Here is an 84,856-nt window from a genome sequence, read left to right on the forward strand (position 1 = left end):
GTTGGTAGGTCAAAAAAAATGGCTTACCAACTTTTTGTGTTAAAGTATTGTTAAACTTAGTAAGACAAACGTTTGTGTAGTAATAATAATGTAATTTTGCAAACAAAAACTAACAAAACTACACTATTATGAAAAAGATTTTATCCATTTTGATGATTTCGCTGTCTTTATCCTTACAGATAAGTGCCCAACAAGGCGAAACTGGTATCTATTACAATGACAAAACTATTTCTTTCTCACGTATTGTTGGAAAGAAAGTGGGTAACGTCGCTGGGGCATATTTTACCTTTGGTCTATCTTCAGCTAAAGCGAAGATAAATATTGAAGGACGAAACTCCGAAAATACAGTTGCTTCAACTAAGCCAACTTTTGTGTTTAAGTTCGGTGATAAAAGTCCTATCACAGGCGACCTTTTTGCTAACGAGGAAAATGTAACTCGCTTCCTTCTTGTTAAAATTAAGACAAATGGAAAACAAAGGTCTATAATCGCAGGCAAATACGGGCTTACTCAGATTAAAACAAATGTGGATAGTAAAGATATTATTGCCCTGAAGCTCGAAAGTAAAGGCAATGGCGTGTACGAAGTAACACCTCGTGAAACCCTCGAAATGGGCAAGGAATACGCTTTCTACTACAGGCAAAAAGAGGAGGATAAAAGCAATCCTTTCTATGGAGTGTTTGATTTTGTAGTGAAGGAATAACTACAAAACCTCGAATAATCTCAACACGACAGCCATACCATTAGCCGCTATACCTTTGTGCATGGTGGCTAATATTGTTCTTGCCTTGTCGTTTGGAGAAGAGAATGTCACAGTGACAGGTCATTGACATCATGACTTACAATTCTTACAGCTTACAGTATTACAGTTTTTGGAAAGGAAAAATAGGTTTCGCGAGGACTGTTCCTGTTTCTTGGACAACGCCAATGTCAATCGCAAGCGTTACAGTTGACAGTTGACAGTTTCCGAAAACGATTTTTTTGTGTTACAAATAACAAATAACAGATAACAGTTTCCATAAACCATATTTTGCATTTCAAGCGTTACAGTTACAGTATTACAGTTTTTGAAAGCAAAAGTCAGGGTGCACGGATTTTTTATTGCCACGTAAATCTGTTAAAATCGTGATTCTTTCCACGAATTATCGAGATATTTTCGTAACTTTGCCATGATCTATTTGAACAATAACACATATTCTAAAAAACGTGACACCATGATAACGGAAGAACGACTAAAGGGTGCGTATAGTGAAGGAGAGGCATTGGCCATTTATAATGAGGTGAAACAATCGGGAGACCTCATAGGTTTTTGTCGCACCTATATGAATCATGAAGACTATCAAGTGGCTCGCAATGCACTTTGGGGACTAACCAAGGCCAGCAAAGCGGAGCACACACAGCTGCAACCACTACTCCACCCGCTCATAGATTTAGCAATGCAGACAGACAACGCTTCTGTTCGTCGCCTGTCGCTCTATCATATTGAGCGCTTGAAACTGGAAGAGGATGATCTTCGCACCGACTTCCTTGACTTCTGCTTAGCCCACATGGTCAATCCTGATGAGTTTCCCGGTATTCAATCTCTCTGCATGAAAATTGCCTATCGGATGTGTAAGTTCTATCCAGAACTGATGGGAGAGTTTATGCGCACCATAGAGAGCATGGACATGACTTTCTACAAGCCAGCGGTGAAATGTGTCAGAAGCAGGATTTTAGGCAGTAAGCGTTAGACTACGAATAGCGTTGTCATCAATCCAAAGCGTGACAATATAACAGTATAACAGTTTTTGAAAAGCATAACAACGAAAGTTGGGGAAATGCGTTCCATTTATAGTATTTGGAAGTAACAGATTACCAATTATTTATGGCTAATACGGTAGAAAAGTGGATTGGGTTTTATTTGAAGGTTTAAGGAAAGTGAAGGTTTAACGATTTTAACTTGCTTTTACGAACAAATGTGAGGTTTGGATGACATAATGAAGGAATAGACGAGAAATAAGTGGACGCTGTCAAAAGAGAAAATAGAATGGGATGCAGTTGAAACTATACCCATTCTCTTATATACAGATAACTTAACCTTATTGTCTGTATATAAAGAGGTATAAAGTCAAATGCTTTGTATTTGGGAGAACAACACTCTTTTAGACAGATTTATGTGGATTTATTCATTATTCTCGGATAAAAGCAGTAACTTTGCGACAGACACAACAAATAATTGAAGTATGGCAGATTTGAATCGTATCAAGACAGTATTGGCAGAAAGAGGTATTATGAGTAAATGGTTAGCTAAGACATTGCATAAAGACCCTGCCACAGTGTCGAAGTGGTGCAACAACCATGCACAACCAGACTTGAAGACATTGGCACAGATAGCCGAGGTTCTCAAGGTGGATATACACGAGTTGATTTGCCATACAAAAGTGAAATGAACAGAATATGAGATATACCATAGAAGAGATACGTCAGATGCCCGAAGGGCAGACTTTCGACTGCAAGAGCATTCACATCGAACCGAAGGCTCTCGCCAATACTATTGTCGCGATGGCAAATGCCGATGGCGGTATGATTGCCGTAGGTATATCCGACAAGACTCGTCGCATCGAGGGTGTTGACCAAGACAAGGCTCATTTGAACGAGATACTGAGCACACCGTTTGATTTCTGTGTGCCCACCATCTCTGTCACGACAGAATTCATACCTTGCCAAGACAGCGAGGGCAATGACAACCATATACTGATAATCCATGTCCCTGCCAGTCCTCGCCTCCATGCCAACCAAGCTGATGAGGCTTTTTGGCGAGTGGGCGACAAGTCGCGCAAGCTACCCTTTGAGGAACGTCTGCAACTGATGTATGATAAGGGTGAACGCTATTATGAGGACACCCCTGCCTACGATGCCACAATTGAAGACATCGACATGGATGCAGTAAAAGCATACATGAAGCGCATTGGTTATGGCAAATCTCCGATGGAATACCTACAAGAGAACAAAGGATTCCTGACTTACAAGGGCGATGTTCCACAAGTCAGCACTGCCTGCATCTTGCTCTTCGGCAAGCATCCTCAAAACTTCTTCCCTCGTGCCCGCGTACGTTTCATCAAGTACTACGGTACGGAGGAGAAAGTCGGCAGGGAGATGAACGTCATCAAGGATGTTACCTTTGAGGGGCGCATCCTCGACCAAATACAGAAGACCATCGACTACCTCGAAACCCAAGTAAAGGAACATTCCTATCTGGGCGAGGACGGACTCTTCAAGACCGACAGGGAATATCCCAAGTTCGTGATACAAGAGATGACGGTGAATTCGGTTTGCCACCGCGATTACAGTATCAAGGGCACAGAGATACAGATAAAGATGTTTGACAACCGCCTGGTGTTCGAGACACCAGGCAAATTGCCTGGAATCGTCCGCGCCGACAATATCCGCCACACTCACTTCTCCCGCAATCCCAAGATTGCAGAGTACTTGAAAGCCTACGATTATGTAAAGGAGTTCGGCGAGGGTGTTGACCGTATGTGCCGTGAACTTTCCGCCATCGGTACGAAGGAACCTCAATATAATCTGGTCGCCTTTATCATGAAAGCCACGGTGTGGGCAAATGTGCTGGAGGAGGGGCAAGAAAACACTATATCCGACCAGAAGCGACCAGAAAGCGACCAGAAAGATAGTAAAACTACCCAGAAACCACCCAGAAACTACCCAGAAACTACCCAGAAACTACCTCTGGATATAACGCCCGTACAAAAAGAAATTATCGATTTCCTGCTTAAATGTCCATATGCGGGACGTAAAGAAATATCATCTCACTTAGATTCTTTATCAGAAGATGGTGTAAAATACAACTTAAAATTACTCCAGCAGAAAGGCATCATAAAACGCATAGGTCCAAATAAGGGAGGGTACTGGAAAGTTTTGATATTTGAATAGGAACTAAAACAAGGACTAATTATGTGGACAATAGGATATATACACTATATAACAAACAAGATTGCTTATATTACATATTCTCATGTTGATCAGGATATACCTTACCAGTTAAAATGCGATAAAGGGTTGTTCCACGCATGGTCAATCCTGATGAGTTTCCCGGTATTCAATCTCTCTGCATGAAAATTGCCTATCGGATGTGTAAGTTCTATCCAGAACTGATGGGAGAGTTTATGCGCACCATAGAGAGCATGGACATGACTTTCTACAAGCCAGCGGTGAAATGTGTCAGAAGCAGGATTTTAGGCAGTAAGCGTTAGACTACGAATAGCGTTGTCATCAATCCAAAGCGTGACAATATAACAGTATAACAGTTTTTGAAAAGCATAACAACGAAAGTTGGGGAAATGCGTTCCAAACAGGAAACGGATAAGTAAAACGAGAAAACAATGCTCAAGATTGTAATGATTATGCTATGCGGAATAGGTACGGGTTACCTGCTCCGCAACCAGAAAATGAGTTTTATCGGCCGTATCATCACGGCACTTATTTGGGTACTCCTATTCCTCCTCGGCATCGAGGTAGGATCGAATCCAAGTATCGTCAATGGTCTCCAGACGCTGGGTCTCGAAGCCATCGTATTAACGCTGGGCGGCAGTATCGGCAGCGCAATCTTTGCTTGGGCATTATGGAGATATGTAACAGCCAAACAGAAAGACAAGACATCGGTTGAACAGGAAGGAGGCAAGGCATGAAAGGCAGTCTGATTATCGTAGGCTTCTTTGTCCTCGGCATCATCGTGGGATTGTGTGACGTGATTCCCGACAGCTTTGTAAATAGCGACGTCAGCTATTATGCCCTTTGCTGCCTGATGTTCTGCGTAGGCATCAGCATCGGTTGCGACACTTCTGTACTGAAGAGTTTCAAAGAGGTCAATCCTCGTTTGATGATGCTTCCCATCATGACCATTCTGGGCACGTTGGCAGGATGCGCTGCAGTATCTGTCCTATTGGGGCATCGTCAACTTACCGACTGTCTGGCGATAGGTTCTGGATTCGGCTACTACTCTCTGTCGAGCATCTTCATCACCCAATACCGTGGTGCAGAACTTGGTACAATCGCTTTGCTTGCCAACATCAGCAGAGAGATTCTCACCCTGTTGTGTGCCCCACTGTTGGCGAAGTATTTTGGAAGATTGGCACCTATCAGCGTAGGTGGTGCCACCACGATGGACACTACCCTCCCCATCATTACCCGTTATACGGGTGAGAGTTTCATCATCGTGTCCATCTTCCATGGCTTCTGTGTAGATTTCTCCGTGCCATTCTTGGTTACATTCTTCTGTTCGTTCTAACTTCATAGAAATTGACAGTATGTCTGAGCTTGGGCAGTTTGCTCTCGGAATAGGACATTTGTCTCGGAACGAACAATATTAAACCAAGATTCTTCTTATGATAAAGAAGTGAAAGACATTCATCATTCAATATTATTTCATAACTTTGGATAAAATCGCAAACCAAATGTACGAAAAAAATCCCGTGAGTCGTATGCCACCCACGGGATTTTATGGTTATTTAATAGAAAATACTTAGAGCCAGGCATGTTAATTGTATAATTCTGGGTCGCCCTGCGAACGGTCAACAAATTCCTCGTCGTATTCCTCGCCTGGTATCAGGTCATCGAAATCAGGGTCGTCGTAAGGGTCTCGGTCATCGTCATCTGTTCCAATGATAATTCCTCCTTTTCCCTTTTTGGTGCTGACAGATTTTCTTATGCTGTCATTATGTAGCCTAATAGAGTCAAGCCCCCGCTGGATTGCCTCTCGGCGCTTATTATCCCAACGGCGAAATTCTTCTTTTTGTTTTCGCTCTTGCAGGGCATAGTAGGCTGTGCAACCAAATAGGCAGCCCATAACAAGAACGGTTACCCATAAGCCTCTCCAAAACTCTTTGCTTAGTTTTTTCATTGTGTTCCTACTTAATGGCGATGATACTTTTTCAGAGTTCCCTGTATGAGGATATTGGCCTGCTCCTCGGCAGCCTCATTAGGCTTGAACTCTGACATGTGAATAGAATTGTTCTGTCGCTTTATATATTCCCATACATCGGGATATTCCTTGAACTTATATTCGCTTTCGCGTCGGAATACTGGACTCATAATCACTTGTTATTTGGCGCAAATTTACAAAAAGTTTCTGGAATAACTTTCGCAAGTGAACAAAAATCAGCTTGCGAAAGTTGTAATAGGTATTCTCTTATTTTAGCCTACCAGTTCAGCACCCACCTTGCATCAGCGTATTTTCCTATCAGCTCAGCATCCTTGATGGCATCAAGCTGGCGAACATACTGGTGTCTCCGGCTGACATCTATAGCCTTACCATCCTTGTCATGGCTGTTGAATTCCAACAGGGTGACCGTAGGTTCAGCCACAGGTTCAAAGCCTATGGCAGGCACACCGTCCAACGTGCAGTTGAGCAACACACATTCAGAATGAGGATAGGGCTTTCCCTGGTTGTGTGGCAGACGAGCGATCACAGCATTCTCACCCAATCCCTTAAAGGTACAGTCGTTGAAGATGTTACCATGGTTTTCGGCCGTATTTCTTATCCACATGAAGGGGCCATGAGTGGAAATGGTACAATGATTGAAGTATGACGGACCTCTGCCTAAGACCGTATCTCCTCCTCCATCTATGATGCAGTTGAGCCAGTAGGCCGATCCGTTCGCTTGAAGAGCATCTCCGTCGCCAATGACATGTACATTCTCAGAAAAGTTTCTCTCACCATTGAGCAGGAACCCCTCAGCCTGTCCCTTACAATCGGTCTTGAAGGTGATGTTCTTGAAAATCATATCAGCGCAATTGTCAGCAGCTACCGCAGCACGACGTGAGGGGAATGTTCCCTTCACCTCGTTGGTTTTGATGTCAACAGGATGAGGATTGAAAACCTCGTTATTGGGATAATGCACCACAACCCCATCCATAGATTCACCTTGAATGGTCACAAACCGCTTATTACGGAAATACACCAGTTCTTCATAGTCGCCATTCTTCACAAAAACAGTTTTCCTACTCGCTTCCGAGGGCAACGAGTCTGGCATCCAATCCATGGCACCCTGCAGAGTGGAGAAATCTCCGCTTCCATCAGCAGCCACCACCACCTGAGATTTATCTGTTGAAGGAGCCTTTGCCTTGGTAGTAAACTTCCATGATTTCTTGCCATTCCATCCCTCGATGACTCCCTTGCCTATCTTAATTTCATACTCATGTCCGTAATCCAACATATTGTTGTGTAGATAAACAGTAGCCTTATTACCATGACAGATAACAGGATAGAAGTGGAAGGCATCAGAGAATCCGCCGATAATCGTCTTCTGATACTTGCGCTTATCTTCTTTGGCAGCACCCGATGGAGTGCCCGGACGTGTGTTACGATTGGTAATATGCTCCGACTTATAGATATAAGGTACAGGAGTATATGTTGCATGAGGATTAACAGGCTGTCCTTCTGTTGGCCCTGCCGGAACGGACATGTCGATTTTGTCAACCACCTTGTTAGTGGTTTTGTCAAACACCGTGACAATCCCCTTTGTGCCCGCCTTTACCGGTTGGTCAAACTCAATAATGAGATGTGTGTCGATGTTGATGTTGTGAGCATTCTCCTTAGGATAAAAACCTACTGGAGACTGTGCCAGCAGTTTCATACATACGATGAAAGCTGCCATTGTAATAAAGATTCGTTTCGTAGTCATTGTTTTTAAGTTGTTTGGAGTTGCAATATTACAAAAAAATATTGAGAAATCCTATATTTTTAAAGGAATTATTATTGGATAGCAATAAAACACATTTTTATACCACAAATATGTTACTGAACTTTCGCATGTGGGGAAGTTAAGGGAAGTTAGAGTATTTCTTATGCTTGGATGTTGCACAATTCATAATAATTACTTATCTTTGCAAAGCAGAAAACAAGTTTCGGTCTGACGGAACATGCAAACGAACCTGATATACTTAATAGACAACAGACCCAAGATATGATGAAACCTAAGCACCTACTCTCCTGGATAGCCTTGCTGACCGCAATGGATATGAGCGGATCCCCCATGGATCAGGATGAACCTGCGTATAAAATCGTGAATCAGGATTCTATTTGCCAAATCTTTGTTTATTCTCCTGCAGCAAATCAAGGCTTACACCTGGCTTATCTCACCGATGATGACCGGTGGATAGACGTCGGGCAGCTGTGCACCAGCGATTTCGGTCCATGGGGCAGCGAGAAGAAGATGTATCGCCCGTTTGTGACAAAAGCAAACGATGGTACATGGCGTGCGCTATGGAGCGTAAACAACAGTTCGCCTCAGTTTGCCGTGGCTTATTCTGAAGATCTGGTAACATGGCGTCCTCAGGACTACCCCATCGTGAAAGAGAAGGGTATCAAGGATGTGGTTGCCTATCAGATGGACGATGATTCTTTCAACATCTATCTACAGACAGCCGAGGGCAAGCGATATGTACATGCAGACAAGGATTTCCGCACCTTTTTAGAGGATTCCATAGAAGCCGTTGCCGACGATATACTTTGGCAACGCGACACAGTTACCATCAATGGCAAGGTGTTGGAAGGCAACGCCTTCAACATCCCCGCCATCCATCTCGATTTTATTCGGGCATGGCATAAGGCACTTGCTGACGACAACAAGGAGAATGGCAGACCATTGCCGCACACCGAGGCAGAACTTCAGGCCTACCTGAAGGAAAAGCATGTGAAGTTGGCAGCCGGTAATGAGATTACAGCCCAACTGCAAATCCAAACCCACAAGTCGCATCGCATCTCAGACAAACTCATCGGCATCTTCTTTGAGGATATCAGCCGTGCTGCTGATGGTGGTCTTTGTGCCGAGTTGTTGCAGAACGGCGACTTTGAGTATCATGGCGAGAGAAAAGGATGGAAGGCAACTACAGCATGGCAGGGACTGGAGACCGTATCTGCCATTTCAGTAGAAAATGGAGTCAGCAAGAACAATCCTCATTATGCTATTCTGACAGATAATCCTGTTTATAATATCGGTTGGGAGGGCATCCACATCAAGCATGCCACCTATGATGTGAGTTTGTTTGCCCGTTGTATGGACGGGAAGAAGAAGCAACTCACCATAGCCTTGGTGGATGCAGAGAATAACATCGTGGCCAAGACCAAAGTGAAGATACAAGGTGACCAATGGAATGAATACAAGAGCCAACTGGTGGTTTCCGATAAATATAAGGACGAACCGGGCAAAGCCATCCGTTTCGCTGTCATCCCTAAAGGCAAAGAAAGAATGGCAGTGGATATGCTGAGTCTCATGCCTCGCGACACTTACAAGGGACATGGCCTGCGTAAGGATTTGGCCGAGGTGATTGCCGATTTGCACCCTCGCTTCGTCAGATTCCCCGGTGGTTGCATGCTGCATGGTCAAGGACTGGAGAACATCTACCATTGGAAAGAAAGCGTAGGACCGCAGAAGGACCGCAAGCCGGCATTCAACATTTGGAACTACCACCAGACCCGCAAACTGGGATTCTTTGAGTATTTCCAATGGTGCGAAGACATGGGTGCAGAGCCTCTGCCGGTGTTGGCAGCCGGAGTGCCTTGCCAAAATTCACAACCTAATGCCAAGGGCATCTGCGGTCAGCAAGGAGGCATCCCTATGGCCGACATGCCTCAGTATGTCCAAGATGTGCTCGACTTGGTGGAATGGGCAAATGGCGACCCTGCCACGTCAGCATGGGCGAAGATGCGGGCAGAGGCAGGCCATCCGGCTCCTTTCAACCTGAAGATGGTGGGCATTGGCAACGAAGACCTGATTTCTACCGATTTCGAACAGCGCTATCTGATGATTTGCAAAGCCTTGAAGGAGAAACATCCAGAGATAGAAGTAATAGGAACCGTAGGCCCGTTCCACTATCCATCTTCGGATTATATAGAGGGATGGAAAATTGCCAAGGAGCACAGGCAATGGATTGATGCCGTGGATGAACACTACTACGAACAACCGGGATGGTTTATCAATCATCAAGACTATTACGACAACTACGACCGCAAGGCGCCGAAGGTTTACCTGGGTGAATATGCTGCCAACGGAAATAACGAGCTCGACCGTGCCCTTGCAGAAGGAATTCATCTCTGCAACATAGAGCGTAATGGCGATGTGGTTGAAATGACATCCTATGCTCCCCTACTCTGCAAAGACGGTTATCACAACTGGAATCCTGATATGATCTACTTCGACAATAGCGAGAACATCCGCCTTACCGAGAGTTACAAGATTCAGAAGATGTTCGGACAGCATGCCGGCGATACGTATATCGCTTCGGAACTGAATCTGCCAGCAGCCTTGAAACGCTACGTCGGTACAAGCGTGGTGAAGGATTCAAAGACGGGCAAGACATGGCTCAAGGTGGTGAATGCATTACCTCGTGTGCTCAAACTCAATCTGAATGGTCTTGGCAACAAAACTGTAGAAATACAACCTCGCTCTTCGCAGGTCATCGAACTATAGGCGCCATTCTGCTGCAACAGAAATAGTCTGATCAAGCAAGTCATGACATGAGAAAGTGGTTATTTTCCCCACTTATTGAAATGCTGCCAAGTGAATTCAAACTTTTGATGTCAAGATGACGAATGGAAAATCCCGAACACATCCCGAACACATCCCGAACACATCCCGACACGATCGGAAATAAAAACAAACGAAGATGATGACAGAAATGACAATAACAATAATCATAGGACTGATGATTCCGCTATTAGGAACTATGGTCGGTTCGGCATTCGTATTCTTTATGAAAGACGAAATGTCTGAACAACTGCAAAAGTCGCTGTTGGGCTTTGCCTCTGGCGTAATGGTAGCTGCTTCCGTATGGTCTTTACTCATCCCAGCTATGGATATGGAGGCAGGCTGTGGCAAATGGTCGGTAGTGCCTGCTGCCGTGGGATTTCTAATGGGTATCGGCTTCTTGCTACTTATCGACGAACTGACGCCACACCAACACCTCGGTACCGACAAGCCTGAGGGTATCAAGTCACACTTGTCAAAGACAATCATGCTTGCCCTTGCCGTAACCATCCATAACCTGCCTGAAGGAATGGCTGTGGGTGTGGTGTTTGCAGGTGCAGAAAACAGTTCCGCCCATATTTCCTTAGCTGGCGCTGTTTCCATGGCAATAGGTATTGCCATTCAAAACATCCCTGAAGGCGCCATCATCTCTATGCCTATGCGAGCGGCAGGCAACAGCCGATGGAAGTCGTTTATGTTAGGTTCGCTTAGTGGAGTGGTCGAGCCGGTTGGAGCCGTTGCCGTTCTGTTGCTTGCCTCACTCATCATGCCTGCCCTACCCTATATGCTTGCTTTTGCAGCAGGAGCCATGGTCTATGTGGTAGTGGAAGAACTGATTCCAGAGGCGTCCCACGGTGAGCATAGCAACCGCAGCACCATTGGCTTCGCCATCGGTTTCGTACTGATGATGGTGCTTGATGTTGTGATGGGATAGCAAAGCGAGAACATATCTCCACCATCCTCGACAAATACGGCTGTTTGCGAAACGTGTGGGGAAGTTAAGGGAAGTTAGGGAAGTTAGAGAGAAGTTAAGGGACAAATGTCCTACGTCTTACGGCAAAAGGCTATTGTCTCTTAACTTCCCGAACGACCGTAGGGAGTGATAACTTCCATTTTATGGCACCTTTTCTCGCCATGACAGAATTAAAGCGAGCTTTATTCTGCTCATTTGGCTTAACGAAAACGTTCCATTTTATGGCACATTTTCTCGCCATGACAGAATTAAAGCGAGCTTTATTCTGCTCATTTGGCTTAACGAAAACGTTCCATTTTATGGCACATTTTCTCGCCATGGCAGACCTCGAACGAGCTCGGGTCTGCTCATCTGGCTTAACGAAAACGTTCTTTAACTTCAATCAATTCCATCAGTTGCGAAACTTGAATAAAATAACAGGAATACATGCCGCTGATCAGCATCCAGTATTACAACTCGCCATGCGGTAAACTCGTCTTGGCATCCATGGCAGGCGAACTGTGCCTTTGCGACTGGAACGCGAATCCTTGTGCCGAGCGCAACCTGCGTCGGCTAACAGGGAGTGTGGATGCCTCTATCAAGACAGAAGCCACCTCGGTCTTGGAAGAGACCAAAAAGCAACTCGATGAATATTTTGCAGGCCGTCGCCAGACCTTCGACATCCCGTTGCGTCCCATAGGCACAGACTTTCAACATCGCGTATGGAGCGCATTACTCCGCATCCCCTACGGAGAAACAAGGAGTTACAAGGATATTGCGCAAACCGTCGGGCGTCCCCAAGCCGTCAGAGCCGTGGCAGGGGCTATTGGGGCAAACGGCATCAGCATCCTCATCCCCTGCCATCGCGTCATAGGCAGCAACCACAGCCTGACAGGATTTGCAGGAGGCCTGGAAGCAAAGCGCATGTTGTTGGAGATGGAGCACAGACGCGTGACGGACGCACCTTCCCAAGATTTACCGAGATTCAGGCTTAGCGCTCAGAAAAACTGGTCATAGAAGGCTAAAAAAAGCATGCGCCTGTGTCGAACTTGAAAAAAATACATTATCTTTGCAGAAAGTTTGCACAGTTCTCTGTTGCGACAGAAGAAACAAACGAAAATATGGAAACAGAAAACAAATCATTTCAAGAAGTTAACGAGGGCTACACCATGCTTGAGGCTATCAACGAGGCTAAACGCTGCCTGCATTGCAAAGTGCCTCAATGCAAGAAAGGATGTCCTATAAGTCATGATATTCCTGACTGGATTCACGAGTTGTCGATGGGTAACCTCGGCAATGCCATGAACATCATCAACAACAAGAGTAATCTGCCTTCCGTTTGCGGTCGGGTGTGTCCTCACGAAAAGCAATGTGAAGGACACTGTGTGCTCAACAAGAGGGGCGAAGGCATTCGCGTGGGCAAACTGGAGAGATTTATTGCCGACTTCGACGGCAATATGAGTCTTATCCGCGAGAACCTATTGCCAAAGACGAGAGGTAAGATAGCCGTTATCGGTTCTGGCCCTGCCGGACTGACCATTGCCGGCGACATGGCCCGACAGGGCTTCAATGTTGAAATTTTTGAGATGGAACCAGAACCGGGAGGGGTACTGATGTTTGGCATTCCTGAATATCGCCTGCCCAAGGAAATCGTACGCCGTGAGATTAAGAAGATAGAAGAGCTGGGTGTGGTGTTCCATTGCAACACCACCGTAGGCAAGGGTGATCTGACCATCGAGAAACTCTTTGAAATGGGCTATGATGCCATTTTCATGGGCACAGGAACGGGCGTGCCTAAGAAACTCCACATCCCCGGCAGCAATCTTAAGGGCGTGCGCCAGGCTATATGGTTTTTGCGGCGCGTCAGCCTCTACAACGAGGGCAACCTTAGCCGAGAGGAAGTGGTGGTGCATGAAGGCAACCGCGTATTTGTGATAGGTTGTGGAAATACTGCCATGGATGCTGCCAGAACGGCAGTACGCATAGGAGCGAGCCACGTGGAAGTGGTTTATCACCGTACCGTCAACGAGATGAGTGCACTCCGCTCGGAGTATGAGGATGCCGTGGCAGAAGGTGTGAAATTCAGTTGGCAATCGAGCATCGTGGAGATTCACGATGATAATGGAACGCTCAACGAGGTGGTTATCGAATCCAATGGCGAGCGCCGCACTGAGAAGGCCGATTTCGTCATCATGGCGGTTGGCTCTGCCCCTGCAAGTAGAATTGTATCTACCACGACGGGTATCGACGTAGATGAACGCGGCTACGTCCTGACTCGTGAAAAACCGTATGGCATGACTACCCGCAAAGGGGTGTTTGCCGGTGGCGACGTGGTAAACCGCCCTTCAACTGTTGTTCTCGCCATGCGCGATGCAAAACGTGTGGCTGAGGGCATGGCACAATATGTTGATGCTGTGAAACTCATAGAGGCTGTAAACGAAAAGGGCGAGATGAAGAAACCTGAAGTTTAGGATGCTTTTTCATCGTCAGCATAACGGTCATACTCCAAGAATCGCTGCTGTGGATTCTTGGAGTATTTTTTTTAGATCAGACTTTTTAATCACAGTCTTATACCATACTTCGCTATTCTCTCGCTGAGCATTCCCTTGGGCATGAATTCCATCAGAGCATCTGTAACGGTATTGAGCATTTGCTCGCGGATATAGTCTTCTTTGACATACAAAGAAACACGCCGTTGGGAGAGACAGTTGCCTTCTATCGGGCGCACATTCTTACGTTGCTGCTCGGTAAGAAGCGGCAGATGCATCTCTGGAATGATGGTGAATCCTCCATTCGCATCCACGATATGTACCAACGTGGTGATGCTGCCTGCTTCATAGATATGATTGCCCTTGTTTCGGGCCTTGCAGAAGGAGAAAGCGCTGTCACGCAAACATTGTGCATCCTTCATGATCCACATGTTCTCGTGTTCCAGATTTTCGGGTTTGAAAACCGGCAGTTTCCGCCAGCAACTTTCGGCAAGATAGACCATGAATTTCTCGGTATAGAGAGGTATTTCAAGGATTCCTTCACACCCATTGTCCGAAATAGCGATACCGGCATCCAGTTCGCCTCGTAAAAGCGATTCTACCATGAAATTCGCCTTCATTTCCTGAATCGACAATTCTACAGCGGGAAACAGTTCCCGATAGTGTTTGATGAATTGGGGCAGGATATACGGGGCTATGGTAGGGCCTACAGCAAGAGCAAATCTTCCCCCTATCGTCCCCTTGTCTTCGTTGATGATTTCTCCTATGCGTTCAACTTCCATGAGTGCTTTTTCTGCCTGTTGGATAATCTTTGCTCCGGCAGTTGTCGGAGCTACAGACTTGTTGGAACGTTGAAAGATGCGGATATCCAGTTCCTCTTCAAGTTTCTGAAGCATAGCACTTAGCGTAGGCTGCGACACATGACACGACTCAGCCGCCTTCGCAAAATTGCGAAAGCGGTTGACGGCTATGATATATCTAAGCTGTTGTATGTTCATCGTTCTGTCATATAAAGAGGTTTACATTGGCTTGGTCGGCTCGTTCCATATAACTGGCAACGCCTCCTATGGTGACATTGTCGAGCAATTCCTCACGGTTCACCCCCATGACGTCCATCGACATCTGACAGGCAATAAACTCCACACCGTTGTCAATGGCTTGCTGCCGAAGCGACTCCAGCGAATCGACACCTTTCTTTTCCATCAGATAGCGCATCATCTTGGCACCTATGCCCATCATGTTCATTTTCGACAGCGCCAACTTGGAGGAGTCTTTAGGCAGCATCCAACCAAACATCCGACCGAAGATGTCCTTCTTCACCCGAGGCTTATGGGCTTTTTTGATGGCGTTAAGTCCCCAAAAGGTAAAAAAGATACTCACCTTCTTTCCTGTAGCTGCTGCGCCATTGGCAAGTACAAACGTGGCGAGCGTTTTATCTAAGTCATCGCTAAACAGGATCAAGGTCTTGCCCATATCATGGGGATGCGGTCTGCTGGCTTCTATTGCACAGGGAGTGGTCTTTTCTATTATGGCTATATAGACACCGGATTCAGACCTCTTACCCAAAAATTTATTGCCTGTTGTACGACACCATGCCTCGGCATCACGTGGAAAGGCGGCGTCCGTGGCACGTACCTCCAACTGTTGACCGGCATTCAGCCCGTCCATCGCCTGCTTCATCTTCATGATGGGTCCCGGACATTGAATACCGCACGCGTCAACCTTGACGACGGAAGAACCGGCAGCGCACGATGAGTTCTCTGTTTGCCCTTCTGCTATTTCAGAGCTCATCTTGTCTGTTTCATCAAAGCCATCTGGCGTTTCGATTGTTGCTGTTGCTGCCTTATAGGTTTTCAGACCGCCTATCAGATTGCGAACAACCTTATAACCATTAGCCTTAAGGATATTGGAAGCCAGATAACCGCGTAATCCTACCCCACAGAACAACCATACAGGTCGGTCGTTAGGAATTTCAGAGAGTCTTTCTCTCATATCGTCCAAAGGAATATTGACGGCTCCGGAGATTGTTCCCAGCGCATACTCGTCTGGAGTACGCACGTCAACTAATGTCACCTTGGTGATGTCTGCCTCTTTCAACTCGCGCCAATAGAGCGGCGTCATTTTATCGGTCAGAATATTACCAGCTACATAGCCAGAAATGGCAACAGGATCTTTTGCCGACGAGAATGGCGGAGCGTAAGCATGCTCTAAGCGGGTGAGGTCTCTCACGGTCGCCCCATTCTTGATAGCCATTGCATATTCGTCGATGCGCTTATCCACGCCATCATACCCAACAATCTGAGCACCATAGAGTTTTCCATTTTCAGGAGAGAAGGTAATTTTGATATCCATCTGCAGACTGCCTGGATAATAACCGGCATGTGCACCATTATGAATGGTGGCAGAGAGATAGGGAATATCCATCTGTTTGAGTCGTTTGGCAGGAAGGCCGGTTAATGCGACGGTAAGATCGAATACTTTGGCGATGGCAGTTCCTATAGCCCCTTCATATTTCTCTTTATTACCCAAAACCATATTGTCTGCAACAATACGCGCCTGACGGTTGGCAGGTCCTGCAAGGAAGTTAAGCCATGGCTTACCGGTAATAGGATGTGGAAACTCTATGGCGTCACCCACGGCATAGATATTCTCGTCAGAAGTCTGAAGGTATTCATCTACCCAGATACCCCGCATTTCACCCAACCTCAATCCAGCAGCTTGAGCCAGACGTGTTTCTGCACGCACGCCGATGCTCAAGAGCACCATATCAGCCTTGAGGCGAATGCCAGACTTGAAATGTACCGTCAGTTCTTCACCCTCACGCGAGAATCCTTCAACGGCCTGTTTCAGATATAGTTTCACATTCTGTTGTTGTAAGTGATCATGTACCAGCGACGCCATGGAATAGTCAATAGGTGACATCACCTGATCAGCCATTTCCACTACCGCCACTTGGGCACCTGCATGGCTCAGGTTTTCCGCCATCTCCAGTCCGATAAATCCACCTCCTACAATAACAGCACGCTTCACTTGATGACTGTTCATATACGCCTTGATACGGTCGGTATCGTTGACATTTCTCAAAGTGAAGATGCCTTCACTGTCTATACCTTGCAAAGGTGGTACAACGGGCGACGCTCCAGGAGAGAGCAATAGTTTGTCGTATGTTTCGGTATAGTCTTTTCCATCCGCTGTATGTATGGTAACCTGCTTCGCAGCAGTATCAATAGCCGTTACCTCGCTCAGCGTACGTACGTCGATATTGAAACGTTTGCCGAACGCTTCGGGAGTCTGTACAAACAAACGGTCGCGCTCATCAATCACGCCTCCTATATAATAGGGCAGTCCACAGTTGGCATAGGAGATGTATGCCCCTTTGTCGAAAAGGATGATTTCTGCATCTTCCGTCATACGTCGGATGCGTGCTGCAGCAGTCGCGCCTCCTGCCACTCCTCCTACTATAATATATTTTTTCTTGTTTGCTGTCATCGTCAATAGTATTTTTTTATTGAAATTGTGCAATCACTCGTTTAAGTTCGCTTGATGGCATGGCTCCACTCTGTCGCCATTTCATCTCTCCTTCTTTGAAGATCATAAGCGTAGGAACCGACTGTATGCGCATCTGCATGGCAACGGCTTCATTCTTATCCACATCTACTTTGACGATGCGAATGCTGTCGCCTAATTCTTTCTTGAGCTGTTCCAATACGGGGTGCATCATTCTGCAAGGACCGCACCATGTTGCGTAAAAATCCACCAGAGTCAACTGACTACTTTGGATGATGTCTGAAAGTTTTTCCATATCGTTATTGTTTTTATTTGTTTTCGATTTGATGTTGCAAAGATAGGCAATCTTTTATAGATAAACAAACTTATATATCTATATTACGATAGATAATAGCTATCAATAATCAAAAAAATCCATAAATATGATTGGTCGTTATGAATAATATATTTATCTTTGCAGGCGAATGGCATTTGTATTACCATTGCCAAGAAATAACAATCTAAAAAAACATACCATTATGACTATCGGAGACAAAATACCGGAGGTGCTTGGTATAGACCAAGACGGACGTGAGATTAAGGCAAGTGACTATCGTGGCCGCAAAATTGTGCTTTACAGTTACCCCAAAGCCAATACCAGCGGATGTACCGCGGAAGCCTGTTCCTTGCAGTCGCACAAGGCGGAGCTAGCGGCAGCCGGTTACGAGATTATCGGCGTGAGCAAAGACAAACAAGCCTTGCAGAAAAAGTTTGCTGACACCCAAGGGTTACAGTTTCCACTTATTGCCGATACAGAGACCACCTTATTGCAGGAACTCGGTTGTTGGGGCGAGAAGGTTGCTTGTGGCAGAAAGACCATCGGCATTCTCCGCACCACTTACCTCGTAAATGAAGAAGGCGTTATCGAGAAAATCTTCACTCCAAAGGAAATCAAAACCAAAATCCATGCTGAGCAGATCTTGGACTACATCAACAAATAACAATTTGTATTCAAGTCCAACATAGTTAGGAAGAATAAAACCGAACACTCTCCATGGCTCGCATATTCATAGCAATACGTTTCGACGATGAGTTAAAAAAGACTCTTGTCGCCTTACAACAGACATTAAAGGCGAAAGGAGTTGCAGGAAACTATTGTTCGTATGGTAATCTCCACATGACGCTTGCATTCATAGGTGAAAGCGTTTTCGTTAAGCCAAAGGAGCAGAATAAAGCTTGCTTTGATTCTGCCAAAGAGAAATGCCAAAAGACAAAGTCCATGGATGTACTGCCTGAAATTCACAAAGCCGTGAGCGAAGTGGAGTTTGAACCTTTCACCATGACCTTAGGCAAACTTGGAACATTTTCTACAAAAAACGGGGTTATCTGGTGTGGGATAAAGGAGAGCGAACCAATCACAACTATTGCCAATAAGCTGCGCGAACGTCTCTCTGCAAATGGCATATCTTATAGTTCCCTGGCTTTTTCCCCACATATTTCCTTGGTTCAACATCCCACAAAAATCATAACTGACATAGAGGTTCCCGAAGTCTCTATAAAGGTAGAAAGAATCTTCGTCATGAAATCCGAGCGTATCAATGGTGAACTCATATACTCGGAACTATGAGACGTCGAATCGTAAGTATTGCATAAGAAACTGTATCGGCTGCATGCGTTGTGTTTCCGTTTGTCCTGCCCATGCAAGAGGGATTGGCGAGCGTCTAAACCAATTGACTGCATTTCTTGCCCCGCTTTGTTGCGAAAGGAAGAAAAACGAATTGTTCATTTAATGACATTCAGCTTTCGTAAGATTTATATAAGGATTTTGTCGTCTTTTACCTTCGGGATGCGTTAATTCTACATCATCGATTTCTGTTTACAACCTTTTTTTCGTAACTTTGCAACTTTGTTGATAACAAACTGTATCAGCACACGACCGCAAACAGACCCGATATTCTGTTTTTGCAGCGTTTTTTACTATAACCACAAGAAAGAAATATGATTACTGTTGATGGATTGACCGTCGAATTTGGCGGAACCACCCTATTCAAAGACATCTCCTTCCAAATCAACGAGAAGGACCGTATTGCCCTGATGGGAAAAAATGGCGCAGGAAAGAGTACTCTGCTCAAAATTATTGCCGGGGTACGCACAGCAACAAGAGGTACCGTTTCGGCACCAAAAGACTGCGTCATTGCCTATCTACCACAGCATCTGATGACTGAAGACGGACGAACCGTGTTTGACGAAACCTGCCAGGCATTTGCTCATCTTCATGAGATTCAGGCGGAAATAGACCGCATCAATAACGAACTCACTACACGTACTGACTACGAGAGTGACGAATACATGCAACTCATCGAGAAGGTTTCGACACTATCAGAAAAGTTCTACGCCATAGATATGAGCCACTTTGAAGAGGATGTGGAGAAAACACTCCTCGGTCTTGGATTCGAGCGTTCTGACTTCAACCGCCCTACCAGCGAGTTCTCAGGAGGCTGGCGTATGCGCATCGAACTGGCAAAACTGTTGCTCAAATCACCAGACGTTCTTCTCCTTGACGAGCCTACCAACCACCTCGACATAGAATCTATCGGCTGGCTTGAGGACTTTATTTGCAATAGTTCTAAAGCGGTGATTGTCATCAGCCACGACCGCAAATTCGTGGACAACATCACCACCCGAACCATTGAGGTGACCATGGGACGCATCTATGACTACAAAGCTACTTACAGCCACTATCTGGAACTGCGTAAAGAGCGCCGCGAACAGCAAATGAAGAAATATGAGGAACAGCAGAAAATGATTGCCGAGACCAAAGACTTCATCGAACGTTTCAAAGGTACCTATTCCAAAACCTTCCAAGTGCAGAGTCGGGTAAAGATGCTTGAAAAACTGGAACTCATCGAAGTGGATGAAGAAGACACCAGCCATCTGCGCCTGAAATTCCCACCAAGTCCTCGAAGCGGCGCCTACCCTGTACAAATGAGCGATGTAGCCATGGCGTTCGACGACAAAAAGGTTTTCAGCGGAGTGAACCTTACCGTGGAACGTGGCGACAAGATTGCTTTCGTGGGGCGAAACGGAGAGGGTAAATCAACATTGGTGAAGTGCATCATGGGGCAACTGAAAAATGAAGGGAAACTTCAGCTCGGCCACAACGTACAGATTGGCTATTTCGCCCAAAACCAAGCATCGCTACTCGATGGTGAACTTACCGTTTTCCAGACTATTGACGATGTGGCTAAAGGTGAAATACGCAACAAGATACGAGACCTCCTCGGCGCCTTTATGTTTGGCGGAGAAGATTCTACCAAGAAAGTAAAAGTGCTCTCAGGTGGAGAACGTACACGTCTTGCCATCCTCAAACTCTTGTTGGAACCCGTCAACCTGCTAATCCTCGACGAGCCCACCAACCACCTTGACCTCAAGACCAAAGATGTGCTCAAGCAAGCACTTCAAGACTTTGATGGCACACTCATCGTTGTCAGCCACGACCGCGACTTCCTTGATGGCCTTGTCAGCAAAGTCTATGAATTCGGTCATGGTCGCGTACGCGAACACTTATGTGGCATCTACGAGTTCCTTGAGTCCAAAAAGATGGAAAGTTTGCAGGAATTGGAAAAGAAACAATAGTGCATTATGCGAAAATAGTTTGCCAACGCAGCACATCACAATCAATATTGTCACTTTTTCTTTACATATCAATATGATTTCATATTACACCGTTCCTCATACATCTTAATATATATAAGTCCGTGGCATTTCCCAAGTAAGTCTGATGCAACTCCCACGTAAGTCCCAATAAACATACGGACGACATGGGGGACAGAGAGGAAACAGATAAGAGAAACAAAAAAACTCCCTGTCGATTTCCGACAAGGAGAATACCATATTGCAAAGCAATAATCATTTATCAGGCAACGTCTTTACAAACCTCATTTCACGCAAAATGCGCCCCTGACGTTTTCGTAGATAAGGACCAGGATCAGCAGAATTGTATTTGCGCGGATTGGGTAACGAACCGGCAATAAGAGCACACTCCGACTTTGTCAAATCGGCAGCTGACTTATGGAAATGCCACTCTGCCACAGCACTCGCACCATAAATTCCATCACCCATTTCTATAGAGTTTAGATAGACCTCCATAATGCGCTCTTTAGACCATATCAACTCAATAAGCGCGGTAAAATAGACCTCAAAACCCTTACGTATCCACGAACGGCCAGGCCAAAGAAAAACATTCTTAGCGGTCTGTTGTGAGATAGTAGAGGCACCAAGTTTGCGCTTTTCGGGATGACTGATATTACGCATGGCAGCATACTCTATGGCTCGATAGTCAAAACCATGATGGTCAAGAAAACGAGCATCCTCACCTGCCATAACTGCCTTGGGAAGTGAAGGGGAAATATCCTCAAGAGGCACCCAACGATGGCGCAACACCAATTCATGCCCCTGTCCTGCCTGTTGGAAAAGACGGATAAACATGAGCGGAGTAAACCAAACAGGCACCCAACGCAATACGACAACAGAAAGAATAGTGGAAACGAAAAACGTTGCCACTATCCATAATAACACTTTTCTTATCTTCTGCAAAACAAGAGTTTTAGTCTGCGATACTGTAAGTTTGCCCATTTAGTTTGCCTGTTGTGCCTGCTGAATAGTCTTCTGACTGGCGTACATATATACCTCTACTCGACGATTGAGCTTACGACCTGCAGCAGTACTATTATCTGCTACAGGATTAGTAGAACCCTGGCCTTCAATACGCTTAATCTGAGCGGATTTTACACCACAAGAAAGGAGATAACTATTAACACTCTGAGCACGACTGACAGACAACGGCTGGTTAATACCATCGTTACCCGTATTATCGGTATGACCAATGATGGCAATATCGAGGTCAGCATTATTATTAAGCACCTTAGAGAACTGTGCCAGCGAGTTTTTGGCACTCTGACTGAGTTCGGCCTTGTTGGTGGCAAAAAGAATAGCTGAGTCAAACGACACCTTGACAGCATCGAGTCCATTGGTATCTTTCACAGTTTCAACCTGAGCATTTTTTACCTGGGCAGCCTCAGCCTTCACCTTATCCATACGTTTGCCGATAATCGCTCCTGTTCCTGCACCTACTGCGGCTCCGATAGCTGCGCCAACAGCAGTATTTCCTGCAATTTTTCCGATTATACCTCCAAGCACAGCACCACCTCCAGCGCCAATACCTGCTCCTTTCTGCATGTTATTGCACCCTGTAAAGAGCATGCCAAAGCAGAGTGCAAGCGAAATAGCCTTGATTTTCATTCTTTTGTGTTTTTTGTTACGTGAATACTTATTAAATTGATGCAAAGGTAGAAAAAAAAATCATTTATGAATTATGAATTATGAATTATTTAGTAACTTTGCACCAAATTTTAGATTTCTACAAGTATTTTTATGGCAAAAGAACTTAAAGAGCTGACAAAAAGAGCAGACAACTACAGCCAGTGGTACAACGACCTTGTGGTCAAGGCCGACCTGGCCGAGCAATCAGCCGTGCGTGGATGCATGGTGATCAAACCTTACGGCTATGCTATCTGGGAAAAGATGCAACAGCAACTGGACAAGATGTTTAAGGAAACTGGCGCACAGAACGCCTATTTCCCTCTGTTGATACCAAAATCATTCCTTAGCCGCGAAGCCGAACACGTAGAAGGCTTTGCCAAGGAATGCGCCGTGGTGACCCACTATCGCTTGCGCGCCAAAGAAGACAAAAGTGGCGTAGAAGTAGATCCAGCTGCAAAACTGGAGGAAGAACTCATCGTACGTCCTACCTCAGAAACCATCATTTGGAACACATACAAAAACTGGATTCACTCATGGCGCGACCTGCCTTTGATGTGCAACCAGTGGTGTAACGTAATGAGATGGGAAATGCGCACACGCCCATTCCTCCGTACCTCAGAATTTCTGTGGCAAGAAGGTCACACCGCCCATGCCACCAAAGAAGAAGCAGAACAAGAAGCACAGAAAATGCTGGCTGTTTATGCAAAATTTGCAGAAGAATGGATGGCTGTACCCGTATTGAAGGGTGTAAAGAGCGAAACAGAGCGCTTTGCAGGTGCACTCGACACCTATACCATCGAGGCCATGATGCAAGACGGAAAGGCACTGCAAAGCGGTACTTCACACTTCCTCGGGCAGAACTTCGCCAAGGCCTTCGACGTCACCTATCTTAATAAAGAGAACAAACCGGAATATGTCTGGGCCACCTCATGGGGCGTTTCTACCCGACTCATCGGTGCTCTCATCATGACTCACTCAGATGACAACGGTTTGGTATTACCTCCAAAACTGGCCCCTATCCAGGTGGTCATCGTACCCATCTCAAAGGGAGACGATTTGAAACACATCAGCGAACGTCTGCAACCCGTCATCGACGAACTGCGTTCAAAAGGCATCAGCGTGAAATATGATGACTCGGACAACAAGCGTCCCGGCTTCAAGTTTGCCGACTACGAACTTAAAGGTGTACCTGTACGCCTCGTAATGGGTGCTCGCGACTTAGAGAACGGCACCATCGAAGTGATGCGCCGCGATACTTTGGAGAAAGAAACACACTCCATCGACGGCATCGCTCAGCATGTAGAGCAGTTGTTGGAAGACATCCAGAAGAACATCTTCGAGAAAGCACGCTCATGGCGCGACTCACGCGTTTATGAATGCGACAACTACGAGGAGTTTAAGGAACGCGTGAAAGACGGAGGTTTCTTCCTCTGCCACTGGGACGGCACCGCCGAGACCGAGGCAAAGATCAAAGAAGAAACTCAGGCCACCATTCGCTGCGTACCTTTTGCCTACGAGCAGACTCCGGGCATAGATATGGTCAGCGGTAAGCCTTCAAAAGCACGCGTCATCATCGCCAGAAGCTACTAAGCAAAAAAAAAACGAGAAAACCGCAATAAAAACCGCGCAGACTCACAAAGGAACCACGTAAATACGTGACAAAAAACATGAGCCAAGTCAGACTTAGTTTGACTTGGCTCATAACATAAATATAAAACAAAGAAAAATCACCGTTTTCGTTAAGCCAAATGAGCAGAACCGAACTCCTTCGAGTTATGCCATGGAGAAAAAACGAAGAACGAAGTTCAGGGTTCACGTTAAGCCAAATAAGCAGAATAAAGCTCGTTTTTATTATATCCCGGCGAGAAAACGAAGGATATTATACAACTTTCGGCAAAAAACTTTGGTAGGAAACTATTTTTTTTGTAATTTTGCAGCCGATTTGTGGGTATAGGCCTACAATCACAGTTCACATAAAGTCCAACTTTATTAAATTAACAAACAATTTTTTTAATTATGTCAGAATTAACAAAGAACGTACAGCCGCTGGCCGATTTCGACTGGAACCAGTTTGAAAACGGTACGACTGTCAATGTCAGCAAGGAAGACCTCGACAAGGCCTACGATGAGACTCTCAACAAAGTGAGCGAGCATCAGGTAGTAGAGGGAACCGTAATCAGTGCAGACAAGAAAGAAGTAGTCGTAAACATCGGCTACAAGAGCGACGGTATCATCCCCGCATCAGAATTTCGCTACAACCCCGACCTCAAAGTAGGTGACGTTGTAGAGGTTTACGTAGAAAATGCAGAGGACAAGAAAGGTCAGCTCATACTTTCTCACAAGAAAGCACGCCTCTCTAAGAGCTGGGAGCGTGTTAACGCAGCCCTCGAGAACGAGGAAATCATCCAGGGCTACATCAAGTGCCGCACTAAGGGCGGTATGATTGTTGACGTATTCGGCATCGAGGCTTTCTTGCCCGGTAGCCAGATCGACGTTCACCCCATACGCGACTACGACCAGTTCGTAGGCAAAACCATGGAATTCAAGGTTGTCAAGATCAATCAGGAGTTCCGCAACGTAGTAGTTTCACACAAGGCTCTCATCGAGGCCGAACTGGAAGCTCAGAAGAAAGAAATCATCAGCAAGCTCGAAAAGGGTCAGATTCTCGAAGGTACTGTCAAGAACATCACTTCTTACGGTGTATTCGTTGACCTCGGCGGTGTTGACGGACTCATCCACATTACAGACCTCTCTTGGGGTCGCGTAGACGATCCTCATAAGGTAGTAGAGCTCGATCAGAAAATCAATGTCGTTATCCTCGACTTCGATGACGAGAAGAAGCGCATTGCTCTCGGTCTGAAACAGCTCACTCCACATCCATGGGACGCTCTCGATGCAAACCTGAAGGTAGGCGATCACGTGAAGGGCAAGGTAGTCGTTATTGCCGACTACGGTGCATTCGTAGAGATCCAGCCTGGTGTAGAGGGTCTGATCCACGTATCAGAGATGTCATGGAGCCAACACCTGCGTTCAGCTCAGGAATTCCTGAAGGTTGGCGACGAGGTAGAGGCCGTAATCCTCACTCTCGACCGCGACGAGCGCAAGATGTCACTCGGTATCAAGCAGCTCAAGGAAGATCCATGGGAGGCTATCGAAGTGAAATATCCCGTTGGCAGCAAACACAGCGCCAAGGTTCGCAACTTCACCAACTTCGGTGTATTTGTTGAACTTGAAGAAGGTGTTGACGGCCTGATCCACATCAGCGACCTCTCATGGACTAAAAAGGTTAAACATCCTTCTGAATTCACACAGGTTGGTGCACAGATTGACGTTGTCGTTCTCGACATCGACAAGGAAAACCGCCGTCTCTCTCTCGGCCACAAGCAGCTTGAGGACAATCCTTGGGATGTATTCGAGGAGAAATACACCGTTGGTTCTATCCACGAGGGTAAGATCGTTGAACTCCTCGAGAAGGGTGCTGTTATCCAGCTCGACGAGAACGTAGAGGGCTTCGCTACTCCTAAGCACCTCGTTAAGGAAGATGGCTCACAGGCTACTCAGGGTGAGGTTCTGTCCTTCAAAGTTATTGAGTTCAACAAGGACTCTAAGCGCATCATCCTCTCTCACAGCCGCACTTTCGAGGATCCTCAGCGTGAGGAGAAGAAGGCTGCAGCCAAGAAGGCTCGTGCCGCTAAGAAGGACGACGCTCCAAAGATTGAGAACATCGCAGCAAGCACCACTCTCGGTGACCTCGACGTTCTGGCCAATCTGAAGGCTCAGATGGAGAAGGGTGAATAATCCCTCCCACTCCACAATATAAGCAGAGGCTGCAATCGATAAGGTTGCAGCCTCTCTTTGTATTCATAAGTTATTCATAAGTTACTTGCTTTGTTTTCTTCTCTATCCTCTATGTCTTTTTAGTATTACATAGAAGACAACAGTTCACAATCTGCGAATTCAAATAAAAAAATCCATAGGCCCATGATTTCTGGATTTAATATTCAGAGAATCTGTAGTTCCATGAGCCGATAGCTTTCCAAGAATCCCCATAACATACACGAAGGATACAAATGGAAAGACTGAAATCTTAACTCTAAACCACATACCCATAATGCCCTACTCTATTAACTCAAACTCATATATAAAAAAAGCAACCGACCCCAAAGTCAATTGCTCGAATATCTGTTTGAGTGAACGACAGACTATTAGAAAGGCAGATCATCGCTACTTCCCTCAGCAGGCTCCTGAGTAGGAGGGAATGGAGATGTAGCAGTCTGAGGAGCAGCACCAGCCATAGGAGCACCCACAGGAGCAGCGGCAACACCACGGTTCACATTGTAAGCACGGATTTCATTGAACCAACGACCATTGTACTCGTGTGCATCAATGTCAAAACTAACAGTAAGATCCTCGCCCTGCTGGATATTGAACTGTTTTATACGATCCTCACCGAAAATGCGGAATACACACTTTTTGGGATATTGACCCGGTACCTCAATGACATATTCCTGAGACATCCAAGGGTTTCCTGTACGTGCAGACACGCCACTGTTTGCCGGCAATACGGCAATGATTTTTCCTGTTAATTCCATAATGTAATATTAGTCTTATTTATTGAATTTATGTTTCAGATTGCGAAATTACGAAAAATAGTTCTAAAAAGAACACTTTTCTCCAAATATTTTTGCAAGTCAACAACTATTTTTGTATTTTTGTACTCGGTAAAAATGCTAAAAACATATAAACAACAATATTCATGAGATTTACAGTATCAAGCACTGCGCTCAGCAGCAAACTCAATGCTCTCGCAAAAGTCATCAACAGCAAGAACTCACTGCCTATCTTGGCCGACTTCCTGTTCGACATCCAAGACAATGTGCTCTATCTGACAGCCTCTGACAGCGAGAATGTCATCAACACACAGATGGAACTGACCGAAAGCGACGCAAACGGTCGTTTCGCCATCAACAACCATGACTTGCTCGAAGCCATCAAGGGATTCTCAGAGCAGCCGATCACATTCGATGTCAACCTTCAGGATAACATCGCAAAGATCAGTTACCAAAACGGCCTTTTCTCGCTGCCTGTGGAGAATGCAGACGAATACCCACAGAGCCAACCTATCACAGAAGGAATAAACACCATCGTGATGCCAAGCAACGTGCTTGCCGACAACATCAACCGTTCTCTCTTCGCAACAGCTCAAGACGAACTCAGACCGGTAATGAACGGAATATACTTTGATCTCACTCCTGAACATCTCGCTGTGGTGGCTTCAGACGGTCACAAACTCGTTCGCAACAAAGTATTCACCGTACAAAGCGAACAGCCTGCATCATTTATTCTCCCCAAAAAACCTGCTGGCCTGCTGAAAAACCTGTTGCAGAAGGATGGAGGTGACGTAGAAATCAAATTCAACGAACGCAATGCGGAAATCAACTACGGTGATGGAAGACTCTCATGCCGACTGATTGAAGGACGTTATCCAAACTACAATTCTGTAATTCCACAGAACAACACCAACACGCTAACCGTTGACAGGCTGGCTCTACTCGCAGCTCTTCGCCGCGTACAACCTTTTGCCAACGACTCAAGCAACCTTATCCGATTCCATGTAGAAGGAAGCACCCTACAGCTCGACGCAGAAGATTTCGACTTCTCAAAGACAGCTACCGAACGCATGATTTGCGACTACAACGGACAGCCCATGAGCATTGGATTCAAAGGATCAGCATTCATCGAAATACTTACCAACTTCGATTGCGAAGAGGTTATCATACAATTGGCTGACCCAAGCCGTGCAGGACTCGTCATTCCATCAGAACAGCCAGAAGGGCAAGACGTGCTCATGCTGATGATGCCTATGCTCCTCAACGACTGATAAGACACAACGGACGATTGGTAATCGTAGCGCAATAGTATAGCACGCTCGGAATTACGAGTAGCAAGCGCGCGGTTATCAATCGCCTTTTTTATATCTATTAAATACAACCATCATGAAACTCAACTTACAGAAACCACTTGTCATCTTTGATCTTGAAACAACAGGATTAGACATCGTCAAAGACCGAATCATACAGATATCCTACATCAAGGTATTCCCTGACGGACGAGAAGAAAGAGGAAACTATCTCGTCAACCCAGAGAAACCCATTCCTGACGTCGTCGTACAACTCACAGGCATCAGCAATGAAGATGTACAAGGACAACCCACTTTCAAGGAAATAGCCCAGACCATCAATAAAATTTTCGCTGACAGCGACATCGCTGGTTACAACTCCAATCACTTCGACGTACCTCTTCTTGCAGAAGAATTTCTGCGCGCCAATATCGACTTCGACTTTTCAAAACGAAACATGATTGACGTACAAACCATTTACCACAAAATGGAGCGTAGAAACTTGGCTGCAGCCTATAAATTCTATTGCGGAAGAAAAATGGAAGAAGACTTCACCGCACACCGCGCCGACGAAGACACAGAGGCAACATACAGAGTGTTACAAGGCGAACTCGACATGTACACCGCAGAGCGACAGGAAGAGCCAGAGCGCATACTACAGAACGACATGAAGTTTCTCGCAGAATTCTCACGTATGAACAACAACGTGGATTTTGCCGGACGAATTGTTTGGGGAGAACTGAAAGACCGAGCAGGAAAAAACATACTCGATAAAGACGGTAACCCCATTATGACTGAAATGTTCAACTTCGGTAAATACAAAGGAACCCCCGTAACTACCGTACTCAATATCGATCCGGGCTACTATAGCTGGATTATGCAAGGAGACTTCACCAACAATACCAAACAAGTGCTGACACGCATCAGATTGCGCGAAGCTTCCAATTTAACACGATAATAAATGCTTAAAGGAAAAAAAATAGTATTAGGCATCACAGGATCTATCGCAGCCTACAAAGCATGTCTCATCATAAGAGGACTGATTAAAAGAGGCGCTGAAGTACAAGTGGTCATTACTCCTGCTGGAAAAGAATTTATCACTCCCATCACACTATCGGCACTCACTCAAAAACCAGTCATCAGCGAATTCTTCTCGCAACGTGACGGAACATGGAACTCGCACGTTACACTCGGACTCTGGGCTGATGCTATGCTCATAGCTCCCTGTACCGCTTCAACCCTGGGAAAAATGGCAAATGGAGTGGCAGACAACATGCTCATTACCACCTATCTGTCAATGAAAGCCCCTGTGTTTATTGCTCCTGCCATGGATCTCGACATGTACAAACATCCTACCACACAGGACAATATGAAACGCCTACAATCCTTCGGCCATACCATTATCGAACCCAAAAGCGGATTTTTGGCATCAGGCTTGGAAGGAAAAGGACGCATGGAAGAGCCTGAACGCATCGTGGATTTCCTCGACAGCGCACTTAACACACAGAGCTCCATGCAAAACAAAAACATTCTCATCACCGCAGGTCCCACATTCGAAAAGATAGACCCCGTGAGGTTTATCGGCAACTATTCAAGCGGAAAAATGGGATTTGCACTCGCTAGAGAATGTGCATTAAGAGGAGCGAATGTCACACTCGTTGCCGGCCCAGTTTCACTGGAAACACCACATTCCGCTATCAATCGTATTGACGTGGAAAGCTGCGAAGAAATGTATGAAGCTACTGTCGAACATTTTAAACAGGCAAATGCTGCAATTCTATGTGCAGCAGTGGCAGACTTCAAGCCAGAAAACATGGCCCAAGAGAAAATAAAGCGAGAAAAAGATGACCTCGTCATTAGGCTCAAGCCTACCCATGATATCGCTGCCCAACTCGGAAAAATGAAAAAAGAAGGGCAAAGACTTGTGGGCTTTGCACTTGAGACAAACAACGAAATGGCTCATGCACAAGATAAGCTCGTGCGCAAGAACCTCGATTTCATCGTGCTCAACTCATTGAGAAATGAAGGTACTTGTTTCAAATCTGACCAGAACAAAATCTGCATCGTCACAAGAGAGGAACAAAAGGAGTTCGGGAAGAAAAACAAACAAGAAGTTGCCATCGATATCGTCAACGAACTGGAGGAGATTATATGAAACACTGGCGCATAATGGTCATACTGATTGTCGCTGCTTGCTGGGGAGAAATCAAAGCCCAAGAACTACAAGCACGCGTCAGTATAAACCATGCGCAGGTGCAAGGAACTGATGAACGTGTATTCAAACAACTGGAACAATCACTCCAGCAATTTGTCAACGACAGGCAATGGACTGACCTCCAGTTTGATAAGAAAGAGCGCATCAACTGTGTATTTAACATCACCGTCGGCAAATACGACAAAAGCACAGGAAGGATGGAAGCAACAGCCAATATACAGGCAATAAGACCGGTTTATGGATCAACATACACCACAACCATCTACAGCAATCAAGATACTGACTTCAACTTTGATTATGCAGAATACGACCAACTCAATTTTCACCCCGAAACAATAGACCATCAACTCACAGCGCTCATGGCCTATTACGCCTACCTCATCATAGGAATAGATCTCGACACCTTCTCACCAATGGGGGGAACAGATGTGTTGCAACAATGTTACCTGTTGGTCAACAACGCTCAGTCATTGGGATTTGCAGGATGGAAAGCATTCGACAACGACAGAAACAGATACAGCATCATTAGCGACTATCTCGATGAACCTATGCGCCCCATTCGCCAACTGCAATACGAATACTATCGAAAAGGACTCGATCAGATGGTTACCAATACTGAAAGGGCAAGAAAAACCATCAGCAGCGCACTACAACTCCTCAAACAAGCACACCAAAACAAAATGATGAGCAGAATGCCACAAATATGGACCGACTACAAGCGCGACGAACTGACCAACATCTTCCAAGGAAAAGGTACGGCAAAAGAGCGCGAAGAGATATACAATCTGCTCACAGATATCAATGCTTCGCAAAACAATGCATGGGAGAAAATAAAAGAGTAAAAATGAAAATGTAATGCATCATGCTTAAACGATTATACATCAAAAACTTTACACTCATTGACCTGCTTGACATGGAGTTCGAAACAGGTTTTTCTGTCATCACAGGAGAAACTGGCGCGGGAAAAAGCATTATACTCGGAGCCATAGGATTACTCTTGGGACAAAGGGCGGACACAAAATCCATCAAGCAAGGTACAGACAGATGCGTCATAGAGGCTCATTTCAACTTGGAAAAATACAAGATGAAAGAGTTTTTCGAACGAAATGATATTGACTACGATGCTCAAGATTGCATCGTCAGAAGGGAACTGACTGCTGCCGGAAAAAGCAGAGCATTCATCAACGACACACCTGTTTCACTCTCGCTACTCAAAGAACTCGGAGAACAATTAGTAGATGTGCACTCACAACATCAGAATCTGCTGCTCGGAAAACAGGACTTCCAAATGGAGGTGGTAGATATTCTTGCAGAAAACCAAACTCTGCTCGGAGACTATGCTGCCCAATATGAACGCTTGCAGAAAAAACAGCACGAACTCCACGAATTGGAAGAACAAATCAGACAGAACAGACAAAATCAAGACTTCATACAATTCCAATATAACGAACTGCAAGATGCTCAACTACAGGAAGGTGAACTTGAAGAACTTGAGCAACAACGCGATATGATGGCACACAGCGAAGACATCAAGACATCACTCTTCACCGCCAACAATTGTCTAACCGCAGAAGAATATGGAACAGAGCCACAGTTGAGAAAAGCTCTAAGCGCACTCAACTCCATCTGCAACATCCTGCCCGAAGCCACAGCATGGACAGAACGCATACAAGCATGTTATATTGAAGTCAAAGACTTGGCACAGGACATGGAATACCAATTGTCAAATGTGGAATTCGACCCTGCAGAACAAGAACAGATAGAAAAAAGACTCGATACACTCTACTCGTTGCAAAACAAACATCATGTAGATACTGTAGCAGAACTCATAGAGTTGCGAAACAAATATGCCGCACAACTGCAAGATATGGAGAACGGAGACGAAGCACTCGATACGTTGAGAAATGAAATCAAGCAACTTCATGACAACTGCGAGAAACTAGCATCAAAGCTCTCACAGAAACGACAAAAGGCTTCAACAATTATAGAGAAGCAAATGCACGAACGACTCACAGCACTTGGAATGCCAAAACTCCAATTCAAAATCAGCATCAATACCACTACACTCAGACGTGACGGACACGATGAAGTAGCTTTTCTATTCAGCGCCAACACATCAAGTCCGCTCCAACCCATTGCTCACGTAGCATCGGGAGGAGAAATAGCACGCATCATGCTCTCGCTGAAAGCCATGATTAGCGGAGCTGTCAAACTACCAACCATCATCTTCGATGAAATAGATACTGGAGTAAGTGGAAAAATTGCAGAACGCATGGCTGAAATCATGCAGGAAATGGGAGACAAGGACCGACAAGTCATATCCATCACACACCTACCGCAGATTGCAGCACTCGGAACTGTACACTATAAAGTATCGAAACAGGAAAGTACCCAAGGAACCATCAGCAAAATGCAACGACTCAACGAAGAAGAAAGAGTTAATGAAATTGCACAGATGCTAAGCGGTAGCGACGTTTCTGAAGCCGCCATCGCTAATGCAAGACAACTGTTGAGACACTCATAACCAAAGCATAAAAAAACAAGAATATGAAGAAAATACTGATATCATACAAAAGGAAAACTATAGCTTTCATCCTTGCCTTCATGGCATTGACCACAACAAATGCACAAACACCATCATGGGCTGCAAAAGCAACAAAAAGTGTATTCACGCTCAAAACCTTCGCAACAGACGGTAGTCTTCTTGCAAGCACTACAGGTGTGTTTATTACAGAAGATGGAGAGGCAATCAGCAGTTACACACCATTCAGAGGTGCACAAAAAGCTGTGGTTATCGACGCCACAGGAAAGGAATGGACCGTTGAGAATCTCATGGGTGCAAACGAAATGTACGATGTGGCAAAATTCAGAGTACAGACCAAAAAAGCCAACGCCATAAACATTGCAGAATCTCAAGCCACAGACGGATCAGAAGTATGGATTCTACCCTACTCTGCCAACAAAAAACCAGGAACAATCAAAGCCTCTGTTAAAAGTGGGGAAACATTCATGGAATCGTACCGTTACTACAATATCCAGACAACAGCATCTAATATTGAAAACGGTTCACCAGTAATGAACGATAAAGGAGAACTCATAGGACTCATCCAACCATCTTCAAATACCAAACAGGCCGATGCCTATGCTGTTTCTGCACCATTTGCGGCAAACCTGAAACTTAACGGATTAAGTTTCAATGATCCTGCAATACAAGCTACAAACATCGATATTGCCATTCCCTCAGACATCAACGATGCACTACTGACACTATTCGTTGCACGCAACGCTTTCAAGACGCAAAAATACACAGATTACGTCAGACGTTTCGTGAAACAGTTTCCCGAATCAGCCGACGGCTACGTCAATCTAGCAAGAATTGCCATCAGCAACGAAAGCTATGAAGAGGCCGACAAATACCTTCAACAAGCTGTGAAGATGGGAAGCAACAAAGCTGATGCACACTATCAGTATGCACAAACGGTATTACAATACTGCCTCCAGAGCAACGATAAAAAAACTTTTGCCCCTTGGACTCTCGACAAGGCACTTGCAGAAGCACGCGAAGCCTACAAGACAGAACCACAAAGCGTTTATATGCAACAGGAAGCTCAAATTCTATATACACAAGGGAAATACGACGAAGCCGGTGACCTCTATATGAAGTTGACAAACAGCGACCTCAGAAGTGCAGACATCTTCTATGCCGCCTCACTATGCAAAGCTCAGAAGAAAGATACCGTACAGCAACTTGCACTCCTCGATAGTGCAGTAGCTCTATACAACAAACCGTATTTGAAAGAAGCTGCACCATTTCTTCTAGCACGCGCACAAGCCAGACATGACGCAGGAAAATACCGTTTGGCTGTTGCCGACTATAACGAATATGGCACTCTAATGGTTGCCCAACTCGACGCACCATTCTATTATATGAGAGAACAGTCGGAAGTGGCAGGACGCCTTTACCAACAAGCTCTCAGCGACATAGACAAGGCAGTAGAACTAGCTCCTCAAGCCACACTATACCTAGCAGAAAAAGCAGCACTTCTGGTAAGAGTTGCCATGTACAAAGAAGCTATTGAAGCCTCACAACAACTCATCACATTGGCACCAGACGAAAGCGACGGCTATTATTTCCTTGGCGCAGCACAATGGCTGTCAGATAATAAAAAAGATGGAATGGCCAATCTACAGAAGGCCAAACAAATGGGCAATACTGCCGTACAAATCTTCATGGATCGACACACTAAATAACAATAAATAATAACTTTCAAAAACGAGGCATACTGTAATCAAGTATGCCTCGTTTTTCTATCCTATTACAGTCCGTATTATATCATCAAAGGATTACTCCAATACACAAAAGAAGTCATTTTATTTACATTTTCAAAATTTACAGTTATTACAGTATTACAGATTTCAAGGAGCAAATACGATGAGTTAATAGTAAATTTGCCATCTTAAAGATATCAAAATCGCATTCAAACTGGTAAAAAAATCCGTTTTCAAAAACTGTAATACTGTAATACTGTAATGCGTAAGAGAATTTTTTATTCTCGACGCTACGAGTTTAATCGAATATTTCTTTGACAATTACCTTATCGTCCATCATCACACAACATATTCCTTTCACATACAAAAACAGTAATTCCTAACAAAATCCCAAGTGAGTCCCAATTGAGTCCCATAACCATACAGAAACAAAGGGAACTTGATAGGAGAAGTAAAAGACTACTAAGGTAAATATCGACAAGGCGTCAAATCACTTTTATTATTTCAGTTTCAGAATTGACTTCTCAACGAAGCCCCCTTCACCCTATTATATGTTTCTACTAATACATTATCATGAATCTACACTTCGCCCATTAGCCAATGCCCATGCCGCGTATACCTACCAAAGACGAGGCATGCTATGGTTAGCAAGCCTCGTCTTTCCATAAATGTTTTCAAACTATAAGGATTACTATTATCCCAATCTTTGAAGTTCTGATCAACTACTAATACCTAAAGATCTGATCTGGTTATCAATCATGCATCAAGTGGTCAATTTCCTCAAACTGCTTCCCCATATTGAGGTTGAGATAAATACGGTAAAGTGCAGGAGCCCATTTCTTTTTCTCATTAGGTGCAAGTTTGCGATAAGCCTCCATATAAGGCCGCGCTTTGATATAAAATTCACGAATCTTCGTTTTGTTGTCGCGTGCCTTCACTCCCGTTTCCATTGTCAAAGCCTGATTTAGATAAGCAGACCCTATCGTATAGTATGGTTCCGGCATCGTATCACAATCGGCAATAAGCCGCTCGCTGATCCGCACACTCTCATCATAACGTTCAAGATTAAGCAGAGACGTGGCTTTGGCCAATTGGAAGATAGTGTTCTGTGGATTTACCTCAAGAGCACGTTCTGCATATTTCAGCGCCATCTCAAAATTACCATTCCCCGTATAATAGTCTTCCAAATGTGGAAAAAAATAAGGATGTTCTGGGAAACGCACGAACCCCTCGTCAAGAGTTGCGAGATAAGCCGAATCATTCCGTTGCCATTCGTAAGCCTCAGCCACATGCAACAGCGTATAGGCGGTCTTTGCAGTGTCAGCCATCGCCATAGGAGCATAGTGCAACACCTTGTCGGCATCATTCAATTTGTAAGCCGAATAGACAGCCCAATAGGCCGCCTGTGGCATTCTGGAATCTTTTGAAGAATAATTATATCCTTGGAAAAGTGGTTGGTTGTCGGCTTCCAAATAGGTTTCAAAGAAGCGTATTGCCTCTTTATAATTACCCTTACCTACATGATAGGTTCCGCCGAAATAGAGGTTGGGACGAAGCTGGTTGAGCAAACGCGCATGACCCTCCCGATACTTCAAACGCGGTTTCTTTCCACCATGTTCTGCCACATCTATTGAATCGAGCGACTCAGCAATGGCATATAGACGGTGAGTCAATCCGAAGAAGGCCGCTGTATCGTATTTCTGTTTAAGATACAATTTTTCGTTGGCCGCTTCGTATTGTTTCAAGACAGAAGTAAACCACATCAGATAGACTTTTTCATTCGTATGACACGTAGAGTCTTTCTGAAGCAGGTCTGTCATGAGTTTTTCCGCCTTGTCATAATCTTTGCCACTCTTGATATAAGACCGTGCCTGACCAAGCTCTTTCTTCTGAGCCTGCAGGCACGGTATAAAGGAGAGCAGCAAGAGAAACAAGGCAAGCAAGCGTTGCTTCTTCATCTGCTATAGTATTGTCTAATTATTTTGCTTCTGCTTCTGCAGCCTTTGTTTTGGGATCGTCTGCACCATAAAGGCCGTAATATGCCTGGTAACGGTTGTAGCCCCAACGTACCTGCGCCTTGTCTGGATCAATTTCCTTGGCAGCATCAAGTGCCTTTACAGCCTCCTGGAAGAGTGCCTTGCGAGCATTCGTATCTTCAGTATTTCCAGCTTGAACAATCAAACAAGTTCCAAGATAGTACTGTACCACAGCATTTTTGTCGTTTACAGCAATTGCCTTACGCAGCCATTCTGCACCAGCTTTAGGATCGTTGTCGTCAATAGCGAGAAGCATACCTTTGTCTGCAAGAGCTGTGAAATCGTTAGGATATTTAGCCAAGTGATTGTCGAGCAAAGCATCCTGAGCTTTTCTGTCTTTCATCTCACCATACATGATATAAAGACCATCAAGTACGACAGCATTTTCTGGGTTCTTCACATAAAGATCCTTCAAGGTTTCAATATACTGAAGAGAGTCCTGCTTGGTCTTCAGTTCGCTACGACCAAGATACAGTTTCAGATTCAGAGCTTCAGTCTTCTGTTCGGGATCTTCCATAGCCATATCGAGGTATTTATTTGCACGAGTCATATCCTTTGCCTGGGCAGCATAGCGACCGGCGAAGAATGCAACCTGTCCGAAATAAGCCTTCTGTGACTCATGTTCCTGTGAAGCGAAAAGGGGATCAGCTGATGAATCGAGGAATGCGCCCCAATATTTCAGCACAGCAGCATCGTTTCCTGAACGTGAAACATCCTGACCGATATTTACAAGATGAGTACGTACAGACCATATACGCTGAGCATTCTTCTCTGCAAACTTAGGAGCTACTTTGCCTTTGGCGTTGGGCTCTTGATCGTATTTGTTACACTCGATAGCGTCGTTGATTGCATTGCAGATAGCATCAGCAAGTCCGAGTGTATCGTATTGCTCCACTTTACCGGTCTTCATCTGCTCTGCCAACTGGTTCTCTGCAATAGTACCAGTTTCCTTGGTAACCTTCGACATGGCCAAATCTACCAATTTGTTGTAAGCCTTAGCTTTCTCTTCTGCATTAGGCAGATTAGCAGCTTTGACAAGACTTGCAGCCTCATCGTAAGTCTTAGCCTTCAGGATAGCCTTCAATTCGGGGCTGTCCCCAGCAAATGCAGCACCGCTTGCGATGCACATCATTGCCATTACAAATAATTTTTTCATAAGCTTTAATTATTAATTAAACTGTTATTTTATACTTTTTCCTTTTTTCAAGCTATTATGCCTCATCGTCATTCACATCCACCTCTTCGGTTTCGATATCTTCATCGGCATTGCTATCAACCTTACATACGGAAGCGATTGTATCGTTTTTCTTGGTAAGGTTGATAAGACGTACACCTTGGGTAGCACGTCCCATGATTCGTACATCGGCAACTTTAAGACGAATAAGAATACCGCTTTTATTGATAATCATCAGATCATTCTCGTCGGTTACCACCTTGATGGCTACAAGGCGACCAGTTTTTTCGGTCACGGCAAGAGTCTTCACACCCTTAGCTCCACGTGAAGTCTTTCTATAGTCTTCTACATCGGAACGTTTTCCATAACCGTTTTCTGAGACAACCATGATAGACTCTGTCTGTGGATCGTTGACGCATACCATTCCTACGAGTTCGTCATCTCCTTCGTCAAGTCGCATACCGATAACACCGGTAGAGACACGTCCCATTGTGCGTACCTGATCTTCATTGAAACGTACAGCACGTCCGTTTCGGTTTGCCAGCAGCAATTCGTTATGACCATTGGTCAGACGTACTGCAACCACTTCATCATCATCGTTGATATTGATAGCCTTCACACCGATAGCACGCTGATGGCGATATGCTTCAAGACAAGTCTTCTTGATGATACCCTTCTTGGTGGCAAACACCACAAAGTGTGTTTTGAGGAATTCCTCATCGTTGAAGTTTTTCACGCGGAGTACAGCATTAATAGCGTCGTCAGACTCGATGTTGAGCATGTTCTGGATGGCACGTCCCTTCGAGTTCTTGTCGCCCTCGGGCACTTCATAGCATTTCTGCCAATAGCAACGTCCCTTACGAGTAAAGAAGAGAAGCGTGTTGTGCATAGTGGCAGGATAAATATACTCTGTGAAATCGTTGTCACGATGTCGGGCAGCCTTGGCTCCCACTCCACCACGTCCTTGCTCGTGGAATTCGTCAAGTTTCGTGCGCTTGATGTACCCCATGTGCGAAATGGTAATCACCACAGGATCGTCTGGATAGAAGTCTTCTGCATTAAACTCATGATCAAATGGAATGATTACGGTACGACGCTCGTCTCCATATTTTTCCTTCACTTCCTGGAGTTCCTCTTTCATCACTTCCTTACAACGCTCAGGATTGTTCAGGATTTCCTCCAAGTCGGCAATGAGTTTCATAATATCATCATACTCCTGATGGAGCTGATCCACGCGCAATCCTGTGAGTTGTGCCAAACGCATGTCAACGATTGCTTTCGACTGCATTTCATCAAGTTCAAAACGCTGTTCCAAAGCGCGTTGCGCATCGCTTGGCGTTTTGCTCTGACGAATCAGATGAATGACCTCATCGATATTGTTGACAGCAATAATCAATCCTTCAAGAATATGTGCGCGCTCCTGTGCTTTCTTCAAATCGTATTTGGTGCGACGTATGGTCACATCGTGACGATGTTCTACGAAGTACTTCACACAATCCTTGAGTGTCAGCAGGCGAGGACGACCATTGACAAGCGCGATGGTATTGACAGAGAAACTGCTCTGCAGAGCAGTCATCTTGAACAGTTTGTTGAGCAGTACATTGGCATTAGCGTCACGCTTGCAATCTACCACGATACGCATACCCTGTCGGCCAGACTCGTCGTTAACATTGGCAACACCTTCTATCTTGTGTTCATTGGCCAAGTCGGCAATATATTTAACAAGATCAGCCTTATTGACACCATAAGGAATTTCTGTTACCACAATTTTATCATGGGTTTCACCGGTCTCAATTTCAGCCTTTGCACGCATTACAATACGTCCGCGACCAGTTGCATATGCATCTTTCACGCCCTGCAGACCATAGATGTATGCTCCTGTTGGGAAATCGGGTCCAGGGATGTATTCCATAAGTCCATCCACATCAATGTCTGGATTATCAATATATGCACAGCATCCGTCAATCACCTCATTCAGGTTATGGGTAGGCATATTGGTGGCCATACCCACGGCAATACCGTTACCGCCATTAACCAACAGATTAGGAATCTTGGTAGGCATTACGGTAGGCTCTTGGAGGGAGTCGTCGAAGTTGTTGGTCATATCTACGGTGTCCTTATCAAGGTCATCCATGATATGCTCACCCATTTTCGAAAGTCGGCACTCTGTGTAACGCATGGCAGCAGGTGAGTCTCCATCCACCGAACCAAAGTTACCCTGACCGTCAACCAACGTATAACGAAGGTTCCAATCTTGCGCCATGCGCACAAGTGCGCCATAGATAGAAGAGTCTCCGTGGGGGTGGTATTTACCAAGCACCTCACCAACGATACGTGCACATTTCTTATAAGGTTGAGTTGATACGTTGTTTACATTCATCATACCATAAAGGATACGGCGATGAACAGGTTTGAATCCGTCTCTAACATCTGGAAGGGCTCGTGCTACAATAACCGACATGGAGTAGTCAATATATGACGACTTCATCTCTTCTTCGATGTTAATTTTAAGGATTCTGTCGTTGTCGATAGTTTGATCCATTATTTAATTGTTTTTTGTTTTCGTCATTTTTGTGCAAAATCGCGTTTAAGGCCGTTTTCGTGGCCTCTGACGCATTTCGCCACTTCAATTTCAATGTACAAAGGTATAAAAAAGTGAGCAGAACACAAAATATTTTAATGATTATTGGGAACAAAATACTGTTCTTTTTGGCTAATTCGCAGTTCACGATGCCATTTACAAGCGGATTACATGACGTCGACGGTGTTTGCGTGAAAGTCTGCGGTGCTTGTTGTGTTCATATTTGCGTATGACCACAACAACTGTAAGTATGGCAACAGCAGTCAGAAGGAATACCGCAAGTCCCCCTCCAAGATTATCTCCTTTTACTTTTGACCACATGTCGAGCACCTCTGCCGTATGTTCGCCTGCATCATGAATCATAGCGCATCGGGATACCACCTGACTGTCTGGATACATAATAGGATTGAGGTGCGCCTTATGTGCGTCTTTTCCAAAGAAATAACCTAAATTGACTGTTTCCGGATATTCCACACTATCACTCATTTGCGCCAGAATTTCTGGAGTTGCCACACTACTGACATACCCCGTTGTCTCCATATTTGCAAGAGCCACCTTGGGTTGACATAGGTAGTTGATAAAATAAGCTGCGGCTTTCGGATTACGTGCATATTTGGGAATAACCCATCCGTCAAACCAAACATTACTTCCTTCGCGAGGAACTTCGTACCCCAGAGCGACTCCCACTTTACCCGCCTCTTCAATAGCCCAGACAGCATCTCCGCTCCACGTCATATTCAGCCATGACTTTCCTTTGGTCATCGTTTCCTTGCCAAAATCAGACTCCCATCCTTCAATATTAGGTTTTATAGCCTTCAATTCCCGTTCCACAGTTTTGATGGCTTCTGGAGAATAATCATTCATCAGTTGGGTTACGCTCAATTTTCCTGAAGCAATTTCCTTGTGATGTGCCCAAATGAGTGCTGTTCCGTAGGAATCACGATAGGAGTCTTTCATAAGTAAACGGTTGCGATAATTGCTATTCCACAACGTCCCCCACGTTTGGGCGTCTTTTCTATCTACATACGCTTTATTATACAAGATGCCACAAGTTCCCCACATATAAGGCACGGCATAATGGTGAGCCACACGCCCGTTATTACTTGTTGCATCAATCTGCCGAATGATATAGGGGGAAATATTCCGTATATAATTGGGAGTTTTTCCAAAACAAGTATCTATCGGCAAGAGCAGATTCTTGCGCAACATACGTTCAATAATATATTCTGACGGGCACACCACATCATAGTCTTCATGCCCCCGCTCGATTTTGGTAAGCATGACCTCGTTGATATCAAATGTCTGAAAGATGATTCGCACCTTTCTTCCCGTTTGCTCTTCATACCATTTTGGGAAATCAGTCAAAACGTTCTCATCGATATAATCTGCCCAATTATAGACCTTGAGTATTTCCTCTCTGTTTTCGCTATTATAGCAAGATGTCAGCAACAGCAACGAGAGCATCAACGAACAAATTATCGAGTTTATTTTCTTCATTGTCAACAGTACAGTCTCTTATATTCAGGTATTTGATTCACTCTTCACTTTTCTTCGATTAAGCGCTACAAGCATGAGCAGCACAACAACAAAGATAATAGTACTAAGCGGACGCAACTCTGGAGTCAGGCCTCCTTTTCTTGCATCGGCATAAATGTAGGTGGAAAGAGTTTCAAGACCTTCATTACCAATGGTAAAGATAGTAACGGCAAAATCATCAATACTCATCGTAACGGCAAGCATGAAGCCCGACACCATTCCTGGTAAGACTTCAGGGATAATGATTTTGCGGAGTGCCTGCATGGGCGATGCACCCAAATCGAGTGCTGCCTCATAAAGATTCGGATTCATCTGCTTCAAACGTGGCAAGACACACAGGATGACATAAGGCAGACAAAAGGTGATATGCGACAGAACAACAGTAGTATAGCCTTGCGGGATGCCCAACGTAATAAAGAGTAAAAAGAGCGAAATACCAATAATCACATCACCATTAAGGATGGGGATGGTGTTGACAAAAGAAATAGCTCGCCGAATGCGCCTATTGCGCAGATTATGGATACCTATGGCTGTGATGGTACCGAAAACTGTTGATACGGTTGCGGTGATGAGTGCGATGCTTACCGTGTTAATAAATGCAGCCGTTAAGGAGTGATGTACATTATCCGAAAAAAGATTCCGGTACAGCTGAGTGGAAAATCCCGTCCAGTTTCCCATAACCTTAGCCTCGGTAAACGAGAATACTACTATGATGATAATTGGGGCATAGAGGAGCAAGAGCAACAGCCACAGGTAGCCCTGGCAAAGTATGCGTTTAATCATCTGATGCCTCCTTCCTGGCTGGCATCGTCACCAGCAATAAATGTAGATGCTCCTATGAGGAAGAGCATGATAAGCGAAAGCGCGGCACCATAATTCCACATAGAGTTGTTGATATTCTCTTGAATTGTTGTTCCAAACAATTTTATATTGTTCATGGTCAACAGTTCGGAGATGGCAAAGGTGGAGATCGTTGGCATGAAAACCATCAGTATTCCGCTTGCCACACCAGGCATGGAAAGTGGCAAAACCACTTTGTAGAAACGTTGGAAGGGCGAGGCGCCCAAATCTTCCGCAGCCTCAAGATAGCTACGGTCCATCTTTTGCAACGTATTATAAATGGGATAAATCATGAACGGTATGAAATTATAGACCATACCAAAAAGTAATGCTGTTTCACCCAGGGGAATATCAACAAAGTCGAATAAAGCAACCGTTGCCAACGTACGTACCAGCACATTCACCCACATGGGAAGAATAAAGAGCATCACTATCGTAGAAGAATATTTCATCTTGGTCTGCGCCAAAATATAGGCTGCCGGATATCCAAGCGCTATACAGATCAGCGTATTGACAAAGGCTATTCCGATAGAATAGACAAAGGTATTAATGGCTTCCGGATGGGTCAAGAACTTCTGAAAATTATAAAGTGTGAAACACCCTTCTTCATCGGTAAAAGCAAAGGCTACAATAAGCAGCAAAGGCAGTACGACAAAAATGGCTGCAAAAATAGCATAGGGCATCGTCCAACTCTGCCTGGAAACCATTAGCTTTATCCTTCTTTTCTCCATTGTCTTTCTGGTATTGTTGTCAGGGAACTGCTTCATACTTCATCTCGCCACATTCCACTTTCTGTATGGTAATGCCAACATGATCGCCCAAATCCCACACGTCTTGTGTGTCAACATAGAGTTTTTCGCCCCAATCGGTATCTATGGTAAGATGGTAGTGATTTCCTTTATAGAGTATAAAACAAATATCGCCCGTAAATGTTCCGTCTTGCTCGTTATCAAACAATTCAACGGCATCAAACGCAACTTTCACATCAATTGCGTATGCGTTCTGCAGCCGTTCTGGAAGTGACAACCGGAATTCCTGTCCGAGAAATTCCACCACGTCCGGAGCATTCACCTTCGCCCGATAAATATTGGCGGTACAATCCTTCCGCATAATATGAATATTGTCTGGAGTGATATTCATACCCACAGTCTGCCCCACTTCGAAGTGTTTGTAATTCTGAACCAGCAGTTCGTATCCGTTGTCGGTTACCACCAACATCTCATAATGTACGCCTTTGAATATGGACGAGGTAACCTGTCCAACGAACTGGGCTTCAGCCGTATTGGTTGTCATCTCAACATCTTCAGGTCGTATCACCACATCCACTTGTTCATCAATCAAGAATCCCTTATCCACACAAGCGATGTCTTTTTCTGCCACAGTAACAAGACAATCATGGCGCATCGTTCCGTCAAGAATATTACTCTCTCCTATAAAATCTGCCACGAAGGCATTGGCCGGTTCGTTATAAATATCTGTAGGAGTTCCTATCTGCTGAACCTCTCCTTCACTCATCACCACGATACGGTCGCTCAGCGTAAGGGCTTCTTCTTGGTCGTGGGTAACGTAAACGAAAGTAATCCCTAACCGTTCATGCATCTCTTTCAGTTCGAGTTGCATATCCTTCCGCATTTTCAGATCAAGAGCCGCCAACGGTTCATCCAACAGAAGCACCTCTGGTTCGTTGACAATAGCTCTGGCGATAGCAATACGTTGTTGCTGTCCTCCCGACAAGGAGTTGACATCACGATATTCATAATCGCTCATGTTTACCATCTTCAACGCAGCTTTTATTTTCGGCATGATTTCGGCTTTAGGCGTATTTTTCAACTTCAATCCGAAAGCTATATTATCATAGACGTTAAGATGTGGAAATAATGCATATTTCTGAAATACCGTATTGACATTGCGTTTATAAGGTGGTGTGTTGGTAATGTCAGTACCGTCAAAAGAGATAACTCCCTCTGTAGCTGTTTCGAATCCTGCCAACAGGCGAAGCAAGGTGGTTTTACCACATCCTGATGGTCCCAAAATGGTCATAAACTCACCTTTACGGACGTAGAGATTGATGTCGGCAAGTGCCACCTTCTCGCCAAACCTTTTGGTGACGTGTTGTATATTTATAATATTCTGAGTTGTTTCTTTCATTAGTATGTTATTAAAATTGCCAACAAAAGTACATCTTATTTTTCTGTTTGCACTCCTTTCGCGACATGATTCACCTTCACTTTTATCATGTTTAGCCCTTGTTTGCCCATGATCAGCCCATTTGTTAGTTTGAAATCACTTCTCTGCCATCAACGTCAGCAACTTTCAATCACAAGCCAACAGTTCTATCTCAAATATCAGAGTAGAACCGGCAGGAATCCCTGGTTGGGAAAATTTCCCATATCCCATTTCTGCAGGGATATACACTTCCCATTTGTCCCCAACATGCATCTGTTGCATAGCAACAATCCATCCCTGGATAAGATCGCATAGCCGACAAGCCAACGGCACACCACCACGACTAGTGTCAAAGACCCGATTGTCTATGGTCCGTCCTGTATAATGGGCCGTAACAATACTTCTCACAGTAGGCATAAGACCAGATGGACTCCCCGTTTCCAAAACTTTATAATATATGCCATTGGATAGAGGCAAAACATCTTTCTCCTTCGCTTTATTGTTCAACCAATCCTTGTTGGCCTGAATATATGCACGCTTTGATGCCATTTTTAAACGAATTTTATTGAACATGAACATCTGTAAGGCGACCTGCAGCAATAGTGGCTGTAAAACGTAAAGTCTGACTATGGGACGCATCACGTTGCACAGCCTGCATGGTTACGCTTACGTGATAATCCATTTCGCCCGTAGTCTCATTTTCTACCTTTTTCACTTCCCAGTCGTCCGCAAAAGTAATATCTGCATTCGTCAGGTCAACACCACGAGAGGCAAGCAGTTCGCGGTTGGCGCTATTGGCACAATAGGCTCGTACAAGCCCGCTAACCATTTCGATGTCGGCAGAAGACACTTGCATGCTGGAGCATTTTTCAAAATTCGTCTTCGCATCATCAATATATTCGCCATCGGCATGCTTTTCAATATATTTCTTATACGATTCCAAAGTATTCTGAGTAACAGCAGAAACCCAATCAAGTGAATCGATCTTAATACGTGCCTCTGTTGCATGAACGCTCTCTGGATGTTCTTGAATGTATCGTTCAAGGGCATAGGCAGACTGACTGGCAAGAGCATTATACCAATCGTTTTCTATCTGTTTCAGAATATCTATGTGGGCCATGATGGAGTCGCGACGTTCCTGTGGTGCTTCGGGATACATATCAAGATAATTCTGAAGCACAGCAAGTTCATTACTCTCCATGGCATTTTCATAAGCGGCTGTCTCGTTATCCTGTTGCGTCTTATTATAAAAATACCAACCAACAAAGATTATTGAAAGGGCAATAAGGAAAGAGGCCAAAAACAACTTCCAGGATTTAGAATGATTGGGCTGCTCTTCTGCGGCATTATCTGATGCAGGAGCTCCAGTCTGATTTCCTTGCTTGCCTACTGTTGATTGTACGGAAGGTTGCCCGACCGCAACCCGATGACTGCCCGAAGGATTCTTTGCAGCAATAGGATCTTGCTGACTTTTGAGCGCAATATTCGTATGACAGTTCGGACATACATTCTGATTCGCTAATACTATTTCTCCACAATGGGGACACTTTACAATATTACCAGCAATAGCTACCCCACAACTGGGACAAGTGGCGGCCAAACTGCTAACCTGACGGCCGCACTCAGGACATTTGATAATTGGCATATCTGATTCTTATTTCTTTATTACTTGGTTTTACTACAAAAAGACTATTTCCGATGATGAAAGCGTATCTCACGCAACTTATGATGTCCCATAAATCTGCTTTTATCAACATAACCGCTAATACCCACGATACGCCCCTTACCGGTATATTGCCATAAATGAATGTCTCGCTCGTCAGCTAAAACAGGTTCTTCATCGGTGTACATGGCTATCATGAGTTTATACCCGTCGAGTTTTCCTAAAAGATGCTTATTGTAGAAGTTGCGGTAAGTATAAACCAAAGGCTTCTGCCCATATTCTTCTTCCACCAAGTCGAGAAACCGGAACAGAGAGTCGCAAAACTCATCGGTCGGCAACCCACTTGTGGTCTCCACATCAATCATAGGGATAAGATCCTGCTGGTCAGGCAGACATTGAGAACGGAAATTCTGCAACTGCAACTTTTGCTCCACCTTTGGGCGATAGAAATGATAGCTACCCACTTTCAATCCATAACGCTGGGCCATTTCTATATTGCGCTCAAACATCTCATCGATACGGGTTCCCCCTTCCGTCGCCTTGAGATAGACATAAGCCATCTTGGTATTGTCGCCAATAGTCTCCCAAAAGACATTACCCTGATAATGACTCAAATCTATTCCATGAATATGACTACAGGTGTCCTCACATTGCAAAAAAGGGTCTTGTGCCATGACGTCTAAAGTGGTGACAACAAGGAATATAAGTGTAGATATAAACGTTTTTCCCATTATCTTTCAAAATTTTAGATGCAAAGTTACTAATTTATTCACAAATATACTTATCTTTGCATTCGAAATAGCACAAATTTAAACTTATGAAATATCTATTAACGACAATTCTTGCTGTATTAGCGTTCACAGCATGCTCACATGATAACTCATCAGAATCAAATGGACAGGGACGAACGGTCATCGTTTATATGGCTGCTGAGAATAATCTCTCATCCATCGCACAAGTCAATATCAACGATATGATCATCGGGGCAAAAAAGCTGGGAAGCAAAGACAGACTTCTCGTGTTTGTTGACAGACAGACCCCACAGGAGAAACCTTTTATCATCAGACTGACCGGCAACGCCAAACAACCTGTTGATACCGTTTATCAATTCAACAACGATTTCTACAGTTCTGATTCAGAAGAAATGAAACAAATATTGGGATGGTGCATGAAAGAATACCCCAACGATTCGTATGGCCTCGTTCTATGGGGACATGCAGACGGATGGCTGTTTCACAACACAACAACACCCAAAGCCTCAACGCCAAGTATCAAAAAAGCCTTCGGACAAGATTCAGGTAAAGACCTCAACAAAGAAGAAACGAAATGGATGGAGATAACAGAAATGCGTGACGCACTTGCAGCCTTGCCACACACCTTCAAATTCATCTTCGCAGACTGTTGTGCTTTCCAGAACGTAGAAGTGGCTTACGAGCTCCGTAACACTACAGATTACATCATCGCATCACCAGCAGAAATACCAGGAGCAGGAGCCCCCTATGCCAACATAATACCGGCGATGTTCAACAAGACAGACGCCACTATGTATCAACAAATATGCGATCGCTACAATGAAGCTGGAGGAACAGGAAACAGGGTTCCCATATCAACGGTAAATACCGCAAAATTATCAGATCTTGCCAGCGCCACACACGATATCATCAGCAACGAACTCAACGGTAAGACCTTCAATATGGATGGACTGGTGTATTATTACAACAACGTCAACTATGTTTACCGGGCGGAGCGCATCATGTACGACATGATGGATTTCCTGCGCCAAAACACGGGCAACGAAGCTTACCTGAAATGGAGACAAACCTACGATGCCGCCGTTGTTTACAAAAAGAAAAGCAGCAAATGGGATACCAACGGATTGGTTGACTTCGATGACTTCACCGTAACAGATGACAACTTCGGCGGAATGAGTATGTTCGTACCATTGAACCGTTACAACAGCACACAGAAAAACTATAACGAACTTATCAAACAAATGGAATGGTATAATGCAGCAGGATGGTCATCTATAGGATGGTGACCATCCTTGTTGCATTACCGTTATTGCTTGTCCACAGACGGTTCTACTGTTGACTGATGAACCACAACCTTTACTTTTGAAATACGGCGCTCTTCAAGTTCCAATATCTCAAAGGTAAAATGACGATAGTCTATCCGCTCATGTAACTGTGGGAAATCTCCTTTGATTTCAAGCAGCAAACCTGCAACAGTATCTGCATCTCCCTCAACATCAACGAAGAAATCATCATCAATCTTGAGAATACGGTAAAAGTCACTCAACAGCGTCTTTCCTTCAAAGACAAAGGTATTGCTGTTGATACGCACATAATTATGTTCATCCTCATCGTATTCGTCATTAATCTCACCCACAATTTCCTCCAATACATCTTCCAATGTGACAATACCGCTCGTACCACCAAATTCATCAACAACAATGGCGATATGAACGCGATTCGACTGGAACTCACGCAGCAAATCGTCTATTTTCTTAGTCTCTGGAACGAAATATGGAGGACGGATAAGAGATTGCCAACGGAATGTGGCAGGTTTACCCAGATGTGGCAACAAATCCTTGATATAGAGAATGCCTCGTATGTTATCACTATTATCTTGATAGACAGGTATGCGAGAATAGTTATTATCAACTATACATTTCAGCACCTCACTAAATGAAGAACGAAAATCCAAATCTACAACATCCTGACGACTCGTCATAATCTCTTTAGCTGTCTCATCACCAAACCGAACGATACCTTCAAGCATATGCTGTTCTTCCTTGATATCATTCTTATCTGTCAGTTCAAGAGCCTGTTCCAAGTCATCAACGCTCAACACATGATTATCCTTCTGTACCACCTTTCCTGCCAACACACCAGACTTGATGAGAATGGTTGCAAAAGGATAGAACAGTTTACGGCAAAACATAATGCCAGACACCACACGACGACAAAAGCGAAGTGGTTGTTGACGGGTGTAAATCTTCGGAATAATTTCTCCAAAGAGCAACAACAAAAATGTCAAAAGAACCGTAATACACAAGAACTGCAACCATACCGCATTACCAAAATCAACTACACGTGCAAAGAAATAGTTCAGCAGCATGATAATGGTTACATTCACCAAATTGTTGGTAATCAGAATGGTTGCCAACGTACGTTCAGAATCGTTACGAAGCGCTATGATCTTGCCGTCTGATGCCGACTTTTCCTCTTCCAATTCATTCTCGTCATTTGGTGTCAAAGAGAAAAAAGCAATCTCGCTTCCAGAAGCGAAACCAGAGACAAAGAGTAAGGCAAATGCCAAAACCAATGCAACAACGGCCCCATAATCTGGAGTCATCAACTGCACTTCCGATAAAATATGTTGGATATCCATTGTCGCTTAGAAAGGAAGAGCTTCTGCATCATTATTATCCACAGAAGTCATTGATGCATTCTGCCCATTGACAGAACTTTGAGTATTATCATTGGAATTTACCATGGTCGGGTTCTCTGAAACAGAAGAAGAACTTGATGCATACTGAGAAGTTTCTGTTGCAGGATTGTTTTGCATCTTAGGAGAAAGCAACTCTATGTTATCAGCCCATATCTCTGTTTTGAAACGACGCTGACCCTGACGATCATCATACGAAGAATAGCGAATGCGTCCTTCTACATACAGTTTATCACCTTTATGCACATATTGTTCCACAATTTCTGCCAAACGTCTCCACAGAATTACGTTGTGCCAATCGGTATGATCAGGAACCTGCGTACCGTTCTGTAAGGTATATCCACGTTCGGTTGTTGCAAGCCGTACCCGTGCAACTGCCACACCTTGGTCAACATATCTAACCTCTGGGTCGGCACCAACATTTCCTATCAGCATCACTTTGTTCATAATATCTCTATAATGATAAAATTCAAACCGCCATGTTTGGCAACATGTTATTTACACAGTCCCAAGAACTGGAAATGGAAATTCTTTCCTTTTGCAGATGGGAACTGACTTCTTTCGTCAACCCGTTCACGCAAGTGCTCAATAATACGATTATAACAATCCATTCCTGATACCGCCTTACATTGTGCTACAAAATGGGTATCTCGGTATTGGAATTTACCCGTACCAGGAACTATTTGCACACGCTTAAAATCAAGCGAGCCTTCATACCAGCCAAACTTTTCTTCGTTCAGTCTTGCCAATGCCGATACATTTTTTTTCTCATGAACCTCTTGCACAGGATGCAACGCACGCTTCTCCTTAAAGTCAAGCATCGTCTTGGCTTCAGTCTTGATGATGATAAAATAGATTCGTGGGCGAACTTTATAACGCTTAGGATAATACATATCGCTGTTATAGTAGTTGCGAATGTCTTTCTCAAGAATAGGATTCATTCCAATCTCGTCGATATCTGCAAGAAACTGAATAGCATCATCAACGTTATCAACAAGAACCTCTTTATCAAAATAGCGTATATATAAATTCATCGGTAAATATTTATCTTTTTAAAATAAAAAAATAGATTTCGGTTTTCCTTAGGATAAATAAAAAAAAGAGCGGAAAACGGGACTCGGACCCGCGACCCCAACCTTGGCAAGGTTGTGCTCTACCAACTGAGCTATTTCCGCAACAAAAAAAAATAAAAATCTTTATGGTGAAGAGGAGGAGACTCGAACTCCCACGTCGCAATTGACACTACCCCCTCAAAGTAGCGCGTCTACCAATTCCGCCACCTCTCCAACATAAAATATTTAGTGAATAAAAAAGAGTGCCCAGAACAGGACTCGAACCTGCACGCCTCGCGGCACACGCACCTGAAACGTGCGCGTCTACCAATTCCGCCACCTGGGCTATTAATCGCTAAGACCTATCCTAACGCTCTTTTCTGTTCAATAAATGAGCGGAAAACGGGACTCGGACCCGCGACCCCAACCTTGGCAAGGTTGTGCTCTACCAACTGAGCTATTTCCGCTTATTTCCTCTCTCAAGGAGCATCTCTCTCGATTGCGGATGCAAAGGTACGCTATTTTTCTGAATTACCAAAATTTTCTCGCATTTTTTTCTAAAAAAAGTATCAATCCATGCGATTTCGATAGTCTTCATAGCCAAAATGGCGCAATATTTCCAATTTCCCGTCCATATGGAGCATTCCAATGGACGGGTGAGAAATACCATTAAACATGTTTGTCTTGACCGTTGTATAATGAATCATATCCTCAAAAATAATCTCCTGACCGATCACCAATGGATTTTTAAAGCGCCAAGACCCCATAAAATCTCCAGACAGGCAACTATTACCACCCAATCTATAGGTATTTTCTTTCGTTGCCTCCTCCAAATCGACCAATTCTGCCCCACGCACCTCTGGATGATATGGCATTTCAAGACAATCGGGCATGTGGCATGTGAAGCTGACATCAAGGATGGCAGTCTTGATTCCTCGATCATTCACAATATCCACAACATGGGCCACAAGCGGTCCAGTCTGCCAGGCAAAGGCGCTTCCTGGTTCAAATATCACCTTCAGATGGGGATAACGCTGGTGGAAACCTTTCATTATACGTTCCAACAACTCTATATCGTAACCTTTGCGAGTCACCAAATGGCCTCCTCCGAAATTGATCCATTTTATCTGCGAGAACCAAGGAGAGAATTTTTCTTCTATATGCCGTAGTGTCCGTTCAAACACATCTGCCCCACTCTCACAATGGCAATGGCAATGGAATCCGTCAATATCCGACGGCAGTTCTTTCGGCAACTTATCTGCCGTAATACCAAAGCGTGTACCTGGAGCGCAGGGATTATAGAGCATAGTACCCACTTCCGAATATTCAGGATTGACACGCAATCCTATCGAACATGATGATGCACGATGGTGAAAGCGCTCGTATTGCGACAACGAATTAAACGTGATATGCGATGAGCAAGCTACAATATCATCAAACTCTCCATCTGTATAAGCTGGCGAAAAGGTATGGGCTTTCTTTCCAAACTCATGATAAGCGAGCATAGCCTCAGACAGCGAACTAGCGGTAGTAGATTGAATATACTCCCGAAAAATAGGAAATGTTTTCCATAATGCGAATGCCTTGAAGGCAAGAATAAACTCCGAACCGGTTCGTTCAGCCACGTCTTTTATCAAAGCGAGATTACGTCGCAAATTCGCCTCCTCTATAATATATATAGGTGTACTATTTTCCATTTTTTTGATATAAATCTTGATTTCGACTGCAAAGTTAGCTTTTTATTGTCATTAAATTGCATTATTCCATATAAAATGATTACTTTTGCATTTGATTCTAGATTATTGCAATGAAACTCATAGTAATGACCAAGCCCACGTATTTCGTGGAAGAAGACAAAATATTGGCAACACTTTTCGACGAGGGACTCGACTGCCTGCATTTATGCAAGCCTGGTTCTTCGCCAATGTATGCTGAGCGCCTGCTGACTCTACTGCCTGAAGACTACTGTTCAAAGATTGTAGTACATGACCACTTCTACCTCAAGGAGGAATACAATCTGAGAGGCATCCATATTGACGAGGCAGGACAACCAGCCCCGCAAGGCTATCGTGGACGCCTGAGTCGCACCTGTCAGAAGCTCGACGAGCTCAAAGTGACTAAACGCAACGCAGACTACGTGTTTCTCAAACACATCTTCGACAGTCAGACGGGTAATGAGAAAGCCTCATTTACTCCCAACGAACTGGAACAGGCTTCTAAGTTGGGACTTATCGACCGGCACGTGTATGCATTAGGAGGCATGAACATAGACAATATTCGCATGGCCAAAGAACTCGGTTTTGGCGGAGTTGTCATTTGTGGTGACCTGTGGAACCGCTTCAACATCCATCAGGGATTAGACTACAAAGAACTTATTGCCCACTTCGAAAAGCTCAGAAAGGCCATTGGATAGAAAAAGAAACAACTAACAACAATATTTACTACAAAATGAGAGAATCGAACTCTTACATGGTATTTTCAGGCACTGCCACAAAGTATCTGGCAGAGAAAATCTGCCTTAGTTTAGGATGTCCGCTCGGTGAACTGCAAATCACAAAGTTCTCCGACGGCGAGTTTGCTGTCTCTTTCGAGGAGTCTATTCGCGGTCGCGATATCTTCCTCGTACAGAGCACATTCCCCAATAGTGACAACCTGATGGAGCTGTTGCTGATGATCGATGCTGCCAAGCGCGCCTCTGCACGCACCATCAATGCCGTTATCCCCTATTTCGGATGGGCACGTCAGGATCGCAAAGACAAGCCCCGTGTCAGCATTGGTGCCAAACTGGTAGCCGACTTGCTTTCCGTAGCCGGTGTTGATCGTGTCATCACCATGGACTTGCATGCCGACCAGATACAAGGTTTCTTTGATGTTCCCGTTGACCACCTCTATGCTTCCGGCGTCATCCTCCCCTATCTTCAGAGTCTCAATCTAGACGACCTCGTTATTGCATCACCTGATGTCGGCGGTTCTAAGCGCGCCAACACCTATGCTAAATATCTGGGTTGCCCGCTGGTTCTCTGCAACAAGACCCGCGCTCGCGCCAACGTTGTAGCCACCATGCAGATTATCGGTGACGTCAAAGACAAGAATGTGGTGATTATCGACGACATGGTAGATACTGCTGGAACCATCACCAAGGCTGCCGACATCATGAAAGAAGCAGGTGCTAAGACTGTTCGCGCATGTGCATCCCATTGTGTGATGAGTGGCCCTGCAAGCGAACGCGTACAAGAATCGGCCCTTGAGGAAATTGTCTTCACAGACTCTATCCCCTACACACAACGCTGTGCTAAGGTGAAGCAGCTCTCTGTGGCAGATATGTTTGCAGAAACCATCCGCCGCGTGCTCAACAACGAGAGTATCTCAAGCCAATACCTTGTATAATATCCATCCTTCAGATGAACATCAAGACATTATTTATAGTGACAGCAGCAGGCATTACGCTTGCTGCTTGTCATTCAAACACGTACCATATCAAAGGTTCTGCCGAAAACATGCAAGACGGAGACACACTCTTTCTCACGACCGACATGGTAACCGGCATTCCCTGCGACACCTTAGTAGTAAAAAACGGAAAGTTCAGTCTTTCGGGAAGTGCAGATTCTACATGCTTCTGCATGCTTTATAGTGCGAAAGCCCACCAGATCAACGCCACATTCTTCAGGGAGAATGGCAATATCGACATCCGGCTTTCCGCAGAACCTTCCGCATCAAGGGTTGGCGGTACGCCTTGCAACAACGAGTGGCAACGTCTCAACGACTCGTTGATGGTTGTAGGCAAAGCCATCAATCTTATTGCAGAACGCATCTATGCCCATCCCGTCAGTCCGGCAGAACGAGAAAAGGGTATGAAGGAAATTGAAGAACTCAACAAACAGTTCAGCAACAAGGTAGAAGTTGCCGCCGAACGCAATATCGACAACGAATTCGGCTATTTTCTCATCCTCAACTTTTCCAAGGATATATTCTCTGCCACAACGACCAAGCATCTCATCAGTCAGATGCCGAAGGAATTGCGTCAGCGTACCGCCATCCAGCAAATGGAACAGGAATTGGCCAAGCAAGCCAATACAGCGGAAGGATCCGTCATGCCCGACTTCACGCTTCCTGATGCAGAGGGTAATCCTGTGAGCGCTTTGGCAGAGATAAAGAAGCACAAATTGACCGTTATAGATTTCTGGGCATCTTGGTGTGGCCCATGCCGTAGAGAAATGCCTTCCGTGATTTCCCTCTACGAGAGTTACAAGGATAAGGGGCTGGGCATTCTCGGTGTTTCTCTTGACAACAACAAAGACGCTTGGACAAATGCCATCAAGCAATGGGGAACGAGTTGGACACAGGTTAGCGACCTGAAAGGCTGGGAATCGTCTGCTGCTACATTATTTAATGTAAAAAGCATCCCTTGTACCGTTATTGTAGATCAAGAAGGAAAAATCCTGCGTCGCGATCTCCGCGATGAACAACTCAGAAACTTTGTTGCTGATTACCTGAAATAACAATCGCAAAATCCACCTTTAACCCCCAATCGGTCATCAGACGGATTGGGGGTTTATCATCAAGGCGGTTGTATAGAAAAGAAAGAGAGTGGCTGTTCTTCCACACGAGGAAGACAAGCCACTCTCCTTATCTCATCTGAATGTCCAACAGATTACTGGTTGTTGGGCAGTTCAAGCCATTTCACGTAGCAGAAGTCCTGACGGTGAGGCAGGTTCTTGTTCTTCGGATACATGCGGACAGCTGATTTATAGGTACCGGCCTGCTGAGGAGTCAGCTCAACTTCGAAGGTATAGTTGTTACCCTCATGACCAACCATCTTCAGAGGCTCTACATTGAAGATACGCTCCTGTCCTTCCTTGTTAACATAGAGATTCACCTTCTCCAATCCTACTGCATCTTCAAGACCTTGCTCGTTGATGACGTAAGTCAGCTTGTACTTACCACCGGTTTCAGCACCACTTGCAGGGAAGTCCCATGATGCAGAAACGACGTTGATGGCATCCCAACGCTCAGCAACAACTTCCTTCCACTGTGCAATTTCCTTAGCCAGACGGCAGTTGTCCTTGCTGATTTCCTTGAAGCGTTTAGCCTCTTTGGTGTAGAACTTGTCATAGTAGTCGTCGAGCTGACGCTTCATGGTATAGTGAGGAGCGATCTGAGCGATAGAGTTCTTGATAACCTTGATCCATCCCTCGCTGAAGCCCTTCTTGTTCTTCTTATAGTAAAGAGGAATAATCTCGTTTTCGAGTAGCGAGTAGATTGTAGCCGCATCGAGCTGGTCCTGATGACCCTGGTTCTGATAGGTACGCTTTTCGGTAAGTGCCCATCCTGCACCTTCACGATAGCCTTCAAGCCACCATCCATCAAGTACAGAGAGGTTGACAACGCCATTCATCTCAGCCTTTTCACCAGATGTACCAGAAGCCTCAAGCGGACGAGTTGGAGTATTCATCCAAATATCAACACCGCTGACAAGGCGACGAGCCAAGAGGAAGTCGTAGTCCTCAAGGAAGATGATCTTACCGAGGAACTCAGGACGCTGGCTAATCTCATAAATCTTCTTGATGAGTCCCTGTCCTGCGCCATCTGCGGGGTGAGCCTTACCGGCGAAGAGGAACTGTACGGGATGCTCTGGGTCGTTGACGATCTTGGCCAGACGGTCGAGGTCGGTAAACAACAGGTGAGCGCGCTTATAGGTAGCGAAGCGACGGCAGAAACCGATAATCAACGCATTAGGATTGATGCGCTCAAGCAGGTTGAGCACGCGTGAGGGATCACCCTGATTGCGCAACCATGTGTCACGGAACTGTTCGCGGATATATGACACCAATTTGTTTTTCAGCGCCATACGAGTTTCCCAGATTTCTTCATCGGGCACATTATAGATAGCCTCCCAGATGCTCTGGTTCGACTGATCGTACATGTGGTTCTCGTTGAAATACTTGCCATAAACCTTACGCCATTCTGTAGCACACCATGTTGGGAAGTGTACACCGTTGGTAACATATCCCACGTGGTTTTCCTCTGGATAGTATCCGTTCCAGATAGGAGCAAACATCTGCTGACTAACCCATCCGTGGAGTTTAGATACACCGTTTACTTCCTGACAAGTGTTGCAAGCAAAGGTTGACATGCAGAAGCGCTCGTTATGGTCTTCTGGGTTGATACGTCCCATACCGATGAACTCATCCCAAGAGATACCGAGTTTTGCAGGATAGCCTCCCATATACTTACCGAAGAGTCCTTCGTCGAAGTAGTCGTGACCGGCAGGTACTGGAGTGTGAACGGTATAGAGTGAAGAAGCGCGAACGAGTTCGAGTGCTTCGTTGAAGGTCATTCCACCATCGATATAGTCACAGAGGCGCTGCAGGTTGCAAAGTGCTGCATGGCCTTCGTTGCAATGGTAAACATCCTTCTTAATGCCGAGTTTCTTCAGCAGCAGCATACCACCGATACCGAGCAGAATTTCCTGCTTCAGGCGGTTTTCCCAGTCGCCACCATAGAGTGAGTGAGTGATTGGTCTGTCGAATTCTGAGTTCAGTTCGTTGTCTGTGTCGAGCAGATAGAGCTTTACACGACCCACATTCACACGCCAAACATAAGCATGAACCTGATAGTTGGTGTAAGGAACATCTATTACGAGAGGATTGCCGTTCTCGTCGAGTTCGCGCTCGATGGGGAGTGAACCGAAGTTCTGAGACTCATAGTTGGCAATCTGCTGTCCGTCCATAGAAAGACTCTGTGTGAAATAGCCGAAACGATAGAGGAAACCCACGGCACACATATCAACATTAGAGTCAGAAGCCTCTTTCACATAGTCACCAGCCAACATACCGAGACCGCCTGAGTAGATTTTCAGGGCAGAATGGATACCATACTCCATGCAGAAATAAGCTACAGAAGGACGGGTTTGGTCGGGCTTAACATCCATATATTCACGGAAGAGTGCATAAACACTCTGGATGCGCTTCATCAGAGCCTTGTCCTTGAGGATTTCCTCTTTACGGGTAAAGCTCAGACGCTCAAGAAGCATTACGGGATTGTGCTTGGCATCATGATAAAGCTCAGGGTCAAGGTCACGGAACAAGTCGCGTGCCTCATAGTTCCACACCCACCACATGTTGTGGGCAATCTCATTCAAACATTTCAACTGCTCAGGAAGGGTCGATTTTACAGTCAATTCCTTCCACTGAGGAGCATTTGCGTAATCTGCTTTGATTTTCATACTTTTCTATATATATACGTTGATACTCTATTTATTATTTGTTCATACGGTTCTGAGCCTTACGCAAAGCGATGTCGTAAGCCTCATAATAGTATTCGATAAACTCGCTCCAAAGTGCTTTTTTCGAAAGTGCATCGGCTTTGCGTCGGCAACTTTCAACATCATTTTTCGGCATAGCCGAATATTTCGCCACCGTATCCTTGATGGCATCTGCTACTTCAGAATAATTATAATCTGTGCGATGAATGACCTTCACGCCATCCTCTATCTCACCTGCATGACCAAACACGCCGTTAGCCCAAAGTCCGAAGCCTGCCAGATCTGTTGTGATACAAGGCACTTTGAAGGCAACGGCCTCCAGCGGAGTATATCCCCATGGCTCGTAATACGATGGATAAATGCACAGGTCATTACCCAATACCACATCATAATATGACATATTGACTATTCCGTCACGTCCATCGAGATAGCAGGGCAGGAAGATGACCTTCACCTTATCGTCCTTACGGTTGTGCATATCGTAGTATTTCATCATGCCCAACACGTTATCGTGACTCATATTATGCAGCCAATGGGTCAGCTGTGGAACATCCAATGGTGTTTCATACTTTTCGTTCTTCGCCAAACGTTCCTGCAAATCCTTACGTGGCTCGCCTACCCATCCCGGCACTTCAATAAATGCCAAGACCTTTTTCTTCAGTTCTCTGTCGCGAAGCAGACGATTCATGGCCTCCACAAACACGTCAATACCCTTATTACGGAATTCGTAACGTCCTGATGTTGAAACGATAAGTGTATCGTCGTCGAGCGATTCGCCCAATAAGGCATTAGCCACATCAAGAAGGCGCTTGCGAGCTGCCTTGCGCTTTTTGGTGAATGTGGCGGCTTTAGGCACGAAACTGTTGTCGAAACCATTTGGCAATACCACATCAACGGGCTTGTCAAGGAGTTCACGACATTCATTGGCGGTAATATCACTTACCGTAGTAAAACAATCTACATAATGAGCGGTTTGCTTCTCTATAGAGTGCTTGCTCTGCATATTAAGCTCTTCTGCCATCTGGTCGCCATTATAGGCAAAGAGATAGTCATAGAGTGGCTTCTGGTTGCCTGCGATTGAACGACCGATACTGGTGGCGTGAGTGGTGAAAACGGTACCGATCTGCGGCAACACATTATTTATATATAATGCTCCGAGTCCACACATCCATTCGTTGGCATGGTAAATCACATGTTTTCCCTCAACTTCCTTGCCCAGCCAACGGTAGATGCTTTCTACCACGAGTGCTGCGGCATAAGAGAACATAGATGCTTCATCATAATCGCCATAGGCATGAAGCGAATCCACCTGATAGTGTTCCCATAACCAGCCATAGATTTCATTTTTCTTCTCAAAAAAAGGTTGGAAATCCACCAAAATAGCAATAGGTTTTCCAGGAACAGCCCAACGGCCTACCTTTACTTTCAGCCCCTCTTCTTTCGCCTGCCATTGCCATTCTGCCAATAGCGACTTTTCCTCTTGAAAATAAGGACTCTCGTTATCATGCCACACATCTGGACCGATGAAGATAATCCGGTCGCACATGGCATCTTGAAGTGTTTTAGCTCGGCTGGAAAGCACGGTATATATACCTCCTACTTTATTACAAACTTCCCAGCTCGATTCAAAGACATAATCTGGCTTAATCAATTCTTTTCCCATATATACATGTATAACGGCCACAAAGTTACTTAAAAATATTAAAATCATGCGAGTTTAGGCAATTATTTTTCACCAAAAAACATATTTATTGATATAGATTTACTATCTTTGCGGCAAATTAATACGTAGATGAAAAGAAAACTATTCATAATAATATTTACAGCCATTTTCGCAACAGTCGGTGCCCAACAGTCACAGGGCACTTTCAGTGGATATCTCACCAATGAGGAATACGACGTATATCTGCGAATCGATTTTCAAAACCAGAATGTCATCATCCCCGGACAAGAGATCTATGGTGAACTTCCTGGCTATCTCGGAAAGAAACACAATTCTTTCTGCTGGCCGATCACATCGGTCAAGAAAAAAGGAAGCCGAGAGATTGTCATGACGATGGTCAACGATTTTGGCAGCGAAGATCTCACCGCTACCCTCACCTTGCAAAACGACTCCACCTATCTGCTGAAACAAACAAGTGGCAGTACGCTGAAAATTCCCAAAAACGGGAAATGGCAGAAGTTGCCCAAAATGCTAATCTTCACAAAAGGACATTAAATTGCCTTTATTTCCCCCCCCCTTGATATATTTTCAAAAAATCGGCCCTCTTAGTAAAAAAAATAACGCAAAACTATAGAAAGTTTATATTTTTGACGTATCTTTGCGGTTAAAAATAATATAGATTTTAAGAAAAGCTATGAATCTACTCAACTCTATCCTGAATTGGTACTTCAAAAAAGAAGCACTACCCTACTGGTGCATGTTCTTGATTGATACTGCTACTATTTTCTTCTCCGGTCTCTTTACCTATTGGATTTTCAACAAGACAGGAGCATTCATAGACCATCGGTTTGAACTGCTATATACCCTCTTGCTCTACGTACTTCTCACTTGCGTAGGCTTCAGAATATTTCACACCTATTCTGGAATTCTTCGCTACTCATCATTTGTCGATTTATGGCATGTGGCGATGAGTAATGCCGTCGGCTTGGCATTGTCGCTGATAGCCCATTTCACCATGGAGTATCTGCATGTTGACAAAATAGGCATACTCACATTGACCGAAACATGCACCATGTTCCTCATTGCCACATTAGCCATGTGGACCATTCGCGTGCTGGTAAAGATGCTATACGACGTAATATTGGCGGATAAGAAGGCTGTACGCGTACTCATCTATGGTACAATGGAAGGAGCGGTGGGACTTGCCAAGTACATTCGTTCCCAGCAACCTGCCAAGTTTGTGTTGATGGGATTCATTGCCCATGAAAAGAGCAACGAGAACCGACTTCACCATGTCCGACTGATGGGCAAGAAAGTATATAACACCCAAGACAATATTGCACATATCATCAAGAAATACGGCATCAAAGGTGTACTCATCTCCCCTACTCGCACTAAAGACTTCCAAAACGACCGTGAGATGCAGAACACGCTGATTTCCACCGGTGTCAAAATCTATATGACAATCAGCGCCCATGAGATGCAGGTTGAAAACGGAAAACTGACTGACAGCAGTCTTGCCAACATCAAACTGAAGGAAGTTAGCGTTGAAGACCTCCTGCCACGCGATGAGATACAGGTTGACATGAATAGCGTCGGGGCCCTGTTGAGAGGCAAGAAAGTGCTCATCACAGGATCTGCCGGTTCTATCGGATCGGAAATGGTTCGCCAGATTGCCATCTACAAGCCCGCAGAAATGATGCTCATCGACCAGGCTGAGACTCCACAACACGACATCAGACTGATGATGAGCAACGAATATCCTGACATCGTGGCACATACCGTAGTGACCTCTATCTGCAAAGAGAAACGCATGGAGGAGATTTTCAGCACGTTCCAGCCTGATTACGTTTTCCATGCTGCTGCCTACAAACACGTGCCAATGATGGAAGACAACCCCAGCGAAAGCATTCAAAACAACGTATGGGGCACCAAAATCATTGCAGACCTCAGCGTGAAATACAATATCAAGAAGTTTGTGATGATCTCTACCGACAAAGCGGTCAATCCCACAAACGTAATGGGTTGTTCGAAGCGTATCTGCGAAATCTATGTGCAAAGCCTTGACAAGGCCATCAAAGACGGTAAAATCAAAGGCATCACGCAGTTTGTCACCACACGCTTCGGAAACGTGCTCGGTTCCAACGGATCTGTCATTCCGCTATTCCGTAAACAACTGGAGGCTGGCGGTCCATTGACCGTCACACACCCAAAGATCATCCGCTATTTCATGCTTATACCAGAGGCTTGCAAACTGGTGCTCGAAGCTGGAACACATGGTAAGGGTGGCGAGATATTCGTGTTCGACATGGGAGAACCTGTACTTATTGCCGACTTGGCAAAGCGCATGATACAGTTGAGCGGAGCCAAAAACGTAGAAATCAAATACACGGGACTCCGCGAAGGCGAGAAACTCTATGAGGAAGTGCTCAACGAGAAAGAAAACACCAAGCCTTCGTTCCACGAAAAAATACGTATTGCCGAGGTTCGTAGCTACGAATACGAAGAGGCACAGCAGAGCATTACCGAACTATACCAGATTTCCGCTGCTTACGACGACATGAACACCGTAAGGAAGATGAAGGAAATCGTACCGGAATACATCAGCAAACATTCACGCTACGAAGCTCTCGACCAAAAATAGCACTACAAGCATTTACTCCATACTAAGAAGACCCTTCTATCATACGCAGGAAGGGGCTTCTTTTTGTTTTATCCCACCCTTTGCATACACCATGAATGGCTTTGGAGAGGAAGAAGTTATGGACCAGAAATTGGACATATCAGAAAAGACAAATCTTCCAATATTCCAGTTCTTCCAAATTCCAATAAAGGGTATGAAAACGCAAACCCTCATTTTAGAGTCTTATAACTTATTAATAATTAAATAGTTATATATATAATAAGAGAAAAAAGCACCCTCGAAAAATTAATTGGAAGAACTGGAATTGGAAGATTTACGCAATCAAGAATCCATCTAAGAGCCATATTATCAATAATTTACGTAATAAGAGAATGCAGGAATATCCCAGCGCTACCAGCAAAATCAGCATTCCAAAGCCGCAAAATCCTGGTAAAAACCCCATTTTTGGGCTATTTTATTCATGAAATCCTCAAAAATCGAGTTCGCCCCCCTTGTTCCGATGATTTCCACCTTCCATGCAAAACACAGAAAACGCACTCATTCATGCGTTCTGGATACCATTGAAATGGATTTTGGGATGTACTGGACACATTTTATAACCCAGTCAGACTGCAAAAAATGGTGTTTTTTCAACTATAACTGAAACCATCTACTACGACTTTCAAACGCCTATTACGCCCAATCGCTCATTAGGATTTTGGAGAGAATGTGTAATCTGCGGATTTCCATCTCCTTGGTGTCAAAGCCGTATAAACAGGTTTCCGCCTTGTGAAACAAGGTTATTCATGGGCATGCAAACATTTCATAATAAAAATGTCCTCGAATCGCAAGAAACGTATAGAAACGTATGATTGGTTTGGGGGGATGTTGTATCTTTGCAACGTGGTTCAAGAGAGAATCACTTTCGCACAAAACATTCCGCCCGCACACAGACATGGTCAACTCCTCAGTTAGTCACAAGTGACTCCACACTAAGTCCCAATATTGAGCGGACAATGATGGGACAAAGTTGGGAGAAACAAGGAACAGAACAGGAGAATACCACGATGTGGGAATGTGGAGAGCGAGAAAATATCACATCATGAAACAGCAAAACCCGAACATATCCCGATGATAACCCGAACGCACAAGGAAGCATCCTGCGTTAATCCAGATGGCCGAACAATACCACTTCCGAGAAATCAGAATGGATATCCGATAGCAAAATGGAGGGTCTGGTTCTTTTTGAAACCATCAACATTGTAAATACCACCCTTGCCCGTATCGTAAGGCACATGAATACCGATACCCCAGTCGAGACGCAACACAAGAAAGTCGAGGTCGTAGCGCAAACCAAGACCCGTGCCGACAGCCATCTCACGAAGCACATTCTGAATCTTGAACTTGGTGGTGGCATAAGGAACTGAAGTGCCATAGTTGTCGCGGACATTCCAAACATTACCAGCGTCAAGGAATACAGCTCCATAGAGACTGCCGAAAAGATTACGGCGATACTCAAGATTGCACACCAATTTGATATCACCATTCTGCATCAGATAGGACATGGCTTTATCCTCGATGCCAGGGAAGCTGCCAGGACCTATACCACGCACAGAAAAGGCACGGATGCTATTGGCACCACCCACATAAAACAGTTCGGTATTGGGCGCCCAGTCGGTATTTCCGAAACAATAGAGCACACCCGCGTTGACATGTCCCAACAACTGCGAAGAAGCATCAAGCGTCCATATTTTGGTAAAATCCGTTTCGATCTTGACAAACTGCGAATAAGGGTTCTTGAAAAGTTTCTTTTCTCTCTCGTTCCATTTCTTACCAAAGGCAAGAAGCGCCAACGAAGTGAAGTTGCCCGACTCAGACACCGTGGCGGTCCATCTCACAGGATGACGCAACGTAGAAGGACTGGTATAGGTATAGCTATAGCGCATCTCTGGCACGAAATAGTCTTGCATGGTGGCACGGAGATAGGGATTCTCTTCCATCACCTTGTCAAACTCGGCGGTATGGCTATTCATAAACTGGTATTTCACCGTAAGCGGCGAGAACTCATGTTTGCTGGTGGCAGAGGTCTGCCAGTTGTATGCCCACTTACCACTCACAATATGCATCTTGTAATAGCCAGGCCGACGGATGGTATTGCTCGACACCTTGGCAACGGTAGAGGGTGTTGCGTAGAACCGGCGAGGAAGGCGCACCGTGCGACCGTCGGGCAGCGTATAGCGTTGCGTGCTATTACCGCCAAAATATGGTGCAATAAGGCGTGGAAACTCTATGCTCGCATCAAAGCCATACTCGTAGTTGCTCATGCTGGAACTGCTGTTGGTAGCCCACTCATAGGATCCATGAACCGACAGATCTATCTTCTCGCCACCATGGAAGGCATTGCGACGCACCAGTCCAAGTTTGACCTCTGGTCCCACGCGACCTATCGCACTACCATTGAAATTGGTTTCGATATACGAATCCCACGGTTTGTCGAAGGTGCAATTGAGTGTCAAGTCCAGCGTATCGCAAGAGGGCGAATTGTCACGCGGCGTAAACTGAAACTCGGTAGAGGAAAACAATCCCATCGCATTGATTTTCTGGGCACTCTGCAAGTAATCGTCATAGCTATAGAGCTGGCGCGGACGAATTTTCATATCGGCTATAATGACACGCGGACGAACCGGTGGGCGCCGACCGGCATAACGGATGGTCAAATAGCGGTAAACCATAGAATCGGTAAATGCCTCATTATACGTTTTGCGCATATTGATATTCACACGACCGATATACCACTTGTGACGGGCCTGAGCTGGTGTCTCCTCTGCCAACTGGAAGCGCAACTGCACCTTACCGTCCACAGCAAAGGTGTCTGCCAGATAAGAGGCGTAGCTGGGCTGGTAATAATAGTAGCCATTATTGCGGAGCAGATTGCTGATTCGGCTACGCTCCCCATCGAGATTAGCCACCACGAAAGGATCACCCTTGCGCACAATGGCAGAGGCTGATGTGGCATGGATCAGGCTGTCTGCCTCACGGTTAAATCCCACATAACGCACACTATCTAAGGTGAAGAGATGACCGAACGACACATCATAGCCGATCTTGGCTGTTTTCATGTTGTTTTGCAAGACCACTTCTGCGTCAACATTTCCATGGAAATAACCATGATTGCGCAACACACTTTTGGCAACCTGTGCACGCAACTGAGGATTGACCCACGACATGAGGACAGGCTGTTTGCCAAACGTCTTATTCATCCAATGACCAAGACCAGAACTGTCGGCAGAAAAAGCATTCCATACCGAAAGACCGAAGGAGAAAGGAAGGCGATGATAGCTGCTACCCATTATCGCACCATTAGGAGCTGTTGCCAAGGCTGCGTCTATCTCTTCTCTTGTAGCAGAATAATTATCGTTCTCTTCATAGTCGGTATAGTTGATTTTCGTTAATCCGATGAAGAGCTGGTCGTCGTCAGGCACACCCTTGGTCATACTACAGGCACTAATCACCACAGCACCTGTCAGCAGATAAATGGATCGTTTGATTGTTGAATGCATCATAATCGAGAATTATTTGTTAAGGTTCACCACCCTCACGCTATCACGCTTCAGGCTATCAGTACGCATAGGCGTTGGTGGAACATATAGGGGCGTATTGCCACTACGGAACCGGATGATATCGCTGAAGGTCTGCAAGGTGCGCCTCCATACGAATCCTGCGCCATACTTCTGGGTGTAACCGTCAAGCCAGTCATAGGCATTATTATCATAGAAGAAGGTCACGTATTTATTGGCGCTGTCGTCCAACCGATATTCCAACGTCACATTGTCAAATACTGACTCTGTACCATTCTGATACTCACTACCCGACGACACCTTGCCGCCCACTACCACTTTGAGGCGGTTGTTCCAGAAGCGCTTGGCAAACTTAAACGAGTAGTCTGTATGCATATTTCCTGCGGCATCTGTAGAATTATCAAGACCGAAGGAGAGATCAAGGGTGCGCAAGGCATTACCCGTAATCTGGTTGATTTCGGAATTGAGGAACGAGCTGAGGGCTGAGTTCATCGAGAAAGCATTTGTATTACCTTCAGAGAGATACATACCCGTGGTGAGCATGGAAACGGCAAGTTTGCCACGACGTTCCACACTCATGGCCTGCAACTCACTATGAAGCTGCATGTCTTCAGGCGCATCAAGGGTAAACTCAAGACCCATATCGTTGAGCGTACGGGTGATGATAACACCACAAGTGAAGTCCACGCTCCTCCCCACTCCATTACTTCCCGTCACGGTAGCCTTGGTTGCTTCTGTTGCCGTGATATGAAGAGTGGGATTCATCATGTCGCCCGTAAACTCAATATACGATCCATCCTGGATAACAAAAGTCTTGAGCGGAATAACGGGCAACGAGTATTTCATCTCACCATTACTCAAGGTGTATTTACCCGTCAGTTGCAGATTGTCGGCTGGATTATAGGTCATGCGCAACGTGCCGCCACCCATCAAGTCAACATAGTTGGAATGGTCGGCATTAAGATAGGCTATCACGTGTGCGCCTTTCGATACTTCCATCGTCAGATTCATATTGAAGCCTGCCAGGTCTGGGCGATTCACCACGGTCTGCGTTGTATCGCTAAAGTCTGTAAACTTCACCAGTTCGTCAAGTTGGTTGTCGGTAGAGAGTGGCGAGTCACGCAGAATGTAACGCATATCTGTAGAACCAAGTACGTCAAGTTTTCCACGCATCGTGAGATTGGAGAGTTCGCCATTCATGCGACCCATGAAATTGACAAAGGCTTTACCATACGCCTCACTCCTACTATTCTCCTTGGCATCAATAATCTGATAGTTGGCGGCTCTCATACGCATATCAACCGTGATATGGTCAAGGTCTGAGAAATTGACGTTTCCCATGATGGTCAACGGATTGTCGTTATGGGCATAGACGTTAAAATTCTCAAGCAACAGGTTGGAGCCTACGATACGCACAGGGTCGTCGTCGAAGCGCAATTTCATGCCGTAGGGCACGCTGACAAGATAGGAGTTCTCAAGCATCAACTCTCCATTCACCTGGGGTTTGTTGAGAGGACCCTTTATCGTCAGTTCCCCTTCTGCGAAACCCTCAAGACCGGCAATCTGATTGGGTACGAAACCATTAACCAGTTCGAGTGGCAGACGTTGCAACTGCAATACAGCATCGAGCGAACCTTCACCGGCATTATAATAGGTTCCTGACAATACGCCGATCTCCTCGTCGTCTTTCATCAGACGCGCCTCAACGGCATGGGCATCGTCTTCTTTCTGCAGATATATGATTTCGGAACTTATATCGCCCCATTTACAACCCTCATAAGCCATGTCGCTAACAGCCACACTTCCCACGACAGAGAAACGACCGGAAGAGTGTTGCACCACATGATAGTCGCCTTCCATCAAACCGCCCAAACGAGGTACATAGGGAAGAACGGCTGTGATGCTGGCAAGGTTGAAGCGGTTCATGCTGACCGTAATGTCTTGCAACGCATCAGGATCACTCTCTGTAGAATAGACCTTCACACCCGTGCCATCATCGGCAACAAGATTGATATCGGCCTTCACCTTATTATTGGCTCCAAGGAATATATAGTTGTCTTTATTCAGCGAAAACTCCTTATATCCCAAAGTAGGACGATCGGGCAAGAGATGGATACTAATGCCGCTATCCACCATCTCTGCCTTGGCTCCAAGACGCAAGCCCAACTGGTTTTTGTCGTCATAGAAACGCAGACCTACCGAGGCACCACGCTCCTGAACAACACCATTAAACAAGGTATTGAATACAAACTGCGGGTTGCGCTTATTATTGCGAACCTGTCCATGGAATGCCAACTGGTCTTTATACTGTAGGAGTTTCAAATTGATGGTATCCAGACGCGTACCATCATAGACTAACGAATGGATATAACCATCGCCGTTGATGCCTTTTTGAGGCGAAGTCTCCAAATCTAAATGCAAATTCTTGTAGTCGATATGTTGACCTGTACGCAACAGATTGGCTATGGGGTTGTCGCTCTGACTCTCCACATGAAGACGCATAACAGGCAACAGACTGCGTATGGCAGACTGATCGATAACCTTATGCTCCATCTGCGATATAATCGAATTGGAAACCTGTGTCAGCGAGGCTATCAAGTGCTCATAACTACCTGAAGCGTTAAGTTTTAAGTTGAGGTCGCCACATTCCAAACGGGCTTCTGTAGTATCGGGATTGAGATTGGCAAAAAGGGTGATGTCGCGAGGACGATAGACACGAGAGGAGTCGCGGATGGTAAGGTCGTTGAAAATACCATTCACATAATGCGTGGTTTGCAGATTACTGCTGGCATCAATATGTCCACAGAGTCCTACCACAAGAGGATTATCGACCATGCGCAAATGGAAAAGGTCCAGACGCTGCAGGTCGGTTGTCAGAGTGGCTTGAAGACGTTTTTTATTCATCAACGCATCGAGCGTGACAATACCAGTAGCCAACTGGTTTCGGCTGTCCACCTCAACATGGGCTACGCCATGGCGCAAGTCAAGCGTGGCCTGTGCCTTATCGAGAGTCCAAGAACCATATCCCAGGCTATGCAACTGCACCTCTGCCTGCGCCATAGTGCGTGGTGAGAAGAAATCGGTACCATGACCTTTCACCTGGACATCGGCTGACAACGTATAAATGGAGTCATGAGGCATGAAGTGGTGAAGGTTGAGTTGGCGCACCTGCAGATTTGCCGAATAGGACATATTATTGGCATTCAACGCACCTTTCGCCTTGACAGTTCCCCGACCCTCACGGAGGGTGACATCGGCTGCATAACGGGCTGCATCTGCCTCTAACAAGCCGTTGGCTCTAATACCATTGGGGATGCGGTAATTACGTTGGATTGCCTTAGGCAACAAACCGGTAATAAAGCCTATATTTCCCGTCTCTGCCTGGAAACGGATTTTGGAGCGTAGCTGGGCGGGAGTGTTGAGATTGGCTACAAAACCTGTTGCCTTGGCATGGAAGGCGGTCGGAAGCGATACGTCAATACCGGAAAAATCCATGTACAGCATATTACCCGAAAGCACTCCTTTTACAGTAAGCGGACTGTTGGGCCATTGTCGCTGGAAACTCTGAGGCATCATGCCCATAAAGCGCATCAGGTCTTGTTTTCCCAACTGAGCATTCAGACGCAAGCGAAGTTTTTCCGTCGAACCGACATCCATGATTGAGAACGGAAGGTCGAGGGCTACATCAAGATCTGAATCGGGAGTCTTCAAACGGAATGATGGCAACCGCAACATGCCATTGGCCATCATCATCCTGCCATTCATCTCTGTAATGGCGAGGCCACATTTTTCCTTGACTTTCAACTCGCGGAAGGTCATTCGCAACGTTGGATCATGATAGTAAATGCTGTCTATCCCGATATGTATCTGGTCGAGGGCCAAATGGTTGTAATCAAGTCCATCGACAACAGGTTCGAAATTCTGGTCGTAATGCAGACTTCCCTTCGTCCAGTCAACCGATTGCACCATATAGGTTTGTGTGCCCAGATCGATATCTGCCTGACGCACACAAAGATGTCCAAGGTGGGCATCCACACTCATAGTATCTCCGGGCATATGAAAGGCTACCGAGGTCTGGTGGACAACAATACTGTCTGCCATGATTTTCCAACGGTTTTCAGAGGTCGTCGTGTCCTCTGGAACACTATCGTTAAGAGCGATATCCAACCGGCCGTCTTCCAGTCTGGCGCCATTCAGTTCCATAGTCTCATCATCAAGGTCTATACCACGACTGGTGACGGAGAATCGACCGATCTCGCCCTTCACACGGGCTGCGGCTATCATTCCCAAGGTATTGACTTGCGCACGATTGATTTCCAATTGACTGATCACCACACGGTTGTCTATCAACGGCAAAAGTTGCACATCCACCACCGTGCGATCAACACGCATCAACGTGTCTGGGCGTCCGGTAACAGAATCTATTTGAACCACCTGCATGCCATCAACTCCGAGATCAAGGGGGAAGGAAAGGTTCACGTGGTCAATAGTAATGGTGAGGCCCGTCTTTTCCGAAGCAACCTGCGCAACCTTGTCCACCACCCAATTTTGAACAGGCGGCAGATAAATCAATACGGTCAAGATAAGAAACAACAGGATGGGGCTCAATAGAATGCCCATGATCCACCAAAGTGCTTTCTTCATATATGGTTCTTTACAAAATGTAGTGCAAAAATAAGCGAAATATTCTGAACTACAAGGCTATTTGTCGAAAAATGCAATATTATGCCAGATTTTATCGTCTGGTAATGGAGAGTCGAGGACTATTTTCTGTTTTGACACAGGATGGATAAATTCCACATGATGAGACAACAACGAGATGCTTCCATCTGGATTACTACGCTTTGCACCATATTTCAAGTCTCCGCGGATAGGCATCCCCAAGGTGGACAACTGGCAGCGTATCTGATGATGACGTCCTGTCAGCAACTCCACTTCTACCAGCTGATAACGTTCGGTCTGACCGATGGTACGGTAGCGTAAGACAGCCTTCTTCGAACCGGGTACCTCACGATCGTAGGCATACGATTTGTTTTGCTTCTCATTGCGAGTCAGCCAATGGGTGGCGGTAACAAAAGTGTTGGAAGTCACAGGATTGCCTGAAGGTTGAACCAAAGCCCAATAGGTTTTATGAACCTCACCCTTGCGAAACATTTCGTTAAGTCGTGATAGCGCTTTAGAAGTACGGGCAAACACCACCAATCCGCTAACAGGACGGTCAAGACGATGGACCACGCCAAGAAATACGGCTCCTGGCTTCTGGTATTTCTCCTTGATATAGGCTTTTACGGTTTCTGACAATGGAGTATCACCCGTTTTGTCACCTTGAACGATCTCGCCGCTTTCCTTATAAACGACAATAATATGGTTGTCTTCGTAAACTACTTGCATGGGAATGTGGGATTAGTCTTCTGCTATTATTTCCATTGGATGATTGACAAACGTAGTAGCACCATGTTCTATGAGGAAATCACGATCGCGGAATCCCCACAGCACACTAATACAAGGCAAACCGCTATTGCGAGCGGTTGCAAGATCCACATCACTATCACCTACATACACAGCATCGTCTTTGCCGACACCCAGCAGGCGGAGTGCTTCTTCTACCGTATCAGGAGCTGGTTTCTTACGAATGCCTTCTGCCTCATGTTCTCCTACAGCCACAGGAATCTCTGGAAAGAAATGAGCCACCAACTCACGGGTAGCAGCATAGAACTTATTGCTCACCACAGCCATGTTATTGCCTCGTTGGCTAAGCGCATGGATAAGAGCGGATATTCCCTCGTAAGGTACTGTGGTGTCGAGTGAATGTTCCATATAATGCTTGCGGAATGTGGCAAAACATTCCTCAAACTGTGGATTGCGGGCTCCATCTGGTATGGCACGCTCCATCAACAAACGGACACCATTACCTACGAAGCGGCGAATGGAATCTATGTCGTGTTCGGGCATAGCGAATTGTCGGAGTGCATAATTGGTAGAGGCGGCAAGATCATTCAACGTGTTGAGCAAAGTGCCGTCAAGGTCGAAAATATATGTTTTATACTGTTTCATATTCTTTGATTATTCAGGGATATAACGATATTATTCAGGATTGTAACGATGGCTACGTTTCACCATGGTCAGGATTTTATCATTCAGCCTATCGGCTTGAAGCAACTGATCGATGGTGATGTGCATACGATAGTTCCAACAATGAGACGGATCTGATGGTGTATTGATGCGCTCATCCTGCGGACGCGAACGACGGAGTTCGCCATCCATAGCAAGCCAATCCTGTAGTTGCAAGATGCAAAGCATCGAAGGACAATAAAGGTGGCGGGCTATAATCTCTTCTGCCAAGAAGGCTGGCAACTGTTCGGGAGCCCTACCCTCTTTCTGCAACATGGTGATATAGTAGCGTTGGCGACGTTCGGGATTGTCCTGCCACCATAGTCGTAACGGAGCCATGTCGGGAGTAGAAATGGTGGCTACCGAACGATAGGGATTGGCTTCGAGATGGGCAAACTCCAGCCCATGCTGTTTGGGCATCTGTTGCACTTCAAGCGAGAGAAAGCGCAAGGTATCGAGTACTGACGACACGCTTTCGGGCTGTTGACCAAGATCATCACCACATACCAACATCCGGCAATGGTCAGACAGTTCAGCAAGTCGGCGAGTTGCCAATTGTCCCCAATAGAAGGAATGGCGTTGACGAAAATAATTGTAATAGAGTCGCAGATAGGCTTCTTTCTCATCGGCATTAAGGGCATCGAAAACGGGTTCTTCTACGGCCTGCATCCGAGGATGATACATTTCTTTCTGATCATGGTCCTCGACAAAAAGCACATTGGCGATCAAGCGCAACAGTCCGTCACGAATCCATAGGCTGTTCTCATCGTTTCTGCCACAGAATGCCTGCACAACTTTACGTTGGGTATTAAACTCTGGCTTGAGTTCATAGAGTTGATAGGCCAAAGCGTTCAAGTAATGTTCGCGAACATAGTCTGCATGAATACCAAACGTTTGACCGATAATATGATCGTTGATGAAAGGACGGGTAAAAAGATCGTGACGGAAATGAAGTCCAAAATATTCTATCTCATCAACAGTCAGAGGCAACGAGGGAATATAATGTCCTAATCGGGCATCAACGGCATCATCTGGCAATTCCCATTGGCAGAAATAGCCTACGATATGGTCTAACTTGATGGCTCCGAAATATTGCGTCAGGTGACGGAGGCGCTTCTGCAACCATTCTTCAATATGATGTTGACGCGAATCTCCGTCTGTGGTCCATTGATAAGTAGGCGACTGCCAGTTCTGCCCCTTCGTAGTAGAATGGTCTGGCGACACTCCCATTTGTCCGTCCAAACGAAACAGCTCTGGATATTGTCTGACATCTACACTCTCACGATGCATACCGAGAGGAAGGTCTCCTTTCAAGACAACACCTTTGGCACGGCCATAATCGGCTGCTGCTTTCAATTGGCTATGCAACAGATACTGCACATAGCAAACATAATCGTAAGGTTCACCACGATAGTCGGCATAGGGCTTGAGCCACTCACTCGCACTTGCCACAAATGTCTGACAAGAGGCTGTAGAAAGCGTTCGCTTGCCTTGCTCTGCAAAGAGTTGACGGAGATAGTCTGTCTTTACACAATCCACGGCTTCGTAATCAACTGTGGCTTGCGCATTAAGTTCCTGGCGGCGGCGCATAAACTGCGTCATGGCGGTTTTTGAACGGAGCGTTCCTGCAGCATCAATATCTATATAATGTGGATGAAGGGCAAAACCGCTAATCGGTTTATACGGGCAGGCGTCTGGAGCATGATGATTGGTTGTAGTATCAAATATTGGCAACAGTTGTACAACATTCATTCCGGTACGTGCCACCCAATCCATAAAATGTTTCAAATCGCCAAAATCACCCACGCCATACGAGTGTTCGCTACGCAAGGCGGCAACAGGTATGGCAACTCCTGCGGCACGCCATAGTTTTTCGGGCAACCGCAACTGTTCACCATACATCACATAGACTTGACCATCCACCAACTCTGTCTGCTCTACCTGGCGGTTATCTCCTTCTTCCCAACTAACGATACTATTGGTGGCATCATCTACCACGATATATTTGTATTCCAAAGGCAGAAACATGCCGACAGCATTGATGGTCAACATCCATTCATGCTGACCCACATATTCCATACGCAGGAAACGACTGGGATTCCAGCTTCCCATGGAAGGGTGGCTGCCACAAAGTGCTACCGACTGCCCTAAACGCAACTGGGGAGCAGAGACACGAAACATCAAGGTCTTACGATACAAAGGGAATACACGAGCCTCAACCTCTTGACACAAGGGTTCGTGCCGCGTTACCGCACAAGCATCGGTATAAAGATGATAAAGCAACGGACGGTCACGCCATTGGTCGCAGAACTCATAGTCTTTGGCAGTATCGAAATGGTAGCAACGGGCTACAAGATTCCATTCCCGACGCTGTACACAACCTTTGGAGTCTTCCACATGATAGGCATATACGATATGAGAAAGAGGATGTTGGCGCGACTCCAAGACTGAAGTCTCCAACAACCACCATTCACCATCATCTGTCTTCATTTCAAGGTGATGCTGCCGCACAGTTCCGTCTTTGCTGCAACAGTTTAAAACTACACAGAGACGTTCACCCCATGATGTCGCATATTTGATTCTGAACTTGAGTTTCATCTTTACTATCGGTTTTCTGGGCAAAGTTACAAAATAAATTCGGATTACTTCTCACGATTATATTTTTATTTGTACCTTTGCAGTTGAAAAAAACAGCTTATTATGATGAAGATTCAAAACAATAAGAAATTTCTCTACCCCGCTTTTGCAGGTATGGTGATTATCGTGGCCCTTGTAGCCTACTTCTTTTTTGCCTCCGTATCGGCACAAAAGGATACATATTATATATACATCGACAAAGACGATACGCAAGATTCTGTTTTTGCCAAGATACAACCTCAGGCTTCGCCTATGGCGATGGCAGGACTCAAGACTCTGCTGCGCCACACCAGCTACAGCAAGCATGTACGGACAGGACGATATGCTATCACGCCAGGAGAAGGCGCGCTGAAATTGTTCCGCAAACTGAGAAACGGACAGCAAGCCAGCCTGCGACTGACCATTCCCGAAGCAAGAACAATGGATAGACTGGCAGCACAGCTCTCCAAGAAACTGATGCTTGACTCTACCACTATTGCACAAGCTCTTCTGTCTGAAAAGACCTGCAACAAATACGGCTATGATACATGCACCATCAGCGCCATGTTTGTACCCGACACCTACGAAGTGTATTGGGACATCAGTATCGATGCCCTGCTCCAACGTATGCAACGCGAACACGACCATTTCTGGAAAGGCGAACGAACCGTTAAGGCTGAAGCCAGAAACCTCACGCCAGTACAAGTGGCTACCTTGGCAAGCATCATCGACGAGGAAACAGCTAACACAGCAGAAAAGCCTATGATAGCAGGTATGTATCTGAACCGACTCAAGAGCCACATGCCCTTGCAGGCTGACCCTACTGTGAAATTTGCACTCAAGCAGTTTGAGTTGAAACGAATATACAACAAACTGACTCGCTTCCAAAGTCCCTACAATACTTACATCAACGAAGGTCTGCCCCCTGGTCCCATCAAGATAGCATCGATTAAAGGTATAGATGCCGTACTTAATGCGGTCAACCATGACTATCTCTATATGTGCGCAAAAGAGGACTTCTCAGGTACCCACAACTTTGCGAAGACCTATGCTGAACATCTCAAGAATGCAGCACGCTATTCAAAAGCACTCAACGAAAACGGCATCAAATAAAGCCAATGCCCATACCTACGGATGAACAGCGGCTGGAACGCAGACTGAAAAGTCAGTTTCAGAAAGCTATGACACAATATCACCTCATCGAAGATGGCGATAAAATTCTCGTAGCCCTGTCAGGAGGAAAAGATTCTTTGTTCCTATTGGAAATGTTGGGAAAACGAGCAAAAATACAACGTCCACACTTCGAAGTGAAGGCGATACACGTGAGAATGGAAAATATTGCCTACGAGAGCGATACCAAATATCTGGAAGACTTCGCACAATCGGTAGGAGTTCCACTCCATGTCGTGACAACAGCATTCGACCCTACAGTCAATCCTCGCAAACCAGCTTGCTTCCTGTGCTCATGGAACAGACGTAAGCAGATTTTCAATCTCGCACAACAAATAGGATGTAACAAAATAGCATTAGGACACCATCAGGATGATATTATTCATACTGCACTCATGAACCTATCGTTTCAAGGACATTTCTCTACTATGCCAGCCTTGCTACGCATGAAAAAAATGCCACTCGCCCTGATCAGACCGCTATGTCTCTGTCGGGAAGCTGACATCAAAACCTATGCAGAACAACACAACTATCAGAAACAACGGAAGTTGTGCCCATACGAGAAAGACAGCAAACGGGCTGAAATAGCAGACCTCTACAAACAAATGGAAAGCATCAACCCAGAAGCACGCTACTCCATCTGGAACGCCCTTGAAGCCGAAGAAAAACTCACAGAGTATTAAATCCGAATCAACAGATTGATACCGAAGAAGAATACCGCAGAATGACAAAACTCTGATTTCGGTTAAAATATATTAATATCCGTGACGACATTCGCCTTTCATCAAGGAATTTCGTAATTTTGTTATTCATTATTATTTAGAAATTAATTAGAAAAAGCCACATATGAAACTACGCAGCCTGACTATCATCCTGATGCTCATGATAACAATCATTGGAGCAGCACAGAAACGTAAGCAGACACCCCGCCACAAGACACAGGTGTCTCCTGAGGTGGCAGCATGGCAAGAACGGCTTGACAGAATGACCATGGCGACACAACGCATCATGGTCATCGATAGTATTGTGGTCGATAAAAACGACTTCCTACAACACTATTATCTCAATCCAGAAGAGGGACACATCGACTCCTACAGTCATTTCTTCAACACCCAGCAACAACCTAATGCCTATGTCTATCTTAATGCCATTGGTAACCAATGCATCCTGTCACAAGAAGACGAAGATGGAATTATCAATCTCTATGAAAGCGACAAAGAAGGCAATAAATGGACTAAACCAAGATTGCTGCAAGGCGTCAACGATGCAAAACAATTCTTCCACGTCAACTATCCCTTTATGATGCCTGACGGCGTCACCCTATACTTCGCAGCAGAAGGTGACGAAAGCTTAGGAGGTTACGATATCTTCGTGACAACATACGATACGGAAGAAGACAGATTTTTGACACCAGAGAATATCGGAATGCCTTTCAATTCTGAAGCAAACGACTATATGATGGTTATCGACGAATATGATCGTATCGGTTGGTTTGCCACAGACCGAGGACAGGAAGATGGCAAAGTGTGTATCTATACTTTCGTACCATCAGACGTCAGACAGACCTACGACCCAGAAACCTATTCCAAAGAACAGATCACAAACTTCGCACGAATTACCGACATCACAGAAACATGGGTGTCGCCTGATATAGACCAAGCGCTCGAACGACTTGAAAAAGCCAAGGCAAGACAAAAGAAAAATACAGATAATGAAGAATTTACCTTCGTCATCAACGATGATGTGGATTATCACAAACTGTCTGATTTCAAAGCGAAAGGTAATGCACAACGCTACCTGCAACTGGTAAAATTGCGGTCTCAACAGACTGCACTCCAGCAAGCCATCGAACGGGTTAGAGAGTATTATAGTGGTGCAACGGCTGATGAGAAACGAGAAATGGCGCCCGAAATCATTGCTACAGAACAACAACAGCATCAAATACATATAGAGATCCACAACCTCGAAAAAATAATCAGAAACGAAGAAAACATTACTCTTAGAAATACTCAAAAATAAGAAGAAAGGAGAAAACCTATGAAAAGAAAATTCCCAGAATCAGAACTGATTATCAACAACGATGGATCATGCTTCCATCTACATCTACGCCCCGAACAACTGGCAGATAAGGTCATCCTTGTGGGTGACCCCGGAAGAGTAAATACTGTGGCTAACCACTTCGATACCAAAGAATGTGAAGTGAGCAGCAGAGAGTTTCATACCATCACAGGCAACTATAAAGGAAAACGCATCACAGTACAATCAACAGGTATTGGATGCGATAACATAGACATCGTGGTTAACGAACTCGACTCGTTGGCTAATATCGACTACCAAACACGAGAAGAGAGAGAAGAGCATCGCACCCTGACACTCGTACGCATCGGAACCTGTGGAGGTCTGCAACCATTCACGCCTACAGGCACATTTGTTGCATCGGTAAAGAGCATCGGTTTCGATGGACTGCTCAACTTCTATGGCGGACGAAACAATGTGTGTGACCTTAAAATGGAAGAAGCGTTCAAACAACACATGAACTGGAATCCACTATTGGGCGCACCATACGTGGCACAAGCCGATGAAGAACTTATCGACCGTATCGCACAAGATGACATGGTACGCGGATATACTATCGCCTGTGGAGGATTCTACGGACCACAAGGCAGACAACTACGCATCCCCTTGGCAGATCCCACTCAAAACGAGAAAGTTGAAGCCTTCGAATACGATAGCAGAAAAATATGTAACTTCGAGATGGAGTCGAGTGCATTAGCAGGACTATCGTCGTTGCTCGGACATAAAGCCATGACCTGCTGCATGGTCATCGCCAACCGCTATGCACAGAAGATGAATACTGAATACAAAAACTCCATCGACACACTTATCGAAAAAGTACTCGACAGAATATAAATGCAAAACGACACAATCTGCGCGCTCGCCACTAAGACGGGAGGCGCATTAGGAATAATCAGAATCTCAGGAGCACAAACTCTTGAGATTCTTTCCCATATTTTCACCCATGACCTTACAAAGGCGCAGGCTAACTCTATCGTCTATGGACATATCGTCAACCATGATGAAGTCATAGATGAAGTCCTCGTTTCCGTATTCCGAGCACCTCACTCTTACACAGGAGAGGAAAGTGCAGAAATATCATGCCACGGAAGCCAGTATATCATCAACAAAGTCATAGAACTGCTTGTTGCACAAGGATGCCGCATAGCACAACCGGGCGAATATACACAACGAGCCTACCTTAACGGAAAACTCGACCTCTCACAAGCAGAAGCTGTAGCTGACCTTATCGCGGCAAACAACAAAGCAACACACCACTTGGCCATGAGCCAACTGCGGGGAGGTATCTCCAATGAATTGTCAAAGCTGCGCGAACAACTGCTACGACTGACTTCACTACTGGAACTCGAACTCGATTTCTCTGACCACGAAGACTTGGAATTTGCCGACCGTACCGAATTACTGCAACTCGCCCAACATATTGAGAGTCATATTCAAAAGTTGGCAACATCGTTTCAAATGGGACAGGCTATCAAACAAGGCATACCGGTGGCCATTGTCGGAAAAACCAATGTAGGAAAATCCACATTACTCAATAAACTGTTGAAAGAAGAACGTGCTATCGTTTCCGATATCCACGGAACAACACGCGATACCATTGAAGACGTGATGACCATCAATGGAGTACAGTTTCGTTTTATTGATACTGCTGGCATCCGCCAAACCAACGATGCTGTTGAACAGATAGGTATCGAGCGCACCTATCAAACCATAGACAAAGCTCGTATTGTACTCTGGCTCATCGACGCCACACCCTCCCAAGAAGAGTTCGAAGACATGATGAACCACATCAACAACAAGGCCTTGATTCTCGTCTGCAATAAGTCCGACCAACAAGCCATTACCTTGTCAGAAGATGCCTCACGCTTCCCGCATATAGCCGTTAGCGCCAAGTTCGGCATTAACATAGAAGCGCTGGAAAGCCTCATCTATGAAGCAGCCCAGATTCCCGAAATAAAAGAGTCGGATATCATCATCACCAATGCACGACACTATGAGGCATTACTCCATGCCCAAAACAATCTGAGCCGCGTCATCGCAGGACTTAACAACCAACTGTCTGGTGACCTCATTGCTGAAGACCTCCGCCTCGTCCTTTCCGACTTGGCAGAAATCACCGGACAAGGCCAAATCACTCCCAACGAAATACTCGGCAATATCTTCCAGCACTTCTGCATCGGCAAGTAGATTCTGCGTGGGAAAGTAGGTTTAGTTTAGACCTCTTTATATATAAAGCGGAGTAAACTAAACTGCTTTCAAAAGGCAATTTTCTTTCAATATTAGGAAGTTACATTCTTTTATATAAACAATATGGAAGGATTTTATTTATTATCGCTAAAATATGCCAACGCTTAGTAACGTAGGCTTTGGATTTCTTCTTCCGAATGGCAGTAATGATTTGATTAGCAACTTTTTCTACTGGCATTACCCAAAATAATCCTTCTCCTTTTGCCATAGCTGTATCAACAAGACCTGGACGAATATCTGTAACAATTATATGCCCTCCGTTTTTGAAAGCCTTCTTACGCAGGGCTTCCATATAGTTGATTTGATAGGCTTTAGTTGCACTATAGGCAGGTGCCATAGGTTCACCCCGCAGGCCACCTGCAGAAGTAATGGCAACAAGATAGCCGCAGCTTTGTCGTTCGAAAATGTGGTAGAGCATGTCAATGACAAATGTCCATCCTACAACATTAGTAACAATAGTTGGACGCTCCACGGCATAGTCAAGAGTGGCGTTAATCTCACCAGTACCAGCACACGCGATAGCAAGATCAATGTGCCCTAACGTTTCATGGAGAGTACAAATGGCTTGCCCAATCTCTTCCAAGTTGGTAATGTCAGCTTTAGCAGGAATGGCCTTGGATGGATATTTATGATACAATTCGTCAACCAAATGTGCTCGTCGTCCAATAATGCCGATTCTATTGTTCTCATTTGCATATTTCTCGAAAAGAGCTTTACCAATACCCGAGGTGGCTCCGATGATAACGATATTCATATTGTGCTTTTTGTGTACAAAAGTAATAGTTTATTTGTAAGCCTAAGCACAATTGAAAGTAAAAGAAACGTCATTAGGGCAAACTCTCAAAACATTTTGAGAATTTACAGCCCAAAAGTTATCTCTCTACGTATGTTGCTTATAGTTGTTGGTGTAACTTTTAGATAAGAGGCTATATCTTTTAGGTTGATACTCTGTACTATTTGGGGACAACGAAAGAGTAAACGCTTATACCGCTCTCTGGTGGTCATGCGATAGGTATCAAGATATTGTGTATAGACCTGCGAAAAGAGATGGTCGGATATGGCTGGTTTGAGATCTTTCATACCCCCGGAATCTAACAACTTACGTAATTCTTCACCAGTTAATTGAAAGACCTTACTAGAAGTCCCTGCCACAATAGTCACCTCCGACGTCTTGCTTGAAAGACAATTTGGGTAATCGCCCACGAACTCACCCTCAAAGGCGAAGCCTGTAAGATAGTCTTTTTGTTCAGAGGAATTATGTACCATATAGTTGAAGTATCCACATTCAACAAATCCAATATACTGAGACTCTTCACCTGCTTTTATGAAATAATCACCTTTAGCATATTGTGTCAATCGACCATGATTAATACAATACTCTGTCAATCGCGAAAGGTCAAGACCATTGATATACGAATTGAAGCCTATCATATCTACTACAATTTGTTGAAATTTTAGAAATAGACAACTATATATTACTCGCTAAAATTAGACAAAGATGTTGATCTATACAATACTATTTCAAATCTTTTCACTCCCGTCTTTGTTCCCATTCTACAACATGACTTCCAAATAATTTAAAGCCCCGGCTAAGTATGCAATCTTTATCTTTTAACCATTGAGCATCTTTACATTCTGGAGAAAAAGCATCACTAGCTTCATGTTTTTCGTTGCCACGGCACAACTCATATCTCCTACATTTGGTGGATTTATCTACTAATCGCTTATACAATAATTCCCATGAGGCTAAACGAGCTACTTCTAAGTAAGGTTTATTTGTATCAGGGTTATTTTGAAGAAGAGAAGACTCATGTGACTCTATAAATGGAAAGCCATAAACTCGCAATAGAATATCATTAAACGTCTTTTTATCATTTATGAGACCATCATATAGAATATTAAGTAATGTACTTTCACCTGTCGTCAATTCTTCACGTGTTTGGTTAAAAACTTTCGGATAATAATCTAATTCCTGTCCTATAAGCATTTTTAGTTGATTCAAAAGCTCATCCTGCATGATTTTTAGCATATCTTTTACAGGCATAGACTTCCCTCTAAAATTTATGATAGTCAGCAATGACTCTTTATATAACTGTCTACCATCGGTTATATGAAACTCGACTATATGATTTGCAGTATCAAAGAATCCTACTCCAGGATTATCATATAATAATGAAACCAAACACAATGAAATCATTAATAGCTTATTATTAAATATCTCTGGATACAGTTTTTCGCATATTCTATCCACGACTTTATATGGTACTGATAGATGTCGGTTTTCAACAGTAGGGTCTATTAGTAACTGTATGTTATGAGCCATACCTTCAATAATTGCCCAATATCCAAAGTGATACCCCTTTTCTCCATCCCATGCTTGGTTTAGCTCAAAATCATAAATGCCAACTCTTACCGAATGGCATTTTGTCCTTGCCTCTTCAATATCTGTATCACGAATCTCGACTTCATCGATACCATAATCGTAATGTTGATATCCTTCTTTATCTAACTCTTTAGCAAATATAGGGATTGCAGAAGGAGCTACAACATCTATATTAAGAGGCATTTCGACTTTTTTATGAGTAATAAGATATTTTCTATATTCAATATACAGTCGTGTATACAACCTCGTTCTGTTGACTCCAAACAATGTCTGGATATGCTGTATATAATGCACATATTCATGTATTAAACTACCGTATTCCTCTAGTGTTAACTCATCCGCAACAAAATTGCTATCTACAACTTTATAATTTCCATTATCATCTACATATATATGAAAATGATTGGTTTCATTTCGACTTGTCTTTGTAGTAAACAGGTCTAAATCGAAAACTGCTTCTTCGCCTGTAATATTATCTATAATACTATTTTTAGCCATTTGTTCCAAATTTTCATCGTCACCAGATACATTTATATTACCATCTATAATCATTAGTTTTTGGAGTGGATCTTTAATATTTTTCGACAATATTTCATTGAACGTATATTGTTTTGTCAACCAAAAATAGACAAATACTCTTCGTCAATACCTGTTTTATGCTTTACGATTCCAAACAGAGTCTTTTCCTTTTGCCTTTTCTGTTTTCCCCCTATCATATATCCTGATTCCTTATCATATTGTCCAATAAAATCTTTGCTTGCCTGTATCACAGCACCGCCTTCAATATCTTCAAAGGGAATATAATAAAGTCTTTTTGAAACAGGGATTGTACATTTAGATCCATCTTTCAGTACAACCTGGTAGTTGGTTTGTTTATAAAAATCTCTTAATTCCAATTTGTCAAATAATAACATAGCTATATCACCATCGGCATCAACTTCAAAGCAATTTGCTAAAGTTTGAATAAATGAGCTTTTTAAGCTTTCTTGCAATGCATTTAGATCGCCTCCAATAATTTTAGACTTACAAGAAAAAAGAGGATTGGGATAAATAGCCAAACGAAGAGCAGATGGTGAATGCTTTATAATAAACAAAACAATATCTCTTTCTTCTTTTGTCAAAGAAAGTCCTCCCTGTAACCTTATAATACTATCTAATAGTGATTCATCAATATGTTCTATATAGAAACTATTGTATAGTTTTGTAGGAATACCCAATCCCAACAATGAACGGTAGAATTCTATCATATTTATTTCTTGTACAGGCTTTATGCTTGCCACATTATCTACAACATCTATAAAATCCAATTCTTTCAAGCATTTTTCTACTTCAGAAACATCTACACGTAATTGGTCACCTGAATTTTGAGAAATAAATTCTACTATCTGCGCATATGATAGTGAACTATTCATCAAAGCCCATATAGCAATATCTTTTATTGCTTTCTTTTTAATTTCGATAACTTTATTTTTTC

Annotated in this window: 69 protein-coding genes and 4 tRNA genes; 35 read left to right on the forward strand and 38 right to left on the reverse strand. The window is 44.7% G+C overall.

Going from position 1 to position 84,856, the window contains the following annotated elements; translation table 11 throughout:
• Window positions 1-128 precede the first annotated feature (128 nt).
• The 7 genes from CIK90_RS00695 (at window position 129) to CIK90_RS00725 (ending at window position 5,282) form a co-directional block, all read left to right on the forward strand.
• Entirely contained in the window at window positions 129-701 is a 573-nt protein-coding gene (locus CIK90_RS00695) for a hypothetical protein (protein WP_094464070.1), read from the forward strand.
• 511 nt (window positions 702-1,212) lie between these two features.
• Window positions 1,213-1,728 carry a hypothetical protein gene (locus CIK90_RS00700; protein ID WP_094464100.1) on the forward strand — a complete coding sequence of 172 codons (516 nt, stop codon included), beginning with the start codon at window positions 1,213-1,215 and terminating at the stop codon, window positions 1,726-1,728.
• Between the two features lie 492 nt (window positions 1,729-2,220).
• Window positions 2,221-2,427, forward strand: a complete 207-nt coding sequence (locus CIK90_RS00705) for a helix-turn-helix transcriptional regulator (RefSeq protein ID WP_094390064.1) — start codon at window positions 2,221-2,223, stop codon at window positions 2,425-2,427.
• A gap of 7 nt (window positions 2,428-2,434) precedes the next feature.
• Window positions 2,435-3,928 (forward strand): RNA-binding domain-containing protein, encoded by a 1,494-nt coding sequence (locus CIK90_RS00710; RefSeq protein WP_094390063.1) that lies wholly within the window; start codon window positions 2,435-2,437, stop codon window positions 3,926-3,928.
• 137 nt (window positions 3,929-4,065) lie between these two features.
• On the forward strand, window positions 4,066-4,248 hold the full coding sequence (locus CIK90_RS00715) for a hypothetical protein (protein WP_094464071.1): 183 nt from the start codon (window positions 4,066-4,068) through the stop codon (window positions 4,246-4,248).
• A gap of 129 nt (window positions 4,249-4,377) precedes the next feature.
• Window positions 4,378-4,683: a LysO family transporter gene (locus CIK90_RS00720; RefSeq protein ID WP_094436148.1), complete on the forward strand. Its 306-nt coding sequence runs from the start codon at window positions 4,378-4,380 to the stop codon at window positions 4,681-4,683.
• Window positions 4,680-5,282 carry a lysine exporter LysO family protein gene (locus tag CIK90_RS00725; protein WP_094464072.1) on the forward strand — a complete coding sequence of 201 codons (603 nt, stop codon included), beginning with the start codon at window positions 4,680-4,682 and terminating at the stop codon, window positions 5,280-5,282. The genes CIK90_RS00720 and CIK90_RS00725 overlap by 4 nt, the downstream gene beginning before the upstream one ends.
• A gap of 249 nt (window positions 5,283-5,531) precedes the next feature.
• Here the strand turns inward: CIK90_RS00725 and CIK90_RS00730 are convergent, their stop codons facing one another.
• The 3 genes from CIK90_RS00730 to CIK90_RS00740 form a co-directional block, all read right to left on the reverse strand.
• Complete coding sequence (locus tag CIK90_RS00730) at window positions 5,532-5,894, reverse strand: hypothetical protein (protein ID WP_094440606.1); 363 nt, start codon at window positions 5,892-5,894, stop codon at window positions 5,532-5,534.
• A gap of 11 nt (window positions 5,895-5,905) precedes the next feature.
• Window positions 5,906-6,085 carry a hypothetical protein gene (locus CIK90_RS00735; RefSeq protein WP_094440607.1) on the reverse strand — a complete coding sequence of 60 codons (180 nt, stop codon included), beginning with the start codon at window positions 6,083-6,085 and terminating at the stop codon, window positions 5,906-5,908.
• Window positions 6,086-6,192: 107 nt separating this feature from the next.
• Window positions 6,193-7,677: a pectinesterase family protein gene (locus tag CIK90_RS00740; RefSeq protein WP_094464073.1), complete on the reverse strand. Its 1,485-nt coding sequence runs from the start codon at window positions 7,675-7,677 to the stop codon at window positions 6,193-6,195.
• A 282-nt stretch (window positions 7,678-7,959) separates the two neighbouring features.
• On the opposite strand from CIK90_RS00740, the gene CIK90_RS00745 reads away from it, so the two are divergent.
• The 5 genes from CIK90_RS00745 (at window position 7,960) to CIK90_RS00765 (ending at window position 13,944) form a co-directional block, all read left to right on the forward strand.
• Window positions 7,960-10,464: an alpha-L-arabinofuranosidase C-terminal domain-containing protein gene (locus CIK90_RS00745; protein WP_094464074.1), complete on the forward strand. Its 2,505-nt coding sequence runs from the start codon at window positions 7,960-7,962 to the stop codon at window positions 10,462-10,464.
• 208 nt (window positions 10,465-10,672) lie between these two features.
• Window positions 10,673-11,455 (forward strand): ZIP family metal transporter, encoded by a 783-nt coding sequence (locus CIK90_RS00750; RefSeq protein ID WP_094464101.1) that lies wholly within the window; start codon window positions 10,673-10,675, stop codon window positions 11,453-11,455.
• Between the two features lie 260 nt (window positions 11,456-11,715).
• A complete protein-coding gene (locus CIK90_RS14035) occupies window positions 11,716-11,964 on the forward strand; it encodes a hypothetical protein (protein WP_158216007.1) in 249 nt (82 codons plus the stop codon).
• Complete coding sequence (locus CIK90_RS00760) at window positions 11,921-12,490, forward strand: methylated-DNA--[protein]-cysteine S-methyltransferase (RefSeq protein WP_094464076.1); 570 nt, start codon at window positions 11,921-11,923, stop codon at window positions 12,488-12,490. The genes CIK90_RS14035 and CIK90_RS00760 overlap by 44 nt, the downstream gene beginning before the upstream one ends.
• Before the next feature lie 104 nt (window positions 12,491-12,594).
• The gene (locus CIK90_RS00765; RefSeq protein ID WP_094390053.1) at window positions 12,595-13,944 is read left to right on the forward strand and encodes an NAD(P)-dependent oxidoreductase; all 1,350 of its coding nucleotides are present in this window, start codon (window positions 12,595-12,597) and stop codon (window positions 13,942-13,944) included.
• An 89-nt stretch (window positions 13,945-14,033) separates the two neighbouring features.
• Here CIK90_RS00765 and CIK90_RS00770 read toward each other — a convergent pair whose 3' ends face one another.
• Genes CIK90_RS00770 through trxA form a run of 3 tightly spaced genes read right to left on the reverse strand, consistent with a single transcriptional unit; the run spans window position 14,034 to window position 17,764 of the window.
• The gene (locus tag CIK90_RS00770; RefSeq protein WP_094390052.1) at window positions 14,034-14,960 is read right to left on the reverse strand and encodes a LysR substrate-binding domain-containing protein; all 927 of its coding nucleotides are present in this window, start codon (window positions 14,958-14,960) and stop codon (window positions 14,034-14,036) included.
• Between the two features lie 7 nt (window positions 14,961-14,967).
• Complete coding sequence (locus CIK90_RS00775; RefSeq protein ID WP_094464077.1) at window positions 14,968-17,451, reverse strand: FAD-dependent oxidoreductase; 2,484 nt, start codon at window positions 17,449-17,451, stop codon at window positions 14,968-14,970.
• Window positions 17,452-17,467: 16 nt separating this feature from the next.
• Window positions 17,468-17,764, reverse strand: a complete 297-nt coding sequence (gene trxA / locus CIK90_RS00780; RefSeq protein WP_094390050.1) for a thioredoxin — start codon at window positions 17,762-17,764, stop codon at window positions 17,468-17,470.
• A gap of 223 nt (window positions 17,765-17,987) precedes the next feature.
• On the opposite strand from trxA, the gene CIK90_RS00785 reads away from it, so the two are divergent.
• The 4 genes from CIK90_RS00785 to CIK90_RS00795 all read left to right on the forward strand — a co-directional run bounded on the left by CIK90_RS00785 (window position 17,988) and on the right by CIK90_RS00795 (window position 21,084).
• The gene (locus CIK90_RS00785) at window positions 17,988-18,449 is read left to right on the forward strand and encodes a peroxiredoxin (protein WP_094390070.1); all 462 of its coding nucleotides are present in this window, start codon (window positions 17,988-17,990) and stop codon (window positions 18,447-18,449) included.
• Between the two features lie 53 nt (window positions 18,450-18,502).
• Window positions 18,503-19,075 carry a 2'-5' RNA ligase family protein gene (locus CIK90_RS00790; RefSeq protein WP_094464078.1) on the forward strand — a complete coding sequence of 191 codons (573 nt, stop codon included), beginning with the start codon at window positions 18,503-18,505 and terminating at the stop codon, window positions 19,073-19,075.
• Window positions 19,047-19,238: a 4Fe-4S binding protein gene (locus CIK90_RS14600; RefSeq protein ID WP_144007183.1), complete on the forward strand. Its 192-nt coding sequence runs from the start codon at window positions 19,047-19,049 to the stop codon at window positions 19,236-19,238. The genes CIK90_RS00790 and CIK90_RS14600 overlap by 29 nt, the downstream gene beginning before the upstream one ends.
• 208 nt (window positions 19,239-19,446) lie before the next feature.
• On the forward strand, window positions 19,447-21,084 hold the full coding sequence (locus CIK90_RS00795) for an ABC-F family ATP-binding cassette domain-containing protein (RefSeq protein WP_094390048.1): 1,638 nt from the start codon (window positions 19,447-19,449) through the stop codon (window positions 21,082-21,084).
• Between the two features lie 273 nt (window positions 21,085-21,357).
• Here CIK90_RS00795 and mtgA read toward each other — a convergent pair whose 3' ends face one another.
• Entirely contained in the window at window positions 21,358-22,083 is a 726-nt protein-coding gene (gene mtgA, locus CIK90_RS00800) for a monofunctional biosynthetic peptidoglycan transglycosylase (protein ID WP_094464079.1), read from the reverse strand.
• Window positions 22,084-22,749, reverse strand: a complete 666-nt coding sequence (locus tag CIK90_RS00805; RefSeq protein WP_094464080.1) for an OmpA family protein — start codon at window positions 22,747-22,749, stop codon at window positions 22,084-22,086.
• 132 nt (window positions 22,750-22,881) lie between these two features.
• Here CIK90_RS00805 and proS point away from each other — a divergent pair, with 132 nt between their 5' ends.
• Both proS and rpsA read left to right on the forward strand, forming a co-directional pair.
• Window positions 22,882-24,360, forward strand: coding sequence for a proline--tRNA ligase (gene proS, locus CIK90_RS00810; RefSeq protein ID WP_094464081.1), 1,479 nt, complete (start codon window positions 22,882-22,884; stop codon window positions 24,358-24,360).
• Window positions 24,361-24,786: 426 nt separating this feature from the next.
• A complete protein-coding gene (gene rpsA / locus CIK90_RS00815; protein WP_094390044.1) occupies window positions 24,787-26,568 on the forward strand; it encodes a 30S ribosomal protein S1 in 1,782 nt (593 codons plus the stop codon).
• A gap of 407 nt (window positions 26,569-26,975) precedes the next feature.
• Here the strand turns inward: rpsA and CIK90_RS00820 are convergent, their stop codons facing one another.
• Entirely contained in the window at window positions 26,976-27,362 is a 387-nt protein-coding gene (locus CIK90_RS00820; RefSeq protein WP_094390043.1) for a DUF3127 domain-containing protein, read from the reverse strand.
• A 164-nt stretch (window positions 27,363-27,526) separates the two neighbouring features.
• On the opposite strand from CIK90_RS00820, the gene dnaN reads away from it, so the two are divergent.
• From dnaN to CIK90_RS00850, 6 genes are all read left to right on the forward strand, one after another.
• On the forward strand, window positions 27,527-28,651 hold the full coding sequence (dnaN, locus tag CIK90_RS00825; RefSeq protein ID WP_094390042.1) for a DNA polymerase III subunit beta: 1,125 nt from the start codon (window positions 27,527-27,529) through the stop codon (window positions 28,649-28,651).
• Window positions 28,652-28,766: 115 nt separating this feature from the next.
• The gene (locus CIK90_RS00830; protein WP_094390041.1) at window positions 28,767-29,627 is read left to right on the forward strand and encodes a 3'-5' exonuclease; all 861 of its coding nucleotides are present in this window, start codon (window positions 28,767-28,769) and stop codon (window positions 29,625-29,627) included.
• 3 nt (window positions 29,628-29,630) lie between these two features.
• On the forward strand, window positions 29,631-30,824 hold the full coding sequence (coaBC, locus tag CIK90_RS00835; RefSeq protein WP_094464082.1) for a bifunctional phosphopantothenoylcysteine decarboxylase/phosphopantothenate--cysteine ligase CoaBC: 1,194 nt from the start codon (window positions 29,631-29,633) through the stop codon (window positions 30,822-30,824).
• A gap of 14 nt (window positions 30,825-30,838) precedes the next feature.
• Window positions 30,839-31,726, forward strand: a complete 888-nt coding sequence (locus CIK90_RS00840; protein WP_254046238.1) for a DUF4835 family protein — start codon at window positions 30,839-30,841, stop codon at window positions 31,724-31,726.
• A gap of 20 nt (window positions 31,727-31,746) precedes the next feature.
• Complete coding sequence (recN, locus tag CIK90_RS00845; RefSeq protein ID WP_094464083.1) at window positions 31,747-33,408, forward strand: DNA repair protein RecN; 1,662 nt, start codon at window positions 31,747-31,749, stop codon at window positions 33,406-33,408.
• A gap of 23 nt (window positions 33,409-33,431) precedes the next feature.
• Window positions 33,432-35,135, forward strand: a complete 1,704-nt coding sequence (locus CIK90_RS00850; RefSeq protein WP_094464084.1) for a serine protease — start codon at window positions 33,432-33,434, stop codon at window positions 35,133-35,135.
• A gap of 770 nt (window positions 35,136-35,905) precedes the next feature.
• Here CIK90_RS00850 and CIK90_RS00855 read toward each other — a convergent pair.
• The 10 genes from CIK90_RS00855 to CIK90_RS00900 form a co-directional block, all read right to left on the reverse strand.
• Window positions 35,906-37,111: a tetratricopeptide repeat protein gene (locus CIK90_RS00855; RefSeq protein ID WP_094464085.1), complete on the reverse strand. Its 1,206-nt coding sequence runs from the start codon at window positions 37,109-37,111 to the stop codon at window positions 35,906-35,908.
• A 19-nt stretch (window positions 37,112-37,130) separates the two neighbouring features.
• On the reverse strand, window positions 37,131-38,345 hold the full coding sequence (locus tag CIK90_RS00860; protein ID WP_094390035.1) for a hypothetical protein: 1,215 nt from the start codon (window positions 38,343-38,345) through the stop codon (window positions 37,131-37,133).
• 55 nt (window positions 38,346-38,400) lie between these two features.
• A complete protein-coding gene (gene gyrA, locus CIK90_RS00865) occupies window positions 38,401-40,905 on the reverse strand; it encodes a DNA gyrase subunit A (RefSeq protein WP_094390034.1) in 2,505 nt (834 codons plus the stop codon).
• Window positions 40,906-41,100: 195 nt separating this feature from the next.
• Window positions 41,101-42,441 carry an ABC transporter substrate-binding protein gene (locus tag CIK90_RS00870; RefSeq protein WP_094464086.1) on the reverse strand — a complete coding sequence of 447 codons (1,341 nt, stop codon included), beginning with the start codon at window positions 42,439-42,441 and terminating at the stop codon, window positions 41,101-41,103.
• 24 nt (window positions 42,442-42,465) lie between these two features.
• Window positions 42,466-43,263, reverse strand: a complete 798-nt coding sequence (locus CIK90_RS00875) for an ABC transporter permease (protein WP_094390032.1) — start codon at window positions 43,261-43,263, stop codon at window positions 42,466-42,468.
• Complete coding sequence (locus CIK90_RS00880; RefSeq protein ID WP_173849279.1) at window positions 43,260-44,051, reverse strand: ABC transporter permease; 792 nt, start codon at window positions 44,049-44,051, stop codon at window positions 43,260-43,262. The genes CIK90_RS00875 and CIK90_RS00880 overlap by 4 nt, the downstream gene beginning before the upstream one ends.
• A 19-nt stretch (window positions 44,052-44,070) precedes the next feature.
• The gene (locus CIK90_RS00885; protein WP_094390031.1) at window positions 44,071-45,468 is read right to left on the reverse strand and encodes an ABC transporter ATP-binding protein; all 1,398 of its coding nucleotides are present in this window, start codon (window positions 45,466-45,468) and stop codon (window positions 44,071-44,073) included.
• A 165-nt stretch (window positions 45,469-45,633) separates the two neighbouring features.
• Complete coding sequence (locus CIK90_RS00890; RefSeq protein ID WP_094446539.1) at window positions 45,634-46,035, reverse strand: FKBP-type peptidyl-prolyl cis-trans isomerase; 402 nt, start codon at window positions 46,033-46,035, stop codon at window positions 45,634-45,636.
• 13 nt (window positions 46,036-46,048) lie between these two features.
• On the reverse strand, window positions 46,049-47,131 hold the full coding sequence (locus CIK90_RS00895) for a zinc ribbon domain-containing protein (protein ID WP_094464087.1): 1,083 nt from the start codon (window positions 47,129-47,131) through the stop codon (window positions 46,049-46,051).
• A 44-nt stretch (window positions 47,132-47,175) separates the two neighbouring features.
• Window positions 47,176-47,880: a glycoside hydrolase family 25 protein gene (locus tag CIK90_RS00900; RefSeq protein WP_094436110.1), complete on the reverse strand. Its 705-nt coding sequence runs from the start codon at window positions 47,878-47,880 to the stop codon at window positions 47,176-47,178.
• Between the two features lie 86 nt (window positions 47,881-47,966).
• Here CIK90_RS00900 and CIK90_RS00905 point away from each other — a divergent pair, with 86 nt between their 5' ends.
• On the forward strand, window positions 47,967-49,187 hold the full coding sequence (locus tag CIK90_RS00905) for a clostripain-related cysteine peptidase (RefSeq protein ID WP_094464088.1): 1,221 nt from the start codon (window positions 47,967-47,969) through the stop codon (window positions 49,185-49,187).
• Between the two features lie 20 nt (window positions 49,188-49,207).
• Here the strand turns inward: CIK90_RS00905 and gldE are convergent, their stop codons facing one another.
• From gldE to nspC, 8 genes are all read right to left on the reverse strand, one after another.
• Entirely contained in the window at window positions 49,208-50,542 is a 1,335-nt protein-coding gene (gldE, locus tag CIK90_RS00910; protein WP_094464089.1) for a gliding motility-associated protein GldE, read from the reverse strand.
• 6 nt (window positions 50,543-50,548) lie between these two features.
• Entirely contained in the window at window positions 50,549-51,046 is a 498-nt protein-coding gene (locus CIK90_RS00915) for a single-stranded DNA-binding protein (RefSeq protein WP_094390026.1), read from the reverse strand.
• Between the two features lie 47 nt (window positions 51,047-51,093).
• Complete coding sequence (locus CIK90_RS00920; protein ID WP_094390025.1) at window positions 51,094-51,633, reverse strand: hypothetical protein; 540 nt, start codon at window positions 51,631-51,633, stop codon at window positions 51,094-51,096.
• A 68-nt stretch (window positions 51,634-51,701) separates the two neighbouring features.
• Window positions 51,702-51,774 (reverse strand) — tRNA-Gly (locus tag CIK90_RS00925).
• 24 nt (window positions 51,775-51,798) lie between these two features.
• A tRNA-Leu gene (locus CIK90_RS00930) sits at window positions 51,799-51,885 on the reverse strand.
• Between the two features lie 30 nt (window positions 51,886-51,915).
• Window positions 51,916-51,997, reverse strand: a tRNA-Leu gene (locus CIK90_RS00935).
• A gap of 48 nt (window positions 51,998-52,045) precedes the next feature.
• Window positions 52,046-52,118, reverse strand: a tRNA-Gly gene (locus CIK90_RS00940).
• A 102-nt stretch (window positions 52,119-52,220) separates the two neighbouring features.
• Window positions 52,221-53,348: a carboxynorspermidine decarboxylase gene (nspC, locus tag CIK90_RS00945; protein WP_094464090.1), complete on the reverse strand. Its 1,128-nt coding sequence runs from the start codon at window positions 53,346-53,348 to the stop codon at window positions 52,221-52,223.
• 110 nt (window positions 53,349-53,458) lie between these two features.
• On the opposite strand from nspC, the gene CIK90_RS00950 reads away from it, so the two are divergent.
• Genes CIK90_RS00950 through CIK90_RS00960 form a run of 3 tightly spaced genes read left to right on the forward strand, consistent with a single transcriptional unit; the run spans window position 53,459 to window position 56,150 of the window.
• On the forward strand, window positions 53,459-54,064 hold the full coding sequence (locus CIK90_RS00950; RefSeq protein ID WP_094390023.1) for a thiamine phosphate synthase: 606 nt from the start codon (window positions 53,459-53,461) through the stop codon (window positions 54,062-54,064).
• 35 nt (window positions 54,065-54,099) lie between these two features.
• On the forward strand, window positions 54,100-55,038 hold the full coding sequence (locus CIK90_RS00955) for a ribose-phosphate pyrophosphokinase (protein ID WP_094390022.1): 939 nt from the start codon (window positions 54,100-54,102) through the stop codon (window positions 55,036-55,038).
• A 14-nt stretch (window positions 55,039-55,052) separates the two neighbouring features.
• Complete coding sequence (locus CIK90_RS00960) at window positions 55,053-56,150, forward strand: TlpA disulfide reductase family protein (RefSeq protein ID WP_094390021.1); 1,098 nt, start codon at window positions 55,053-55,055, stop codon at window positions 56,148-56,150.
• 152 nt (window positions 56,151-56,302) lie between these two features.
• Here the strand turns inward: CIK90_RS00960 and glgP are convergent, their stop codons facing one another.
• Window positions 56,303-58,876, reverse strand: coding sequence for an alpha-glucan family phosphorylase (gene glgP / locus CIK90_RS00965; RefSeq protein WP_094464091.1), 2,574 nt, complete (start codon window positions 58,874-58,876; stop codon window positions 56,303-56,305).
• 34 nt (window positions 58,877-58,910) lie between these two features.
• Complete coding sequence (locus CIK90_RS00970) at window positions 58,911-60,578, reverse strand: glycogen/starch synthase (protein WP_094436098.1); 1,668 nt, start codon at window positions 60,576-60,578, stop codon at window positions 58,911-58,913.
• Window positions 60,579-60,707: 129 nt separating this feature from the next.
• Between CIK90_RS00970 and CIK90_RS00975 the strand changes: the two genes are divergently transcribed.
• Both CIK90_RS00975 and CIK90_RS00980 read left to right on the forward strand, forming a co-directional pair.
• A complete protein-coding gene (locus tag CIK90_RS00975) occupies window positions 60,708-61,133 on the forward strand; it encodes a hypothetical protein (RefSeq protein ID WP_094439272.1) in 426 nt (141 codons plus the stop codon).
• A gap of 139 nt (window positions 61,134-61,272) precedes the next feature.
• Window positions 61,273-63,222 (forward strand): nucleoside-diphosphate sugar epimerase/dehydratase, encoded by a 1,950-nt coding sequence (locus tag CIK90_RS00980; RefSeq protein ID WP_094464092.1) that lies wholly within the window; start codon window positions 61,273-61,275, stop codon window positions 63,220-63,222.
• A gap of 1,181 nt (window positions 63,223-64,403) precedes the next feature.
• Here CIK90_RS00980 and CIK90_RS00985 read toward each other — a convergent pair.
• From CIK90_RS00985 to CIK90_RS01005, 5 genes are read right to left on the reverse strand one after another with little or no spacing between them, the layout of a single operon-like run.
• Window positions 64,404-66,764: a BamA/TamA family outer membrane protein gene (locus CIK90_RS00985; protein WP_371595878.1), complete on the reverse strand. Its 2,361-nt coding sequence runs from the start codon at window positions 66,762-66,764 to the stop codon at window positions 64,404-64,406.
• A 9-nt stretch (window positions 66,765-66,773) separates the two neighbouring features.
• On the reverse strand, window positions 66,774-71,423 hold the full coding sequence (locus tag CIK90_RS00990; protein ID WP_094464093.1) for a translocation/assembly module TamB domain-containing protein: 4,650 nt from the start codon (window positions 71,421-71,423) through the stop codon (window positions 66,774-66,776).
• Window positions 71,424-71,480: 57 nt separating this feature from the next.
• Window positions 71,481-72,170, reverse strand: coding sequence for an RluA family pseudouridine synthase (locus CIK90_RS00995; protein WP_094439278.1), 690 nt, complete (start codon window positions 72,168-72,170; stop codon window positions 71,481-71,483).
• Between the two features lie 12 nt (window positions 72,171-72,182).
• On the reverse strand, window positions 72,183-72,833 hold the full coding sequence (locus CIK90_RS01000) for an HAD family hydrolase (RefSeq protein WP_094436088.1): 651 nt from the start codon (window positions 72,831-72,833) through the stop codon (window positions 72,183-72,185).
• 30 nt (window positions 72,834-72,863) lie between these two features.
• Complete coding sequence (locus CIK90_RS01005; protein WP_094464094.1) at window positions 72,864-75,488, reverse strand: 4-alpha-glucanotransferase; 2,625 nt, start codon at window positions 75,486-75,488, stop codon at window positions 72,864-72,866.
• A 105-nt stretch (window positions 75,489-75,593) separates the two neighbouring features.
• Between CIK90_RS01005 and mltG the strand changes: the two genes are divergently transcribed.
• The 5 genes from mltG to mnmE all read left to right on the forward strand — a co-directional run bounded on the left by mltG (window position 75,594) and on the right by mnmE (window position 80,939).
• A complete protein-coding gene (mltG, locus tag CIK90_RS01010; protein ID WP_094390066.1) occupies window positions 75,594-76,619 on the forward strand; it encodes an endolytic transglycosylase MltG in 1,026 nt (341 codons plus the stop codon).
• 5 nt (window positions 76,620-76,624) lie between these two features.
• Window positions 76,625-77,359, forward strand: a complete 735-nt coding sequence (locus tag CIK90_RS01015) for a tRNA 2-thiocytidine biosynthesis TtcA family protein (RefSeq protein WP_094464095.1) — start codon at window positions 76,625-76,627, stop codon at window positions 77,357-77,359.
• A gap of 163 nt (window positions 77,360-77,522) precedes the next feature.
• Complete coding sequence (locus tag CIK90_RS01020; RefSeq protein WP_094390011.1) at window positions 77,523-78,695, forward strand: hypothetical protein; 1,173 nt, start codon at window positions 77,523-77,525, stop codon at window positions 78,693-78,695.
• Between the two features lie 18 nt (window positions 78,696-78,713).
• Window positions 78,714-79,586: a nucleoside phosphorylase gene (locus CIK90_RS01025; RefSeq protein ID WP_094464096.1), complete on the forward strand. Its 873-nt coding sequence runs from the start codon at window positions 78,714-78,716 to the stop codon at window positions 79,584-79,586.
• Entirely contained in the window at window positions 79,587-80,939 is a 1,353-nt protein-coding gene (mnmE, locus tag CIK90_RS01030) for a tRNA uridine-5-carboxymethylaminomethyl(34) synthesis GTPase MnmE (RefSeq protein ID WP_094390009.1), read from the forward strand.
• Between the two features lie 100 nt (window positions 80,940-81,039).
• Here the strand turns inward: mnmE and CIK90_RS01035 are convergent, their stop codons facing one another.
• The 4 genes from CIK90_RS01035 to CIK90_RS14045 all read right to left on the reverse strand — a co-directional run.
• Window positions 81,040-81,753, reverse strand: a complete 714-nt coding sequence (locus CIK90_RS01035; protein ID WP_094464097.1) for an SDR family oxidoreductase — start codon at window positions 81,751-81,753, stop codon at window positions 81,040-81,042.
• 104 nt (window positions 81,754-81,857) lie between these two features.
• Window positions 81,858-82,430: a Crp/Fnr family transcriptional regulator gene (locus tag CIK90_RS01040; protein ID WP_094464098.1), complete on the reverse strand. Its 573-nt coding sequence runs from the start codon at window positions 82,428-82,430 to the stop codon at window positions 81,858-81,860.
• Between the two features lie 100 nt (window positions 82,431-82,530).
• Window positions 82,531-83,934 (reverse strand): hypothetical protein, encoded by a 1,404-nt coding sequence (locus tag CIK90_RS01045; protein WP_144007184.1) that lies wholly within the window; start codon window positions 83,932-83,934, stop codon window positions 82,531-82,533.
• A 62-nt stretch (window positions 83,935-83,996) separates the two neighbouring features.
• On the reverse strand, window positions 83,997-84,856 hold an 860-nt coding region (locus CIK90_RS14045), incomplete at its 5' end, for a hypothetical protein (protein ID WP_158216008.1).

Origin of the sequence: Prevotella sp. P5-126 (assembly GCF_002251185.1) — a bacterium.
GTDB lineage: Bacteria > Bacteroidota > Bacteroidia > Bacteroidales > Bacteroidaceae > Prevotella.

Bases quoted from the DNA above. Each gene is read 5' to 3' on its own strand.
- CIK90_RS00695 (WP_094464070.1), top strand. From the start codon at position 129: ATGAAAAAGATTTTATCCATTTTGATGATTTCGCTGTCTTTATCCTTA.
- CIK90_RS00700 (WP_094464100.1), top strand. From the start codon at position 1,213: ATGATAACGGAAGAACGACTAAAGGGTGCGTATAGTGAAGGAGAGGCA.
- CIK90_RS00705 (WP_094390064.1), top strand. From the start codon at position 2,221: ATGGCAGATTTGAATCGTATCAAGACAGTATTGGCAGAAAGAGGTATT.
- CIK90_RS00710 (WP_094390063.1), top strand. From the start codon at position 2,435: ATGAGATATACCATAGAAGAGATACGTCAGATGCCCGAAGGGCAGACT.
- CIK90_RS00715 (WP_094464071.1), top strand. From the start codon at position 4,066: ATGGTCAATCCTGATGAGTTTCCCGGTATTCAATCTCTCTGCATGAAA.
- CIK90_RS00720 (WP_094436148.1), top strand. From the start codon at position 4,378: ATGCTCAAGATTGTAATGATTATGCTATGCGGAATAGGTACGGGTTAC.
- CIK90_RS00725 (WP_094464072.1), top strand. From the start codon at position 4,680: ATGAAAGGCAGTCTGATTATCGTAGGCTTCTTTGTCCTCGGCATCATC.
- CIK90_RS00730 (WP_094440606.1), bottom strand. From the start codon at position 5,894: ATGAAAAAACTAAGCAAAGAGTTTTGGAGAGGCTTATGGGTAACCGTT.
- CIK90_RS00735 (WP_094440607.1), bottom strand. From the start codon at position 6,085: ATGAGTCCAGTATTCCGACGCGAAAGCGAATATAAGTTCAAGGAATAT.
- CIK90_RS00740 (WP_094464073.1), bottom strand. From the start codon at position 7,677: ATGACTACGAAACGAATCTTTATTACAATGGCAGCTTTCATCGTATGT.
- CIK90_RS00745 (WP_094464074.1), top strand. From the start codon at position 7,960: ATGATGAAACCTAAGCACCTACTCTCCTGGATAGCCTTGCTGACCGCA.
- CIK90_RS00750 (WP_094464101.1), top strand. From the start codon at position 10,673: ATGACAATAACAATAATCATAGGACTGATGATTCCGCTATTAGGAACT.
- CIK90_RS14035 (WP_158216007.1), top strand. From the start codon at position 11,716: ATGGCACATTTTCTCGCCATGACAGAATTAAAGCGAGCTTTATTCTGC.
- CIK90_RS00760 (WP_094464076.1), top strand. From the start codon at position 11,921: ATGCCGCTGATCAGCATCCAGTATTACAACTCGCCATGCGGTAAACTC.
- CIK90_RS00765 (WP_094390053.1), top strand. From the start codon at position 12,595: ATGGAAACAGAAAACAAATCATTTCAAGAAGTTAACGAGGGCTACACC.
- CIK90_RS00770 (WP_094390052.1), bottom strand. From the start codon at position 14,960: ATGAACATACAACAGCTTAGATATATCATAGCCGTCAACCGCTTTCGC.
- CIK90_RS00775 (WP_094464077.1), bottom strand. From the start codon at position 17,451: ATGACAGCAAACAAGAAAAAATATATTATAGTAGGAGGAGTGGCAGGA.
- trxA (WP_094390050.1), bottom strand. From the start codon at position 17,764: ATGGAAAAACTTTCAGACATCATCCAAAGTAGTCAGTTGACTCTGGTG.
- CIK90_RS00785 (WP_094390070.1), top strand. From the start codon at position 17,988: ATGACTATCGGAGACAAAATACCGGAGGTGCTTGGTATAGACCAAGAC.
- CIK90_RS00790 (WP_094464078.1), top strand. From the start codon at position 18,503: ATGGCTCGCATATTCATAGCAATACGTTTCGACGATGAGTTAAAAAAG.
- CIK90_RS14600 (WP_144007183.1), top strand. From the start codon at position 19,047: ATGGTGAACTCATATACTCGGAACTATGAGACGTCGAATCGTAAGTAT.
- CIK90_RS00795 (WP_094390048.1), top strand. From the start codon at position 19,447: ATGATTACTGTTGATGGATTGACCGTCGAATTTGGCGGAACCACCCTA.
- mtgA (WP_094464079.1), bottom strand. From the start codon at position 22,083: ATGGGCAAACTTACAGTATCGCAGACTAAAACTCTTGTTTTGCAGAAG.
- CIK90_RS00805 (WP_094464080.1), bottom strand. From the start codon at position 22,749: ATGAAAATCAAGGCTATTTCGCTTGCACTCTGCTTTGGCATGCTCTTT.
- proS (WP_094464081.1), top strand. From the start codon at position 22,882: ATGGCAAAAGAACTTAAAGAGCTGACAAAAAGAGCAGACAACTACAGC.
- rpsA (WP_094390044.1), top strand. From the start codon at position 24,787: ATGTCAGAATTAACAAAGAACGTACAGCCGCTGGCCGATTTCGACTGG.
- CIK90_RS00820 (WP_094390043.1), bottom strand. From the start codon at position 27,362: ATGGAATTAACAGGAAAAATCATTGCCGTATTGCCGGCAAACAGTGGC.
- dnaN (WP_094390042.1), top strand. From the start codon at position 27,527: ATGAGATTTACAGTATCAAGCACTGCGCTCAGCAGCAAACTCAATGCT.
- CIK90_RS00830 (WP_094390041.1), top strand. From the start codon at position 28,767: ATGAAACTCAACTTACAGAAACCACTTGTCATCTTTGATCTTGAAACA.
- coaBC (WP_094464082.1), top strand. From the start codon at position 29,631: ATGCTTAAAGGAAAAAAAATAGTATTAGGCATCACAGGATCTATCGCA.
- CIK90_RS00840 (WP_254046238.1), top strand. From the start codon at position 30,839: ATGGTCATACTGATTGTCGCTGCTTGCTGGGGAGAAATCAAAGCCCAA.
- recN (WP_094464083.1), top strand. From the start codon at position 31,747: ATGCTTAAACGATTATACATCAAAAACTTTACACTCATTGACCTGCTT.
- CIK90_RS00850 (WP_094464084.1), top strand. From the start codon at position 33,432: ATGAAGAAAATACTGATATCATACAAAAGGAAAACTATAGCTTTCATC.
- CIK90_RS00855 (WP_094464085.1), bottom strand. From the start codon at position 37,111: ATGAAGAAGCAACGCTTGCTTGCCTTGTTTCTCTTGCTGCTCTCCTTT.
- CIK90_RS00860 (WP_094390035.1), bottom strand. From the start codon at position 38,345: ATGAAAAAATTATTTGTAATGGCAATGATGTGCATCGCAAGCGGTGCT.
- gyrA (WP_094390034.1), bottom strand. From the start codon at position 40,905: ATGGATCAAACTATCGACAACGACAGAATCCTTAAAATTAACATCGAA.
- CIK90_RS00870 (WP_094464086.1), bottom strand. From the start codon at position 42,441: ATGAAGAAAATAAACTCGATAATTTGTTCGTTGATGCTCTCGTTGCTG.
- CIK90_RS00875 (WP_094390032.1), bottom strand. From the start codon at position 43,263: ATGATTAAACGCATACTTTGCCAGGGCTACCTGTGGCTGTTGCTCTTG.
- CIK90_RS00880 (WP_173849279.1), bottom strand. From the start codon at position 44,051: ATGGAGAAAAGAAGGATAAAGCTAATGGTTTCCAGGCAGAGTTGGACG.
- CIK90_RS00885 (WP_094390031.1), bottom strand. From the start codon at position 45,468: ATGAAAGAAACAACTCAGAATATTATAAATATACAACACGTCACCAAA.
- CIK90_RS00890 (WP_094446539.1), bottom strand. From the start codon at position 46,035: ATGGCATCAAAGCGTGCATATATTCAGGCCAACAAGGATTGGTTGAAC.
- CIK90_RS00895 (WP_094464087.1), bottom strand. From the start codon at position 47,131: ATGCCAATTATCAAATGTCCTGAGTGCGGCCGTCAGGTTAGCAGTTTG.
- CIK90_RS00900 (WP_094436110.1), bottom strand. From the start codon at position 47,880: ATGGGAAAAACGTTTATATCTACACTTATATTCCTTGTTGTCACCACT.
- CIK90_RS00905 (WP_094464088.1), top strand. From the start codon at position 47,967: ATGAAATATCTATTAACGACAATTCTTGCTGTATTAGCGTTCACAGCA.
- gldE (WP_094464089.1), bottom strand. From the start codon at position 50,542: ATGGATATCCAACATATTTTATCGGAAGTGCAGTTGATGACTCCAGAT.
- CIK90_RS00915 (WP_094390026.1), bottom strand. From the start codon at position 51,046: ATGAACAAAGTGATGCTGATAGGAAATGTTGGTGCCGACCCAGAGGTT.
- CIK90_RS00920 (WP_094390025.1), bottom strand. From the start codon at position 51,633: ATGAATTTATATATACGCTATTTTGATAAAGAGGTTCTTGTTGATAAC.
- nspC (WP_094464090.1), bottom strand. From the start codon at position 53,348: ATGGAAAATAGTACACCTATATATATTATAGAGGAGGCGAATTTGCGA.
- CIK90_RS00950 (WP_094390023.1), top strand. From the start codon at position 53,459: ATGAAACTCATAGTAATGACCAAGCCCACGTATTTCGTGGAAGAAGAC.
- CIK90_RS00955 (WP_094390022.1), top strand. From the start codon at position 54,100: ATGAGAGAATCGAACTCTTACATGGTATTTTCAGGCACTGCCACAAAG.
- CIK90_RS00960 (WP_094390021.1), top strand. From the start codon at position 55,053: ATGAACATCAAGACATTATTTATAGTGACAGCAGCAGGCATTACGCTT.
- glgP (WP_094464091.1), bottom strand. From the start codon at position 58,876: ATGAAAATCAAAGCAGATTACGCAAATGCTCCTCAGTGGAAGGAATTG.
- CIK90_RS00970 (WP_094436098.1), bottom strand. From the start codon at position 60,578: ATGGGAAAAGAATTGATTAAGCCAGATTATGTCTTTGAATCGAGCTGG.
- CIK90_RS00975 (WP_094439272.1), top strand. From the start codon at position 60,708: ATGAAAAGAAAACTATTCATAATAATATTTACAGCCATTTTCGCAACA.
- CIK90_RS00980 (WP_094464092.1), top strand. From the start codon at position 61,273: ATGAATCTACTCAACTCTATCCTGAATTGGTACTTCAAAAAAGAAGCA.
- CIK90_RS00985 (WP_371595878.1), bottom strand. From the start codon at position 66,764: ATGATGCATTCAACAATCAAACGATCCATTTATCTGCTGACAGGTGCT.
- CIK90_RS00990 (WP_094464093.1), bottom strand. From the start codon at position 71,423: ATGAAGAAAGCACTTTGGTGGATCATGGGCATTCTATTGAGCCCCATC.
- CIK90_RS00995 (WP_094439278.1), bottom strand. From the start codon at position 72,170: ATGCAAGTAGTTTACGAAGACAACCATATTATTGTCGTTTATAAGGAA.
- CIK90_RS01000 (WP_094436088.1), bottom strand. From the start codon at position 72,833: ATGAAACAGTATAAAACATATATTTTCGACCTTGACGGCACTTTGCTC.
- CIK90_RS01005 (WP_094464094.1), bottom strand. From the start codon at position 75,488: ATGAAACTCAAGTTCAGAATCAAATATGCGACATCATGGGGTGAACGT.
- mltG (WP_094390066.1), top strand. From the start codon at position 75,594: ATGAAGATTCAAAACAATAAGAAATTTCTCTACCCCGCTTTTGCAGGT.
- CIK90_RS01015 (WP_094464095.1), top strand. From the start codon at position 76,625: ATGCCCATACCTACGGATGAACAGCGGCTGGAACGCAGACTGAAAAGT.
- CIK90_RS01020 (WP_094390011.1), top strand. From the start codon at position 77,523: ATGAAACTACGCAGCCTGACTATCATCCTGATGCTCATGATAACAATC.
- CIK90_RS01025 (WP_094464096.1), top strand. From the start codon at position 78,714: ATGAAAAGAAAATTCCCAGAATCAGAACTGATTATCAACAACGATGGA.
- mnmE (WP_094390009.1), top strand. From the start codon at position 79,587: ATGCAAAACGACACAATCTGCGCGCTCGCCACTAAGACGGGAGGCGCA.
- CIK90_RS01035 (WP_094464097.1), bottom strand. From the start codon at position 81,753: ATGAATATCGTTATCATCGGAGCCACCTCGGGTATTGGTAAAGCTCTT.
- CIK90_RS01040 (WP_094464098.1), bottom strand. From the start codon at position 82,430: ATGATAGGCTTCAATTCGTATATCAATGGTCTTGACCTTTCGCGATTG.
- CIK90_RS01045 (WP_144007184.1), bottom strand. From the start codon at position 83,934: ATGATTATAGATGGTAATATAAATGTATCTGGTGACGATGAAAATTTG.